Source organism: Extensimonas vulgaris (assembly GCF_003337425.1).
Taxonomy (GTDB): domain Bacteria; phylum Pseudomonadota; class Gammaproteobacteria; order Burkholderiales; family Burkholderiaceae_C; genus Extensimonas; species Extensimonas vulgaris.
On sequence record NZ_QPJU01000005.1, the window covers coordinates 119,378 to 226,281 of the forward strand.

The 106,904-nt window shown below is 63.2% G+C and carries 101 protein-coding genes, 1 tRNA gene and 1 pseudogene (1 of these 103 cut by a window edge); 69 read left to right on the forward strand and 34 right to left on the reverse strand.

Translation table 11 applies throughout. The features are described 5' to 3' along the window. From ntrB to DFR45_RS08835, 3 genes are all read right to left on the reverse strand, one after another. Positions 1–97 carry the start of a nitrate ABC transporter permease gene (gene ntrB, locus DFR45_RS08825; RefSeq protein ID WP_114483340.1) on the reverse strand. Its footprint begins 821 nt before the window's first position, so only the first 97 of its 918 coding nucleotides appear in the window; it begins with the start codon at positions 95–97; the stop codon falls past the left edge of the window. A 72-nt stretch (positions 98–169) separates the two neighbouring features. Further along, complete coding sequence (locus tag DFR45_RS08830; protein WP_114483341.1) at positions 170–1,414, reverse strand: CmpA/NrtA family ABC transporter substrate-binding protein; 1,245 nt, start codon at positions 1,412–1,414, stop codon at positions 170–172. Positions 1,415–1,797: 383 nt separating this feature from the next. After that, positions 1,798–2,424 (reverse strand): ANTAR domain-containing response regulator, encoded by a 627-nt coding sequence (locus DFR45_RS08835; protein ID WP_114483342.1) that lies wholly within the window; start codon positions 2,422–2,424, stop codon positions 1,798–1,800. Positions 2,425–2,682: 258 nt separating this feature from the next. Between DFR45_RS08835 and DFR45_RS08840 the strand changes: the two genes are divergently transcribed. The 12 genes and pseudogenes from DFR45_RS08840 to DFR45_RS08895 all read left to right on the forward strand — a co-directional run bounded on the left by DFR45_RS08840 (position 2,683) and on the right by DFR45_RS08895 (position 14,392). Further along, a complete protein-coding gene (locus DFR45_RS08840) occupies positions 2,683–3,018 on the forward strand; it encodes a PepSY domain-containing protein (RefSeq protein ID WP_114483436.1) in 336 nt (111 codons plus the stop codon). Between the two features lie 64 nt (positions 3,019–3,082). Next, positions 3,083–3,679, forward strand: a complete 597-nt coding sequence (locus DFR45_RS08845; protein ID WP_114483437.1) for an undecaprenyl-diphosphatase — start codon at positions 3,083–3,085, stop codon at positions 3,677–3,679. Between the two features lie 65 nt (positions 3,680–3,744). Next, positions 3,745–4,542 carry a COG4705 family protein gene (locus DFR45_RS08850; RefSeq protein WP_114483343.1) on the forward strand — a complete coding sequence of 266 codons (798 nt, stop codon included), beginning with the start codon at positions 3,745–3,747 and terminating at the stop codon, positions 4,540–4,542. Positions 4,543–4,571: 29 nt separating this feature from the next. Next, a complete protein-coding gene (locus tag DFR45_RS08855; RefSeq protein ID WP_114483344.1) occupies positions 4,572–5,021 on the forward strand; it encodes a hypothetical protein in 450 nt (149 codons plus the stop codon). Positions 5,022–5,030: 9 nt separating this feature from the next. Next, on the forward strand, positions 5,031–5,801 hold the full coding sequence (locus tag DFR45_RS08860; protein WP_114483345.1) for a COG4705 family protein: 771 nt from the start codon (positions 5,031–5,033) through the stop codon (positions 5,799–5,801). An 11-nt stretch (positions 5,802–5,812) separates the two neighbouring features. Continuing rightward, complete coding sequence (locus DFR45_RS08865; protein WP_114483346.1) at positions 5,813–6,478, forward strand: response regulator transcription factor; 666 nt, start codon at positions 5,813–5,815, stop codon at positions 6,476–6,478. Then, positions 6,454–7,815, forward strand: a pseudogene (locus DFR45_RS08870) (ATP-binding protein); the annotation flags it as partial. The gene DFR45_RS08865 and the pseudogene DFR45_RS08870, both read left to right, overlap by 25 nt. A 240-nt stretch (positions 7,816–8,055) precedes the next feature. Beyond that, the gene (tsaD, locus tag DFR45_RS08875) at positions 8,056–9,120 is read left to right on the forward strand and encodes a tRNA (adenosine(37)-N6)-threonylcarbamoyltransferase complex transferase subunit TsaD (protein ID WP_241659409.1); all 1,065 of its coding nucleotides are present in this window, start codon (positions 8,056–8,058) and stop codon (positions 9,118–9,120) included. A 168-nt stretch (positions 9,121–9,288) separates the two neighbouring features. Then, positions 9,289–10,848, forward strand: a complete 1,560-nt coding sequence (locus DFR45_RS08880; RefSeq protein WP_114483347.1) for an efflux transporter outer membrane subunit — start codon at positions 9,289–9,291, stop codon at positions 10,846–10,848. A 70-nt stretch (positions 10,849–10,918) separates the two neighbouring features. Next, entirely contained in the window at positions 10,919–12,325 is a 1,407-nt protein-coding gene (locus DFR45_RS08885; protein WP_114483348.1) for an efflux RND transporter periplasmic adaptor subunit, read from the forward strand. Further along, the gene (locus tag DFR45_RS08890) at positions 12,322–13,182 is read left to right on the forward strand and encodes an ABC transporter ATP-binding protein (protein WP_114483349.1); all 861 of its coding nucleotides are present in this window, start codon (positions 12,322–12,324) and stop codon (positions 13,180–13,182) included. Before DFR45_RS08885 ends, DFR45_RS08890 begins: the two co-directional genes overlap by 4 nt. Before the next feature lies 1 nt (position 13,183). Then, on the forward strand, positions 13,184–14,392 hold the full coding sequence (locus tag DFR45_RS08895; RefSeq protein WP_114483350.1) for an ABC transporter permease: 1,209 nt from the start codon (positions 13,184–13,186) through the stop codon (positions 14,390–14,392). Between the two features lie 18 nt (positions 14,393–14,410). On the opposite strand, the gene DFR45_RS08900 is transcribed toward DFR45_RS08895, so the two are convergent. After that, the gene (locus DFR45_RS08900; RefSeq protein WP_114483351.1) at positions 14,411–14,812 is read right to left on the reverse strand and encodes an EF-hand domain-containing protein; all 402 of its coding nucleotides are present in this window, start codon (positions 14,810–14,812) and stop codon (positions 14,411–14,413) included. 364 nt (positions 14,813–15,176) lie between these two features. Between DFR45_RS08900 and DFR45_RS08905 the strand changes: the two genes are divergently transcribed. The 3 genes from DFR45_RS08905 (at position 15,177) to DFR45_RS08915 (ending at position 17,102) form a co-directional block, all read left to right on the forward strand. Continuing rightward, complete coding sequence (locus DFR45_RS08905) at positions 15,177–15,515, forward strand: type II toxin-antitoxin system RelE/ParE family toxin (RefSeq protein WP_114483352.1); 339 nt, start codon at positions 15,177–15,179, stop codon at positions 15,513–15,515. Continuing rightward, positions 15,512–15,793, forward strand: a complete 282-nt coding sequence (locus tag DFR45_RS08910; RefSeq protein ID WP_114483353.1) for a helix-turn-helix domain-containing protein — start codon at positions 15,512–15,514, stop codon at positions 15,791–15,793. Before DFR45_RS08905 ends, DFR45_RS08910 begins: the two co-directional genes overlap by 4 nt. A 343-nt stretch (positions 15,794–16,136) precedes the next feature. Then, the gene (locus DFR45_RS08915) at positions 16,137–17,102 is read left to right on the forward strand and encodes a DMT family transporter (protein WP_114483354.1); all 966 of its coding nucleotides are present in this window, start codon (positions 16,137–16,139) and stop codon (positions 17,100–17,102) included. A 271-nt stretch (positions 17,103–17,373) separates the two neighbouring features. On the opposite strand, the gene DFR45_RS08920 is transcribed toward DFR45_RS08915, so the two are convergent. From DFR45_RS08920 to gspG, 10 genes are all read right to left on the reverse strand, one after another. Next, positions 17,374–18,762, reverse strand: a complete 1,389-nt coding sequence (locus DFR45_RS08920) for a GspE/PulE family protein (RefSeq protein ID WP_114483355.1) — start codon at positions 18,760–18,762, stop codon at positions 17,374–17,376. A gap of 6 nt (positions 18,763–18,768) precedes the next feature. Continuing rightward, positions 18,769–21,117, reverse strand: coding sequence for a type II secretion system secretin GspD (gene gspD, locus DFR45_RS08925; RefSeq protein WP_114483439.1), 2,349 nt, complete (start codon positions 21,115–21,117; stop codon positions 18,769–18,771). Between the two features lie 346 nt (positions 21,118–21,463). Next, positions 21,464–22,318, reverse strand: a complete 855-nt coding sequence (gene gspN, locus DFR45_RS08930) for a type II secretion system protein N (RefSeq protein ID WP_114483356.1) — start codon at positions 22,316–22,318, stop codon at positions 21,464–21,466. Positions 22,319–22,327: 9 nt separating this feature from the next. Beyond that, complete coding sequence (gene gspM / locus DFR45_RS08935) at positions 22,328–22,852, reverse strand: type II secretion system protein GspM (protein WP_241659402.1); 525 nt, start codon at positions 22,850–22,852, stop codon at positions 22,328–22,330. 8 nt (positions 22,853–22,860) lie between these two features. Continuing rightward, a complete protein-coding gene (gene gspL / locus DFR45_RS14700) occupies positions 22,861–24,342 on the reverse strand; it encodes a type II secretion system protein GspL (protein ID WP_241659401.1) in 1,482 nt (493 codons plus the stop codon). A gap of 24 nt (positions 24,343–24,366) precedes the next feature. Continuing rightward, positions 24,367–25,368: a type II secretion system minor pseudopilin GspK gene (gene gspK / locus DFR45_RS08950; protein ID WP_158636991.1), complete on the reverse strand. Its 1,002-nt coding sequence runs from the start codon at positions 25,366–25,368 to the stop codon at positions 24,367–24,369. Between the two features lie 65 nt (positions 25,369–25,433). Continuing rightward, positions 25,434–26,150, reverse strand: coding sequence for a PulJ/GspJ family protein (locus tag DFR45_RS08955; protein WP_114483442.1), 717 nt, complete (start codon positions 26,148–26,150; stop codon positions 25,434–25,436). Positions 26,151–26,257: 107 nt separating this feature from the next. Next, the gene (gene gspI / locus DFR45_RS08960; RefSeq protein WP_114483358.1) at positions 26,258–26,701 is read right to left on the reverse strand and encodes a type II secretion system minor pseudopilin GspI; all 444 of its coding nucleotides are present in this window, start codon (positions 26,699–26,701) and stop codon (positions 26,258–26,260) included. Further along, positions 26,698–27,141 carry a prepilin-type N-terminal cleavage/methylation domain-containing protein gene (locus DFR45_RS08965; protein ID WP_241659400.1) on the reverse strand — a complete coding sequence of 148 codons (444 nt, stop codon included), beginning with the start codon at positions 27,139–27,141 and terminating at the stop codon, positions 26,698–26,700. The genes gspI and DFR45_RS08965 overlap by 4 nt, the downstream gene beginning before the upstream one ends. 44 nt (positions 27,142–27,185) lie before the next feature. After that, positions 27,186–27,644: a type II secretion system major pseudopilin GspG gene (gspG, locus tag DFR45_RS08970; RefSeq protein WP_277752679.1), complete on the reverse strand. Its 459-nt coding sequence runs from the start codon at positions 27,642–27,644 to the stop codon at positions 27,186–27,188. A gap of 102 nt (positions 27,645–27,746) precedes the next feature. On the opposite strand from gspG, the gene DFR45_RS08975 reads away from it, so the two are divergent. Continuing rightward, entirely contained in the window at positions 27,747–28,229 is a 483-nt protein-coding gene (locus tag DFR45_RS08975; protein ID WP_114483360.1) for a type II secretion system protein N, read from the forward strand. A 36-nt stretch (positions 28,230–28,265) separates the two neighbouring features. On the opposite strand, the gene DFR45_RS08980 is transcribed toward DFR45_RS08975, so the two are convergent. Both DFR45_RS08980 and DFR45_RS14520 read right to left on the reverse strand, forming a co-directional pair. Next, positions 28,266–28,877, reverse strand: coding sequence for a histidine phosphatase family protein (locus DFR45_RS08980; protein ID WP_244910963.1), 612 nt, complete (start codon positions 28,875–28,877; stop codon positions 28,266–28,268). Then, on the reverse strand, positions 28,870–29,091 hold the full coding sequence (locus DFR45_RS14520; protein ID WP_114483362.1) for a DUF2188 domain-containing protein: 222 nt from the start codon (positions 29,089–29,091) through the stop codon (positions 28,870–28,872). The genes DFR45_RS08980 and DFR45_RS14520 overlap by 8 nt, the downstream gene beginning before the upstream one ends. 386 nt (positions 29,092–29,477) lie before the next feature. Between DFR45_RS14520 and DFR45_RS08990 the strand changes: the two genes are divergently transcribed. The 10 genes from DFR45_RS08990 to DFR45_RS09035 all read left to right on the forward strand — a co-directional run bounded on the left by DFR45_RS08990 (position 29,478) and on the right by DFR45_RS09035 (position 41,805). After that, positions 29,478–31,307, forward strand: a complete 1,830-nt coding sequence (locus tag DFR45_RS08990) for an FAD-dependent oxidoreductase (RefSeq protein WP_114483363.1) — start codon at positions 29,478–29,480, stop codon at positions 31,305–31,307. Beyond that, positions 31,304–33,205, forward strand: coding sequence for a 2-oxoacid:acceptor oxidoreductase subunit alpha (locus tag DFR45_RS08995; protein WP_114483364.1), 1,902 nt, complete (start codon positions 31,304–31,306; stop codon positions 33,203–33,205). The genes DFR45_RS08990 and DFR45_RS08995 overlap by 4 nt, the downstream gene beginning before the upstream one ends. Further along, on the forward strand, positions 33,202–34,257 hold the full coding sequence (locus DFR45_RS09000) for a 2-oxoacid:ferredoxin oxidoreductase subunit beta (protein WP_114483365.1): 1,056 nt from the start codon (positions 33,202–33,204) through the stop codon (positions 34,255–34,257). The genes DFR45_RS08995 and DFR45_RS09000 overlap by 4 nt, the downstream gene beginning before the upstream one ends. Before the next feature lie 64 nt (positions 34,258–34,321). Next, positions 34,322–34,855: a type II RES/Xre toxin-antitoxin system antitoxin gene (gene parS, locus DFR45_RS09005; protein ID WP_114483366.1), complete on the forward strand. Its 534-nt coding sequence runs from the start codon at positions 34,322–34,324 to the stop codon at positions 34,853–34,855. Between the two features lie 31 nt (positions 34,856–34,886). Then, entirely contained in the window at positions 34,887–35,396 is a 510-nt protein-coding gene (locus DFR45_RS09010; RefSeq protein ID WP_241659398.1) for an RES family NAD+ phosphorylase, read from the forward strand. A 426-nt stretch (positions 35,397–35,822) separates the two neighbouring features. Then, positions 35,823–38,222: a bifunctional diguanylate cyclase/phosphodiesterase gene (locus tag DFR45_RS09015; RefSeq protein ID WP_241659397.1), complete on the forward strand. Its 2,400-nt coding sequence runs from the start codon at positions 35,823–35,825 to the stop codon at positions 38,220–38,222. 102 nt (positions 38,223–38,324) lie between these two features. Further along, positions 38,325–39,767 (forward strand): exodeoxyribonuclease I, encoded by a 1,443-nt coding sequence (sbcB, locus tag DFR45_RS09020; RefSeq protein ID WP_114483368.1) that lies wholly within the window; start codon positions 38,325–38,327, stop codon positions 39,765–39,767. Between the two features lie 52 nt (positions 39,768–39,819). Continuing rightward, positions 39,820–40,122, forward strand: coding sequence for a type II toxin-antitoxin system MqsR family toxin (locus DFR45_RS09025; RefSeq protein WP_114483369.1), 303 nt, complete (start codon positions 39,820–39,822; stop codon positions 40,120–40,122). 2 nt (positions 40,123–40,124) lie between these two features. Further along, positions 40,125–40,526: a type II toxin-antitoxin system MqsA family antitoxin gene (locus tag DFR45_RS09030; protein ID WP_114483370.1), complete on the forward strand. Its 402-nt coding sequence runs from the start codon at positions 40,125–40,127 to the stop codon at positions 40,524–40,526. A gap of 10 nt (positions 40,527–40,536) precedes the next feature. Then, on the forward strand, positions 40,537–41,805 hold the full coding sequence (locus tag DFR45_RS09035) for a cystathionine gamma-synthase family protein (RefSeq protein ID WP_114483371.1): 1,269 nt from the start codon (positions 40,537–40,539) through the stop codon (positions 41,803–41,805). A 336-nt stretch (positions 41,806–42,141) separates the two neighbouring features. Here DFR45_RS09035 and DFR45_RS09040 read toward each other — a convergent pair whose 3' ends face one another. The 7 genes from DFR45_RS09040 to pilV are packed head-to-tail and all read right to left on the reverse strand — an operon-like array spanning position 42,142 to position 50,768. Further along, on the reverse strand, positions 42,142–42,780 hold the full coding sequence (locus DFR45_RS09040) for a riboflavin synthase (RefSeq protein ID WP_114483372.1): 639 nt from the start codon (positions 42,778–42,780) through the stop codon (positions 42,142–42,144). Positions 42,781–42,795: 15 nt separating this feature from the next. Next, positions 42,796–43,371, reverse strand: a complete 576-nt coding sequence (locus tag DFR45_RS09045) for a GspH/FimT family pseudopilin (protein WP_241659396.1) — start codon at positions 43,369–43,371, stop codon at positions 42,796–42,798. Next, on the reverse strand, positions 43,368–43,880 hold the full coding sequence (locus DFR45_RS09050; RefSeq protein WP_114483374.1) for a type IV pilin protein: 513 nt from the start codon (positions 43,878–43,880) through the stop codon (positions 43,368–43,370). Before DFR45_RS09050 ends, DFR45_RS09045 begins: the two co-directional genes overlap by 4 nt. Beyond that, entirely contained in the window at positions 43,877–48,301 is a 4,425-nt protein-coding gene (locus DFR45_RS09055) for a pilus assembly protein (RefSeq protein ID WP_114483375.1), read from the reverse strand. Before DFR45_RS09055 ends, DFR45_RS09050 begins: the two co-directional genes overlap by 4 nt. A 7-nt stretch (positions 48,302–48,308) precedes the next feature. After that, positions 48,309–48,986 (reverse strand): pilus assembly PilX family protein, encoded by a 678-nt coding sequence (locus DFR45_RS09060; RefSeq protein ID WP_241659395.1) that lies wholly within the window; start codon positions 48,984–48,986, stop codon positions 48,309–48,311. After that, entirely contained in the window at positions 48,967–50,001 is a 1,035-nt protein-coding gene (locus DFR45_RS09065; protein WP_114483377.1) for a PilW family protein, read from the reverse strand. Before DFR45_RS09065 ends, DFR45_RS09060 begins: the two co-directional genes overlap by 20 nt. Before the next feature lie 35 nt (positions 50,002–50,036). Continuing rightward, the gene (gene pilV, locus DFR45_RS09070) at positions 50,037–50,768 is read right to left on the reverse strand and encodes a type IV pilus modification protein PilV (protein ID WP_114483378.1); all 732 of its coding nucleotides are present in this window, start codon (positions 50,766–50,768) and stop codon (positions 50,037–50,039) included. A 117-nt stretch (positions 50,769–50,885) separates the two neighbouring features. Between pilV and ribD the strand changes: the two genes are divergently transcribed. Further along, positions 50,886–52,001, forward strand: a complete 1,116-nt coding sequence (gene ribD, locus DFR45_RS09075; protein WP_114483379.1) for a bifunctional diaminohydroxyphosphoribosylaminopyrimidine deaminase/5-amino-6-(5-phosphoribosylamino)uracil reductase RibD — start codon at positions 50,886–50,888, stop codon at positions 51,999–52,001. Between the two features lie 17 nt (positions 52,002–52,018). Here the strand turns inward: ribD and DFR45_RS09080 are convergent, their stop codons facing one another. Further along, entirely contained in the window at positions 52,019–52,345 is a 327-nt protein-coding gene (locus tag DFR45_RS09080; protein WP_241659394.1) for a hypothetical protein, read from the reverse strand. Positions 52,346–52,421: 76 nt separating this feature from the next. Here DFR45_RS09080 and DFR45_RS09085 point away from each other — a divergent pair, with 76 nt between their 5' ends. From DFR45_RS09085 to DFR45_RS09205, 25 genes are all read left to right on the forward strand, one after another. Next, on the forward strand, positions 52,422–53,621 hold the full coding sequence (locus tag DFR45_RS09085; protein ID WP_114483380.1) for a pyridoxal phosphate-dependent aminotransferase: 1,200 nt from the start codon (positions 52,422–52,424) through the stop codon (positions 53,619–53,621). Then, the gene (locus DFR45_RS09090) at positions 53,618–53,917 is read left to right on the forward strand and encodes a BrnT family toxin (protein ID WP_114483381.1); all 300 of its coding nucleotides are present in this window, start codon (positions 53,618–53,620) and stop codon (positions 53,915–53,917) included. Before DFR45_RS09085 ends, DFR45_RS09090 begins: the two co-directional genes overlap by 4 nt. Then, the gene (locus tag DFR45_RS09095; RefSeq protein WP_114483382.1) at positions 53,901–54,167 is read left to right on the forward strand and encodes a BrnA antitoxin family protein; all 267 of its coding nucleotides are present in this window, start codon (positions 53,901–53,903) and stop codon (positions 54,165–54,167) included. Before DFR45_RS09090 ends, DFR45_RS09095 begins: the two co-directional genes overlap by 17 nt. Before the next feature lie 178 nt (positions 54,168–54,345). Next, positions 54,346–54,612, forward strand: coding sequence for a 30S ribosomal protein S15 (gene rpsO, locus DFR45_RS09100; protein WP_114483383.1), 267 nt, complete (start codon positions 54,346–54,348; stop codon positions 54,610–54,612). A gap of 209 nt (positions 54,613–54,821) precedes the next feature. Then, positions 54,822–57,059, forward strand: a complete 2,238-nt coding sequence (gene pnp / locus DFR45_RS09105) for a polyribonucleotide nucleotidyltransferase (RefSeq protein ID WP_114483384.1) — start codon at positions 54,822–54,824, stop codon at positions 57,057–57,059. Positions 57,060–57,149: 90 nt separating this feature from the next. Further along, entirely contained in the window at positions 57,150–58,136 is a 987-nt protein-coding gene (locus DFR45_RS09110; protein ID WP_114483385.1) for an NAD(P)H-quinone oxidoreductase, read from the forward strand. A gap of 2 nt (positions 58,137–58,138) precedes the next feature. Further along, complete coding sequence (gene tpiA, locus DFR45_RS09115) at positions 58,139–58,888, forward strand: triose-phosphate isomerase (protein WP_114483386.1); 750 nt, start codon at positions 58,139–58,141, stop codon at positions 58,886–58,888. Positions 58,889–58,928: 40 nt separating this feature from the next. Next, positions 58,929–59,297, forward strand: coding sequence for a preprotein translocase subunit SecG (secG, locus tag DFR45_RS09120; RefSeq protein ID WP_114483387.1), 369 nt, complete (start codon positions 58,929–58,931; stop codon positions 59,295–59,297). Between the two features lie 102 nt (positions 59,298–59,399). Continuing rightward, positions 59,400–59,484, forward strand: a tRNA-Leu gene (locus DFR45_RS09125). A gap of 75 nt (positions 59,485–59,559) precedes the next feature. Further along, entirely contained in the window at positions 59,560–59,919 is a 360-nt protein-coding gene (locus DFR45_RS09130) for an NADH-quinone oxidoreductase subunit A (protein ID WP_114483388.1), read from the forward strand. 30 nt (positions 59,920–59,949) lie between these two features. Beyond that, positions 59,950–60,429 carry a NuoB/complex I 20 kDa subunit family protein gene (locus tag DFR45_RS09135; RefSeq protein WP_114483389.1) on the forward strand — a complete coding sequence of 160 codons (480 nt, stop codon included), beginning with the start codon at positions 59,950–59,952 and terminating at the stop codon, positions 60,427–60,429. 10 nt (positions 60,430–60,439) lie between these two features. Next, on the forward strand, positions 60,440–61,057 hold the full coding sequence (locus DFR45_RS09140) for an NADH-quinone oxidoreductase subunit C (protein ID WP_114483390.1): 618 nt from the start codon (positions 60,440–60,442) through the stop codon (positions 61,055–61,057). Between the two features lie 6 nt (positions 61,058–61,063). After that, positions 61,064–62,317: an NADH-quinone oxidoreductase subunit D gene (locus DFR45_RS09145; RefSeq protein WP_114483391.1), complete on the forward strand. Its 1,254-nt coding sequence runs from the start codon at positions 61,064–61,066 to the stop codon at positions 62,315–62,317. Beyond that, positions 62,314–62,805, forward strand: a complete 492-nt coding sequence (gene nuoE / locus DFR45_RS09150) for an NADH-quinone oxidoreductase subunit NuoE (protein ID WP_114483392.1) — start codon at positions 62,314–62,316, stop codon at positions 62,803–62,805. Before DFR45_RS09145 ends, nuoE begins: the two co-directional genes overlap by 4 nt. After that, complete coding sequence (gene nuoF / locus DFR45_RS09155; RefSeq protein ID WP_114483393.1) at positions 62,802–64,172, forward strand: NADH-quinone oxidoreductase subunit NuoF; 1,371 nt, start codon at positions 62,802–62,804, stop codon at positions 64,170–64,172. Before nuoE ends, nuoF begins: the two co-directional genes overlap by 4 nt. 14 nt (positions 64,173–64,186) lie before the next feature. Continuing rightward, the gene (gene nuoG, locus DFR45_RS09160) at positions 64,187–66,322 is read left to right on the forward strand and encodes an NADH-quinone oxidoreductase subunit NuoG (RefSeq protein ID WP_114483394.1); all 2,136 of its coding nucleotides are present in this window, start codon (positions 64,187–64,189) and stop codon (positions 66,320–66,322) included. Then, positions 66,319–67,401, forward strand: coding sequence for an NADH-quinone oxidoreductase subunit NuoH (gene nuoH, locus DFR45_RS09165; RefSeq protein ID WP_114483395.1), 1,083 nt, complete (start codon positions 66,319–66,321; stop codon positions 67,399–67,401). The genes nuoG and nuoH overlap by 4 nt, the downstream gene beginning before the upstream one ends. A 12-nt stretch (positions 67,402–67,413) precedes the next feature. Further along, positions 67,414–67,923 carry an NADH-quinone oxidoreductase subunit NuoI gene (nuoI, locus tag DFR45_RS09170; RefSeq protein ID WP_114483396.1) on the forward strand — a complete coding sequence of 170 codons (510 nt, stop codon included), beginning with the start codon at positions 67,414–67,416 and terminating at the stop codon, positions 67,921–67,923. Between the two features lie 50 nt (positions 67,924–67,973). Then, positions 67,974–68,636: an NADH-quinone oxidoreductase subunit J gene (locus DFR45_RS09175; RefSeq protein ID WP_114483397.1), complete on the forward strand. Its 663-nt coding sequence runs from the start codon at positions 67,974–67,976 to the stop codon at positions 68,634–68,636. After that, positions 68,633–68,941, forward strand: a complete 309-nt coding sequence (gene nuoK, locus DFR45_RS09180; protein ID WP_114483398.1) for an NADH-quinone oxidoreductase subunit NuoK — start codon at positions 68,633–68,635, stop codon at positions 68,939–68,941. Before DFR45_RS09175 ends, nuoK begins: the two co-directional genes overlap by 4 nt. Before the next feature lie 28 nt (positions 68,942–68,969). Beyond that, positions 68,970–70,994, forward strand: coding sequence for an NADH-quinone oxidoreductase subunit L (gene nuoL / locus DFR45_RS09185; RefSeq protein WP_174564688.1), 2,025 nt, complete (start codon positions 68,970–68,972; stop codon positions 70,992–70,994). A gap of 13 nt (positions 70,995–71,007) precedes the next feature. Continuing rightward, positions 71,008–72,483, forward strand: a complete 1,476-nt coding sequence (locus DFR45_RS09190; protein ID WP_114483399.1) for an NADH-quinone oxidoreductase subunit M — start codon at positions 71,008–71,010, stop codon at positions 72,481–72,483. Between the two features lie 24 nt (positions 72,484–72,507). Then, positions 72,508–74,001 carry an NADH-quinone oxidoreductase subunit NuoN gene (gene nuoN, locus DFR45_RS09195; protein WP_114483400.1) on the forward strand — a complete coding sequence of 498 codons (1,494 nt, stop codon included), beginning with the start codon at positions 72,508–72,510 and terminating at the stop codon, positions 73,999–74,001. A 21-nt stretch (positions 74,002–74,022) separates the two neighbouring features. Beyond that, the gene (locus DFR45_RS09200) at positions 74,023–74,334 is read left to right on the forward strand and encodes a DUF2818 family protein (protein ID WP_114483401.1); all 312 of its coding nucleotides are present in this window, start codon (positions 74,023–74,025) and stop codon (positions 74,332–74,334) included. Beyond that, positions 74,321–74,791, forward strand: a complete 471-nt coding sequence (locus DFR45_RS09205; protein WP_114483402.1) for a DUF1178 family protein — start codon at positions 74,321–74,323, stop codon at positions 74,789–74,791. Before DFR45_RS09200 ends, DFR45_RS09205 begins: the two co-directional genes overlap by 14 nt. Here DFR45_RS09205 and DFR45_RS09210 read toward each other — a convergent pair. Genes DFR45_RS09210 through DFR45_RS09220 form a run of 3 tightly spaced genes read right to left on the reverse strand, consistent with a single transcriptional unit; the run spans position 74,772 to position 76,974 of the window. Then, positions 74,772–75,797, reverse strand: coding sequence for an HD-GYP domain-containing protein (locus DFR45_RS09210; RefSeq protein WP_114483403.1), 1,026 nt, complete (start codon positions 75,795–75,797; stop codon positions 74,772–74,774). The two genes, DFR45_RS09205 and DFR45_RS09210, sit on opposite strands and share 20 nt — an antisense overlap. 21 nt (positions 75,798–75,818) lie before the next feature. After that, on the reverse strand, positions 75,819–76,463 hold the full coding sequence (locus tag DFR45_RS09215; RefSeq protein WP_244910964.1) for a retropepsin-like aspartic protease family protein: 645 nt from the start codon (positions 76,461–76,463) through the stop codon (positions 75,819–75,821). Positions 76,464–76,488: 25 nt separating this feature from the next. Further along, complete coding sequence (locus DFR45_RS09220) at positions 76,489–76,974, reverse strand: YajQ family cyclic di-GMP-binding protein (RefSeq protein ID WP_114483405.1); 486 nt, start codon at positions 76,972–76,974, stop codon at positions 76,489–76,491. A gap of 97 nt (positions 76,975–77,071) precedes the next feature. Here DFR45_RS09220 and murB point away from each other — a divergent pair, with 97 nt between their 5' ends. After that, positions 77,072–78,145: a UDP-N-acetylmuramate dehydrogenase gene (gene murB, locus DFR45_RS09225; protein WP_114483406.1), complete on the forward strand. Its 1,074-nt coding sequence runs from the start codon at positions 77,072–77,074 to the stop codon at positions 78,143–78,145. A gap of 122 nt (positions 78,146–78,267) precedes the next feature. Here the strand turns inward: murB and argG are convergent, their stop codons facing one another. The 4 genes from argG to DFR45_RS09245 all read right to left on the reverse strand — a co-directional run bounded on the left by argG (position 78,268) and on the right by DFR45_RS09245 (position 81,356). After that, a complete protein-coding gene (gene argG, locus DFR45_RS09230) occupies positions 78,268–79,599 on the reverse strand; it encodes an argininosuccinate synthase (protein ID WP_114483407.1) in 1,332 nt (443 codons plus the stop codon). Positions 79,600–79,620: 21 nt separating this feature from the next. Next, a complete protein-coding gene (gene ppnP / locus DFR45_RS09235) occupies positions 79,621–79,938 on the reverse strand; it encodes a pyrimidine/purine nucleoside phosphorylase (RefSeq protein WP_114483408.1) in 318 nt (105 codons plus the stop codon). A 122-nt stretch (positions 79,939–80,060) separates the two neighbouring features. Continuing rightward, positions 80,061–80,750 (reverse strand): glycine zipper 2TM domain-containing protein, encoded by a 690-nt coding sequence (locus DFR45_RS09240; protein WP_114483409.1) that lies wholly within the window; start codon positions 80,748–80,750, stop codon positions 80,061–80,063. Positions 80,751–80,996: 246 nt separating this feature from the next. Continuing rightward, positions 80,997–81,356, reverse strand: a complete 360-nt coding sequence (locus DFR45_RS09245; RefSeq protein ID WP_114483410.1) for an SWIB/MDM2 domain-containing protein — start codon at positions 81,354–81,356, stop codon at positions 80,997–80,999. A gap of 189 nt (positions 81,357–81,545) precedes the next feature. On the opposite strand from DFR45_RS09245, the gene rraA reads away from it, so the two are divergent. The 9 genes from rraA to DFR45_RS09290 all read left to right on the forward strand — a co-directional run bounded on the left by rraA (position 81,546) and on the right by DFR45_RS09290 (position 91,477). Further along, positions 81,546–82,079: a ribonuclease E activity regulator RraA gene (rraA, locus tag DFR45_RS09250; RefSeq protein WP_421782382.1), complete on the forward strand. Its 534-nt coding sequence runs from the start codon at positions 81,546–81,548 to the stop codon at positions 82,077–82,079. Between the two features lie 285 nt (positions 82,080–82,364). After that, positions 82,365–83,693 (forward strand): isocitrate lyase, encoded by a 1,329-nt coding sequence (aceA, locus tag DFR45_RS09255; RefSeq protein ID WP_114483448.1) that lies wholly within the window; start codon positions 82,365–82,367, stop codon positions 83,691–83,693. A 253-nt stretch (positions 83,694–83,946) separates the two neighbouring features. Further along, entirely contained in the window at positions 83,947–85,896 is a 1,950-nt protein-coding gene (gene thrS / locus DFR45_RS09260) for a threonine--tRNA ligase (protein WP_114483411.1), read from the forward strand. An 81-nt stretch (positions 85,897–85,977) separates the two neighbouring features. Beyond that, complete coding sequence (gene infC, locus DFR45_RS09265) at positions 85,978–86,580, forward strand: translation initiation factor IF-3 (protein WP_114483449.1); 603 nt, start codon at positions 85,978–85,980, stop codon at positions 86,578–86,580. Positions 86,581–86,719: 139 nt separating this feature from the next. After that, the gene (rpmI, locus tag DFR45_RS09270; protein WP_114483412.1) at positions 86,720–86,923 is read left to right on the forward strand and encodes a 50S ribosomal protein L35; all 204 of its coding nucleotides are present in this window, start codon (positions 86,720–86,722) and stop codon (positions 86,921–86,923) included. A gap of 27 nt (positions 86,924–86,950) precedes the next feature. Continuing rightward, entirely contained in the window at positions 86,951–87,310 is a 360-nt protein-coding gene (gene rplT / locus DFR45_RS09275) for a 50S ribosomal protein L20 (RefSeq protein WP_114483413.1), read from the forward strand. Positions 87,311–87,424: 114 nt separating this feature from the next. Next, positions 87,425–88,501: a phenylalanine--tRNA ligase subunit alpha gene (gene pheS / locus DFR45_RS09280; protein WP_114483414.1), complete on the forward strand. Its 1,077-nt coding sequence runs from the start codon at positions 87,425–87,427 to the stop codon at positions 88,499–88,501. Between the two features lie 45 nt (positions 88,502–88,546). Beyond that, positions 88,547–91,039 (forward strand): phenylalanine--tRNA ligase subunit beta, encoded by a 2,493-nt coding sequence (gene pheT, locus DFR45_RS09285; RefSeq protein ID WP_114483415.1) that lies wholly within the window; start codon positions 88,547–88,549, stop codon positions 91,037–91,039. 117 nt (positions 91,040–91,156) lie between these two features. Next, positions 91,157–91,477, forward strand: coding sequence for an integration host factor subunit alpha (locus tag DFR45_RS09290; protein ID WP_114483416.1), 321 nt, complete (start codon positions 91,157–91,159; stop codon positions 91,475–91,477). On the opposite strand, the gene DFR45_RS14525 is transcribed toward DFR45_RS09290, so the two are convergent. Further along, entirely contained in the window at positions 91,432–91,575 is a 144-nt protein-coding gene (locus tag DFR45_RS14525; RefSeq protein WP_170132852.1) for a hypothetical protein, read from the reverse strand. The two genes, DFR45_RS09290 and DFR45_RS14525, sit on opposite strands and share 46 nt — an antisense overlap. Positions 91,576–91,840: 265 nt before the next feature. Between DFR45_RS14525 and ftsH the strand changes: the two genes are divergently transcribed. The 6 genes from ftsH (at position 91,841) to DFR45_RS09320 (ending at position 101,851) form a co-directional block, all read left to right on the forward strand. Further along, complete coding sequence (ftsH, locus tag DFR45_RS09295; RefSeq protein WP_114483450.1) at positions 91,841–93,754, forward strand: ATP-dependent zinc metalloprotease FtsH; 1,914 nt, start codon at positions 91,841–91,843, stop codon at positions 93,752–93,754. 123 nt (positions 93,755–93,877) lie between these two features. Then, complete coding sequence (gene folP / locus DFR45_RS09300) at positions 93,878–94,747, forward strand: dihydropteroate synthase (protein ID WP_114483417.1); 870 nt, start codon at positions 93,878–93,880, stop codon at positions 94,745–94,747. Further along, complete coding sequence (gene glmM, locus DFR45_RS09305) at positions 94,744–96,078, forward strand: phosphoglucosamine mutase (protein ID WP_114483418.1); 1,335 nt, start codon at positions 94,744–94,746, stop codon at positions 96,076–96,078. The genes folP and glmM overlap by 4 nt, the downstream gene beginning before the upstream one ends. Before the next feature lie 39 nt (positions 96,079–96,117). Then, a complete protein-coding gene (locus tag DFR45_RS09310; RefSeq protein ID WP_114483419.1) occupies positions 96,118–98,013 on the forward strand; it encodes a propionate--CoA ligase in 1,896 nt (631 codons plus the stop codon). 206 nt (positions 98,014–98,219) lie between these two features. After that, positions 98,220–100,178, forward strand: coding sequence for a phosphate transport regulator (locus DFR45_RS09315; protein ID WP_114483420.1), 1,959 nt, complete (start codon positions 98,220–98,222; stop codon positions 100,176–100,178). Then, positions 100,175–101,851, forward strand: coding sequence for a PEP/pyruvate-binding domain-containing protein (locus DFR45_RS09320; RefSeq protein ID WP_241659393.1), 1,677 nt, complete (start codon positions 100,175–100,177; stop codon positions 101,849–101,851). The genes DFR45_RS09315 and DFR45_RS09320 overlap by 4 nt, the downstream gene beginning before the upstream one ends. Positions 101,852–102,043: 192 nt before the next feature. Here the strand turns inward: DFR45_RS09320 and DFR45_RS09325 are convergent, their stop codons facing one another. Continuing rightward, on the reverse strand, positions 102,044–103,045 hold the full coding sequence (locus DFR45_RS09325) for a P1 family peptidase (protein ID WP_114483451.1): 1,002 nt from the start codon (positions 103,043–103,045) through the stop codon (positions 102,044–102,046). An 85-nt stretch (positions 103,046–103,130) separates the two neighbouring features. On the opposite strand from DFR45_RS09325, the gene DFR45_RS09330 reads away from it, so the two are divergent. Then, complete coding sequence (locus DFR45_RS09330) at positions 103,131–105,650, forward strand: ABC transporter permease (protein ID WP_114483422.1); 2,520 nt, start codon at positions 103,131–103,133, stop codon at positions 105,648–105,650. Between the two features lie 78 nt (positions 105,651–105,728). On the opposite strand, the gene DFR45_RS09335 is transcribed toward DFR45_RS09330, so the two are convergent. Beyond that, entirely contained in the window at positions 105,729–106,523 is a 795-nt protein-coding gene (locus DFR45_RS09335) for a class II glutamine amidotransferase (RefSeq protein ID WP_114483423.1), read from the reverse strand. Positions 106,524–106,904: the final 381 nt, after the last annotated feature.

The following is a 106,904-nucleotide window of genomic DNA, read 5'->3' on the forward strand; positions in this document are numbered from 1 at the left end:
TGGACAGTGCCGGCGCCGGGGCTGGCTGGGCGGGCTGGGGTGCAAGCCCGGCGGTTGGAGGGGCTTGCGGCGGGGAATGAAAGACGGCGCTGACCATGGCAGGCTCCTGGGGGGAAAAGAAGGAGGGGTGATGGGATGTGGGGCGGGTGCAGCCGCTCAGAACCTGTTCTCAAGCCTTGAGCTGGAAGCCGTCGGCGTACCTGGCCGGGTCTTTGCCGTCCCAGACCACGCCGTCGATCAGCTTGTGGCTGCGCATGGCGCTCTTGGGCAGCGGCACCTTGGCGGCGGTGGCGGCCTGCTGATAAACGTCGATACGGTTGACCTTTTTGGCCACGGCCAGATAGTCCGGGTGGGCCGTGAGCAGGCCCCAGCGCTTGTGCTGGGTGAGGAACCACATGCCGTCGCTGAGGTAGGGAAAGTTCACCGCGCCGCCGTCGTAGAACTTCATGTGCAGCGGGTCGTCCCAGGTCTTGCCCAGGCCGTTCTGGTAACGCCCGAGGATGCGCTGGTTGATCGCATCGACGCTGGTGTTCACGTAGGCCTTGGCGGCGATGGTCTCGGCCATCTTGTTTTTGTTGGCCAGGCTTTCGTCGATCCAGCGGCTGGCCTCCAGGATGGCGGCGGTGACGGCGCGCGCCGTGTTCGGGTTCTTCTGCACGAACTCGGCCGTGGTGCCCAGCACCTTTTCAGGGTGGCTGGGCCAGATGGCCTGCGATGTGGTGGCGGTGATGCCTATGCCGTCCATGATGGCGCGGTGGTTCCAGGGCTCGCCCACGCAAAAGCCGTCCATGTTGCCCACGCGCATGTTGGCCACCATCTGCGGCGGCGGCACGGTGATCACCTTGGCGTCCTTCAGCGGGTGGATGCCGTTGGCCGCGAGCCAGTAGTAAAGCCACATGGCGTGCGTGCCCGTGGGGAAGGTATGGGCAAAGGTGTATTCACGTTTTTCGCCGCGCATCAGCCTGGCCAGACTGGGGCCGTCGGTGGCGCCTTGCTCGGCCAATTTTTTGCTCAGCGTGATGGCCTGGCCGTTCTGGTTGAGCGTCATGAGCACGGCCATGTCTTTTTTGGGGCCGCCTATGCCCAGTTGCACGCCATAGACCAGGCCGTACAGCACATGGGCGAAGTCCAGTTCGCCGCTCACGAGCTTGTCGCGCACGCTGGCCCAGCTGGCTTCCTTGCTGGGGATGATCTTCACGCCGTACTTCTGGTCCAAACCCAGCACGCTGGCCATGACTACGCTGGCGCAGTCGGTGAGCGGAATGAAGCCGATCTTCACCTCCTTTTTCTCGGGGGCATCGGAGCCCTGGGCATGCACGAGCGCGCGCAGCGCAGGGCCGGCGCCCAGCGTGCCCACGGCCGCGGCCTGCAACACGGTGCGGCGCTGAAGACTGGTTTTCAACAGATCGGTCATGGGGGCGGTTCCTTCGGGTGGATGTTGAAAAAGGCAAAAACAAAAAGGCGTCCTCATGCCGTTCACGCCTGCCAGTGGCAGCGCGCAAACGCATGGGGACGCCTTTGTCCGGTAAGAGGCTTTCACCGCCCGCCGTTGGGCGGTGCTGCCTGCAAGACCTGCGTTGGTCTGGAAGATTTAATGCAAGCGGCATGCCAGCTTTGCGTGGCGCTCTTTTTGCTCCTGCAAAAGTAGCTATTTGCGCTTGTCTTCCGGACGTTGTGCTTGATTTGGATCCGCAGAATATGGGGCGGGCGCGGGGCACCGTACCGGGGCACGGGTTTTGTGCGCTGCACCATCGTGGGGTATGTCCCGGCTGCCTGAGGGCTTGAGGTGCGTGCAGGCTATCCCAGCAAGTCCGCTGCGTCGAGTATGCGCTGCGCCACCTCTGCGAGTTTGAGCCCCTTGTCCATGGCCAGCTTGCGCAGCTTGTCGTAGGCCTGCTGTTCATTCAAACCCTGGCGCTGCATGAGCAGGCCCTTGGCGCGGTCTATGGTTTTGCGCTCCGAAAGCGCGTTGCGCGCCTGGGCCAGCTCCGCGCGCAGCGCCTGTTCATGGGCAAAGCGTGCCATGGCCACTTCCAGAATCGGGCGGATGCGCTGCGGCGCCAGCCCGGCCACGATGTAGGCCGTCACACCCGCGGCCACGGCATCCGGCACGTGCGAGGTGTCCTCATCGTTGGTGAACATCACGATGGGGCGCCGCGCGGCGCGCGTGGCCAGCACCACGTGCTCGAGGGCGTCGCGCGCCTCGCTTTCGGCATCGACGATGATCAAGTCGGGCTGCAGCTGGGCCAGGCGCTCGCTCAGGAACACGTCGGCGGGCAGCGTGGCGACGAGGTTGTAGCCGTTTTCCAGCAGCCCTATGCGCAGCGCGCGCGAACGCTCGGCCTGGAGCAGGGCGTGTTCGTCGTCAGGGTCACTCACGGCCAGATCGGGGGCCACGACCACGATGCGCAGGGTTTCGGTCATCGCCGCAAAAAAGCAAGAAGCACGCCGGGGATGCGCATAGAACCGCGATTTTTCATGAGGACACGGGACGATGACGGGGCGGTTGGCGAAGCAGTGATCCCAATGACCGTTGGCTGTCCACCAACGCTCGCATAGGTGCGAAGCACCGCCTCATGGACAAGTTGGGCAGAAACAAATTTTTATTGCGCTCAGCAGCAGCTAAGTCTGGTTGCGTACCTTCTTTGCTGTGCAAATTTCTGCACTTTTTTGGAGAACATCATGTATCGCTACACCAAACTTTCCCTGCTGGCCATCGTCTTCGCTGCAACCGGCGCAGTCGCCTACGCCGCCAAAGGCGACATGGAGAATGATGCCTTGATGGTCACCAAGGCCAGGATTCCGCTCGTCCAGGCCGTGACCGTAGCCGAACAACACGCGAACGGCAAAGCGTCGCGCGCCGAGTACGAGAACTCGAAGCAGGGCTGGGTCTATGACGTAGAGGTCGTCAGCGGAGCCAAGGTCTTCGATGTTCGGGTCGATGCCGACAAGGGCACGGTCATCGGGTCTGCCGAAGACAAGGCGGATCACGATGACGATGACGACCACGACGAATAAAACAGACGACCTGCAAGGATGGCTGGATCGCCCCCACTATGCGGCGATCCGGCCCGCAGACCTCATGGAATCACTCAACCAAACATTGTTTCTCTGGCTCAACGCGTCGGAGCATCCCAGCGCTCTGGCGCTGATGCCGGCCATCTTCCTTGCCGAATGGTTTATCTGGACGATCCCGCTCCTGATCGGCATCGGCTGGCTATGCGGCAACGAGGACACCCGCAAGGCGATGCTTGTCGCAACCGCCTCGGGATTGCTGGGCTTGTTCATCAATCAATTCATCGGTTTGGTTTGGTCGCATCCCCGGCCTTTCATGATCGGCCTGGGCCATATCCTTATCCCCCATGTTGCCGATTCGTCATTCCCAAGCGATCACCTGACGCTGTGGTGGGCGGTTGCCTTCAGCCTCCTGCTGCAAGGCGTCCAACGCAATGCAGGCATCACGCTGACCTTGTCGGGTGTTCTGATCGCCTGGGCGCGCATTTACCTGGGTGTTCACTTTCCACTCGACATGCTCGGGGCCGCCACGGTCGCTGCAATCAGCGCCTGGCTGTCGCTCCACGAAGCGCGCTGGTATCTGGGGTCGAGCTACCGGCTTGCCTGCGGCATCCATCGCCGAATCTTTGGCAGGCTGATCGCGCTGGGATGGATGCGCGAGTGAGCCTATGGGCGGGCTAAGTCTGCGTGTTCAAACTGACGACAACCCAATCTCAACAGGAAGACACCATGCACAAATTGCCCACGAGCAGCTCTACAGGCTGGCTCAACAAAGTCCCGGAAGTCGCGCTGTCGTTCTGGATCATCAAGATCATGTCCACCACGGTGGGTGAGACCGGGGCCGATTATTTGGCGGTCAACGCGGGCTTGGGCCAAGGCATGACCCGCGCGATGATGGCTGCTTTGCTGGCGGCAGCGTTGTTTGCCCAGTTGCGCACCCGCCGCTACACGCCTTGGATTTACTGGCTGACGGTAGTACTGGTCAGCGTGGTCGGCACCCAGATCACCGACCTGCTGACCGATGGCCTCGGCGTCAGCCTGTACGTCAGCACCTTGGCGTTCGCCGTGGCGCTTGCCGCGATCTTCTTCGTCTGGTATCGGGTCGAGCGCACCCTGTCCATCCACGACATCGTGACGCGCAGCCGCGAGCTGTTCTATTGGGCCGCCATTCTCTGCACGTTTGCGCTGGGCACTGCTGCTGGCGATTTGGCGACCGAGGCATTGGGCCTGGGATTTACCTGGGGAGCGGTGGCCTTCGGAGCGCTGATCGGCATCACCTACGCCGCCTGGCGCATGGGCGGCAATGCCGTGTTGACCTTCTGGATTGCCTACATCCTGACCCGTCCCTTCGGGGCCGCGCTCGGCGATTTGCTGACGCAGGCCAAGACGTATGGCGGCCTTGGCATGGGTGCTATGTGGACGAGCGCCCTGTTCCTCTCGGTGATCGTCTTGCTGGTGGCTGTCGCACAGATCGGCATGAACGCAAGCCGCTCTACCACGCAAGCCGCTTTACCCAGCTCTGAATAGCCCGCTTCCCACTACACAAGGAGAAAAACATGACCAATCAGCAATCAATCGTACGCTCTGTCGTCGCCGTTTCAGCGGCCGTACTCCTGGCTCTGGCAGTCGGTTGTTCCAAGCCAGCCGATCAGAACAGCGCGAGCGCAGCATCGACCACACCGGGCCAGAGTATCTCGGCCTCGCAAGGCACATCCGCCTCTAAGCTCGGCGACCTGTCGGCCTTCCGCAGCATTGCTGCCGACGTAGCCGCCCTCGTGGATAAGGGAGACTTGCCCGCTGCCAAAGCTCGCATCAAGGATTTGGAAGTCGCATGGGACTCCGCTGAGGCGGGTTTGAAACCACGGGCAGCCGATGACTGGCATGTGCTCGACAAGTCCATAGACAAGTCGCTTGCGGCGCTGCGTGCCGACACGCCGAGTCAGGCCGACTGCAAGGCAGCGATGGCCGCCTTGCTGAAAACCTTCGACGCCCTCCAAGGCAAGTGAGCGTGCCCCATGAAACCAGCCACTGAGCACGCGCTGGCCAAGGTGCCTGAAGTCACGCTGGGCTTCTGGATCATCAAGATTGCCGCCACGACGCTTGGCGAAACCGGCGGCGATGCCGTCTCGATGTCCATGAACCTGGGTTACTTGCTCAGCACGGGCATATTCGGAGCGATCTTTCTGGCCACCGTGGTAGCGCAGGTCAAGGCCAAGCGTTTCCATCCCTTCCTGTACTGGAGCACCATCGTCGCTACCACCACGGTCGGCACGACATTGGCCGATTTTGCGGATCGTTCGCTCGGGATCGGGTACGCTGGCGGTTCGAGCTTGCTGCTGGCCCTGCTGCTCGGCTCACTCTTCGTCTGGCATCGCACCCTCGGCTCCGTGTCGGCGAGCACGGTCAGCTCACCCAAGGCGGAAGCGTTTTACTGGCTGACAATCATGTTCTCCCAAACGCTGGGCACCGCACTGGGTGACTGGACTGCCGATACGGCGGGCCTGGGCTACGCCAATGCGTCGCTAGTGTTCAGTGGGCTGCTTGCCTTGGTCGTGGCAGCTTATTTCTGGACAGGGGTATCCCGCACGCTGCTGTTCTGGACGGCGTTCGTGCTGACCCGGCCGCTGGGTGCCGTGGTAGGCGATTTTCTGGACAAGCCGGTGACCGGAGGGGGCTTGGCCTTGAGCCGTTACTCGGCATCGGCAGCGCTGCTGGCCTTCATGCTTGTGGCTATCCTGGTCACTCAGGTGATAGATCACGTCCATCGAGCTTTCACCCCCGATTGAGGACAGAGGCGATGCGGATTCTGTTGGTCGAAGACGATTCCATGATCGGTGACGCGATCCAGAGCGCATTGAAGGATGCGTCCTACGCAGCCGATTGGGTGAAGGACGGGCAGACGGCGCTCACGACGCTGGGCTGCCAGCGCTATGACCTGGTGCTGCTCGATCTGGGTCTGCCCGGCAAAGATGGGCTGGAGGTGCTGGCCAACCTCCGCGCCAAGGACAACCCGATCCCCTTGCTCATCATCACGGCGCGTGATGGCCTGGATGATCGCCTGCGCGGCCTGGATGGAGGGGCCGACGACTACGTGTCCAAACCCTTTCAGATGGCGGAGTTGCTGGCCCGGATGCGCGCCGTCCTGCGGCGCAAGGGCGGCGCCGCAGCGCCGGTGCTCAGCAATGGCGTGGTGTCGCTCGATCCAGCCACCAAAGAGGCCAGCGTCAATGGCGGCCCTCCGCTGCAACTATCCAACCGCGAGTTCGCGCTGCTGCAAGCCTTGCTGGTACGCCCGGGGGCCATCCTCTCGCGCAGCGAGCTGGAGGATCGCATCTATGGCTGGGGGGAAGAGGTTGAAAGCAATGCTGTCGAATATCTGATCCATGCCCTGCGGCGCAAGCTGGGCAGCGAGGTCATCAAGAACGTCAGGGGGGTCGGATGGATGGTTTCAAAAAGGGTCTGAAGAGGCGCTTGAACGAATCGGTTCAGCTCAAGCTGTCCTTCACCCTGTCGCTGGCCATCTTCGTGGTGGCCGTCGTGGCAGGTGTCTTTTCGTTCATGTCGGCGTTCGACGAGGCCCATGAGTTACAGGACGATGTTTTGCGCCAGGTGGCGCAGCTTATGGATAGTCAGCATCTGTCGCCAGCCGCGCCGACCGCCGATACCCGGCCCAAGGATGCCGATGAAGAATCGCGCGTAATCGTCCAGCGCTTGGGGGAAGCCAGTTCGTCTGCGGCAGGCGTGGATGCAGGTGGCACACTTTCCCTGCCGACGACACTGGCCGATGGGTTGCACACGCTGGAGGTCAGCGGTCAGGCCTTTCGCGTACTGGTCAAGACAACGGCTGCCGGCGAACGCATTGCCGTGGCGCAGGAAGCAGGCTTTCGCAATGAGATCGCCCGTGATGGGGCGTTGCGCACGGTGATGCCATTCTTGGTTCTTATGCCAATGCTGTTGCTGATCGTCGCTGACCTGGTGCGCAAGATGTTCCGGCCCATTGCGGCGCTCTCCAAGGAAATTGACCTGCGCGCCGAGCAGGAACTGCACCCCATCGAAGACCGCCGCCTGCCAATCGAGGTGCGCCCGTTCGCCGTGGCCATCAACCGTCTGCTCGCCCGGGTTGGTCAGTCGATGGAATCTCAGCGCCGCTTTGTGGCGGATGCCGCGCACGAGCTGCGCTCGCCGCTGACCGCCCTTTCGCTGCAAGCGGAACGGCTGGCAGAAACGGAAATGCCCGGCCAGGCACGCGAACGGCTGACAGTGTTGCGCCAAGGGATAGCGCGCAGCCGCAGCCTGCTGGATCAGCTCCTGACCTTGGCCAGGGCGCAGTCGGCTAGCGACTTGCCGAAGTCGTCGGTATCCATTCAGAGCATCTATCGCCGCGTGCTGGAAGACAGCATGCCGCTGGCCGAGGCCAAGCAGATTGACATCGGTGTCGAAGGCACGCAGGACGCAGAAGTCTGGGCGAGCGAGTTGGACATGATCACCGTGGTCAAGAATTTGGTCGATAACGCCATCCGCTACACGCCAGAAGGGGGGCGTGTGGACCTTTCCGTGGTTGTATCGAACGGGAAGGCAGAGCTGCGTATTCAGGACAATGGGCCCGGTATTCCGCTGGCCGAAAGGAACCGGGTTTTTGATCCCTTCTATCGCACGCTGGGCAGCGAGCAGATGGGCTCTGGACTTGGACTTTCCATCGTCCAAACGATTGCCAGTCGCATGGGTGCGGAAATTCAACTCGACTTCACGGACGATGCAAATCAACGCGGCGCAAAAGTCACCGTCTTCATTCCACTCAAAGTCCGACAGGCTCCTAGGCACCCCCAGGCCGAGCCCTACACTCACGCCCCTATGAGCGCCCCCCTGAGCCTGCCCTCCGCCCTGCCCGCCGACGCCCTAGGAGCCTGCCGGGCTTTGGGCGTCGATAGCGAGAATGCGCCCCAGCGAGGCCAATTTTGGCCGGATTCGCCGCCCCATAGCGGCACTATGGGGCAAGAAGACGGTAAAAAATGGGCCGCTGCGGCACATTCGCAGCCGACGATCCCAAAGTCCGACAGGCACCTAGTGCTTGGCATAGAGACCTCCTGCGACGAAACCGGCGTGGCGCTGGTGCGCTGCGAGCCGAGCGGCGGCGTGCCGGCCTTGCTCGCGCACGCGCTGCACAGCCAGATCGCCATGCACCAGGCTTACGGCGGCGTGGTACCTGAGCTGGCGAGCCGCGACCATATCCGCCGCGTGCTGCCGCTGGCCGAGGAGGTGCTCGCGCAGGCGGGTGCGCGGCTGGCGGACGTGGACGTGGTGGCCTATACGCGCGGGCCGGGGCTGGCCGGGGCGCTGCTGGTGGGCGCGGGCGTGGCTTGCGCGCTGGCGGCGGCGCTGGGGCGGCCGGTGCTGGGCGTGCACCACCTCGAGGGGCATTTGCTCTCGCCGTTTCTGAGCGCCGACCCGCCGGAGTTTCCGTTCGTCGCGCTGCTCGTGTCGGGCGGGCACACGCAGCTCATGCGCGTCGATGGCGTAGGGCGCTACGCGCTGCTGGGCGAAACCATAGACGACGCGGCCGGCGAGGCCTTCGACAAGTCGGCCAAGCTGTTGGGCCTGGGCTACCCGGGTGGGCCGGCGCTCTCGCTGCTGGCGCAGCAGGGTGACGCCAAGGCGTTTGCGCTGCCGCGCCCGCTGCTGCACAGCGGCAACCTCGATTTTTCGTTTGCCGGGCTCAAGACCGCGGTGCTCACGCAGGCGAAGAAGCTCGGTGATGCGTTGGAGGCGCGCAAAGCCGACCTGGCCGCGAGCACCGAGGCCGCGATCGTCGATGTGCTCGTGCACAAGACGCTGGCCGCATTGCATGCGACGGGCCTCACGCGCGTGGTGGTGGCCGGCGGCGTGGGCGCGAACCGGCACCTGCGTGCGCAGCTCGATGCTGCCTGCGCGACGCGCCGCGTGCGTGTGCACTACCCCGAGCTGCACCTGTGCACCGACAACGGCGCCATGATCGCGCTGGCCGCGGCCATGCGCCTGCAGGCGGGCCGGCAGCAGGCCCACTGCGACTATGCCTTCGACGTCAAGCCGCGCTGGCCACTCGATGCGCTGGAGGCGGAAAATCCATAAAAATCGGTCTTTTTTTGATAGCTTATTGTGCTTGATAATAAAGCGCAAGTGCTGAATTTTATGCACATGATTTTGCTATCAAATAAAGAGTATTCTGGCGGGCGTCTTTACCGCGGGTTCACCACAAGGGCCCCGAGGCGATAAATTTGCCCGCCACAATCGCCCCCCATGCACAGCACATCGACCCGCACATCGACTTTGCCCGCGCGCAGCAGGGCAGGCGCGTGCGCCCGGGCCCTCTGGCGGGCGGCGTTTGGCGCGGGCCTGCTGGGCCTGCTGGTGGGCTGCGCGCACTGGGTGCCGCCCGAGCAGCCCGTGCCCGTGGTGGCGCTGCCCGCAGCGTGGTCGGCGCCCGCGGTTGCCAGCATAGATGCGGGCGTAGATCCGAGCGTTGGCGGGCCAGCGCCGGGCGCCCCCGCACCTGCCTCACCCAACTCAGCCGATGCCGCCCGCCCCGCGCTGCTGCCCGGCAACGCGGCCGCGCTCGCGCAGTGGTGGCAGCGCTTTGGCGATGCCCAGCTCAGCACGCTGGTGCAGCAGGCTTTGCAGGCCAACCCCAGCGTGCGCAGCGCGCTCGCGGCCTTGCAGCAGGCGCGGGCGCAGGTCGATGTGCAGGCCGCGGCGTTGCGGCCCAGTTTGAACGCCTCGGGCTCGGCGCAGCGCAGCCGCGCCGCGGGCCACACCGGCAACCAGTTCCAGGCCGGCTTCGACGCGAGCTGGGAGCCCGACCTGTTCGGCCGTCTGGGCAGCGCGCTGCAGGCGAGCGAGGCCGACGCACGCGCCGCCGAGGCCAACCTGGGCGCCGTGCAGGTGGCGCTCGCGGCCGAGGTGGCGGTCAACTACATCGACCTGCGCGGGCTGCAGCAGCGCCTGGGGATTGCGCGCAGCAACCTGTTGACGCAGCGCCAGACGCTGCAGCTCACCGCGTGGCGCATGCAGGCGGGCCTGACGAGCTCGCAGGAAGTGGAGCAGGCGCGCACCGTGGCCGAGCAGACGGCGGCGCTGATCCCGGCGCTGCAGGCGAGCCTGGACCAGTCGCGCCACAGCCTCGCGGTGCTCACCGGGCAGGCGCCCGCGGCGCTCGACGCGCTGCTGGCCGCGCCGGCCGCCGTGCCTGCGCCGAGTGCCGATCTGGCGCTCGAAATCCCCGCCGTGGTGCTGCGCCAGCGCCCCGACGTGCATGCTGCCGAGCAGCGCATCGCCGCAGCGCTCGCGCGCGTGCTGCAGGCCGACGCGGCGCGCTATCCGCGCTTCAACATCGCCGGCTCGCTGGGGCTGAGCGCGCTCACGCTCGGTGCGCTGGACACGGGCGAGGCCGTGACGCGCGGCCTGCTCGCGAGCGTCACGGCGCCGATCTTCGACGGCGGCGCCGCACGCGCGCAGGTGCGCGTGCAGGAGGCCGTGCTCGCGCAAGCGCGCAGCGACTACGAAGCCGCCGTGCTCACCGCGCTGCAGGACGTGGAAGACGCGCTCACGGCGCTGCGCAACGAGCGCCTGCGCCTGGCGCACCTGCAGACCGCTGCCGAGGCCGCGGGCAACGCCGCGCTGCTGGCCGAGCACAACTACCGCAGCGGCCGCATCGATTTCCAGACCCTGCTCGACACCCAACGCACGCTGCTTACGGCGCAAGACAGCGTCGCGAGCAGCGTGGCCAGCGTCGCGGCCGACCATGTGCGCCTGTACAAGGCGCTGGGCGGCGGCTGGACGAACGGCCCCGCGCCGCAGTGAGCCTTTGGCGTATCCGCACCCCGCGCGCTCCATCCACCGATCCACTGGTTTTTGCTCGTTTGGCACCACCATGACCTCTTCCGATCCCTCGGCTTCTCCTGCACCTGTCGCAGCGCCCACGGCGCAGACCCGGCCCAGTGCGGCCGAGCTGAAAAACCTGCTCGGCGACGGCCTGGTGCACCGCTGGTGGCAGCGCCCCGGCGTGTGGCTGGGTCTGTTCGCGCTCGTGCTCGTGGCGGGCGGCGCGTATTACTGGCGCGTGCAGCAAAGCGCCAGCGCCGCGCCGAGCTACGTCACCGAAGCGCTGCGCCGTGGCAACATCACGCTCAGCGTGATGGCCAACGGCATCCTGCAGCCCACGCGCTCCGTGGCCATAGGCAGCGAACTCTCGGGCACGGTGCGCGACGTGTTCGTCGATGTGAACGACCGTGTGAAAAAAGGCCAGGTGCTGATCGTGCTCGACACCGCCAAGCTCGAAGCGCAGGTGCAGCGCTCGCGCGCCACGCTCGCCGCGGCGCAGGCCAGGCTCGCGCAGGCCGCGGCCACGACCAAGGAAGCCCAGGCGAACTACGCGCGCCTGCAAGAGGTGGCGCGCCTGTCGGGCGGCAAGGTGCCCTCGGCGGCCGAGCTCGACACGGGCCTGGCAACGCTCTTGCGCGCGCAAGCCGACGAAGCCAGCGCGCGCGCGAGTGTGCAGGACGCGCGCGCGGCGCTCTCCACCGACGAGACCAACCTGTCCAAGGCCTCGATCCGCTCGCCCATCGATGGCGTGGTGCTGTCGCGCTCGGTCGAGCCTGGCAACGCCGTGGCCGCGTCGCTGCAGGCGGTGACCTTGCTCATGCTGGCCGAAGACCTGACGCACCTGCGCGTCTATGCCGACGTCGACGAGGCTGACGTGGGCGTGGTGCAGGTCGGGCAAAAATCCAGCTTCACGGTCAGCGCCTACCCCACACGGCGCTTTCCGGCCGAGGTTACGCGTGTGTCCTTCGGCTCGACCAAGACCGACAACGTGGTCACCTACACCACCTGGCTTGACGTGGACAACCACGACCTGGCCCTGCGCCCCGGCATGACAGCCACCGCGACCATCGTCGCCACCGAGCGCAAGGGCGTGCTGCTGGTGCCCAATACGGCGCTGCGCTTCACGCCCACGCAGGTGGGCGCTGCGGGCGCGGCGGGCGCGGCGTCCACGCCGGGCGCGGCAAAGTCTGGCGGCTCGGGCGGCGGCATCATGGCGCAGCTCATGCCGCACATGCCGCGCAACGCGCGCAAGGCCGGCACGGTGGCCAAAGGCCCCGCCGCGGCCGGGCCTGGCAGCAACGAGCGCCAGCTGTGGCTGCTCAAAGACGGCCAGCCGCAGCCCGTGCGCGTGCAGGTGGGCATCAGCGACGGCCGCGTGACTGAAGTCAGTGGCGACGGCCTGCAGCCCGGCATGGCCGTGATCGTCGATCAGCGCCGCGCCGGGGCCAAGCCATGAGCGCAGTGCAAGACGCCGCGCCGCCGCAGCCATCGGCGTCGCCACCACCTTCGCCGCCACCATCGCAGCCCTTGATCAGCCTGCGCGGGGTGACCAAGGTCTATGGCGAAGGGGCGCTCGCGTTCCAGGCGCTCAAGGGCATCAGCCTCGACGTGCAGCAGGGCGACTTCGTGGCCATCATGGGGCCGAGCGGCTCGGGCAAATCCACGGCCATGAACATCCTCGGCTGCCTGGACCACCCAAGCACCGGCGCGTACCTGTTTCGCGGCGTGCACGTCGAAGGGCTCACGCGCGACGAGCGTGCGCTGCTGCGGCGGCGCTACTTCGGCTTCGTGTTCCAGGGCTTTCACCTGCTGCCGCGCACCACCGCCCTCGAAAACGTCGAGCTGCCGCTGCTGTACCGCGGCGAACCCGCGGCCAAGCGCCATGCCGCGGCCGCGCAGGCGCTCGCGGACGTGGGCCTCAAGGGTTGGGAGCACCACACTTCGGCCGAGCTCTCGGGCGGGCAGCAGCAGCGCGTGGCCATCGCGCGCGCCATCGTCACGGCGCCGGCGGTGCTGCTCGCCGACGAGCCCACGGGCAACCTCGACACGCACCGCAGCCACGAAATCATGGAGCTGCTGTGGCGCCTGAACGTCGAGCACGGCATCACCGTGCTCATGGTCACGCACGAGCACGACATGGCCGACTACGCGCGGCGCATCGTGCACTTCGTCGATGGTCAGGTGGAGCGCGACGCCCCCAACCCCGCACCTTTGATGCTGCGCCCGGGCCACAAAAGCGTCACGGCGGCAGAGGCGCTGCCCACCCAGGCCAACCAGCCCGCCCCGGCTGCGGCAAGCGAGGAGGGCACCTGAGATGCTGCTGAGCACCATCCTGCTCGCGCTGCGCTCGATCCGGCGCAACCTGCTGCGCTCCTTTCTCACCGTGCTGGGCATCGTGATCGGCGTGAGCGCGGTGATCACCATGGTCACGCTGGGCAACGGCGCCACGCAGGCCATCCAGAACCAGATCGCGAGCCTGGGCACCAATTTGCTGCAGATTCGCCCCGGCCAGCGCATGGGCCCCGGCGGCAGCGGCGGCGCGCCGGCTTTCAAGGACACCGACGCCGACGCCATCGCGCAGCAGATCGGCGGCATCCTCGCCGTGGCGCCCGAGGCGCGCACCAGTACCACCGTGGTTGCGAACGGGCGCAACTGGACCACCATCGTCACGGGCAGCACCAACGCCTGGCTGCAAGTGGGCAACTGGACGGTGCGCGCGGGCCGCGACTTCAGCGACGCCGAACTGCGCGCCGGCTCGGCCGTGTGCCTGATCGGTGAGACCGTGCGGCGCGAGCTCTTTGGCGAATCGGGCGACCCGCTGGGCCAGTACCTGCGCGTGAAGGCGTTCTCGTGCGAGGTCATCGGCGTGCTGGCCTCCAAGGGGCAGGGCGCGTTCGGCAACGACCAGGACGACGTGGTGCTGATGCCGCTCAAGACCTACCAGCGCCGCGTCACGGGCAACACGCGCGTGAACACGCTGCTCGTGTCCATGCAGGACGGCAGCGACCCCGAGCGCGTCAAGGCCAGCCTGACCCAGCTGCTGCGCGAGCGGCGCAAACTTGCCGACACCGACGAGGACAACTTCAACGTGCTCGACACCAAACAGCTCGCCGACACGCTCTCGGGCACCACGCGCGTGCTCACCACCTTGCTCGGCGCCGTGGCCGCGGTGAGCCTGCTCGTGGGCGGCATAGGCATCATGAATATCATGCTCGTGAGCGTGACCGAGCGCACGCGCGAAATCGGCCTGCGTCTGGCCATTGGCGCGCTCGAGAGCGAGGTGCTGATGCAGTTCCTGATCGAGGCCGTGGTGCTGGCCGCGCTCGGTGGCCTCGTGGGCATCGTGCTCGCGGCGCTGGCCTCGCTCGGGCTGGCCTTTCTGATGGGCGTGCCCTACACGGTGAACGTGGGCGTGAATCTGCTTTCGTTCGCGTTTTCGGCGGCCATAGGCGTGGTGTTCGGCTACTTCCCGGCCCGCCGCGCCGCGCGCCTCGATCCGATCGAGGCGCTGCGGCACGAGTGAAAACGAAGCAGAAAAGGCTTACGGCTGCGCGCCGCGCGCGAACTCTGCGCGCGAGAGCATGCCGTTGTGGTCGGTGTCCAGCGCCTGGAAGCGCTGGCCGATCGCGGGCAGCGTGGCGGCCTCCTGCGGGCTCAGCTGGCCATCACGGTTGGCGTCGGCGCGCTCGAAGGCTTCTTCCACGGCATCGGCCTGGTTGCTGGCCTGGCCTTCCTTGGGCGCACCGGTCTGGTTACCCTCCGGTTTGGCGCCCTGTGCATTCGAGCGCGGCGCCGATTTTTCTGACGACCCTGCCGGCCCCCACTGCGGCGCGGGTGCGTTGCCCTGCGCCTGCGCCGCGCCCAGGCCGCCCAGGGTCAGGGCTGCAAAAAGCATCACGCTGCGTGTCTCGAACGGGAAAAGGCATCGTTGCTGTGCTTTCATGAAAGCTCCTTTCAAACAAGTGGTTGAACGAGGCTTCATTGCACCGCAGCAAAGCGGGCAGGGCCAGCAATCTTTCCTGCTGTTGCCTGCGTCCACATTTTTCTGCCTTGTGTAACGCCGGCGCAAAGGCGTTGTGTCGCTTATTTTTTCATAGCAGCTTGCGCAGGATAAATAAGCGCAAAGTGCCAAAAACGTTCATAGTCCGTGTTGCGACCCATGCCCAAGGTACGCCGGCCGCGCGCGGGTCTTTGACTTGCTGGGGGCGTCGCAGAAAACGGCGAACGGAGCACGCCAAGCCGCGAGCCTGTATCGCCGGCCTGCAAGCCAGCTTGCCCATGAATACAAAAAATTGTATATTTCGTGCATGGCCGACACCAAGCCCATCGAGTTTCGGGGGAAATCCCTTGATGACCTCCGCGCCTTTCCTCTCTCGGCCAGGCGTGAAGCAGGTCATCAGCTCGATTTGGTGCAGAACGGCCAGGAGCCGCACGACTGGAAGCCCATGAACACCGTGGGCCAAGGTGTGAAGGAGATTCGGATTCGGGATGCCACCGGTGCATTTCGGATCATCTACGTTGCCAAGTTTGCCGATGCGGTCTATGTGCTTCACTGCTTCCAGAAGAAAACGGCGAAGACCAGCAAGACCGATCTAGACTTGGCCGCCAAGCGTTACCGCGACTTGTTGAAGGAGCTAGACCCATGAGCAAGCAACGATTTGCCAGCGTCTGGGATGCCATCGAAGACACCCCGGAAGAGGCGGAAAACATGAAGCTGCGTTCCACCCTGATGATGGCGCTGAAGAACCACCTTACACGCACCGAAATGAGCCAAGCGCAAGCGGCCAAGCTCTTCGGCGTGACGCAACCGCGTATTTCCGACCTGATGCGCGGCAAGATCAACCTCTTCAGTCTCGATGCGCTGGTGAACATGGCGACGGCCGCCGGACTGCACATCGAAATGCGGGTGCTCGAAGATGCTTGAGCTTCGAGAAACTCGCTGCTGTGCGCTTCTCCCCACGAGATTTGTCGCGGCGATGGTGTGCGGCCGCGCTTTTCTCAGCCTGCACGGCGTTCAACCCAGATTGTCCATTAGGCGGTGCTGCGCACCTACGCGGGCGTTGGCGGACGGCTGCCGGTCATTTTGGCCGCGGCTTCGGCGTCCATGGCACTGGCCATGGACTTCTCACCCGCGACCAAACTGCCACGCCAGCCGCCTCGCCACCATCCCGCGTCCTAACGAACCATCTGGGTTCAAAAAACATAGCTGCCCAGCTAAGCCATAAGCGCCTGGCGGCTTTTTGCGTCAATCTCACCGGCAAGCAAGCATGCCCCGCGTTCGAATCACTGCCCCGCCCACCACGCCGCCTGCGGTTTCGCGCTTGCGCTTTGCGCTCGTGGGCACGCTGTTCAGCCTCGTGTGGAGTTCGGCTTTCATCGCGGGCAAGGTCGGCATGGCGGCGAGCGGGCCCTTGACCTTGCTGAGCCTGCGCTTTTTGCTCGCGGGGCTGCTGGTGTGGCCGATCGCCCGTCTGCGGGCTGGCACGTCCGGTGGTGTGCAGGGTGCCGGCGCCCCGGGACGGCCCGAGCGCGCGCCCAAGGCGCAGCAGCTGCGCGATGCGCTCGTGGCGCTGCTTGCGGGCTTGCTCAACAACGCCGTCTATCTGGGGCTCGCGTTCGTGGGCATGCGCACGGTGCCTGCAGGGCTCACCACCATCGTCGTGAGCACCAGCCCTTTGATGACCTCGGCGCTCGCGGCGCTGGCGCTGCGCGAGCGGCTCGGCTGGCGCGCCGCCGCGGGGCTCGCCGCGGGTTTTGCGGGCGTGGTCTGGATCATGCGTGCGCGGGCGCTTTCGGGGTCTGCCGACCTGCACGGCGTGGCGCTGATCCTGCTGGGCACGGTGGCCTTGTCGGTTTCGACCTTGCTGTACCGAAAGATCGCGGGCCGGCTCGATCCGTGGCGCATCGCGTTGATCCAACTACCGGCGAGCGGCCTCGTGCTGCTGCCGCTCGCCTGGTGGCGCGAGGGGCTGGTCGTGCTGCCGAGCGCGGCATTTTTCGGCAGCCTGCTGTACCTCGCGGTGGTGGTTTCGATCGGCACCACCTTGATGCTGCTGTGGCTGGTGCGCCACGGCGGCGCCAGCCGCGCGAGCAGCTTCCACTTGCTGAATCCGCTTTTCGGCACCTTGCTCGCGGTGCTGCTGCTCGGCGAGCATGTTCCCGCATCCGATCTGCTCGGCGCGCTGCCCATCATGGCCGGACTGGGCCTGGTACTGCGGCCACGGCGAACTTGAACCGTCGCGGCGATGGCGGTGGATTCAGCCTGCGCGGTTCGAGCCATCATTTCAAAACCATAGCTGCTCACGCAAGTTAGACGCGCGCTAGCAGCCTGTCGGACTTTGGGCGTCGAAAGCGAGAAGGTGCCCCAGCGAGGCCAGTTTTTGCCGGATTCGCCGCCCCATAGCGGGGCTATGGGGCAAGAAGACGGTAACAAATGGGCCGCTGCGGCACATTCGCAGCCGACGATTCCAAAGTCCGACAGGCTGCTAGAGCCGAATTTCGCACTCAATCCCGCGTCACGCGCAGCACTTCCTCGCGGCTCGTGATGCCTGCGGCGATCAGGCGTTCGCCGTCGTCGCGCATCAGCGTCATGCCGGCGGCGAGGGCGCTGGCGCGGATGGCGGCTTCGGGCGCCTGCGCGTGGATTTGCGCGCGGATGGCCTCGTCGGCCACGAGCAGCTCGAACACGCCCGTGCGCCCCGCGTAGCCGGTGTGGCCGCAGGCGTCGCAGCCCTGGCCGTGGCAGGCGCTGCAGTATTTGCGCACCAGGCGCTGCGCGAGCACGCCCAGCAGCGAGCTGCTGAGCAGGAACGGCTCCACGCCCATGTCGTTCAGGCGCGTGACGGCGCTTGCGGCGTCGTTGGTGTGCAGCGTGGCGAGCACGAGGTGGCCTGTGAGGCTGGCCTGGATCGCGATCTGCGCGGTCTCGAAGTCGCGGATCTCGCCGATCATGATCACGTCCGGGTCCTGGCGCAGGATGGCGCGCAGGGCCTTGGCGAAGGTCAGGTCGATCTTGGGGTTGACCTGCGTCTGGCCCACGCCGGGCAGCTCATACTCGATCGGGTCTTCCACCGTCATGATGTTGCTGTGCGTGGCGTCCAGGCGCGCGAGCGCGGCGTACAGCGTGGTCGTCTTGCCCGAGCCCGTGGGGCCGGTGACGAGGATGATGCCGTGCGGCTGCGCGATCAGCGCCTCGAAGCGGCGCAGCACTTCGCCCTGCATGCCCACGGCTTCGAGGCTCAGGCGGCTTTCGCTCTTGTCGAGCAGGCGCAGCACGGCGCGCTCGCCGTGCGCGCTGGGCAGCGTGGAGACGCGCACGTCGATGGCGCGCGTGCCCAGGCGCAGGCTGATGCGGCCGTCTTGCGGCAGGCGCTTTTCGGCGATGTCGAGGTCGGCCATGATCTTCAGGCGCGAGATCAGCGCCGCGTGCAGCGCGCGGTGCGGCTGCACCACTTCGCGCAGGTTGCCGTCGATGCGAAAACGCACGCTGCTGTGGCGCTCGTAGGGCTCGATGTGGATGTCGCTCGCGCCGTCGCGCGCGGCCTGCGTGAGCAGCGCGTTGAGCATGCGGATGATGGGCGCGTCGTCGGCGGCTTCGAGCAGGTCTTCGACGGCGGGGAGCTCCTGCATCAGGCGCGAGAGGTCGGCGTCGGATTCGAGCTCGCTGACCACGGTGGCGGCGCTCGATTCGCCCTGCGCGTAGGCCGCGCTGATGCGCTGCGCCAGGCCCGCGGCGTCGAGCGGCTGCACGCGGCGCACGGCATGTTTGCGCAGCACTTCGCCGAGCGCGCCGGCGTCGGGCGTGGGGCCGTGCCAGAGCACGGGCTGCTGGCCGTCGTCTTCGAGCAGCAGTTGCGCGCTGCGTGCGAATGCGTAGGGCAGGGGGTAGCGCATGGGGCTTTACTGGCTGCTGCCGGCGGGGGCGGTGTTCTGCGGGGCGGCTGGTGTGGCGGGTGGAACGGCGGCAGGCGTGGCGGTAGGCGTGGCGGGCGTGGCACCCGTGGCCGGCGCCGCCTTGGTGGGCTGCATGGGCAGCGCGGGCAGCACGGGCGCGCCCGAGACGGCGTTGAGCAGCGCGCGCTGCTCGGGCTGCGCGGCCTGCTGCACGGCGCGGATGGCATCGTAGCGGTCGGTCATGAGCGCGTCGCTCGTCGCGGCGTCGCGCACCACGATGGGACGCAGGAACACCATCAGATTGGTCTTGGTGCGCGTGCGGTTGGTGTTGCGAAACAGGTTGCCCAGGCCCGGAATGTCGCCCAGGAGCGGCACCTTGTCGTCGGCCTGCGCGTAGCTGTCTTCGAGCAGGCCGCCGATGACGATGATGCCGCCGTCATCGACCAGCACGTTGGATTCGATCGAGCGCTTGCTCGTGGTGGGGCCGTTCGGGTCTTTGAGCGTGGCGCTGTCGATCTTCGAGACCTCCTGGTAGATCGACATTCTCACGGTGCCGTTTTCGTTGATCGTGGGGCGCACGCGCAGCATCAGGCCCACGTCCCGGCGCTCCACCGTGGTGAATGGGTTCACGGTGCTGCTGCCCGTGCTGTTGGCGTAGGAGCCGGTCACGAAGGGCACGTTGCTGCCCACGACGATGGCGGCCTCTTCGTTGTCCAGCGTCATCAGGTTGGGCGTGGAGAGCACGTTGGCGTCGCCGCTGTTTTCCAAAAAGTTGGCGAGCATGCCGAGGTAATACTTCCCGGCCACGCGCGGCGCGATGGCCAGGTTCATGCCATTGGCCAGCGAGGTGATGCCTGCGACCGAATTGCTCGCGATCGCGCTCGTGACGTTCAGGATGTTGGCGCCGCTGTTGTTTGAGTTGGTGCCTATGGCGCCTACGGTGCCGTCGCCCTTGTTGCCAAGGATGGCCTGCCACTGCACGCCGAATTCGGCCAGCTTGCTTGCCGAGACTTCGACGATCAGGCTCTCGACCAGCACCTGCGCGCGCCGCCCGTCGAGTTGGTCGATCACGTTGCGCAGCTGGCGGTACAGCGGCTCGGGCGCGGTGATGATGAGCGAGTTGGTCGTCGGGTCGGCCTGGATCATGCCGCCCGTGGAGGGCTGATTGGCACTGCCGCTGGCGCCCAAAGTGGCGCCGCTGCCCAGGCCCGCGCCCATGGCGCCGCTGCCCTGGCTGCCGCCCAGGCCCGTGGCGGCTGCTGTGCGCAGCATGGGGGTGCCGCCGGTGGCGGCTGCCGCAGCACCGCCGCCGGCGCTGGCATTGCCGCCCGTGTCCATCGCGGCGACGGCGGCGCGCAGCGTGGCGGCGAGCTTCACGGCGTCGGCGTTCTTCAGATACACCACGTGGATGTTGCCGCTCGCGGCGCTGCTGCCGGGCAGCGGCGGCTGGTCGAGCTTTTGCACCAGCGCACGCACGAGCGCCACGCGCGCGGGGTTGGCCGCGCGCAGGATCAGCGCGTTGCTGCGCGGCTCGGCGAGCAAGGTGGTTTTGAACGCGCCGTCGCCCTGGCCCGGCGCCTGCCCTGGCGCCGCCGCGGCGGCGGCGGTGCTGCTGCCTTCGATCAGGCGCGACACCAGCGGCGCGAGGTCGGTGGCGATGGCGTTTCTGAGCGGGATCACCTCGACGTCGCTCGCGTTCGCCACGTCCATCGCCGCGATGATGCGCGCAATGCGCTGCAGGTTGTCGGCGTAGTCGGTGATGACCAGCGCGTTCGTGCCGGGGCTCACGTTGATGGTGTTGTTCGGGCTGATCAGGGGGCGCAGCACAGGCACCAGATTGTTCGCGTTTTCGTAGTTGAGCTTGAAGATCTGCGTGACGATCTGCCCGCCGCTGGGCACGCCTGCCGTCGCACCGCCGCGCGAGCTGCCGCCCGAGACGGCCACGCTGCCGCCCTGCAGCTTGGCCTCGGCCTCGGGCACGACCTTGTAGAGCCCGGCCGACTCGACCACCGTGAAGCCCTGCAGGCGCAGCGCCGCGAGGAATTGCTGAAACGCCGCTGCCGGCGGCACGGGGTGCTCGGTCACGAGGTTGAGCTGGCCCTTGACGCGCGGATCGACGACCACGTTGCGCCCCGTGATCGTGGCCATGGTGCGTGCCACGGCCTCGATCTCGGCGTTCACGAAGTTGAGCGTCACGGGCTCGCCGGGGCGCACGCTGCCTGCGCCGGCAGCATTCACCGCGGCCTTGGACGCGCCCGCGTTTTGGGCATGAATTGGGCCGCTTGCGCTTATCAGTAAAGCGCTGGCAGCTATCGAAGTCAAAGCAAAATGCCAGGGTCTGGTGCAGTGTTTGATGCTTGATGCGACCAATAAAACCGATGAATTTTTGGTCTGGGCAAGGCGCAAACCGCAGCGATACCGGGCGGTATCGCGAGGATTTGCAACGCGGCCCAGGCCGAAAAGACGCGGTTTTATGTCGCAGATAGCGTCGAACACTGCACTAGCAGCCTGTCGGACTTTGGGCGTCGATAGCGAGAAGGCGCCCCGGCGAGGCCAGTTTTTGCCGGATTCGCCGCCCCATAGCGGGACTATGGGGCAAGAAGGCGGTAAAAAATGGGCCGCTGCGGCGCATTCGCAGCCGACGATTCCAAAGTCCGACAGGCTGCTAGGCAACAGGGGAGCAAACGAAGAGCGCATACGGTCAACCCAAGGAGAGGAGGGCGCGCGCACCGTCGCGCCGCCCGAGGATGTTCAGCAGATTGTCGAGCGCCGCGGCGCGCTCGGGCGTGGCGCTGGCCTCGCCCGAAAAGCGCAGCCGCTGGCCTACCCATTGGCCCGCGCCCTGCAGACGCAGCGCGCCGTCGAGCGTGCTGAGCTGCAGCGTGGGCACTTCGCCCCCTTGCAGCACCAGCCGGTAGCTGCCCAGCGGCCGCAGCGTGGCCAGGCGCGAGGAAAAGTCGAGCAGGTCGAGCTGCGCCTGCCCCTGCAGCAGCAGCCGGCCCGCGGCCCACGTGGCTTGCAGCCCTTGCGTGCGCAGCACCAGCCGGCCTTGCGGCTGCAGGCTGTTCCACGGCGCGCCCAGCCCTGCGAGCACGGCCGCGGGCCAGTCGCTTTGCTGGTCTTGCACGCGGGCAGCGGCGCCGCCCCAGCGGGGGCGCAGCTGCACTTGCAGCGGTGCGGCAGTGCAGCAGTCGGCCTGCAATTGCAGCTGCAAGCCGTGCAGGCCGGGGCGCAGCCGCCAGTGCACGCGGCCCGGCAGCGCGGCGCGGTCGCGGCTCGCGGGGCCGCCGCTGAGCGCGAACTGCGCCGATCCCGTCCACACCGTGCCGCGCGCCTGCAGCAGCAGCACGCGCCCCGCACTCGCGCGCGCCACGCCCTGCGCGAGCCACTGCGCGGGCGCAAACACCGCGAGCGCAGCGAGCAGCCCCACACCGGCGCCCGCCGCAGCCCAGCCCCAGGGAACGCGCGGCGCGGCAGCCAGGCGCGCGGACGCGGGTTGGGTGCGCGCGGGTGGGCGGGGTGGGCGGGGTGGAAGGGGCACAGTGGAGCGAGCCATGGTCGAGCTTCAGTTTGCCGGTGGCTGCGGCAAGGCCAGCACCAGCGTGCCGTCCCAACGCGGCTCGGCGCCAGCCCCCGCAGATGCAGCAGCGCTGCGTGTGAGGCGCGCTTCGACAGGCGTGGCGTGCGCGTTGCTGCGCGCCTGCAGCAGCCATTGCGCGAGCGCCTGCGCCGGAGCAGCTTGCAACGTGACGGTGGCGCGCTCGCCCAGCAGGTTGAGCTGCGCGCTGCCGCCCAGGGTTTGCGCGAGGCTGCGGCGCAGCGCGGCTGGCGCGTCGCCGGGGTCGTTGTGCGCTTGCGCCTGCAGTTGCTGCGCCTCGGCCTGCAGCGCGCGCAGGTGCTGCAGCTGCGCGTCGAGCTGCGCGTGGCGCGCGGGGGCGCGGTGCAACGTATCGAGTGCCGGCGCCAGCGCGAGCCACCACAGCAGCGCGAGCGCGAGCACGATGGCGGCCACGCGCACGAGTGCACGTTCGCGCGCGCCGAGTGTTTGCCAACGGTCTTGCAGCGCCTGTCGCAAAGGGGAAGTGGGCATTGGACTCGTCATGGGGTTTTCGCCGCGCGCACGATCAGGGCGCCGTCTTCGAGGCGGCTGTCGTAGCCTGCGGCGGCAAGGCGCGTGCGCAGGGCGGATGTATCTTCGGCGCCGGGAGCGAGGCCGCGCAGGCGCAGCTCGCCAAGGCTGTATTCGATGGCCGTGGGCAGCTGGCCCGCTGGCAGGGCTGCAGCCGCTGCAGCGAGCATGGGTTCGAGGTCGCGTGCCGACACGGCGCCCGCGCGCTGGCGCAGCACGTCGAGCTCGCGCTCCATCTGCGCGGGCGCATCGACCACCACCTTGACCTGCGGAAAGCTCGTGGTGAGCGTGGCGCGCACGGCGGCTTCTTTGGCCGCGAGCGCGTGGCGCTCCTGCCAGGCCCAGGCGTTGAGCCCCATGAGGTGCGCCGCCACGAGCACGCCCGCGCCCCAGCGCGCGGCGCGCCATTGCGGCGCGTGCCAAAAGGCATTCACCGCGCCGCCGAGCTTGCGCGCCAGGCGCGTGCGCGCCGTGCTTGCGAGGTCGAACTGCGCCAGATCCCAACGGCCGCGCGCCGCGGCGAGTGCACGCGCGCTCGCGGTGTGCAGCGTGACCGGCGAGCCCAGCAGCTTTTCGGCGAGCGCAGCCACCGCAGGCTCGGCAAGCACGGGTGCGGCGGCGTTCGAATCACCGCCCGGCGCGGCGACGAGCACGGGTGCGGCCCATTGGTGCCAGCTTTCGGGTGACAGCGGGAGCGCGAGCACGGCCTGCCCGGTGCCGTGGCCGCAAATGACGAGCCAGGGGTCTTCAGGCGCGCCTAGCAGCCTGTCGGACTTTGGAATCGTCGGCTGCGAATGCGCCGCAGCGGCCCATTTTTTACCGTCTTCTTGCCCCATAGTCCCGCTATGGGGCGGCGAATTCGGCAAAAACTGGCCTCGCTGGGGCACATTCTCGCTTTCGACGCCCAAAGTCCGACAGGCTGCTAGCACATGCACTTCGGCCGTACCGCTGGCCGTGGCGCCGGGGGCGAATTCGGGCACCACGCGCGCCACGGGGCGGCCTGCGGCTTCGAGCGCCTGCAGGTGCGCGCGCAGCCAGGTGCGCTCGCACACGGCGACCCACAGCGGCGCGCCCGCGCGCGCTGCTGCCGCGGCGTCGGGCGCCACGGCAAAGTGCAGTTGCGCAGGCTCGTCGAGCAGCCGGTCTTCGAGCAGGCCTTCGAGCACCTTGCGCAGGCGCGCCGCAGCCGTGCCCATGCCCGTGGGCAGCGCGCCGGAAAGACCGGCAGGCGCCACACCCGCAGGCAGCTGCACGCGCTGCCACGACAGCGCCTGCACCGGCACCACGACCACCACCTCGCCGCCGGCGCGCGCCGGCGCGGGCAGCAGCGCCGCCGCGGCCGCGCCATGCTGCAGCGCCGTGTGGCCGTCGGCCGTGAGGGTGTAGGCATACGCGAGGCCGGGCCCAGGCAGGGTCGGCGGGGCGGGCAGGGAAACGATCAGCGTGCTCATGGGGCGGTAGGAGGGCGGGCCATTTTAGGGGCTCACTGTGTCGGGAGCGCCGGCGCTGCCTGCGACCAGCGGGAAGGCGCCGCGCTCGCTCCAGAGCGTGCGCACGTTGACGCCCTGGCGGTACAGCAGCGAGCGCTGGCCCACGACGATCTCGCCCAGGCGCAACTGCCCGCGCGCCTCGAAAAAGGCCGAGGCCACGCTGTGCAGACTGTCGCTGACCACGGCCTTGGGGCCGAGCCGGTCGCGCACTTCATTGAGGTTGCTGAAATGGCGCCCCGCGCGCGCCTGCACCAGCCTTTGCGCGTCGGCGCGGTCGGCGCCCTCGATGGCGGCTTGCAGCACTTCTGCGGGTGCGGTGTTGAGGTTCACGGGCGTTTGCAGCGGCAGCAGCACCACGTAGGGCGCGAGCGCAGCCACCGTGGCGGGCGACAAGCCCAGCCAGCCCAGCTGCGCCACGCTGGGCGGCAGCAGCGGCGCGTCGCTCTCGGCGCTGGCCGGCGCTTGCGTCTGCAGCAAGGCCTGCACCAGCAGGTCGAGCTCGGATGCAGGCAGGCCCAGGTTGGCGAACAGGCGCTCGAACTGGTGCAGCGCCGCATCCTGCACTTTGCCGCCGAGCACGAGGTTGGTGAGGTTCAGGCGCCCTTGCAGGTCGATGATCTGGCCCGACAGAAAGGCATCGCTGAGGTCGGTGCTCGCGTCCTCGGGTGGGGCGGCGTTGCCTTCGCCTGCCAGAAACGAAGACAGGCGCGCCTCCTGCAGCGGCATGGCCCAGGGCTCGCCCAGGTGGTCGGCGCCGCCTGCGAGCGCATCCTGGCGCAGGATCAGGCGCGACCAGTCGAGCGCGCCGAGCATGATCCACGCGGCCTGCACGCGCGCGCGCTCGGCGGTTTCGACCTCCACGGCGCGCCACTGCTGCCACAGCGCCGTCGCCGCGAGCGTGGCCACCAGCGTCACCGTGAGCATGGCTGCGAGCAGCGCCGCGCCGCGCTGCCTGGCCCGCGGCGGCGCGGGGCGCTTGGCGCGCATGGGCGGTTGGGGCAGCATGGGCCGCGGCGCTTGGCTTTTGCGCGCGCTCATGCTTTTGCGCGCGCTCATGACTTGCCGCCTCCGAGCAGCGGGCTGGCCCAGTCGCGCGTGATCTGGCCCGCGAGCGCCTGCCCCGGGCTAGGCGTGAGCAGCAGGCGCACGCCGTCGGGCATGGTCGAAGTAGCCGTGGTGCCGGGCGTGCCCAGCAGTGGTAATCCGGCAGCGCCTGGGCTTGCGCTGGTGGGCTGCGCGGCGCCGCTGCTCGAGAGCGGGTTCGACCAGGCATTGCCGCGGAAGTAAAAAATCTGCCAGCCGTCTATGGGCAGCAGCGCCACTTCGCGCTGCTGGTCGGCGCTGCCGGGGTTGCGCGCCCATTGCGCGGCCTGCTGCCAGGCCTGCTGCCACGCGGCGCGCGTGCGCAGCGGGGGCGACTGCCAGCGCAGCCACTGCGCGCCGCTGGGCGTGGCGCGGCGCGTCCAGGCGACCACGAGCGCGCCCTCGTCGCCGGGCGCGCTGCTGCGCCGCGTGATGCGCAGCACCTGGCCGTCCCAGTCTATGGGCACGGCGGTGGGCAGCGCGAGCATGGCGTCGAGGTCTGCGCCCCACTGGCCCAGCGCCGTCTGCAACACCAGCAGCGCGTCGGCGCGGGTGCGCGTTTGCTCCTGCGTGCGCAGCATGCCGTCGATGCCGCGCCAGCTCATGAGCGCCATCAGCGCCATGATCACCAGCGCCACGAGCAGCTCGATCAGGGTGAAGCCGCGTGGGGTGCGTAGGGAGCGCATATGAACCGACAGCACGCCGCGCGCCTGGGCTTTGCGCAATGCAGGGCGCGGGAATGGGGGAAATGCGATGCAGCGCAAGGCGTTCATGGCGGCGCGGTGGGGCTCGTTCAATAGCGCCCGACGATGGTCGCAAGGCGCAGGATGGGGCGCGCGCCCTCGTCGAACACCTGCGCCTCCACGCGCCGAAAGCTCGGGTTCGGCGTCGGGCGCACGTGCACGGCCACGGCGAGCTCGCGCCCGGCCTGCGCGCAGGCCTGGGTGCTGTCGCCCACGTCGGGCATCTGGCGCGCCAAGCGCACCTTGACGAGCTCGTTCTCGGCGCACAGCTGCGCAAGCAGTACGTCGGCCTCGCGCTGCGCATGGCGCGTGAGCGCGTTCGTCGCCTGCACGCCCGCGAGCAACGCTGTGGCCACGATGGCGAGCGCCACGAGCACTTCGACCAGCGTGAAGCCGGCGCTGCGCTGCGGGCTGAGATGAATGCTTGGCTGGGAGTGGCGCAAACCATTGCCGCTGCGGCGCGGGCGGCGTGACGATGACACCTGCGGGCTCATGGCAGCGGCTCGACGTGGAACGGGTGCAGCCCGTCCGTGGCCACGCGCAGCGCGGGGCCGGCGAGGTCGGCGCGCGCGAGCACGACTTGCTGCGGCGCGATCAGCGGCTCGGGGCCCAGCAGCAGGCTGTCCGCGCCCAGCACCGTGGTGCGCGCGTCCAGCCATTGCTGCGGCAGGCTGCTGCCCTGCGGCAGGCCCTCGAAGCGAAAGCCGCCCTGCGCGAGCACGCGCCAGCGCACGGGCACGCCGCTCGCGCGCGACTGCGCTCGCCCGGCTTCGAGCAGCGCCGCGAGCCGTTCGGCTTCGCGCTCGAGCTGCGCCTGGCCGCTGTCGCGCAAAGACAGGCTCACGCCCGCCGTCGCGAGCGCCATGATCGCGATCACGACGAGCAGCTCGAGCAGCGTGAAGCCGCCTTGGGTTTTGAATGAAAAATGCCGCAAAGGCACAATGGATAAGCGCTAAATGCTACGTTAACGATAGCCTTTTACTGCCAGCTTCCGATGTCGGCATCCTTGCCTTCACCGCCGCTCTGGCCGTCCGCGCCGAAGGACATGACGTCGATCTCGCCCTTGATGCCCGGGTTCAGGTACTGGTAGGGCCGGCCCCAGGGGTCGTTGGGCAGCTTGTCGATGTAGGGGCGCCAGTTGCCCGGCACCGGGCCCGTGGTGGGCTTGCTGACCAGCGCCTGCAAGCCTTGCTCGGCCGTGGGGTAGCGCTGGTTGTCGAGGCGGTAGAGCTTGAGCGCCTGCACGAGGTTGGCGATGTCGGTGCGCGCCGCGGTGGCACGCGCGTCATCGGTGCGGCTGAGCACGTTGGGCACGATCAGCGCGGCCAGCACGCCGATGATGACCAGCACCACCATGAGCTCGATCAGCGTGAAGCCGCGCTGCAGACGCTGGCGGCACGTGGCTTGGGGGCGGGAATGAGGGGTAGGAAAAGGCACGGCAAGAACTCTGCGAAGCGATGACAAAAGAGGCGAAAGCCAGGGGAAGGGAGCACCGGGGAATGAAGCCAAAGGCCCGGGCGCGTGCATGATAATCCGCGCATGTTGCGCTTACCATCCTTTGCGGCGCGCGGCGCCTCGGTGCCCTCTGGCGGGGCGGCTTGGGGCGTGCGCCTGGCCACGCTCGTGCTGTGGGCGCTCGCGGCAGCAAGCGTGGCCTATTGGGGCCTGCGCCTTGCGGGCCGGCCCCAGGATTCAGCGCTGCCCGCCGTGGCCACGGCCCCTGCTGCGCCCGACGTGCAGGCAATCGCGCGCCTGTTCGGCGCCGGTGCCGCGCCTGTGGCTGCTGCGGCGCCGCAAGCCTCGCTCGCAAGCCGCTTCAAGCTCGTGGGCGTACTTGCGGGGCAGCAAAGCGGCGGTGGCGCGGCGCTGCTCGCGGTCGATGGCAAACCGCCCAAACCGTACCGCGTGGGCGCGCAGGTCGAGCCGGGCCTGGTGCTGCTCGCGCTCGGCCCGCGCGAGGCACGCCTGGGCCCGCCCGGCGGCCCGCCCACGCTCACGCTCGAATTGCCGCGCAAGCCTTGAGGCGCGCTCTGCGCGTTTTGCGTGCCGTTTCTGGGCTCATAGCAGGTCGATCCGCTGCCATTCGCCCCACTGCGGCGCCTGCCGCGGCCACTCATGGGCCTGGGGCAGGCGCACGGCGTTTTGTGCGTTTCCAAGCGCTTGCAGCCAGGCCACGCAGCGCGCCACGCCTGCGTGCATGATCCACAGCTGCGGCTGCCCCGTCGTGCGTGCCCGTTCGCGCGCCTGCTGCAGCGCGTGTGCGACGCGCGCGAGCATCTCGGCCAAGGATTCGCCGCCGCCGGGGCGGTGCGCGGCAAAGTCCTGCACCCAGCGCTCCAGCGCCGCCTGGCCGATGTCGCTCCATGCGCGGCCTTCCCACTGGCCGAAGTCGAACTCGCGCAGGCGCGCCTCGGGCTCATAGGTCAAATCGGGCCGCAACGCTTGCAGATACTGCGCGAGCAGCTCACATCGCAGGAGCGGTGAATAGGCCACGTGCAGGCGCTGCGGCAGCGCCTGCGCGAGGCGCTGCGCACACGCGCGCGTCGCTGCGGGCTCGGCCGCCACGTCCAGGCGCCCGTAGCAAAGCCCCGGCGCGATGAGCGGCTGCGCGTGCCGCACGAGCCACAACTGCGCACCGTTCGTCGCGCTTGGTCGGGCGTTTTCAGGCACCGCGGGGGCCATCCCCTGCCTCATCGTCGTGCACCGGCAAACCATGGTGCGCAGCCCATTCCTTGGCTTTGGCGATCGCGATGCGGATCGCGCGGCCTTCCTCCATCCCTTCGGCGAGCAGGGCGTTGGCAATCTTTAGGATCCTGTCGGACTTTGGAATCGTCGGCTGCGAATGCGCCGCAGCGGCCCATTTTTTACCGGCTTCTTGCCCCATAGCACCACTATGGGGTTGCGAATCCGGCAAAAACTGGCTTCGCTGGGGCGCATTCTCGTTATCGACGCCCAAAGTCCGACAGGCTCCTATGGCCTTGCGGCGTGCAGGCGTGCTCAGGTGCCGCATGGCAACGGGGTAGTGCTCGGTGTTCCAGGGCATGATCCCCGATTGTCCATGCGGCGCTATGCACCGGTCTGCACAGTGCCAGGTTATTTTCATCGCCCAGCAGCGCATCGAAAACGCCGCAGCGCGCATCGATCCCGGGTTTTCCCTCGGTCGGCACCATCATGGTGCGTTGATGAACGGCGTACACTGTGCGGCGCCGCCTGCCAAGACCAATGACAAGAGCGCTGGCGGCCATTGCAGCGCCATCAAGGAGACAAAGCTTGCAGCCGACCAACACGCAAGACCCGGCCTATTTCCATCAGGTCGTCGATTGTCAGTGGGCGTGTCCCGCGCACACGCCCGTTCCCGAATACATCCGCCTGATCGCGCAGCGCCGCTACGACGATGCGTACATGGTCAACTGGGTGTCCAACGTCTTTCCCGGCATTCTCGGGCGCACTTGCGACCGCCCGTGCGAGCCCGCGTGCCGGCGTGGCCGCGTCGAAGACCACAACCTGCCCAAGCCCGAGCCCGTGGCCATCTGCCGCTTGAAGCGCGTGGCCGCGGACTTCAAGTCCGACGTGCGCGCGCGCATGCCGCGCCCGCTGCCGCCCAACGGCAAGCGCGTGGCCTGTGTGGGCGCGGGGCCAGCCTCGCTCACGGTGGCGCGCGATCTTGCGCCGCTGGGCTACGAGGTCACGGTGTTCGATGCCGAGGCGCGCGCGGGCGGCTTCATGCACCAGCAGATTCCGCGCTTTCGCCTGCCCGAGCACGTGATCGACGAGGAGACGGGCTACGTCTTCGCCCTCGGCGCCCAATTCCGCCCCGGCACGCGCATCGATTCCATGCGCGCGCTGCTTGGCCAGGGCTACGACGCCATCTTCGTCGGCAGCGGCGCGCCGCGCGGGCGCGACCTCGACCTGCCGGGGCGCAAGGAGGCGGCCGCGCACATCCACATCGGCATCGACTGGCTGGCCTCGGTGTCCTTTGGGCACGTGACATCGGTCGCCAGGCGCGTGATCGTGCTCGGCGGCGGCAACACGGCCATGGACTGCTGCCGCTCGGCGCGGCGCCTGGGCGGCGAGGACGTGAAGGTCATCGTGCGCTCGGGCTACGACGAGATGAAAGCCTCCCCGTGGGAGAAAGAGGACGCGCAGCACGAGGGCATCCCCATCATCAACATGCACGTGCCCAAGGCGTTCGTGCACGAGGGCGGCAAGCTCACCGGCATGCGCTTTGAAGTCGTGCGCGCCGAGTACGACGCGCAGGGCCGGCGCCAGCTCGTGCCCACGGGCGAGCCCGAGGCGTTCTTTGCCTGCGACGAGGTGCTGATCGCAGTCGGCCAGGAAAACGCCTTTCCGTGGATAGAGCGCGACGTTGGCATCGCGTTCGACCGCTGGGGCCTGCCCGAGCTGGGCAAGGGCACCTTCCAGTCGAGTTTGCCGCAGGTGTTCTTCGGCGGCGACGCGGCCTACGGCCCCAAAAACATCATCACCGCGGTGGCGCACGGGCACGAGGCCGCCGTGTCGATCGATCTGTTCCTGCGCGGGCAGGACGTGGCGCAACGCCCGCCGCCGCATGTCAACCTGGTGTCGCAAAAAATGGGCATCCACGAGTGGAGCTACGACAACGACCCGAGCACCGACCCGCGCTACAAGGTGCCTTGGGCGCAGGCCGAAAAAGCGCTCGCGAGCATCGCCGTCGAGGTGGAATTGGGCTTTGACCCGGCCACTGCCGCGAAGGAGGCGCACCGCTGCCTGAACTGCGACGTGCAGACCGTGTTCACGCCCAATCTGTGCATCGAATGCGACAGCTGCGTGGACATCTGCCCCACTGATTGCATCACCTTCACCACCAACGGCGAGGAGGCCGAGCTGCGCCAGCGCCTGAACGCGCCCTCGCTGCACCCCGAGGAGCCGCTGTTCGTCTCGCCCCCGCTCAAGACCGGCCGCGTGCTCGTCAAGGACGAGGACGTGTGCCTGCACTGCGGCCTGTGCGCCGAGCGCTGCCCGACCGGTGCGTGGGACATGCAGAAGTTCCTGCTGCTCACCGCCAAGGCCGGCGATGCTTTCAAAGACATAGCTATGAGCGCAGAAAGGACGGGCGTATGAAGCCGATTGAAGCCATCAACGACTTTGTCATCAAGTTTGCCAACGTGAACGGCTCGGGCTCGGCCAGCGCGAACGAGCTGTTTGCCAAGGCCATCCTGCGCATGGGCGTGCCCGTGAGCCCGCGCAACATCTTCCCGAGCAACATCCAGGGCCTGCCGACCTGGTACGAGGTGCGCGTGAGCGAGCAGGGCTACCTGGGCCGGCGCGGCGGCACCGACATGATGGTGGCGCTGAACCCGCAGACCTGGGCCGCCGACCTGGCCGAGATCGAGCCCGGCGGCTACCTGTTTTACGACAGCACGCGCCCGCGTGCGCCCGAAGAGCTGCGCGCAGACATCACCGTCATCGGCATGCCGCTGACCGAGATCTGCAACGCCGTGTTTGCCGACCCGCGCCAGCGCCAGCTGTTCAAGAACATCGTCTATCTGGGCGCGCTCTCGGTGCTGCTGGACATGGACGCCGCGGCCATCGAGACGCTGCTCGGAGAGCAATACAAGGGCAAGGAAAAGCTGCTCGCCTCGAACGTGCAGGCGCTGCACTTGGGGCGCGACTTTGCGCGCGAGCACCTCGCGCATCCGTTGCCCATCCGCGTGCAGCGCGCCGACCGCGTGGGCCAGCGCATCTTCATCGACGGCAACACGGCCGCGGGGCTGGGCGCGGTCTATGGCGGTGCCACGGTGTGCGCGTGGTACCCGATCACGCCCTCGACCTCGGTGGCCGAAGCCTTCATGCAGTATTGCGCCAAGTTCCGCATCGACGCCGAAGGGCGCCACAACTACGCCATCGTGCAGGCCGAGGACGAGCTCGCCTCGATCGGCATGGTCGTCGGTGCCGGCTGGAACGGTGCGCGCGCGTTCACGGCTACCTCGGGGCCGGGCATTTCGCTCATGACCGAATTCCTCGGCCTGGCCTACTTTGCCGAGATTCCCGCGACGCTCATCAACGTGCAGCGCGGCGGCCCCTCCACCGGCATGCCCACGCGCACGCAGCAGGCCGACCTGCTGGCCTGCGCCTACGCCTCGCACGGCGACACCAAGCACGTGCTGCTGCTGCCCGAAGACCCGCGCGAGTGCTTCGAATTCGCGGCCACCGCGCTCGACCTGGCCGACCGCCTGCAAACCCCGGTGTTCGTGATGAGCGACCTCGACATCGGCATGAACCAGCGCCTGTGCGCGCCGCTCGCTTGGGACGACCGCCGCGACTACGACCGCGGCAAGGTCATGAGCGCGCAAGACCTGGAGCAGCGCGAATTCGCCCGCTACAAGGACGTCGATGGTGACGGCATCCCCTGGCGCACGCTACCCGGCACGCACCCCAAGCTCGGCAGCTACTTCACGCGCGGCACCACGCGCGACCCTTACGCACGCTATTCCGAACGCGGGCCCGACTACCTCTACAACATGGAGCGTCTGCAGCGCAAGTTCGCCACCGCGGCGACGCTGGTGCCGCAGCCCGTGCTGCAACCCGCAGCCGCGCCCACGCGGCTGGGGGCGATTTATTTCGGTTCCACGAGCTGCGCCATGGCCGAGGCGCTCGACGCGCTCGCGGCTGCAGGCATCCACGTCGATGCGCTGCGCCTGCGCGCGTTCCCGTTCCCCACGAGCGTGCGCGACTTCATCGCCGCGCACGACCAGGTCTTCGTGGTCGAGCAAAACCGCGACGCGCAGATGCGCTCGCTGCTCGTCAACGAGCTCGAGATCGACCCGGCGCGCCTGCGCTCGGTGCTGCACTACGACGGCACGCCGATCACCGCGCGCTTCATCACGCAAGCCATCACCAAGCTCGCTGCAAATCTCGCCGCAAATGCGCCGCGCGGAGTTGCCGCTGCGCCGCAAGCCATTGCATCCGTGACCGCCAAACCTGCCGGCCAAGCCGCCGTGCCGGAGAGCACGCCATGACCTACATCGCCAAACCCCCGCTGCACCATCCCGCGCTCGCGCGCAACAAGGTCGGCTACACGCGGCGCGACTACGAGGGCAAAGTCTCCACGCTGTGCGCGGGCTGCGGCCACGACTCGATCTCGGCGGCCATCATCGAAGCCTGCTGGGAGATGAACATCGAGCCGCACCGCGTGGCCAAGCTCTCGGGCATAGGCTGCTCGTCCAAGACGCCCGACTACTTCCTGGGCGCGAGCCACGGCTTCAACACCGTGCACGGGCGCATGCCCAGCGTGCTCACGGGTGCCAACCTGGCCAACCGCGACCTGCTGTATCTGGGCGTGTCGGGCGACGGCGACTCGGCCTCGATCGGCCTGGGGCAGTTCGCGCATGCCATGCGGCGCAACGTCAACATGGTCTATATCGTTGAAAACAACGGCGTCTATGGCCTCACCAAAGGCCAGTTCTCGGCCACGGCGGACAAGGGCAGCAAGAGCAAAAAAGGCGTGGTGAACGCCGACAGCCCGGTGGATTTGGTGGGGCTGGCGATGCAGCTGGGTGCGAGCTTCGTCGCGCGCAGCTTCTCGGGCGACAAGGCGCAAATGGTGCCGCTCATCAAGGCCGCGATGGAGCACGGCGGCGCGGCCTTCATCGACATCATCAGCCCCTGCGTGACCTTCAACAACCACGCCGGCTCCACGCGCAGCTACGACTGGGTGCGCGAGCACAACGAGGTCGTGAACCGCATCGACTTCATCACACCGCGCGACCCGATCACGGCAAGCATCGCGCCGGGCGAGGTCGTCGATGTGCCGCAGCACGACGGCAGCATCCTGCGCCTGCGCAAGCTGCACACCGACTACGACCCGACTGACCGCGTCGCCGCCATGAGCTACCTGCACGAGCGCGCCGCCGAGGGCGAGCTCGTGACCGGCCTGCTCTACGTCGAAGCCGGCGCGGACGACCTGCACGCCGCCCAGCACACGAGCCTCCGCCCGCTCAACAGCCTGGGCAAGGCCGATCTGTGTCCCGGCGCCGCAGCGCTGGAAAAGCTGAACCAGCGGTTTCGTTGAAATTTGCCTTTTCGTCTTTATTGAGATAGCATAAAGTCTCGATAAAGACTTCAAGGAGCTCGCCATGGCAGCGAATTTCGTTGATGCCCAGGTGCCGGCTGCACCGGCAGCGGTGGCGCAAGACCGCACGGCGAGCTACTTGCTGCCGCCGCGTGCGCTGGGGGCGCAGACCTATCGGCTGTCGCCGGTGGAGCGTGCGCAGCGCGTCAAGCAGGGCGTGCCGGCGCGCGAGCTGGTCGCCGTGAGCCAGGCCATGGGCCTGCCGCGCGAGCAGCTCATGCGCGTGCTGGGGCTTGCGCGCTCCACGGTGGAGCGCAAGATCGCCCAGCGCGGCACGCTCTCGCAGCCCGAGGGCGAAAGGCTCATCGGCCTGGAGCGCCTGATCGGCCAGGTCGATGCCATGGTACGTGAAAGTGCTGGCGGAGATTCGGGCGAAGGTGCGGCAGATTTCGACGCGGCGCGCTGGTTCGCGCGCTGGATGGCCGAGCCGGTCGCGGCGCTGGGCGGCATGGCGCCGCAGGACTTGCTCGACACGGCCGATGGCCGCGAGGCGGTGAGCACTTTGCTCTTGCAGATCCAATCGGGCGCTTACGCTTGATAGGCGTGCGCTTGCAGCTACGTAAATCATAGTGACAGAAGCAAACACGGCAGCCGTCGATAGCGCAGTGAGCGTCTGGCGCATCGCCACCGACACGCCGCACTACACGGCCGACGACCTGAGCGGGCAGGGCGCCGAGCGCAGCGGTGGGCGCTGGAACGAGCGCGGCACACCCATGGTGTATGCGAGCAGCTCGTGCGCGCTCGCGTGCTTGGAGACGGTGGTGCACCTCGCGGGCGGGCTGCCCCTGCCGCTCAACCGCTATCTGGTGCGCATAGACATCCCGCCCGCGCTCTGGGCCGCGCGCACGGTGTTCGACGCCGCGCAAATGGTGGGCTGGGACGCCATACCCGCAGGGCGCGTGAGCCTGGCCTGGGGCAGCGCCTGGGCGCACGCGGGCACGAGCGTGCTCGCACAGGTGCCGTCGGCCATCGTGCCTGAAGAAAGCAACCTGCTCATCAACCCGCTGCACCCGCAGGCCGGCGCGCTGCGTGCGCGCAAGCTGCGGCGCTGGCAGTACGATCCGCGCGTGCGGCGCTGAGCCTTGCGGGTGCACGCGATGCTAGGAGCCTGTCGGACTTAGGAATCGTCGGCTGCGAATGCGCCGCAGCGGCCCATTTTTTACCGTCTTCTTGCCCCATAGTCCCGCTATGAGGCGGCGAATCCGGCAAAAACTGGCCTCGCTGGGGCGCATTCTCGCTTTCGACGCCCAAAGCTCGACAGGCTCCTAGCCAATGATCCATGAGGGGCGAGACTTGCACGCAAATTTGTCAGTAAGATGCGTCGCCCACATGATGCGGCTTGCCGCCACCCGAGAACCATGTCCATTTCTTGCAAACTCCACCGCCAACATCGTCAGGGCATGCGCCGGGCGCTTGGGGTGCTGGCGGCAATGGCACTGCTGTGGTTGGCGGCACTGTGGCAATTTTCCTCACCGACCTTGAAGCATTTGCCATGGCATCTGGTAATGCATGAGGTGCTCGAAGGCATGGCCATCGTGATCGCTGCGCTGGTGTTCGCGGTGGGCTGGAATGCCTGCCGCATGAACATTCAGCGCAATGTGCTGCTGCTCGCGTGCGGGTTTCTGGGCGTGGCGCTGCTGGATGCGGGGCATACGCTTTCATATCAGGGCATGCCGGACTTCGTCACGCCCAATTCGGTGGCCAAAGGGATCTGGTTCTGGCTGCCGGCGCGCTTCTTGGCGGCTTTTTTGTTGCTGGCGGCCGTGCTCATTCCCTGGCGCGCGCTGCAGCCTGGGGCCATGCCCAAAGCGCAGCGCTGGGGTTCGCTGGCCCTGGTGCTTGCAGGCGTGGCCTTGGTGTACGTGCTGGTGATATTTTTCCCCGACACCTTGCCCCTGGTGTACGTGCCGCCGGCGGGGCTCACGCACTTCAAGATCGCGGCCGAATACGGCGTCGTGGCGCTGCACCTGCTCACGCTGGGCGTGCTGCTGTGGCGCATGCGCGGGCCCACGGCCTTCGACGCGCCCGCGCTCTTCGCGGCCGTGGGCATCATGGCCCTGGGCGAGGTGTTTTTCACGCGCTACGTGAGCGCCTCCGACCAGTTCAATCTGCTGGGCCATGTTTACAAGGTGCTGGGCTATTTGTATCTGTACCGTGCGATTTTTCAGGGCACCATAGAGGCGCCATACCGGGCGCTCGCGCAGTCGGAGCAAAAATTGCAGACCGTGCTCGACGCCATCCCAGACCTGCTGTTCGAGCTCACCCGCGACGGACGCTATCTGCGCGCCCCGCGGCAGCGTGAGGAATTGCTGGCTGTGCCCGTCAGCGAAATACTGGGGCGCAAGGTGGACGACGTGCTACCGCCGCCGGCCGCAGCGGCAGTGCATGCCGCCTTGGACGAGGCGCACGCCCGTGGCCGCAGCGAGGGACACCAGTTCACGCTTCAGCTGGCCGACGGCGAACACTGGTTCGAGCTTTCGGTGGCGCGGGTGCAGACGGATGACTGGGAGGAGCCGCGCTTCGTGCTGCTCTCGCGCGACATCACGGCGCGCGTGCAGGCGCTGGAAGAGCGCCGGCGCAATGAAGAGCGCATCCGGCATCTGGCGAATTTCGACGTGCTCACGGGCCTGCCCAATCGCAAGATGTTTGCGTCGCGCCTCATTCAGGCGCTGGCCCTGTCGCAACGCAGCCATGCGCACCTGGCCCTGCTGCACGTGGACCTCGATCGTTTCAAGACCGTGAACGATTCGCTCGGCACTGATGCGGGCGACGCCCTGCTGATCGACATCGCGCGGCGCCTGCAGGCGCAGATGCGGCCCGAAGACACCGTGGCGCGCTACGGCGGAGATGAGTTTTTTGTGGCGCTGCCGCTGACGAATGCGCAGGAGGCCGCGCAACGGGCCGAAGCGCTGCTGGCCGAGTTGCGCAAGTCCAGCCAGATTGCAGGGCAGGCGCTCGTGGTCACCTCGTCGATCGGCATTGCCATGTACCCCGAAGACGGGCAGGACATGCAAACGCTGATGCAGCGTGCCGAGGCTGCCATGGACAAGGCCAAGGCGCTGGGGCGCGACCACTACTGCTTTTTCTCGCCCGAAATGCAGACCGCCTCGGCGCACGTGCTGCGCATCGAAAATGCCTTGCGCACGGCGATTGCGCAAGGGCAGCTTTCGCTGCACTTTCAGCCGCAGTGGCGCCTGCAGGACGGGCGCCTCGTGGGGGCCGAGGCGCTGCTGCGCTGGACGCACCCCGAGCTGGGCCGGGTGAGCCCGGCCGAGTTCATCCCCGTGGCCGAGGCCAGCGGGCAGATCATTGCGATCGGGCAATGGGTGCTCGACACGGCGCTCGCGCAATTGCGCCGCTGGCGCGACGCGGGCCACGCGGAGCTGACGCTGGCAGTCAACCTCTCGCTCATGCAGTTCCGCCAGCCCGACTTGCTCGCCGTGGTGCAGCAGGCCCTGGCGCGCATCGGCGTGCCCGCGCAGGCGCTGGAGCTCGAACTTACCGAAAGCATCGCCATGCAGGAGCCCGAAAAAGCCATTGCCACGGTGCAGCAGCTGGCGGCCGCGGGGGTGCAGCTGTCCCTGGACGACTTTGGCACCGGCTATTCCTCGTTCAGCTACCTGCAGCGCCTGCAGGTGCACTGCCTCAAGATCGATCATTCCTTCGTGAGCCACATCGAAGCGCCGCGCGGTCTTGCCGTGGTGCGCGCCATCATCGACGTGGCTGCGGGCCTGGGCCTGCAAACCATTGCCGAAGGCGTGGAGACGCCCGCGCAACTCGCGGCTTTGCGCACGCTGGGCTGCGACATGGCGCAGGGCTATCTGCTCGCGCGCCCGCTACCGCAGGCCGAGTTCGAAGCCTTGCTGGCGCGCCAGGCGAGCGGCCAGGCTCTGATCGACTTGTGATATTGAAAGAATAGCTGCTTATGCACGTGGATACTGCGTAAAGTGGCAAAAATGTCTGATTTTTGTGCGCCCGCTGGCGCAGCTTTGCACGAGCTCTCTCGCATGTCTCCCCACAGCTTCCTCTGGCACGACTACGAAACCTTTGGCACCGACCCGCGGCGCGACCGGCCCGCGCAGTTCGCGGCGCTGCGCACCGACGCCGAGCTCAACGAAATCGGCGCGCCGCTGATGTGGTATTGCCAGCCCACGAACGACTACCTGCCCGATCCGCAGGCCTGCCTGATCACCAGCATCACGCCGCAGCAGTGCCAGGAGCGCGGTCTGCGCGAGTACCAGTTTGCCGCGCGCATCGAGGGCGAGCTCGCGCAGCCCGGCACCATAGGCGTGGGCTACAACAGCATCCGCTTCGACGACGAAGTCACGCGTTTTTTGTTCTGGCGCAACCTCATCGACCCCTATGCGCGCGAGTGGCAGAACCAGTGCGGGCGCTGGGACTTGCTCGATGTGGTGCGCATGGCCTACGCGCTGCGCCCCGAGGGCATAGTGTGGCCGCGCAATGCGGACGGACAGCCGAGCTTTCGGCTTGAACACCTCACGCAGGCCAACGGCCTCGCGCACGAGGCCGCGCACGATGCGCTCTCGGACGTGCGCGCGACGATCGCGCTCGCGCGCCTCGTGCGTGCGCGCCAGCCGCGCCTGTTCGACTTCTGCCTGGGCCTGCACAAAAAAGAGCGCGTGCTGGCCGAACTGGGCCTGCCGCTCGGCCCGGCCACGGCGCGGCCCTTTTTGCACGTCTCGGGCATGTTCCCGGCCGAGCGCGGCTGCCTGGCCGTCATGTGGCCGCTGGCGAGCCACCCCGCGAACAAGAACGAGCTGATCGCCTGGGACTTGGCGCACGACCCGCGCGAATTGGCCGACCTGAACGCCGAGGCGATCCGCACGCGCCTCTTTACCCGCGCCGATGCACTGCCAGAAGGCGTCGCGCGCCTGCCGATCAAGACCGTGCACCTGAACAAATCGCCCATGGTGGTCGGCAAGCTCAAAACCCTGCGGCCCGAGCTCGCCGAGCGCTGGGGCATAGACCTGGCGCAAGCGCTGGCGCACGCGCAGCATGCACGCGCGCTGCCCGACATGAGCGCGATCTGGCCCGAAGTGTTCGCGCGCCCTGCAGAGCCCGCGCCCGACGTGGAGCAGGACTTGTACGGCGGCTTCGTGGGCACGGCCGACCGGCGCCGCCTGGAGCAGCTGCGCCACATGAACGGCGCGCAACTGGCCGCCGCGCACCCACGCTTCGACGACCCGCGCCTGCCCGAGCTCGTGTGGCGCTACCGCGCGCGCAACTTCCCCGAAACGCTCACGCCCGCCGAGGTGCAGCGCTGGGACGCGCACCGCGCTGCGCGCCTGCTCCACGGCGCAGGCGGCGCGCGCACCGTGGAGCAGTTCTTCAGCGCGATCGACACCCTCTCGGAAACCGCCGACGCACGCGGCGAGGAGATCCTTGGCGCTTTGTACGATTGGGCCGAGCAGATCGTGCCGGAGCAGTGAAACTCCGTCGTTAACCTAGTTGGTAAATTAATCAAAAAGGTTAAAATCGAACATGGAGAAAGGTACCCCGCACTGCAAATTGTCCATCGTCAAAGTCCTGGTCGAGGCTGGCAAGGTCAAGGCGACGGCCAGTGCCTACCAGGGAGCACGTGAGCTTGGCATCAACGATCTGGCTGGGATGTGCGCCATTGTGTTGGCACTTACGCCTGCGGACTTCTATAAGAGCATGACAACCCATGCCGATCACACGGTATGGCAAGACGTGTACCACGCCACTACGGCAAACGGCGATGGGGTGTACCTGAAGCTGACGGTCATCGACGATGTGTTGATCGTGTCTTTCAAGGAGCTATGACCATGAAATGTCCATGCTGCGGCGCGGCGGAACTGATTTACGACACGCGCGACATGCCCTACACCTACAAGGGCGAAACCACCACGATTCCGGCGGTGACAGGCGATTTCTGCCCCGCTTGCGGTGAGGTCGTGTTGGATCGCGAGCACGGCGATCGCTACAGCGAATTGCTGGGTCTGTTTCAACGCCAGGTGAATGCCGCCTACATTGATCCCGACTACATCGCCAAGGTGCGCCGCAAGCTCGACCTCGACCAGCGGCAGGCTGCGGAACTTTTCGGCGGTGGCGTGAATGCCTTTTCGCGCTACGAAAATGGTAGAACAAAGCCGCCACTGTCGCTTGTTAAACTGCTCAAATTGCTCGATCGACATCCTGAGTTGCTCAGCGAAGTCAGAGCCTCCTGACAAAGCTTTCATGAGTCATCCCATTCCGGCCCCCACCCCAGCTCCCACGCCCCATTTCACCACCCGCATCGTGCACGCCGACCGCTGGGGCGGCGCCGAGCATGGGGCGATCCACCAGCCGCTGCACACCTCGGTGCAGTATGGCTTCGAGCGCGTGGAAGATCTGATCGCCGTGTTCCAGGGCACGGTGGCAGGCGGCTTCAACTATGCGCGCCAAGGCACGCCGACCACGGCGGCGCTCGAATCCATGCTCACGCAAATGGAGCAAGGGCAGGGCTGCGTGAGCTTTGCCACGGGCATGGCGGCGATTTGCGCGGTGTTTCTCACGCTGCTCAAGGCGGGCGACCACCTCGTGGCGAGCCAGTTCGTGTTTGGCAACACCAACAGCGTGCTCGGCACGCTCGCCGATCTGGGCGTGGAAGTGAGCGTGGTCGATGTGCGCGACGCCGCCCAGGTGGCCGCCGCGCTGCGCCCCAATACGCGCATGGTGTTCGTCGAAACCATCGCCAACCCCGGCACGCAAATCCCCGACCTCGAAGGCATAGGCGCGTTGTGCGCTGAGCGCGGGCTGCTCTACGTGGTGGACAACACAGTGGCCTCGCCCTACCTGTTTCGGCCCGCGAGCGTGGGTGCCGGGCTGGTCATCCATTCGCTATCTAAAAGCATAGCAGGGCAGGGCGACGCGCTGGGTGGTGCGGTCATAGACACGGGGTTGTTCGACTGGAGCCGCTACCCCAACATCTTTGCCGCGTATCGCAAAGGTAACCCCAAGGGTTGGGGCCTGCAGCAGGTGCGCAAAAAGGGCTTGCGCGACATGGGCGCGGCACTGTCGGCCTACGCTGCGCACCAGATCGCGCTCGGCGCCGAGACGCTCGCGCTGCGCATGGAGCGCAGCAGCGCGACAGCGCTCGCGCTCGCGCAGTGGCTACAGCAGCACCCGGCCATCGCGCGCGTGCACTACCCGGGGCTGCCCTCGCATCCGCAGCATGCGCGCGCGCAGCGGCATTTCAAGGCCGGCGCGTGGCTGCTCTCGTTCGAGTTGCGCGACGCCGCGCAGTGCCTGCCGCTGTGCAACCGCCTGCGCCTGCCCATCAAGGCGACAGGCCTGGGCGACACACGCACGCTCATCATCCCCGTGGCGCACACCATCTTCTGGGAGGCCGGCGCGCAAGTGCGTGCGGCCATGGGCATTGCGGACGGCATGATCCGCGTCTCCGTCGGCCTTGAAGAGCTCGAAGACCTGCGCGCCGATTTCGCGCAGGCGCTGCAGGGCGGTTGAGAACCTGTTTGCGATCTTTTTCCTCGCGGTGGCGGACTTGCGGCGCGTCGCCGCAGTTCTGCAGCAAGCTTACTTTACTATTTAACCCAGATTGTCCATTCGGCGGCGCTTCGCGCCTACGTGGGCACTGGCGGACGGCTGCCGGTCATTTTGGCCGCAGCTTCGTCGTTCGTGGCACCACCATGAACTCCTCACCAGCGACCAAACTGCCGCGCCAGCCGCCTCGCCATCGTCCCGCGTCCTAATGAACAATCTGGGTTAAACGATATCACCACGCGCGCATTCGAAAACGTGCCAAGCGCCTACTCGATGCGCAAACGCTGGCGACCAAGGTGCCTACGAGGCACGCGGCGCTTGCGTTGTCAGGCTCAGCATCCGCTCGCAGTAGCGCGCGATCAAATCCACCTCGAGGTTCACGCGCGCACCGGCCTGCAGATATTGCAAGGCCGTGTTTTGCACCGTGTGCGGGATCAGGTTGATACTGACTTCGCAGCCCGCAGGCAGGTCGGCGATGCGGTTCACCGTCAGGCTCACGCCGTTGACCGCAATCGAGCCCTTGTAGGCCAGAAAGCGCGCGAGCTCCTGCGGCGCCAGGATGCGCAGCTCCCAGCTTTCGCCCACGGGCGCAAAGTGGCGCACCTGCCCGATGCCATCGACATGGCCCGAAACCAAGTGGCCGCCGAGCCGGTCGTTGGCGCGCAGGGCTTTTTCGAGGTTCACGGGGCCCGGGGCGTCGAGCCCCGTGGTCTTGGTGAGTGATTCGGCCGAGACATCGACGCTGAACTGCTGCTGCGGCGCGTCCAGCGCGGTCACGGTCATGCAGGCGCCATTGAGCGCGATGCTGTCGCCCAGACCCACGTCGTCGAGGTAGTGCGCCGGGGTTGCGATGGTCAGGCGCTTGCCATGGGTGGGCGAGTCGCCCAGCGCTTGCACGGAGGTGATGCGGCCTAGGCCGGTGATGATGCCTGTGAACATGGGGGATTGTGGCAGTTACTGAGTTGCCGTAGCAGTGCAGGTAGTGTCTAGGGACGGATTGCACACTCTCGCGCGGCCTGTTCTTGCAACGACAATGTATCTTTGTTCATTTGCGCTCGATACGTCAGTGCGCGATATTTTGAGTGTCAAATTGGGAACGCCGGGAGCCGCGCCGTAACTTTTAGCAAATCCGGAACTGCCGAACATAATATATGAATTCGAAAGATTGGCATTCCCCGTGCCAGTAACGCTAAAATAACTCGGAAGCGCGCCCTGTTTTTGAATGGTGACGTCAGTAGTCTCGTCGTATGAATTGTTTCTGTTGCTGTCAACAAAAACAACCCATCCTTGAGACCAATCGTTTCCACCGTTAGCGGGAATTACAAAAGCGTTTTGTCCATACTTCATTGCTTCACTTCGTGCCGCATTAATTGCTGCAAGTAATTTGTTTGCCAGAGAGGTTAATTCTGAATTTCTAATGAAATTTTGAAAACTTGGAGCTGCAACGACAAGCATTATAGCTACTATAGAAATGGTTACCATCAGTTCTATCAAGGTGAATCCGACAGCGGCGGCGCGGGATGGTTTCATGGCCAGCATAATTTGGGATTAGAGGATGATGCAGTGCCGGTGCATGTTTTGCTGCCGGTGCTGGTCATTTCGAGATTGCCAACCGTGGGATCCGGTTTTGTGGGGGTTGCAATTACTTTTACGCAGTCTGCAATGGACAAAGTTCCTGAGCTGGCTGGACAAGTCGTCGCAGATAATAAGTAATTTGCATCTGAAACATTATTTCCAGAAAATGTTTTGAAAGGAACGCTCGAAGCCGTGACGCCGCCACACGCCGAGGAGGGAGAAGGTGCCGTTGCCGTAGCAACCCCAGAGCTGTTGGTGGTGAAGGCCAAATAACAGTTGTTTTGCGTCATATAACGCTCTTCCTGTTGTAGCAACTCGGCGAGCGCTGCCCTCCCTTCGGCGCGTCGACCTTTGAGTACCGAATCTCTGTACGATGGGTATGCAATGGCAGCCAGTATCGCAACCACAGCCACGACAATCATCAGTTCGATCAGTGTAAAACCGCGGTGAGTAATATTGCTCATGGTGCGTTTTTCAGGTCTTGATAGTTATAGATTTGTCGCCAGCTCAGGCGCCCTATGGTTTCCGTGGTTGTTGCCGCAGGGGCTGATGTACTCACGCCAGATTGCCCGGAGCTGATGCCGCGGTGAATCGTCGTTCTCGTTCGTCGCCCCGTGCTGTCGCTTATGGAAACTGTGGTTTCAGCGGTGTTGACGAGAAAAAAAGCTGGATTTAGCATGCCAACCGTCGATGGAACAAAAGTCCCGGCACCGTTAGAAATGTTTACAACATATTGATTGCCACTGCCAGCGGTATTGGTGCATGAGCCTGCAGCGCCACCGGCTGCTCCAGGAATGATAGTATTAAATACTGCTTGTAATGAACCAAGGTCGTCCATCGCACTGATCAGTTTTTCTCCTGTGTTCGGCATGTCAAAATACCAGCCGGATCGTTGTGTAGTATCAGTATCTGAAATTGCGCGGCCCCATTTGAAGGCTGCTACGGTAATCGTCTTGGTGCTTGTATTTACGGTTCCAGGTTGTAGGCGGCCACGGCCACTGATGGCGCTGGGTCCGACTGGCGAAGAATCGGCGGAAGTTGCTCCGTTATCGTATATGGCATAAACGCTATTGGTCAGGGGGGAGGTATTATCAGAGGACTCTAAATATTTCCCCGTGCCAAATAACACATAAAATGATTCTACACCACCAACAAGCGGACCCGTGATTAATAAAGGGGGTGCTGAGATGGGTTGAATATTTCCGCTGCCGTCTTTGGCGATGTATAAAGGGTAGGGCGCTGGGCTGGCAAGGGTGCCTTTATTAAAGGCGGAAAGTTTGCCAAAAGTCCAGTCGGATGGGGTCAGGTTGCCAAAATTGAGCTTCCATAAATTACCATGAAGGTCGCCCATGTATATATTCGTTACCTCTCCAGATGTGCCATACAGGGGAGAAAAGTTAACTAACCCTGTCGCATTGGTGGCGCTCAATGATGTATTCAAGGGCAGAGAAATTTTGAAATAATTAGTACCCAGCGTCCAGGCAGTGCCAGCGGCCTTGTCCAATGCCAACAAATATAGCGCAGGGCTGCCAGTGCTGCTGAAGCGTCCATCAGCATCGGGTACATAATTGTTTACACCACTGCCAAACACGGCAAACCACCGGTACGACGGCGTTGTGCTGTTTCCACTTGTCTTGAATTTGAGAATCTGCGGCTGGCCTACGACTTGACCTAGATCTGTATCGTCGGCGCGTGTGAATTCCCACATCACATTGGAAGCGCTGAATGAAGAGGGCTCCGTGACGTCTAGGGCAAATACCCCCGGGCCACCGCCACCCGTGCCAGCGATGAGAACGGTTTTCCAATCGGTTGCCGCACCTGTAGATGCTGTTTGGGCCTCTGCTACCGCAATGCGGCCGTCGACGTAATTCTGGTGGTTGTTGGCGTAGGTAGGGTTGGTCAGAGCCGATAATTTCGGTCCCATCCAACTAGGAATGTATGCAAATAATTCAGAACCGGTATTGGCATTAAAAGCATGCAGCATGCCGTCGTTGGCGCCCACGAAGACAGCGGGAGTGCGTGTTGCGTGGGTGGACTTGAATACGGTGTATGCGGTGCCAGAATATGCCGATGATGGGGCCCCGGAATAAACCACATTGGAATTTACAATATCCCCCAGCAAGGAACTGCGCACGCGAAATGGATTGCCTTCCTTGCTCCGGTCGCCACGTAAATAATTCAGACGGTCTTGCCCCAATGAGTCTGCCGTGGCACTAGGGTCCGTTTTGTTCAAGCTATTTTTTAAACCGGTTTCAATGGCATCCCAAGTGAAGGTAGTGGCTGTGGGGCTTGCAGTGGCACCGGAGTTGCCAACGAAGATATTGCGGTTAGCTGCGGGCGAGGTCATGTTATCCAGTTGGCTCGCAGCACTCCAAGTGCTGCCGCTGATGGAAAGCGTGCCGCTGGCTGCGGTGATGGGCTCTGCCACGACGTCACCGCTCCAGTTGCTGGTATCAAATTTGGCCGAATACATCGTCGTACTGTTGGATGGACTGACCTGAGCCGAGCTTACCGAGCCGCCCGCAATGGTGCGTGATGCCGTGGCGGCACGACTGAAAATTTCATCAAAGGCGCTCAATACACTTCGCGCGTTTTGCTGTAAATAATATGTAGATGCTTCGCCGGGGGCGGATTGTTTTTGCCACACATCATTATCGTTGGTGCCATCGTTTCTTTTGAATGGATTTCCCCATGTATTGTATGGTCTGGATTGCGGATTGGAAGGATCTGATTCAAAGCCGCCATATTTTGCGGCCATAAAGAATTGATTTTGATAGCGTCGATGATTGGCGTCGTTTTCTGCTCCATATTCATTGACGTCGAATAGGAAGGTCTTGATACGCAAGCCTGGTCGTTGTTTGTCGACGCCACTCGTCCAGCCCGTGCCACGGATGTCGTGGGTGTGGCCCCAGTAAGCTGAGCCCATGATTTGGCTGGTGTCGGTACCTGCCGGGACGCTGGTGTTCGGTGGGTTGGGATTTGCGACGTTACGGGTAGTCCCCTGACCATCGACGTAGGTGGTGCTGGTGATATTTTTCTCAAATGCCTGAACGATGCCGCGCCAATAGTTTATATCCGGGATATTGTTTGCAGCATCGGCTGTGGGAAGGCGGTTGCCATCATGGGTGTGGATGTCGCCAATCACGATGATGTTGCTTTTGACGCAGGAATAATCGGCAGTGTTGCTTCTACCATCGCCGTAAGGATCGTTCCAGGTAGTGAATACGGGGAAGCCATCTTTCATGGCATCCGTCATGCCGGAAATGGCAGCTGGACTAGGTTGAAGCCCTTGCAAATAACGCAGAACCTCGTAATGAAGCTCTCCTACGGGATCATATTTCTTGTAGACGCCCGGGGTGGGCCCGGTGCGACCAAATTTGTTCAAATAATTGATGACTCCGCTAATATTTGGAGTAACGCTAGTGTCGCTATCAGGATTGGGGTAAAAAACACCGGTGTTCGGGTTCCATTCGGCTTTCGTGTTGCCCCCTGTGGGTGTATTGTCCTGACCTGTAGCGTTATAAGTTTTTTGGCCTACGTATTTCATTGGCACGCGCAAGACCCCACCATAGCGCCCATTGTTGTAACTCGCCGTTTGGTCCATCAAATAACCAAAGGCCGCAAGGCGCATTTGATCGCTGTATTTTTGGATCACGCCGGTGGGTTTGTAATTGCCATGAGGGTATTGTCGGCACAGGCCGTAGTCGCGGACGTCCTGGAGGGTGCCTGAAGTGGTGTTGCAGACTTGCACGCGGGCATAGAAAAAACCGTCAGAATTTAGTGCGCCGCCAGCCGTTGGAGGTTGCCATGAACCAGTATAGTCCTTGAGATAGCAAGACTTTTTGATGCCAGGAATTGGGTCTCCAAATACGCTGTTGCTGCACGATACGCCATTATAGGCGGGGGCGACTTTCCAGTAATTGTCCCCTCCTGTTTTGGCGCCATACCATACTTCTTTTACCCCGGTAAAAGAGCAATATCCGTTTTCGTCGGCGCAGGCCGAGCCACCGGGCCCTTTATCGCTGCTATTTGTGATGGGGCCTATGGCGCTCGTCGGTGCTGCAGCACCCAGTGTGTATGCACCTGTATTGCCGCACCCTCCCGTTTTGGATGTGCCAAAATAAATTTTGTTTAAGGTGTTGGCAACCCAAATATCGTTACTGCCCGCCTGGGTTTGCATGGATTGTGGCACCGCACCCCAGTAAGGATGCGATCCGTCGCCATTTTTTTGGAGTTGTTTCGCAGGAAAGTTGGTGCTGTTCCACATGCAAATCGGATCACCATTGGGTAAAACCGCACGCTGCAAAATGGTGAGTGAATCGGTGTCGATATAGCGGTCCCCGCCCGAAAGCGCGAGGCGCAGCATGTCGATGGCGGAGCTGGATGCCCAATTGAGAAAATTGCCGCTAAAGGCGTCGGCACACATGCGATTGGTGGCTGGACCGCTACGGTCAAAACGCTTGTAGTCTGATGTGCTCAGGCCTGTTGCTGGCGTTTCTGTGGGGGCGTCATTATAGGTGTAGCAGCTTTCAGCATCGTAGTAGCCAAGGTATTCGTTGGCGTTACTGTAGGTTGAGTCAGTGGTTGCATTGGCGGTCGGCGCGGGATATTGTGCGCCAACAGTGGGGAATTCCACCGACAGAGCCAGTGCCAATGCTGGTTTGTCTATGGGGATTGCTGCATACAAAGGCTCCGTGGCCAGGGCAATGGCGGGTATGGCCGGTGGGCTGGCCTGCCCGATAGCCATCCAGGAGGCAGCAATCACAAGAGGCAAAAGGCTCCAGGCCAGCCATGTGGCTGGAGTGTGGGGCAGGCAATGCTGCAATGCAGTTTTCAGTTTGTGAATGATCGCACCGGCTTGGGTGAATGTTTGCTGATGGGCCATGCTGTCCTCAATTGCGGTAAATCATTTGGAGGGCGACCTGAATATCGGTTCGTGGGCCGAATCCCATGGAGGTGACGCGGTACACGTATTTCATTCCAGTAGGGCCTTGGGTTCTTGCGACGGCTGGGTCTGGTATGGGTTCAATGACGTAACGCGGTGCTTGTGCGGGTTGTATGCCTTTGTTGCCCGCGGGGAAAGTTCGGTCGGTGTAAGTTCCAAAGGCCGTGGTTCTGGCGTTGCTGCTGGTGTCCGTGAAGTCCACGGTAAGCCATGCTGGTTTGCCAGAAGCATTCAAATTACAAAGCCCAATGCTGTCACCGGAATTCCCGCAAGAATCAATGAATTTTGAAAGATCGGTGCTTCCACTATTGAAAACGCTGCTGCGTAAATGGGTGGACGTGGCGGGTTGACCTTCGATATCAAACTCTGCGTCGATGAGTGCCGCTTCAGCGGCTTGCCATGCGATTTGGGTGTCGCGATCATTGCGTGTGCCGCGTTCGGCCATCATGGAGATTTGAATGCCGGCCACTCCTAAAATGGAGACGATCAGCAATATGATCATGACGACGATCAGCGACACCCCGCGCGACGATGCGGAGGGGTTTTTCCGGTCAAAGCGTCGGTTTTTTCGTTTTTCAGGAGTGGCGGCCGGCATAAGGGGCGATTCAATTATTTTCTTGGGCATTGCGCAGATGCACTATGAAAGTGACTACTTGGCGCATTCTTCCGTCTGCAGCGGGGGTAAAGATGGTTCCCGGATCGCTGGTGGCATTGGCAAAGGCGGAACCTATGGTGCCGCCACTCGAGTCTTTGGTTTCCCCCAATGGATAATAGGTGTGCGTGCTGTTATCCACGGCGGTATTGGGTGCCGCGCGGACGACCATGCCTATGCGTATGCTGCGGACTTTCTTCCAGTTGGCATACGTGGCGGCCTGGTTGCCGGCAACGGTGAGTTGGTCTGCTCTGAGGTAGCGCTCCGGGATAGTGTCCGATGCTGTGGCGGGAATTGGCACGGTGGTGTTGCCCGGGCCGATGCCGTCCACGCCGTAGAGCACTTGAAAATTTTCCACGCCGCGCACGAGGGGCTGTGTGTCGTAGGGTGCACTGCCCGTGTCCGAGCGCGAGCACATCAGTGATGGCTCTCCATCCGCATCCACACCGACGTGAAGGATGCTCACAGATTGGTCATCGATGTTGGCGGGTGCGGCGGTGGGGGCATTGCCGGAGCAGTCGATCATGGAGCCGTCGGATTTTGTGGCGTCGGTATCTGAGGCGTTGGGCTGAAAGCGTAATACGAGGATGTCACTGCCGTAGCCGACACTGCCCGAACTTCTGCTGGTGCCTGCTGTCCAGGCATCACTTGGGGTTCGAGACGCGTTGTTGAGTCCATAAACATTGGGTGGGATGTTGGTCGGTATACCCTGCGTGTTGCTAACAGCTGCCGGGTTTGCGATGTACGCGAGGGTTTTGAAGCCAGTTTGGACGCCAACGCGCTGGATGATGTCTTGTGCAAAGCGGGTGTTGTCACGCAATTGGGAGGCGGCATCGACGGCAGTGAAACCTTGGCGTGCAACGAGGAGCGCTGCGGTTGCAGCTAGCACGATCAAGAGGCTGAGCACTAGTGCCACCATCAATTCAACCAAGGTGAAGCCTTTTTGATATTCACGCGAGGCAGCGCGGCGGCGGGAAAGGGCTGGCATTTCGACGAAATGGGGATGCGGAACGCGCAAGGGAGTCATAAGCTGTTTCCGCTCGTGACGGGCAATATGATGTATGGTCTGCTGCCTGTGTCGGCGGCGCTCAATAATGCGTTGCTTCCGGTCTGGCTGCGATCGGTGTTGGTGCGGGTCCAGCCAATTTTGATGACGGCGATGTCGTTGTTGCCACCGGCAGAGCTGGTGCAACCCCATTGCGGCAATCCATTGCTGTCGTAAGGGGCACTGTCATAACACACGACAACCCGTGCACCGGGCAGGGCAGCATCGACGCGGGTCAGCCAGTCTGTCATCTCGGCGCTGGCTATGTCTGTGGTGCTGGTACAGCCTGTGGCTGCGTTGGCTACACGCAGGCAATAGTTTGGGGTGGCGAGCGCCAGAGGGCTGGAAAAGGAGCCCAGATAAGGGTTGCTGGAAGCCGTAGTCAGAACGGCGATGGCTTTGTTGCCGCGCATCATCTCGGCTAGTTCACGCGCAAACACTGCAGCCTGCGCCTGGATGCGGGCGTCTCGGTTTGCCTGCAGCGCAAAGGCTTGAATACCGACCATGCCGAGCATGCCAAAAGAGAGTATGGCAATGGCAACGAGCACTTCTATCAGCGTAAAGCCGCGAGCCGATGGCCTGCCATGCCTTGCGCAAGAGCAGGGTGTTGCAGTCCGCGGCGGCCGCGCATGGGATGTCAAGCCGAGGTTAGATTGGCCCCAAGGTGCGCCCCACTGGTTGGACTTCTTCGGAAGAAGCAGTTTTTTCATGAAACTGATGGTATGCCCAAGAAGTAACTTGTTGTCGCTTTGGTGATGCCGTTGATTCTTTGAATTCAACCGCTCGGCGGGATTGGACGGGGGCTAGCCGTTACAGTCGCAGCAATCATGAACACGTCTTTCATTCCGGCGCCGATGCTCGAGGCGCTCGCTCTGGCGCAGCAGGGCTTGCTGCGCACGTCTCCGAACCCGCGTGTGGGATGTGTGCTGGTGGATGTTGCAGGGTGCGTGATTGGGCGCGGCTCCACGCAGCGGGCCGGCGGGCCGCACGCGGAGATCATGGCGCTGCGCGATGCCCTGGCGCAGGGGCATTCGACGCGAGGGGCGACGGCTTACGTCACGCTGGAGCCGTGCGCGCACCAGGGGCGCACGGGGCCGTGTTGCGATGCCTTGGCCGAGGCTGGCATTGCCAAAGTGGTGGCGTCAATCACGGATCCCAATCCGCGTGTGGCAGGGCAGGGCTTTGCGCGATTGCGTGCTGCGGGCGTGCAGGTGGAGGTCGGCCCTGGTGCAGAAGCTGCGCGCGAGCTCAACCTGGGGTTTTTCAGCCGCATGGTGCGCAAGACGCCTTGGGTGCGCATGAAGGTGGCGGCATCGCTCGATGGCGTCACGGCGCTGCCCAATGGGGCGAGTCAGTGGATCACTTCGCCCGAGGCGCGCCGCGACGGCCATGCCTGGCGCGCGCGCGCTTGCGCCGTGCTCACGGGCATAGGGACGGTGCTGGCCGACGATCCGCGGCTCGATGTGCGCGAGGTGCCCACGGAGCGGCAGCCTGCGCTGGTGCTGGTGGACAGCGCCTTGCAGGTGCCGCTGGATGCATCGATTTTCATAGCTGATCGTGGTGTCTACATCTACACTGCGAGCCAAAATGATGCAAAAAAACAGGCGCTGGAGGAGCGTGGGGTGCAGGTCATCACGTTGCCCGATGCGCACGGCAAGGTGGACTTGGCGGCCATGCTGACGGACCTTGCGCTGCGTGCCGAGGTGAATGAGCTGCACGTCGAGGCGGGCTACAAGCTCAACGGGTCCTTGCTGCGTGCCGGGTTGGTCGATGAGTTGCTGGTGTATCTGGCGCCCAAGCTCCTAGGCGCAGGCGCCGGGATGGCACAACTGGGTGAACTGACCGCCCTGGCGCAGGCGCAGGAGCTCGAATTTAAGGCGCAGGATCGAGTCGGGCCAGACCTTCGCGTTTTGGCGCGCATTCGCGGGCGAGACCGTTTTTAGCGGCCTGCTGGCCCGGCTCACTTGTGCGTGTACCCCAGACACGCCCCCGCATTCGGCATGCCGCGGCATTCGCGGTACAGACGGCGGTCGCGCTCGGCGGTGGTTTCTTCACTGGGGCTGCGTAGGTGGGTGGTGTGAACTTTGTGCTTTTTCTTGCCTGCCGTGCGGGTGTTGTTCACGCTGGTCGTCGCGTCGCCCGAGTTGGATTTTTTGCTCGCGGCGAGAGCCGCCTGGGGCACGGCGCTGAGGCTCAAAGCAAAACACAAGGCAAAAATGGCATTTCTCAAGGAGCAGCGTGCGTGAAGTGCTATATCTTTTGCAGTTTTATGCGTGGTAGAGGACATGGACATTCCAAAAAGTGAGTGTGAAGTGTGAATGGCAACCGATAGGATAGAGGGTTGTTCCACTGCACATACTGCCATGCGCCAAGCTGTTTTGAACCTCGAAGAATCCCGTATCCGTGAAGTGGCCAACGCCGGCCTGGGGCGCAGCGACGTGCTGGCGTTCTGGTTTGGCGAGAGCGACGAGGGCACGCCCGAGGTGGTGCGCCAGGCGGCCGTAGCCTCGATCGAGCGGGGCGAGACGTTTTATTCGCACAACCTGGGCCTGCCCGAGCTGCGCGCAGCGATCGCTGCGTATATGAGCGAGCTGCATCGCCCTGTGCCGCCCGAGCGCGTCGTCGTGACCTCGGGCGGCGTGAATGCGCTGATGCTCGCCGTGCAAGCGCTCGTCGATGCGGGCGACGAGGTGGTCGCCGTGACGCCCGTGTGGCCCAACCTGACGGCGCAGCCGCAGATCATGGGCGCGCGCTTGCACTGCGTGCCGCTGCGCCCGCAGCCGGGGGGCGCGTGGGCGCTCGATCTGGACGCCTTGCTGGCCGCGATCACGCCGCGCACGCGCTTGCTGATCCTGAACGCGCCCAACAACCCCACGGGCTGGACTTTGCGCCCCGAGGAGCAGCGCGCCATCCTCGCGCATTGCCGCCGCACGGGCACCTGGATTCTGGCCGACGAGGTGTACGAGCGCCTGTATTACGCGCCCTCGCCCAAAGCCTGCGCGCCGAGCTTTCTCGACCTGGCCGAGCCCGACGACCGGCTGGTGGTGGTGCACAGCTTTTCCAAGAGCTTTTTGATGACGGGCTGGCGCCTGGGCTGGCTGGTGCTGCCGCCTGCAGCGGTGCACCATGTGGGCAAACTGGTGGAGTTCAACACCTCGTGCACGAGCGTGTTCACGCAGCGCGCAGGCATCGCGGCGCTGCAGCACGCCGACGCCATCACGCCGCGCGTGGTGGCGCACCTGCGCAAGTGCCGCGATACGCTGCTGCCTTTGCTGCAGGCGCTGCCGGGCGTGGAAGTGGCCACGCCGCTGGGCGGCATGTACGCGTTTTTTCGCCTGCACGGGCACGACGATTCCCTCGCCACGGCCAAGCGCCTGGTGACCGAGGCCGGGCTGGGCCTGGCCCCGGGCAACGCCTTCGGCCCCGAGGCCCAAGGCTGGCTGCGCTGGTGCTTTGCCTCGCACGATCCAGCGCGTCTGGTGCAGGGGGTGGCGCGGTTGAAGGGGTGGCTGCAAGTGCAAGTGGTACGTCAGAGAGAATATGTTGGTAATATACAAAAATGATCGATCTGAGCAGGATCACAGGATTCGACTGGGATGATGGCAATGCCCGGAAGAACGAAAAACATGGCGTATCCATGGCCGAAGCAGAACAGGTCTTTTTCAACGCGCCTTTGCTGTTCGTGGAGGATGTGGCGCACAGTCTGAACGAGCCGCGTTTTCACGCCCTGGGGAAAACGGACAGAGGGCGGCCGCTGCACCTCACGTTCACATTGCGGCAGGCCGGGGCGCTGATTCGTGTGATTTCTGCGCGAGACATGCACCGAAAAGAGAGGCTCATCTATGCCCAAGTCCGCTAAACCTGTTCCCAAGTTTGCCTCGGAAGACGAGGAGCGCGCTTACTGGGAGTCGCATGACTCGACGGAGCATGTGGATTGGTCGAAGGCGCGCAAGGTCACTTTGCCGAACCTGAAGCCCACGACCAAAACCATTTCGCTGCGGCTGCCGCAACACCTGCTGGATTCGCTCAAGGCTGCTGCCAATGCACGGGACGTGCCTTACCAGTCTTTGATCAAGGTGTGGCTGCAAGAGAAGTTGCAGGAGCATTGAGCGAGGGCCGGCAATGGGCGGGCGGTCGTGGGCCGGCGCATCGAACCGCTATAATTCACAGGTTTTGCACGGTGCAAAACGCACGCCGCGTGGCTCGTTCCGGCCGCTGGCGCAAGTTCAAACCCGGGTTGCAAGGGTTTATGCCCAACGTCTGCGCCCGACTTTTTCAGGAAAACCCATGATCGCATCTTCCATCAAGGCCGAAGTCATTCAGGCCAACGCCCGTTCTGCCAACGACACCGGCAGCCCTGAGGTTCAAGTCGCGCTGCTCACCGCGCGCATCAACGAGCTTACCCCGCACTTCAAGACCCACGCCAAGGATCACCATGGCCGTCGCGGTCTGCTGCGCATGGTGAGCCGCCGCCGCAAGCTGCTCGACTACCTCAAGGCCAAGGACGCCGACCGTTATACCGCGCTGATCGCCAAGTTGGGGCTGCGCAAGTAATTCGTATCGCATGCATCGAACGCCTGGGTTAGTCATGCGCTAGCTCAGGCGTTTTTTGCTTCGGAGCCAGACTGCAGAGCGAAGCTGTGTCATTCCAATGGCCTTGCCCCGGCGCCGGGCGGGCAGGGTCACTGGAATGGCATCGTGTTCTGAATGAGGCTCTGGCGCTTGATGGATGTGCGCTTTTAGCTATTTAATTTGGAGCACTTATGAGTCTGTTCAACAAAGTCACCAAGTCCTTTCAGTGGGGCGAACATAAAGTCACGCTGGAGACGGGCGAGATCGCTCGCCAGGCCACCGGCGCCGTGCTGGTCAACATGGACGATACCGTGGTGCTGGCCACGGTGGCCGCGTCCAAGTCGCCCAAGCCGGGGCAGGATTTTTTCCCGCTCACCGTGGATTACATCGAAAAAGCCTACGCCGCGGGCAAGATTCCGGGCAGCTTTTTCAAGCGCGAGGCCAAGCCCAGCGAGTACGAAACGCTCACGAGCCGCTTGATCGACCGCCCGATCCGTCCGCTGTTCCCCGAGGGCTTTTTCAACGAGGTGCACGTGGTCGTGCACACCTTGTCGCTGAACCCCGAGGTCGATGCCGACATCCCCGCCATGCTCGCCACCAGCGCGGCGCTGGCCGTCTCGGGCATCCCGTTCAACGGCCCGATCGGTGCCGCGCGCGTGGGCTATGTCAATGGCGCCTATGTGCTCAACCCCGGCCAGACGGCGCGCAAGCAAAGCCAGCTCGACCTGGTCGTGGCCGGCACCGAGGCGGCCGTGCTCATGGTCGAGTCCGAGGCGCAGCAGTTGCCAGAGGAGGTCATGCTCGGCGCCGTGGTGTTCGGCCACGAGCAGAGCAACATCGCGATCAACGCCATCCACGAATTGGTGCGCGAGGCCGGCAAGCCGCTGTGGGACTGGCAGCCGCCGCAGCGTGACGAAGCCTTGATCGCCAAGGTGACCGAATTCGGTGAAGAGCGCCTGCGCGCCGCCTACCAGATCCGCAACAAGCAGGCGCGCACCCAGGCCTGCCGCGAGGCCTACGCCGTGGTCATGGCTGATTTGCGCGAAGCCGGGCTGGAGTTCGACCCGGTGAAGGTCGAGGGCCTGCTGTTCGAGATCGAGGCGCGCATCGTGCGCAGCCAGATCCTCGCGGGCGAGCCGCGCATCGACGGGCGCGACACGCGCACCGTGCGCCCGATCGAAATCCGCACCTCGGTGCTGCCGCGCACGCACGGCTCGGCGCTGTTCACGCGCGGCGAGACGCAGGCGCTGGCCGTGGCCACGCTGGGCACCGAGCGCGACGCGCAGCGCATCGACGCGCTGCTGGGCGAGTACGAAGACCGCTTCATGCTGCACTACAACATGCCGCCGTTTGCCACGGGCGAAGTCGGGCGCATGGGCAGCACCAAGCGCCGTGAGATCGGCCACGGCCGCCTGGCCAAGCGCGCGCTCACGGCCGTGCTGCCCGAGAAGGACGAATTCCCCTACACCATCCGCGTGGTGTCCGAAATCACCGAGTCGAACGGTTCCTCGTCCATGGCATCGGTCTGCGGTGGCTGCCTTGCGCTGATGGACGCGGGCGTGCCACTGAAGGCGCATGTCGCCGGCATCGCCATGGGCCTGATCAAGGAGGACAACCGCTTTGCCGTGCTCACCGACATCCTCGGCGACGAGGACCACCTCGGCGACATGGACTTCAAGGTCGCGGGCACCACGAGCGGCATCACGGCGCTGCAGATGGACATCAAGATCCAGGGCATCACCAAAGAGATCATGCAAGTGGCGCTGGCGCAGGCCAAGGAAGCGCGCATGCACATCCTGGGCAAGATGCAGGAGGCCATGGCCGGCGCCAATGCCGATGTCAGCAGCTTTGCGCCCAAGCTCTTCACCATGAAGATCAACCCCGAGAAGATCCGCGACGTGATCGGCAAGGGTGGCGCCGTGATCCGCGCGCTGACCGAAGAAACCGGCACGCAGATCGACATCGCCGAAGACGGCACCATCACCATCGCCGCGACCGACGGCGCCAAGGCCGAAGAGGCCAAGCGCCGCATCGAGCAGCTCACGGCCGAGGTCGAGGTGGGGCAGGTGTATGAAGGGCCGGTGGTCAAGATTCTCGACTTCGGCGCGCTGGTCAACGTGCTGCCAGGCAAGGACGGGCTGCTGCACATCAGTCAGATCGCCAACGAGCGCGTCGAGCGCGTGAGCGACTACCTCAGCGAAGGCCAGGTGGTGAAAGTCAAGGTGCTCGAGACCGACGACAAAGGGCGCGTCAAGCTGTCGATGAAGGCGCTCTCCGATCGGCCCGCTGCAGGCAATGGCGAGCGCTCCGAGCGCGGTGAACGTTCCGAGCGGGGCGAACGCGGCGAACGCCGTGAGGGCGGTCGTGGTGCCGGCCGTGCGCCTGCGCCGCAAGCTGCGAGCGATGGCGAGGCATCCGAAGAAGTTTGAGCTTTTCGCTCATCCTATGAGAGCTGCTGGCGCTTGATGAATGGGCGCTAGCGGCATATTTCCATCATACAAAATTGCTATGGTTTTTGTATGCGTGTCGTAGAAATTTCTGCGTTTGGCAAGCCTGAAGTGCTGCGTCTGGCCGAACGTCCGCAGCCCAAGCCGGGGCCGGGCGAGGCGCTGATCCGCGTGCGTGCGAGCGGTGTCAACCGGCCCGACGTGCTGCAGCGCAAAGGGCATTACCCGCCGCCGCCCGGCGCTTCGGATCTGCCGGGCCTCGAAGTCGCAGGCGTGATCGAAGCGGGTGACCCCGCCGCGCTGGCCGAAGCGGGTTTCAAAGTAGGCGACCGTGTGTGCGCCCTGGTCGCGGGTGGGGGCTACGCCGAATACTGCATCGCGCCCGTGGCGCAGTGCCTGCCCGTGCCCGAGGGCCTGAGCGACGCGCAGGCGGCCTCTTTGCCCGAAACGTTTTTTACCGTCTGGAGCAACGTGTTCGACCGCGGCCGCCTGCAAGCCGGCGAAACCCTGCTCGTGCAAGGCGGCACGAGCGGCATAGGCGTCACGGCGATCCAGCTCGCGCGCGCTTTCGGCGCCACGGTGATCGCCACCGCAGGCAGCGCGCAAAAATGCCAGGCTTGCCTCGAGCTCGGTGCGAGCCACGCGATCGATTACAAGCAGCAGGACTTCACTGCCGAGTGCCTGCGCCTCACGCAAGGCAAGGGCGTGGACGTGATCCTCGACATCGTCGCGGGCGATTACGTCACGCGCGAAGTCGAATGCCTGGCCGAGGATGGGCGCCTGCTCATCATCGCCGTGCAAGGCGGCAGCAAAAGCAGTTTCGATGCATCCTTGGTGCTGCGCCGCCGGCTCGTCATCACGGGTTCCACGCTGCGCCCGCGCCCGGTGGCGTTCAAGGGCGCGATTGCGCGCGCACTGCGCGAGCACGTCTGGCCGCTCATCGCTGCAGGCAAGATCCGTCCCGTCGTGTACCGCACATTCCCTGCAGAGCAGGCTGCGCAAGCGCATGCGCTGATGGAATCCAATCAACATATCGGCAAGATCGTCCTGACGTGGTGACCATGAAAAAAAAGCTCATTGCAGGCAACTGGAAGATGAACGGTAGCCTGGCCAGCAACGAAGTGCTGCTGCACGCCGTGCTCGATGGCATGGCGCAGCGGCCGCCTGCGTGCGACGTGGCCGTGGCTGCGCCCGCACCGTATCTGGCACAGGTGCAGGCGCTCACCGCCGGCTCGCCGCTGGCCGTGGCGGCGCAGGACGTTTCGGCGCACGAGGCCGGGGCCTATACCGGCGAGGTGTCGGCGGCGATGCTCAAGGAATTTTCCGTGCGCTACGTGCTCGTCGGACATTCCGAGCGGCGCCAATACCACCATGAAACCGATGCGCTCGTTGCCATCAAGGCACAAAGAGCACTGGCCGCGGGCATCACGCCCATCGTCTGCCTGGGCGAAACCATGCAGGAGCGCGAGGCAGGCCTGACCGAAGCCGTGGTCAAACGCCAGCTCGCCGCAGTGATCCATCTGAACGGCCACTGCATCAGCGAAATCGTCGTGGCCTACGAACCCGTCTGGGCCATAGGCACGGGGCTCACGGCCACGCCCGAACAGGCGCAGGAAGTGCACGCCGTGCTGCGCAGCCAGCTTGCCGCCGCGACCGAACACGCCGGCCGCATCCGCCTGCTCTACGGCGGCAGCATGAATGCCGCCAACGCTGCGGCACTGCTGGCCCAGCCCGACATCGACGGCGGCCTGATCGGCGGCGCCTCGCTGAAAGCCCCCGATTTCTTGCAAATCATCGCTTCAGCCAAGTAAAAATCAGCCTAAAAAGCTATTGAAAAAGGAGTAAAGCACAATGAACGTGCTCGTCAACGTGATACTGGTCGTGCAGATGCTCGCGGCCGTGGGCATGATCGGCCTGGTGCTGGTTCAGCATGGCAAAGGTGCGGACATGGGGGCCGCCTTCGGCAGCGGCGGTGCGGGCAGCCTGTTTGGCGCCAGCGGCAGTGCAAACTTCCTCTCGCGCTCGACGGCGGTGCTTGCGACCATCTTCTTCGCCGCCACGTTGGCGCTGGCGTACTTTGGTAATGCACGTCCCGCGAGCTCCAACAGCGTGCTCGAATCCGCCGCTGTGGCGCCCGTTGCGCCTGCCGCCCCAGCTTCTGCCGCAGCCTCCGCGCCGGCGGCTGCAGCTTCGGGGGCGGCGCAGATTCCAACCAAATAATCTGCAGCAAAATCTGCCCGGAGCCAGCGAATGAGGGTTTTTCCGGGTTAGAATTTACGTCTGTCTGGAGCGCAATCCTCAAGCCACCCAGCCAGCAAAACCGCCGTCGTGGTGAAATTGGTAGACACGCTATCTTGAGGGGGTAGTGGCGAAAGCTGTGCGAGTTCGAGTCTCGCCGACGGCACCATACAAAAACCCGCCTGCTGCTCGCGTCTGTCGAGCTTTCAGCAGGTGCGGCTACAACGGTGAGCAAATCCACAAGATGAACCTCGATCAATACCTCCCCGTTTTGTTGTTCATCTTGGTCGGCATCGCCATTGGTGTCGTCCCCTTGGTTCTGGGTTATGTGCTCGGGCCCAATCGCCCCGATCCGGCCAAAAACTCTGCGTACGAGTGCGGTTTCGAAGCCTTCGAAGACGCGCGCATGAAGTTCGATGTACGCTACTACCTCGTCGCCATCCTTTTCATTCTGTTCGATCTCGAGGTCGCCTTTCTCTTCCCCTGGGCGGTGGTGATGCGCGAAGTCGGTCTGACCGGCTTCATTGCTGCGGTGATCTTTCTGGCCATCTTGGTCGTAGGTTTCGTCTACGAGTGGAAAAAAGGCGCCCTCGATTGGGAATGAGCGCGGCAGGCTTCAACGAGGACGGATCAGATGATTGAAGGCGTAATGAAAGAAGGCTTCGTCACCACGAGCTACGATGCCGTGGTGAACTGGGCCAAGACGGGTTCACTGTGGCCCATGACGTTCGGTTTGGCCTGCTGCGCCGTCGAAATGATGCACGCAGCGGCTGCGCGCTACGACATCGGGCGCTTTGGTGCCGAGGTGTTTCGCGCCAGTCCGCGCCAGTCTGACTTGATGATCGTTGCGGGCACGCTGTGCAACAAGATGGCGCCCGCCCTGCGCAAGGTCTATGACCAGATGGCCGAGCCGCGCTGGGTGCTCTCCATGGGCTCCTGCGCCAATGGCGGCGGCTACTACCACTACAGCTATTCGGTCGTGCGTGGCTGTGACCGCATCGTGCCGGTCGATGTGTACGTGCCCGGTTGCCCGCCCACGGCCGAGGCGCTGCTCTACGGCATCATCCAGTTGCAGCAGAAAATCCGCCGCACCAACACCATCGCACGGGTTTGAAGGGTTGAAGATGACAGAAGTAGCCATTCGGCCCGAGCAGCTCCAGGAAACCATCGCCAGCGTGTTGGGCGACGCCGCACGCAGCATCTCCATTCGCCTCGGAGAAGTCACGGTGCATGTGTCGGCTGCCGACTATCTCGGTGTGATGCAGCGCCTGCGCGACGCCGAAAGCTGCCGTTTCGAGCAGCTCATCGACTTGTGCGGCATGGACTATGCAGATTTCGCAGGGCAGGAAAGCCCGCGTTTTGGGGTCGTGGTGCACTTGTTATCGGTGAGCCTGAACCAGCGCGTGCGCGTCAAGGTACGCTGCCCGGACGATGATCTTCCGGTGTTGCCCTCGGTCTCGCAACTGTGGGCTTCGGCCAACTGGTTCGAGCGTGAGGCATTTGACCTGTTCGGCATCGTCTTCGAGGGGCACGACGACCTGCGCCGCATCCTCACCGACTACGGTTTTGCGGGCCACCCGTTCCGCAAAGATTTTCCGCTCTCGGGGCATGTGGAAATGCGCTACGACGAAGAGCGGCGCAGGGTGGTTTATGAGCCCGTCTCGATCGAGCCGCGCGAAAACACGCCGCGCATCGTCCGTGAAGACAAATACGCCGGCTTCGGCGCGGCGCGTCGTTTGTGATCCACCATGGCTGAAATCAAAAACTATTCCCTGAACTTCGGCCCCCAGCACCCGGCGGCGCACGGCGTGCTGCGTTTGGTGCTCGAACTCGACGGTGAGGTCGTGCAACGCGCCGACCCGCACATCGGCCTGTTGCACCGCGCAACCGAAAAGCTCGCCGAGCACAAGACGTTCATCCAGTCGCTGCCTTACATGGACCGGCTCGATTACGTCTCCATGATGTGCAACGAGCACGCCTACTGTCTGGCGATCGAAAAGCTGTTGGGCATAGAGGTGCCGCTGCGCGCGCAATATATCCGCGTGATGTTTGCTGAAATCACGCGCCTGTTGAACCACCTGATGTGGTTGGGTTCGCACGGTAACGACTGCGGCAGCTCCACGATCCTGATCTACACCTTTCGCGAGCGCGAAGACCTGTTCGATATGTACGAGGCCGTTTCCGGCGCGCGCATGCACGCGGCGTACTTTCGCCCTGGCGGTGTCTATCGCGACCTGCCCGACAGCATGCCGCAATTCAAGGTCAGCAAGATCAAAGGGCCGAAAGAGCTCGCCGAACTCAACCGCAACCGCCAAGGCTCCTTGCTCGACTTCATCGATGATTTCACGCAGCGTTTTCCGCAGTGCGTCGATGAATACGAAACCCTGCTGACCGACAACCGCATCTGGAAGCAGCGCACCGTAGGCATCGGCGTCGTCACGCCCGAGCGTGCGCTGAATCTGGGCATGACCGGCCCCATGTTGCGAGGCTCCGGCATCGCCTGGGACTTGCGTAAAAAGCAGCCTTACGAGGTCTATGACCGCATGGATTTCGATATTCCCGTGGGCAAGACGGGCGATTGCTACGACCGCTATCTCGTGCGCGTGCACGAGATGCGTGAGTCCAACCGCATCATCAAGCAGTGCGTCGATTGGCTGCGCGCCAATCCCGGCCCGGTAATCACCGACAACCACAAGGTGGCCCCGCCTTCGCGCGAAGCCATGAAGTCCAACATGGAAGAGCTGATCCACCACTTCAAGCTCTTCACCGAAGGCTTCCACGTGCCCGAAGGCGAGGCCTACGCGGCCGTCGAGCATCCCAAAGGCGAATTCGGCATCTATCTCGTGAGCGACGGTGCCAACAAGCCGTACCGGCTGAAGATTCGTGCACCAGGCTTCGTGCACTTGTCTGCACTCGATGAAATCGCGCGTGGCCACATGCTCGCCGACGCCGTGGCCATCATAGGCACCCTGGATATCGTGTTCGGAGAGATTGACCGATGATTTCTGAAGCGACCAAAGCCCGCTTTGCCCGCGAAGTGGCCAAATACCCCGCCGAGCAAAAGCAGTCTGCTGTGATCGCCTGCCTGTCCATCGTGCAGCAGGAGCAGGGCTGGGTGAGCCCTGAAGCCGAGCAGGACGTGGCCGATTACCTCGGCATGCCCACTATCGCCGTGCACGAAGTCACCACTTTCTACAACATGTTCAACCAGGCGCCGGTGGGCAGATTCAAGCTCAACGTCTGCACCAATTTGCCCTGCCAGTTGCGTGATGGTCATAAGGCGTTGCACTATTTGGAGCAAAAGCTTGGCATCCAGATGGGCGAGACCACGGCCGACGGCATGTTCACGCTGCAACAGTGTGAATGCCTGGGCGCGTGTGCTGATGCACCGGTGATGCTGGTCAACGACCGCACAATGTGCAGCTTCATGGACAACGAAAAGCTCGACCAACTGATCGATGGCCTGCGCCAGGCCGAGGAGCGCCCATGACTACGGCAGCACAAATTTTGGCGCAGTTCCAGGCCACAGGCGTGCAGACCTGTTTCCATGGGCGCCACATCAACCCGCAGATTTACGCTGGACTGGACGGCAGCAACTGGAGCCTCAAAGATTACGAAGCGCGCGGCGGCTACCAGGCTCTACGCAAAATTCTCGGCAAGGATGGTGGCGAAGGGCTTACCCAAGACCAGGTGATTGCCACGGTGAAGGAGTCGGGCCTGCGCGGCCGCGGTGGCGCGGGTTTTCCCACGGGCTTGAAGTGGAGCTTCATGCCGCGCCAGTTCCCGGGGCAAAAATACTTGGTCTGCAATTCCGACGAAGGCGAGCCAGGCACCTGCAAAGACCGCGACATCCTGCGCTACAACCCGCATACCGTCATCGAGGGCATGATCATCGCGGCCTACGCCATGGGCATCAGCGTGGGTTACAACTACATCCACGGCGAGATTTTCCAGGTATACGAGCGCTTCGAGGCCGCACTTGAAGAAGCGCGTGCTGCGGGCTACCTCGGTGAACGCATTTTGGGCAGCGATTTCAGCTTCCAACTGCACGCCGCGCATGGTTTTGGGGCCTACATCTGCGGCGAGGAAACAGCTCTGCTCGAGTCCCTCGAAGGCAAAAAAGGCCAGCCGCGCTTCAAGCCACCTTTCCCCGCCAGTTTTGGCCTGTACGGCAAGCCCACGACGATCAACAACACGGAAACCTTTGCAGCGGTCCCCTGGATCATCCGCAATGGTGGCGCAGCCTATCTGGCGTGTGGCAAGCCCAACAATGGCGGCACCAAGATTTTTTCCGTCAGTGGCGACGTCGAAAATCCCGGCAATTACGAGATTCCACTGGGTACGCCATTTGCCAAACTGCTCGAATTGGCGGGCGGAGTACGCAAGGGGCGCAAGCTCAAGGCCGTAATTCCCGGGGGGTCTTCGGCGCCGGTGCTGCCCGCATCCATCATGATGGAGTGCACCATGGATTACGACTCCATCTCCAAGGCCGGCTCCATGCTGGGCTCGGGCGCCGTGATCGTGATGGACGATACGCGCTGCATGGTCGAAAGTCTCCTGCGCCTGTCCTACTTTTATGCCCACGAATCCTGCGGCCAATGCACCCCGTGCCGTGAAGGCACGGGGTGGCTGTGGCGCCTGGTGGACCGCATCCACAAAGGGCAGGGCCGCGAGGGTGATTTGGAGTTGCTCGACTCGGTCGGAGAAAACATCATGGGCCGCACGATTTGCGCGCTCGGCGATGCTGCAGCCATGCCGGTGCGCGCCATGCTCAAACATTTCCGTCCCGAGTTTGAGGCGAAGATCCGCAGCAAGGCTGGGCAGGGTGCTGTTCCCGTCAACTCTGCATCTGCCTGATCGCGAGAACGAATATGGTTGAAATTGAACTGGACGGTCAGAAAGTGGAAGTCGCCGAAGGCAGCATGGTGATGCATGCGGCAGAAAAGGCGGGCACGTACATACCCCATTTTTGCTACCACAAAAAGCTCTCGATCGCGGCCAATTGCCGCATGTGCCTCGTCGATGTGGAAAAGGCGCCCAAGCCCATGCCGGCCTGCGCGACGCCGGTCACGCAAGGGATGGTCGTGCGCACCACGAGCGAGAAAGCCATCAAGGCGCAAAAGGCCGTAATGGAGTTCTTGCTCATCAACCATCCCCTCGATTGCCCGATTTGCGACCAGGGCGGTGAATGCCAGTTGCAAGACCTGGCCGTGGGCTACGGAGGTTCGGCCTCGCGCTACCAGGAGGAAAAGCGCGTGGTGTTTCACAAGGATGTAGGGCCGCTGATTTCCATGGAGGAGATGAGCCGCTGCATCCATTGCACGCGCTGCGTGCGCTTCGGTCAGGAAATTGCCGGCGTCATGGAACTGGGCATGATCCACCGCGGCGAGCATTCCGAAATCACCACGGTATCCGGCAGCACAGTCGATTCGGAACTGTCGGGCAACATGATAGACATTTGCCCCGTCGGTGCCTTGACGAGCAAACCGTTTCGTTACAGTGCACGCACCTGGGAGCTTTCGCGTCGTAAGTCCATCAGCCCCCACGATTCCACGGGCGCAAACCTGATCGTGCAGGTCAAAAACCACAAGGTCATGCGCGTCGTGCCCTTCGAGAACGAAGAAGTCAATGAATGCTGGATCGCTGACCGTGACCGGTTTTCCTACGAAGCGCTCAATAGCGCGGAGCGCTTGACCCAGCCGATGCTCAAGCAGGGAGGTGTCTGGAAGGAGGTCAACTGGCAGACGGCGCTCGAATATGTGGCGAATGGCCTGCAAGACATCAAGAAAAGACACGGCGCCGCAAGCATAGGCGCGCTGGTCAGCCCTCATAGCACGCTCGAAGAGCTCCATCTCGCCGTAGAGCTCGTGCGTGGCCTGGGCAGTGACAACATAGACCATCGTTTGCGCCACGCCGAGTTTCCGCCTTTTTCGGGTGTGCGCTGGCTCGGTACCTCGATCGCATCGCTCTCGAAGCTCCAGCGTGTGTTGGTGGTTGGTTCCAATTTGCGCAAAGACCATCCTCTTTTCGCCCAGCGTATCCGTCAGGCAACGCGCCAGGGGTGCGTGGTCACTGCGATCAATGCCCTGCAACACGATTGGGCCATGCCGGTGGCCCATACGCTGCTGCAGCCGGCTTCCGGTTGGGTGGCGGCATTGGCCGAAGTGGCCGCGGCAATCGCCGAGGCAAAAGGATTGCCGCTGCCTGCGGGCGTCAACGCTTCTTTTGATGCTACAGCGCAAGCGATAGCGCAATCGCTGCTCAGTGGCGAACGCAAGGCTGTGTTGCTGGGCAACGCGGCAGCACACCATGCACAAGCCTCGCGTTTGTTGGCGCTCGCATACTGGATTGGCACGCAGACAGGTGCATCGATCGGTTATTTGACGGAAGCGGCCAACACCGTCGGAGCTCAATTCGTGCATGCCCAGCCAATGCAGGGCGGGCAAAATGCTGCGCAAATGCTCGCCGGTGGGCTCAAGGCCGTGCTTTTGCTGAATACCGAACCCGTGTTCGATTCCGCAGCTGGTGCCAAAGCCGTCTCTGCCTTGAGTGCCGCAGACATGGTCGTGACCATGAGTCCGTTCAAGGCGAACATGGAGTTCAGTGACGTGCTTCTGCCCATCGCACCGTTTACAGAAACTTCCGGAAGTTTTGTAAATGCCGAAGGACGCTTGCAGAGTTTTCACGCTGTAGTGCGGCCTTTGGGTGAGACACGACCCGCCTGGAAAGTGTTGCGTGTGCTCGCCAATATGCTCGAAATACCGGGATTCGAGTTCGAGTCCTCGCAGGAAGTGTTGATGCTCGCAACCAAGACCCCGGTTGGGCAAGAGCCTGCCATCGCTGCCTCCGCATTGAACAATCAGCCGGGCGAGGCGGGCGAAGCCGTCAGCGCCGCGGGCGAACCGGTGGTGGCGTCCATATACCAACTCGACGGCTTGGTACGACGCGCTCCATCTTTGCAGCGCACCGCTGATGCGCGCAGCGCAAGGGAAGGGGGCGTGGCATGATCGATGCGCTCTACAACGCTGGCTTGGGTTTGAGTGGTCAGGCTTGGTGGACGCACGCCGGCTGGCCTGTCGTCTGGACCCTGCTCAAGATCGTCGCCGTGCTGATTCCGCTGCTGCTCGCAGTCGCTTACCTTACTTTGTGGGAACGCAAGCTGTTAGGTTTCATGCAGGTGCGTTATGGCCCCAACCGCGTCGGTCCCATGGGCTTGCTGCAGCCGATCGCCGATGCGCTGAAGTTGCTCACCAAAGAGATCATTCAGCCGGCGGCCGCTGACAAAGGGTTGTTTGTTCTTGGCCCCGTCATGGCCATCATGCCAGCGCTCGCGGCCTGGGTCGTGATTCCATTTGGCCCGCACGTGGCTCTGGCCGACGTGAATGCCGGCTTGTTGCTGATGATGGCCATCACTTCCATAGAGGTGTACGGTGTGATCATCGCCGGCTGGTCATCAAACTCGAAATACGCCTTTCTGGGTGCACTGCGCGCTTCAGCACAAATGGTGAGCTATGAAATCGCCATGGGTTTTTGTTTTCTCGTGGTCATCATGGTTTCCGGCAGCATGAACCTCACGGACATCGTCATGGTGCAGTCGCGCGGCATGGCCGCGGACATGGGGCTGGCATTTTTGTCATGGAACTGGCTGCCGCTTTTGCCCATGTTCATGGTGTATCTGATTTCCGGCGTTGCAGAAACCAACCGCCATCCGTTCGACGTGGTCGAAGGCGAAGCGGAGATCGTCGCTGGGCATATGGTCGAGTATTCGGGCATGGGCTTTGCCATCTTTTTCCTTGCAGAATACGCGAGCATGTGGCTGGTGTCGATTCTTGCTGTACTCATGTTCCTCGGCGGCTGGCTCTCTCCCATCAATACCGAGTTTTTCAGTGCCATCCCAGGGTGGATTTGGCTGGGCTTCAAGACTTTCGTCATAGTTTCTATGTTTATCTGGATTCGCGCCACCTTCCCGCGTTTTCGGTATGACCAGATCATGCGTCTAGGATGGAAGATATTCATTCCAGTGACACTGGTGTGGCTGCTCGTCGTTGGCGTGTGGTTGCTCTCGCCTTGGAATATTTGGAAATAAGCGGGGACACAAATGGCCGCTGTTGCTGCTGCACCTTTTTCACTCAAGGACTTTTTTAAGAGTTTTTTGCTCGTCGAATTGTTTAAGGGTATGACTTTGACGGGGCGTTATGCGTTTCGTCGTAAAGTTACTGTGCAATATCCCGAGGAAAAGACGCCGTTGTCACCCCGGTTTCGCGGCCTGCACGCTCTGCGCCGCTACGAAAACGGCGAAGAGCGTTGCATTGCTTGCAAGCTTTGTGAGGCTGTATGCCCAGCGATGGCGATCACCATCGAGTCGCAGCAACGTGAAGATGGTACCCGTCGCACCACGCGCTACGATATCGATTTGACAAAGTGCATTTTTTGCGGTTTTTGTGAGGAAAGCTGCCCGGTCGATTCGATTGTCGAAACCCATATTTTCGAATATCACGGTGAAAAGCGCGGTGATTTGTATTTCACGAAAGAAATGTTGCTGGCCATAGGCGACAAATACGAAGCGGAAATCGCTGCCGCCAAGGCTGCAGACGCGAAATATCGCTGAAGCCCGGCGACCAACAAAACTAGACCAGACTTTCTATAAAGAACCGATTCATGGACGCCAAGACTGGTTTCTTCTATTTTTTTTCGATCGTGCTGCTGTTCGCGGCCTTTCGGGTGGTGACCGCGCGCAATCCCGTGCACGCGGTGCTGTATTTGATACTGGCCTTCGCCCAGGCGGCTGGGCTTTGGATGTTGCTGAAAGCGGAGTTTCTTGCCATCGCGCTCGTGCTTGTATATTTGGGTGCGGTGATGGTTCTGTTTCTATTCGTGGTGATGATGCTGGATATGCATGTTGATACCGCCCGCAAAGGTTTCTGGAATCACTTCCCCTTGGCAGTCACGATTGGCGCACTGATCGCGCTCGAGATGGCTGCGGTGCTCATGGGAGGTTTCCGTGGTGTCGAGGAGCCAAAGACCACGTCTGTTGTTATGAATTCTGCAGAGAGCACGGTACAGGCATCTAATGTGAAGGCTTTGGGGAAGCTGCTTTATACAGAGTATCTTTACCCGATTGAAATTGCTGCCATCATTCTTCTGGTTGCGATGATTGCTGCGATAGCTTTGACGCTGCGTCGTCGCAAAGACAGCAAGATGATAGATCCCTCCAAACAAGTGCATGTGCGTGCTGCTGATCGATTGACGGTATTGAAAATAACCTCAACTCCAAGAACTGGGCCGGTCAATGATGTACCAATTGAGGAGAAAAAAATATGACTTTGACTCTGGGTCATTATCTTTCATTGGGAGCAATGCTTTTTGCGCTCTCGGCAATTGGGATATTCTTGAATCGGAAAAATCTCATTGTCTTGCTCATGGCTATAGAGCTCATGTTGTTGGCAGTGAATACTAATTTTGTGGCATTTTCACACTACCTCGGCGACATGCACGGTCAGGTGTTCGTTTTTTTCGTTCTGACTGTTGCAGCTGCGGAATCGGCTATCGGTCTAGCCATCTTGGTGCTTTTGTTCCGCAACAAAGCTAATATTGACGCGGAAGAGCTCAATACCCTCAAGGGTTGAGTTATAGACATACGCAAGGTTCTCTAGCATGAGTCAAACCCTTTCCCCTGCCATACTTTTGGCCGTGCCCTTGGCGCCGCTCATAGGCGCCGTGCTAGTGGGTATTTTTGGTACCTCTCTGGGCGGAAACAAAATTGGTCGCCGTCTGAGTCATAGCTTGGCGATTTTAGGTGTGCTCGTGGCCTTCATATTGTCGATTATGACCCTCAAGAGCACAGCGCTTGAGGGGGCGCGCTTCAATGGAACCATCTATACTTGGATGGTGACGGGCGGCTTGCAGATGGAGGTCGGGTTTTGGGTCGACAACCTGACAGCGATGATGATGGTTGTCGTGACCTTCGTTTCGCTCATGGTGCATATCTACACCATAGGCTACATGGCAGAGGACGAGGGGTACGACCGATTTTTTGCCTATATTTCGCTGTTTACTTTTTCTATGCTCATGCTGGTCATGAGCAACAATCTGCTGCAGTTGTTCTTCGGCTGGGAAGCTGTGGGATTGGTTTCCTATTTGCTCATTGGATTCTGGTACAGCAAGCCTTCCGCCATTTTTGCCAACATGAAGGCTTTTTTGGTGAACCGGGTTGGCGACTTTGGGTTCATCTTGGGAATCGGTTTGATTGCTGCCTACGCAGGCACTTTGAATTACGGCGAGATTTTCACTAAGGCGCATGCGCTGGCTGAGTTGGAATTCCCAGGAACGGACTGGATGCTGATTACCGTGATCTGCATCTGTCTGTTCATCGGCGCAATGGGTAAGAGTGCGCAGTTTCCTCTGCATGTGTGGCTGCCGGATTCCATGGAAGGTCCTACACCCATCTCTGCGCTGATTCATGCGGCCACCATGGTCACGGCGGGGATTTTCATGGTCGCGCGCATGTCGCCATTGTTCGAGCTTTCGGATACCGCGCTCAATTTCATCCTCGTCATTGGTGGCATTACAGCTTTGTTCATGGGTTTGCTGGGCATCATCCAGAACGACATCAAGCGCGTGGTTGCATATTCCACCCTGTCACAATTGGGGTACATGACGGTTGCGCTCGGTGCATCGGCTTATTCGGTAGCGGTATTTCACTTAATGACCCATGCGTTTTTCAAGGCGCTGCTGTTCCTGGGCGCGGGCTCGGTCATCTTGGGCTTGCATCACAATCAGGACATTCGCTGGATGGGCGGCGTGCGTAAATACATGCCGATCACGTGGATCACCTTCCTGTTGGCATCACTGGCGCTGATTGGTACGCCTTTCTTTTCCGGGTTTTACTCCAAAGACAGCATCATCGAGGCCGTGCACGCCAGCCAGTTGCCAGCCGCGGGATTCGCGCATTTCGCAGTGCTGGCAGGGGTTTTCATCACGGCGTTTTATTCATTTCGCCTCTATTTTCTGGTCTTTCACGGCAAAGAGCGGTATGACCAGAATCCCGAGGCGCACGCGGAGGATGCACACGCGCACGGGCATGATACGCACCACCATGCGCCGCACGAGTCTCCGTGGGTGGTGACGGTACCCTTGGTGTTGCTTGCGATTCCATCGGTGGTGTCGGGTTTCTTGTTCATCGGGCCCATACTGTTTGGTGATTTCTTCAAAGATGCCATCTTCGTTGATCTTGCCAAGCATCCTGCAATGGCAGAGCTTGCGCAGGCGTTTCATGGGCCGGTTGCCATGGCATTGCATGGTTTGCAGGCGGTGCCTTTTTGGCTTGCCTTAGCCGGTGTCGCCCTTGCTTACTACATGTATTTGGTGAATCCGGCGGTGCCTGCCGCGATCAAGCGGAGCCTGCATCCGCTTTATGTTGTGATGGACAACAAGTATTACCTGGATTGGATCAACGAGAATATCATCGCTCGCGCAGCCAGAATTCTGGGCACGGTTCTGTGGAAGGGCGGTGATCGTGCCATCATCGATGGTGCCGTTGTGAATGGCTCCTGGAAAATTCTTGGCTGGGTGGCGGGTGTCGTGCGCTGGGTGCAGTCGGGATACATTTACCACTACGCGCTCTTCATGGTTTTGGGCGTCTTCGTGTTCATGACATATTTTGTCTGGCTCAACAAGTAGGAGAAAAAGAAAAATGGGATTGTTGAGTCTTGCTATTTGGATACCCATTGGCTTTGGTGCGTTATTGCTGACCTTGGGGCGTGAAGGCCAGGTGGTTGCGGTACGCTGGCTTGCCCTGCTGGGCGCATTTCTAGGGCTTTTGGTTACTTTGCCCTTATATGAAGGGTTTAAACTTGGAACGGCGGCGATGCAGTTTGTTGAGAAGACGATCTGGATCGAAAGTTTCAACGTTTACTACCATCTCGGGATCGACGGAATTTCGTTCTGGTTCGTGCCGCTCACGGCGTTTATTACGTTGATCGTGGTTATTGCCTCGTGGGAGTCGGTCACGGAGCGCGTGAACCAATACATGGGCGCCTTTCTGATTCTTTCGGGTCTGATGATCGGTGTTTTTTCCGCGCTCGACGGTATGCTGTTTTATGTCTTCTTCGAGGCGACGCTGATTCCCATGTACCTCATTATTGGTATCTGGGGTGGGCCAAACAAAATCTACGCCGCCTTCAAATTCTTTCTCTACACCCTGCTTGGTTCCTTGCTGATGCTGGTGGCGCTGATCTACCTCTACAACCAATCTGGCGGTAGTTTCGATATCGCTACTTGGCATAAGGTGCCCCTGGGTGCCACGGCGCAGACTTTGCTGTTTTTCGCATTTTTCGCTGCTTTTGCAGTCAAAGTACCCATGTGGCCGGTACATACCTGGCTGCCGGATGTGCACGTGGAAGCACCCACCGGCGGTTCTGCAGTGCTTGCCGCGATCATGCTAAAACTGGGTGCATATGGTTTTTTACGCTTCTCCCTGCCGATCACCCCGGACGCCGCGCATGAGTGGGCCTGGTTGATGATTGCACTGTCGCTGATTGCGGTCGTTTATGTAGGGCTCGTTGCCTTGGTGCAAACCGATATGAAAAAGCTTGTCGCATATTCTTCGGTAGCGCACATGGGTTTTGTGACGCTGGGCTTTTTCTTGTTCAACGAACTCGGGGTTTCGGGTGGGTTAGTACAAATGATCGCCCATGGTTTTGTTTCCGCTGCGATGTTTTTGGCCATAGGTGTTCTTTACGATCGTGTTCATTCTCGCGAAATTGCTGCTTACGGTGGTGTCATCAATACCATGCCCCGGTTTGCCGCATTTGCTTTGCTTTTCTTTATGGCCAATTGTGGTTTGCCCGGAACAGCGGGTTTCGTCGGCGAATGGATGGTGATTCTTGCTGCAGTTCAATCGAATTTCTGGATTGGCCTCACTGCGGCTACAGCGCTCATACTGGGTGCGGCGTACACCTTGTGGATGTTCAAACGAGTGTATCTGGGGCCGATCGCCAATGAAAACGTGCGTAGCCTCAGCGACATCGGTAGCCGAGAGTTTTTGATCCTGACATTGCTCGCTTTGGCGGTATTGGCTATGGGTATTTATCCTCGTCCCTTTACCGACGTGATGAACTCTTCTGTTGCAGAACTGCTGCGCCATGTGGCCCTGTCCAAGCTGAACTGACAAGACTGAACCGAAAGATTCGAGATGATTGATAACATCAGCTGGCTTGCCGTTTATCCAGAGATTGTGCTGCTGGTGATGGCGTGTGTGATCACATTGGTTGACTTGGGGATGCGCAACCACCGCCGCACTGGGACCTACGTGCTGACCCTATTGACACTGGCGGTCGTGGCTGGGTTGCAGGCCATGTACGCGCGCAACGGAAGCACGTTTTACGGCTTTGGCAACATGGTGGTCAGTGACGCCATGGGAAATTGGCTCAAGTGCTTCGCCACGATCGCGGTCATGGTGACGTTGGTTTATGGGCGTTCCTATGCGGCCGATCGAAACATGCTGCGCGGTGGCGAACTATTCACCTTGTCGATGTTTGCCTTGCTAGGCATGTTCATCATGATTTCGGGCAATCACCTGCTGGTGATCTACCTCGGTCTGGAGTTGCTTACCTTGTCGAGTTACGCGCTCGTTGCGCTGCGACGTGACGATGTCAGGGCGACGGAGGCCGCCATGAAGTATTTCGTGCTCGGCGCCATGGCCAGTGGTTTCCTGCTGTATGGCCTGTCCATGCTTTACGGGGCGACAGGCTCTTTGGACATTGGCCAAGTGTTCAAGGCAGTGATTTCGGGCCAGGTGCGCCATCAGGTGCTGGTTTTTGGGCTGGTCTTCTTGGTCAGTGGCTTGGCTTTCAAACTGGGCGTAGTGCCGTTTCACCTGTGGATTCCTGATGTGTACCATGGCGCTCCCACGGCCATCACACTGATGATTGGTGCGGCTCCCAAACTTGCCGCATTTGCGATCACCATTCGTCTTTTGGTGGATGGGCTTTTGCCGATGGCGATCGATTGGCAACAGATGCTGGCCATCATGGCGATTGCTTCTTTGCTGTTGGGAAATTTGGCCGCGATTGCGCAAACCAATTTGAAGCGTATGTTGGCCTATTCCACGATTGCGCAGATGGGTTTCGTGCTACTCGGTTTGCTGTCGGGCGTGGTGAATGGCCAAGTGGATGCCATTGCGGTACAAACTGCCTATAGCTCCGCCATGTTTTATGTGGTGACTTATGTCTTGACCACTTTGGCCAGCTTTGGCGTGATATTGCTGCTGGCGCGTGAGGGCTTCGAGAGTGAGGAGATCTCTGATTTTGCAGGTCTGAATCAGCGTAGCCCCTTGTACGCAGCAGTGATGGCAATCTGTCTGTTCTCTTTGGCGGGCATTCCGCCTCTGGTGGGTTTTTATGCAAAACTTGCCGTTTTACAGGCCTTGATCGCGTCGGGGCAGGCGTCTTATATTGCTTTGGCTGTATTTGCGGTCATCATGTCGCTGATCGGCGCTTTTTATTATTTGCGGGTGATCAAAGTGATGTATTTCGATGCCCCATTGACAGCCACGAGCGTGTCTGCAGGCGCTGATGTGCGCGTGGTGCTCACACTCAATGGTGCGCTGGTGCTTTTGCTTGGTTTGCTGCCTGGCGGGTTGATGGCTTTGTGCTCGGACGCTGTTTTGCGTGCACTGGTCACCTGATTTTTGCACCTCCATTCCCCAATGAGCCAGACTTCATCGATATGGCTTGTGATATTGGCCGCCGCTTTGGCGGCCAATCTCCCTTTTTTGAGCCAGCGTTATTTCTTTTTCGGCCCGCGGGCGCGAGGTAAAAAAACGCTATGGCTGCGGCTTCTGGAGTTGCTTGTCTTGTATTTTTGCGTAGGCGCACTGGCTTTGCTACTGGAGCGGCGCCTGGGCCAGATAAGCCCGCAGACCTGGGAGTTTTATGCCGTGACGGGGGCATTGTTTTTGACGCTAGCTTTCCCAGGTTTCGTTTACCGTTATTTGTTGCATCGCCATGAAGGTGCTTGACTTGAAGTGTCGGCAAGCCCATTGCTTTGAGGGCTGGTTTGCGTCCGAAACTGACTTTCAGGCGCAAATGCAGCGGGGCCTGGTGCAATGCCCTTTATGTGGCGATACGCAAGTGGACAAGCAACTGAGTGTTCCGCGCTTGAACCTTGGTGCCAAAGCGCCTCGTGCGGCAGGTGGGCCAGACGAAGGTTCGTTACCGGTGGCGACACCCTCTGGCGAGGGCGCGCCTGCCACTTTGCAGGGCGCCTGGCTGGCGCTCACGCGCAAAATCATCGCGCATACCGAGGACGTCGGGGATCGGTTTGCCGAAGAGGCGCGGCGTATGCATAGCGGTGAGGCCCAGGAACGGGCGATCCGCGGCCAAGCCTCCGCAGCGGAGGCCGCGCAATTGCGCGCGGAAGGGATTCCCGTGATTCCATGGATGGTGCCGCAGGCGCTCAAGGAAACGCTGCAATAGAAGAGGGTGGTTTGACGAGATGCAAGCTGCGCTGCGCGGCGTAAAGACCCAGGCGAACCATCGTTCTGTGATCCTGCTTTAAAAGCACCGCGGAGCGCGGTAGCGAGGATACGATGCGCAGTTTGCTATTTGCCGTGTCGTGAATCGACGGCTTGGGGTAATTCTTCCCGCTGCGATTCAGCAAACTGGCGACGATGGGATGGTTGGTGGCTGTGCCACGACGCAACACGAGTGCGGTGTCGCCATTGTCCAGGCGCACGAAAACGCCTGGCGGACACAGGCCGAGCGCACGCACCAGCGCGCGGTTGACTTCATCTGTGGTATCGGCGTTGCGGCTGAAAATGGCGCGCACCGACTCCGTGATGCTGCGGCCGGCGCGGCTTCGGCGGGGGCTGATCATTGCAGCGTAGCGGTCTATGGTGCTCAGGATGCGCACGAGTCGCTCTGGCGGCGCTTGTGCTGACAGGGCCTTGCTCGAAGGGGGGAATTGGGTATGGTGTAGCTGCACCACGCGCAGCCAGAGTTCATCTTCGACGTGCAAGCCTTCGAGCAGATCACGCCCCTTTTGTGCATGCTCGCGGATGGCGTTTTGCTGCTCTGCGCTGGGTTTTTCGCGCTGTTGTGCCAACTCGTTTTGGAGCGCAGTCATGCCGATGTTCATCGTCAGCGCCGCTTGCACCAGGCTGTCGCGCTCTGGTTTGCTAAGCTGCAGCTCTTGCGTCAGCACGTGGCACAGCGTGGCACAGACCAAGGCATGCGAGGCGCTGTAGCCCACAGCCGAGGTGCTGGCGAGCTGAAACATCAGGTAGAGTCCCGCGTCGGTGTCATGCGCCATCAGATCCTGCAGCCAACGGTCGAGTTGCTGCACTTTGCCGGGGAAGTGCTGCACTTGCAAGGGGGCGGACAACAAGACTGCGAGGGCAGATTCCAGGTCGGCCCAGAGACCGAGCAAGTCCTCGTACTCTCCTTCGTGGCTGCGGTAGCCCCAGGCGGATGGCGGTGACATGCTTGCGTCGCAGGTAAGGCTTTAGCGCTTTTCCAGCACCATCCGGTCGTTCATCCGGGTCATTTGGAACTCTGTAAGAAAGCTGTTTCCCAGCAGCACGAAGGGCATGGGTTGGGGTGTCACGATGGCCTCGACGCCGAAAACCTCGACGTCGCCAATGCGTACCGAGTCCAGCTTGATGCGCCATCCCTGCGCAATGCCGTTTGCGGTGCTCAAGCGCACGGGCTGGCCTTTTTGGTAGTTCAAGCCCAGACGATCGGCGTCGGGGCGGCCGATTCCGACCATGGAAGCCCCGGTGTCCACCAAGAAGTCCATGCTACGTCCATTGATGGTGCCGCTGCCGACGAAATGGCCGCGTCCGTCGGCAAGCAGGGTGACGCGCCGGCCGCTACCGCCCAGGCTGCCCACGCTCAGTGGGGCTTCTCCGAGCCGCAGGTTGCGCCGCTGGCCATTGACTTCCACCACGGCGTCTTCGCGGCCCACGGAGAGTACCTTGACGCCCTGGTGGACGTCACCCTCTGCCATGCTGCGCGGCGGGCTGCCATTGATGACAAGGAGCGCCTTGCTCCCCAGAATGCCCGACAGGGCCACCGCTTGCTCGGCGTGCAAGGGAACTCCGAGCAGGGTGGCACTGGAGAGCAGAGCCACCGCGGTGAGAAAACGCAGGGCGTGGCGCCGAAAGGACGGCATCTCAGTCGCGGAAGTTGTTGAAAGACAGGGGGACTTCTGTAACCTCTCTGCGCAGCAGCGCCATTGCGGCCTGCAGATCGTCGCGTTTGGCGCCCGTGACACGCACCGCTTCCCCCTGGATGCTGGCCTGCACTTTGAGCTTGCTGTCCTTGACCAGGCGTTGGATTTTTTTGGCCAGATCGTTTTCGATGCCGCTGCGCACCTTGGCCACCTGCTTGACCTTGTCGCCGCCGACTTTCTGTACTTCGCCCATGTCGAGAAAGCGCACATCCACATTGCGCTTGGCGAGTTTGGTGCGCAGGACGTCGGCGATCTGCGTGAGCTGGAATTCAGCGTCGCCCAGCAATGTGATCTCTTTGTCTTTGAGTTCGATACTGGCGGATGTACCTTTGAAGTCGAAGCGGGTGGCGATTTCCTTGGCGGTGTTTTCGACGGCGTTTTTGACCTCGACGAGGTCGGGCTCGCACACGGTGTCAAAGGATGGCATGGTGGTTTTTAGTGGGTGGATCAGGGAACTGCTGCCGCACGGGCTGCAATGTCAAGTGCGCCGCACTCTATTGGGTCAAGAATGCGAAAATCGCCCTATGTTAGTCGAGAAAAACTGTTCTTTGCAGCCCTTCAACAGCTTCGGCATTGCAGCGCGTGCACAGACGCTGGTGCATGTGCGCTGCGTCGATGACATTTTGCAGTTGCTGGCGCATGAGGAACTGGGGCGCGGGCCTTTTTTCGTGCTCGGTGGCGGCAGCAACATCGTGCTCACGGGGGATGTGAAGGCGGTGGTGCTCAAAATGGAAATCAAAGGTCTGCGTCTGCTCGAAGACACGCCGCAAGCCTGGATCGTGGAGGCCGGTGCGGGCGAGCTTTGGCACGATTGTGTGCGCTGGACGCTGGCCCACGGCCTGCCCGGCCTGGAAAACCTGGCGCTGATTCCGGGTACCGTGGGCGCCGCGCCGGTGCAAAACATCGGCGCCTATGGGGTGGAGCTGCAGGATCGTTTTGAGTCGCTCGACGCCGTGGACCTGGCAACCGGGCAGTGCTTTACCCTGGATGCGGCGCAGTGCGGTTTTGCCTATCGCGACTCGGTGTTCAAACATGCCCCCTCCCAGCCGACGGCGAATGGTGGACTGCCGCGCGGCATGGGGTTGGCCGGGCGTGCCGTGATCACGCGCGTGCGCCTGCGCCTGCCCAAGCCCTGGAAGGCGGAGCTGGGCTACCTCGACCTGCAGCGTCGCAGCGCCGAGACAGGGATTGCGCAGCCCACGGCGCAGCAGGTGTTCGAATGGGTCTGCGCCATCCGTCGCGCCAAACTGCCTGATCCGCGGGTGGTGGGCAATGCAGGAAGTTTCTTCAAGAACCCGACCGTCACCCCCGAGCAATGCCTCGACATCATTGCGCGCGATCCCCGGGTCGTGCACTACCCCATGACCGACGGCAGCTTCAAGCTGGCGGCAGGTTGGTTGATCGATGCGTGCGGCTGGCGTGGCAAGTCGGTTGGCAAGGCCGGGGTGTATGAAAAGCAGGCGCTGGTGCTGGTCAACCGCGGGCATGGTCAGGACAGTGTGACCGGCGGCGAGGTCATGACACTGGCGCGGGCGATCCAGACCAGCGTCTATGAGCGCTTTGGCATTCGCCTGGAGCCCGAGCCTGTGGTGGTATAACGGCAGTTAGCTCATTTTATGATAGCTTCTTGCGCTTGTGTTTAAAGCGCTAGATGCCAAAAACACCATCAAAAAACCGCCTGAAGGCGGTTTTTTGATGGAGGAACATGTTTTCCCGCCGATCAGGATTCGTTACCCAGCAGCGGCAAGGGAGAATCCTTGCTCGTCGCGAGCAGCCCTGCCTGAGCGTAGATGCCTAGCTTGGCGCGCGTGTCCACGATATCGAGGTTGCGCATCGTTAGTTGCCCGATGCGGTCGCGCGGCGAGAACATGGACTCGCCCTTTTCCATGGTCAGGCGCTCGGGGTGGTAGGTGAGGTTGGGGCTTTCGGTGTTGAGCAGCGAGTAGTCGTTGCCACGGCGAAGCTCCAGCGTCACCGTGCCAGTGATGGCGCGCGCCACCCAGCGTTGGGCCGCCTCCCGAAGCATGATGGCCTGCGGGTCGAACCAGCGGCCCTGGTAGAGCAGGCGGCCGAGCTTCATGCCATTCATGCGGTATTGCTCGATCGTGTCTTCGTTGTGGATGCCGGTCACGAGGCGTTCGTAGGCGATGTGCAGCAGCGCCATGCCAGGCGCTTCGTAGATGCCGCGGCTCTTGGCTTCGATGATGCGGTTTTCGATCTGGTCGCTCATCCCGAGGCCGTGGCGGCCGCCGATGCGGTTGGCTTCGAGGATCAGCGCCACTGGGTCGTCGAACTCGACGCCGTTCAGCGCCACGGGCTGGCCTTCTTCGAAGCGCACGCTGACTTCTTCGGCCAACACCTTGCAATCGTCGCGCCAGAAAGGCACGCCCATGATCGGGTTGACGATGCGGATGCCACTGTTCAGGTATTCAAGGTCTTTGGCTTCGTGCGTGGCGCCCAGCATGTTGCTGTCGGTGCTGTAGGCCTTTTCGGAGCTCATTTTGTAATCGAAGCCATTGGCGATGAGAAATTCGCTCATCTCCTTGCGGCCGCCGAGTTCGTCGATGAACTTCTGGTCAAGCCAGGGCTTGTAGATTTTGAGGGCCGGGTTGGTCAGTAGGCCGTAACGATAAAAGCGCTCGATGTCGTTGCCCTTGTAGGTGCTGCCATCGCCCCAGATATGGACGTCGTCCTCTTTCATCGCGGCCACGAGCATGGTGCCGGTGACGGCGCGGCCCAGCGGCGTGGTGTTGAAATAGGTCAGTCCCGCGGTGGAAATGTGAAAGGCACCCGCCTGCAGCGCGGCGATGCCTTCGTGTGCGAGCTGTTTGCGGCAGTCGATCAGACGAGCCTTTTGTGCACCGTATTCGAGCGCTTTGCGCGGGATGGCTTCGTAGTCGGGCTCGTCAGGTTGGCCCAGGTTCGCAGTGTAGGCATAGGGCAGAGCGCCTTTGCGCTGCATCCAGAGCAGCGCAGCGCTGGTGTCTAGGCCGCCTGAGAAGGCGATGCCGACTTTCTGCCCGACAGGCAGGTCTTGGAGGATCGTGGCCATAAGATTGGATGGGTGCGGGATTCAGCCGAAATGACAGATATAGTGATACACCTCGTCGACGCGAATGTCGAACGAGGAATTGCCGGGGATGCTGAATGCCTCACCAGGGCCCGAGCGCAGCCAGGCGTCGCTGCCGGCAAGCTTGTATTCGCAGCCCCCTGCGACGCATTCCATGGTTTCGGGCGCACCGGTCTGGAAGGTGAGCGTGGCGGGCAGGATGACGCCCACCGATTTGCGCGTGCCGTCAGGCATGGTAATGCCGTGGCTGATACATTTACCGTCAAAATAGACGCTGGCTTGGGTGGCGACGCTGACGCCGTCAATTTTCTCGGTGGTCATTAAGCAAGTGCAAAGAGAAAAAGCTTGGTATTGTAGGGTAGGGTTTTCAGGAGGCAGTACCGGCCACGTCGGCGCGCTCAAGCTTCTACGTATCCTATGGCTTGCCTATGTTTCTTGCGCTTTCAGTGTCTGCGCCAGTGGCTTGCGGAATGGATGTTTGCATAACCCAGTTGCAGGCTCACCGCCGGCATGAGTGCATACACGGGGACCCAAGGCTGATAGTAATATGACAACGGTGCTGGGGTATAAGTCCCGGGCGGGGTGGATGCCGGAGGATAGGTAGGCGCTTGTTGCTGCGGAGTGGTGTAGCTGGCAGGAGGGGGGCTGGCAGGTGTAGTCACCACGGGCTGCACCACAACAGGAATGGTCGGCCCAGGGTCGGTTGGCGTGCGAGTGGTATAGCGACGCCCAGCATATTCGTATACAACATCGTACCCAATGGTGCGATTTTCGTAGCGGGTTTCCGTGGTGCATCGTTGCACGTTTTGTTGGGCAGGGTGGGCATTGCTTTCCACCTGATTGCCTAGTAAAGCGCCGCCAATGATGCCTACAGCAGTGGCGGCGGCTCGTCCTCCGCCATTGCCAATGGTGTTGCCCGCGGCGCCGCCTGCGAGCGCACCAAGCACGGCCCCTGCACCAGTAGGCTGGTTGTTACTGTATATGGTTTCATTGGAGCAAACCTGCTGCGGGATCGCCACTTGTTGAATGACTGGGGTGGCAGAAATTACGCGGGCTTGTTCCTGCGGAACTTGCTGAGCCGAGGCAAGCATTGCCAGCATGGTCACGCTACAGAAAATGATTGTCTTGCGCATGGAAAACTCCTTCACGGTACCTCAATAACGTACCGACTGCTCGAAAGGTTGAGTCTTCGAGTGCTTATGCAAGCTACTTTACCCGCCAGGGGCGGGGGTGCTTCTTTCGTAAGCAATTTTATCTATGGTGACCGACTTGGAGTAGAGCATGCTCGCCTGAGTGAGCCCATGGCGGCCGCACGAAAAAGACCGGTGAACCGGTCTTTTTTTTGTGAGGTCCGTGTCGCGTCGTAGCGCTTCGTGCGCTCAAGAGGTGTGCTTGCCGACCAATCCAGCGAGTTCGAACATGGTGACTTGCTTCTTGCCGAACAAGGGTTGCAACTTGGCGTCGGCGTTGATGTTGCGCTTGTTCTTTGCATCTTGCAGTTGGTGCGCTTTGATATAAACCCATAGCTGCTTGATGATCTCTGTGCGGGGCAGAGGTTCCGAGCCTACGATGGCGGCTAGCGCGGGGCTGGGAGTCAATGGCTTCATGAAAGCAGCGTTGGGTGGGCGCTTTGGGGTGGGCGCAGCAGCTTGGGCCTTGGTTTTGGTAGCAGGCGCTTGGGTTGCGCTTGAGGTCTTGGCGGCGGTTTTTTTTGCCGCAGCTTTTTTTGCTGTTGCCATCTCGGAGTTTCCTTGTTGGATGTAAATTGCGCCAGCGAAACCTGCTCTGTTGCTGGCACAGTGGATGCTATAGGGAAATGAGGCGCTTTCCTATGCGGCGCTACCCTTGCAGGCTGAAATTTGTGTGAAAAAAGGGACAGTTGACCCTCCTCGTCCATCTCGACGCAGCACGAAAACCATGAATTTCAAATGATGAAAGATACCTTCCAGATGACAACGCCCGCTTGCCCTACCTTCAGCACTTGTGATTTTTGTGATGCCCACAAGGGTGATGACAGTGGAGCTTTTCGCGTGCTGCCCCCTGTGTTTCAGATTTATGGCGCTGCGCCGGTCTTTTGTGGGCCGGTGAGCACGGTGCAATGCTTCGAGGACAACAGTCTGGTCAAAGCCGCGGTCGAATCCCCGGGATTGGGGCGCGTGCTCGTGGTCGATGGAGGTGGCTCCTTGCGCCGCGCCTTGGTCGGCGGTAACTTGGCGGCTGCGGCTGCGCGCAATGGTTGGGCTGGGGTCGTGATCGATGGTTGTGTGCGCGATGTAGCGGAGCTCCATGCGGCTGCGATCGGGATACGTGCCCTTGGATTGATGCCGTTGCCGACGGAAAAACGCGGCACGGGCCTGCGCGATGTGGCAATACGCATCCAGGGTGTATGGGTGCGCCCCGGTGATTGGTTGTACGCCGATGCAGACGGCATCGTCGTGAGCATGCGTCCCTTGCATGAATGAGCCTCGGGGAGGATGGAACTGCTTTTCCTTGCAAAAAATTTCATATTGAGAAAATTATGTCATTCAATGTGGAATTTCGCATGCTGCAGTGCCGCAAAATTTCTCGATATGAGAAATCATTTTTTATATGGAGAAATTATTTGCTAACCCATTGTTTTTCAATCGGAAATTTATGTCTTGTATAAGACATAAGATTTGCGCCAACTCTTATAGAAGACTTAAAGTGGCTCCTGTGGGTAGGCGTTTCGCTGCCCTCTCTGTTTTGCAACTCTCGGAGTGAATTTCATGTCGCAATCTCGCACGTCACCGACCCGTCAACAGCAAATCGAGGCCCTCGAAAAAGACTGGGCGAGCAATCCACGCTGGAAAGGCATCAAGCGTGGCTACACGGCCGCCGACGTGGTGCGTCTGCGCGGTAGTCTGCAGCCCGAATACACGCTGGCGCAGCGTGGCGCCGAAAAGCTGTGGGAAAAGATCAACGGCGGTGCCAAAAAGGGTTATGTGAACGCCTTTGGTGCAATCTCTGCCGGCCAGGCGATGCAACAGGCCAAGGCGGGGCTGGAAGCCGTGTACCTCTCGGGCTGGCAAGTCGCCGCCGATGGCAACACCAGCGAAACCATGTACCCTGACCAGTCGCTGTATGCCTACGACTCGGTGCCGACCATGGTGCGCCGCATCAACAACACCTTCAAGCGTGCCGACGAAATCCAATGGAGCCGCGGCATCGAGCCTGGTTCGCCGGAGTTCATCGATTATTTCCTGCCTATCGTCGCCGATGCTGAAGCTGGTTTTGGTGGTGTGCTCAATGCCTTCGAACTGATGAAGAACATGATCGCTGCGGGCGCTGCGGGGGTGCACTTCGAAGACCAACTCGCTGCCGTCAAAAAATGTGGTCATATGGGTGGCAAAGTGCTCGTTCCCACTCAAGAAGCGATTGAAAAGCTGATTGCAGCCCGCTTCGCCGCCGACATCATGGGCGTGCCCACCATCGTGCTCGCGCGCACCGACGCCGAAGCCGCGAACTTGATCACGAGCGACCACGATGCCAACGACAAGCCGTTTCTTACGGGCGAGCGAACGCAAGAAGGGTTCTTCCGTGTCAAAAATGGCCTGGAGCAAGCCATCAGCCGCGGCGTGGCCTACGCGCCTTATGCCGACTTGGTGTGGTGCGAAACGGGCACGCCGGACCTCGGCTTTGCGCGTGAATTCGCCCAGGCCGTTCAGGCCAAGGCTCCGGGCAAGCTGCTTGCCTACAACTGTTCCCCGAGCTTCAACTGGAAGAAAAACCTCGACGACAAGACCATCGCCGAGTTCCAGGACAAACTCGCGGAAATGGGCTACAAGTATCAGTTCATCACCCTGGCCGGCATCCACATCAACTGGTACAACACCTTCATGTTTGCTTACCACTATGCGCGTGGGCAGGGCATGAAGCACTACGTCGAAATGGTCCAGGAGCCCGAGTTCAAGGCGCGCGAATTGGGTTACACCTTCGTGTCGCACCAGCAAGAGGTGGGTGCGGGTTACTTCGATGATGTGACCACCGTGATCCAGGGGGGCAGCTCCAACGTCAAGGCCCTGAGTGGGTCGACCGAAGAAGAGCAGTTCCATTGAGTGTTGCAGCACCTCGGACGAGAGATTGGCAGTAAACCCGCCATGCCAGGAGCGGGTTTGCAGCGAGCTAAAATTCCATTGCTTTGCCGCTGTGGGGTAGCTTGAAAAGGCCAAAGTAGCTTCGCGCCTCTTACGTGGTTTATGAGTAAAAACCGGCGTTTTCGCCCGCGCATCTTGCCGAGGGTGCTATAAAAATTTTTCGAACAGCGCGAAGTCCGCGCTGTTCTTGTTTTCTGATCGAGGAATCTTGCAAATGACGGAAGCGATCCAAGCCTCTTGCCGGCCCGTGCGCCTGACCTTGCCCGATGGTTCCACGCGGGAGTTTCCTGGGCCCGTGACGGTGGCCGAAGTGGCGCAGTCTATTGGCGCGGGTTTGGCCAAGGCAGCGCTGGGAGGCAAGGTTGATGGCAAGCTCGTGGACACGAGTTACACCATAGACCACGACGCCACGGTTTCCATCATCACCGCAAAGGACCCCGAAGGGCTGGAGATGATCCGTCACTCCACGGCACACTTGCTCGCCTATGCAGTCAAGGAACTATTTCCCGATGCGCAAGTGACCATAGGCCCGGTGGTCGACAACGGCTTTTACTATGACTTCAGCTACAAGCGCCCTTTTACGCCCGAAGACTTGGCTGCGATCGAGAAAAAAATGGCCGAACTCGCCGCCAAGGATGAGCCCGTGGTACGTCGTGTGCTGCCGCGCGACGAAGCCGTGGCGTATTTCAAGCGCATGGGCGAAAACTACAAGGCTGAGATCATCGCGAGTATCCCAAGCAATGAAGAAGTGAGTCTGTACCGGGAGGGTAAGTTTGAAGACTTGTGCCGCGGGCCACACGTGCCGAGTACGGGCAAGCTCAAGCATTTCAAGCTCATGAAGGTGGCGGGCGCATACTGGCGCGGCGACCACCGCAACGAGATGCTGCAGCGCATCTACGGTACCGCCTGGGCCACGAAAGAGGAGCTGCAGCAGTACCTCGCCATGCTCGAGGAGGCCGAAAAGCGCGACCATCGCAGGCTGGGGCGCGAACTCGACCTGTTCCACATCGATGACCATGCGCCCGGCGTGGTGTTCTGGCATCCCAAAGGTTGGGCGATATGGCAGGAAGTCGAGCAATACATGCGCCGCGTTTACCGCGACAACGGCTATCTGGAGGTCAAGGGGCCGCAGCTACTAGACAAAACGCTGTGGGAAAAGACCGGCCACTGGGACAAGTACCGCGACAACATGTTCATCACCGAGAGCGAAAAGCGTGAATACGCGCTCAAGCCGATGAACTGCCCAGGGCACCTTCTGATTTTCAAGCAAGGAATCAAGAGTTACCGCGACTTGCCGCTACGCTACGGCGAGTTTGGCCAGTGCCATCGCAATGAGCCGTCGGGCGGGCTGCACGGCATCATGCGCGTACGGGGCTTTACGCAGGACGATGGCCACATTTTTTGCACCGAAGACCAGATCCTGCCCGAATGCATCGCCTACACCAGCTTGCTGCAGAAGGTGTACCGCGATTTTGGCTTCGAGCACATCATTTACAAGGTGGCCACGCGGCCCGAAGCGCGCATCGGTTCGGACGCAAGTTGGGACAAGGCAGAACATGCGCTCATGGAGAGTTTGCGCGCTTCCGGCTGCGAATTCGAGCTCGCGCCGGGTGACGGCGCCTTTTATGGGCCGAAGATCGAATATACGCTCAAGGATGCCATAGGCCGCCAATGGCAGTGTGGCACCATGCAGGTCGATTTTTCGATGCCCGAGCGGCTCGATGCCGAGTACGTGGGCGAAGATGGGGCGCGCCATCGTCCCGTGATGTTGCACCGCGCCATCGTGGGAAGCCTCGAGCGGTTCATCGGCATTTTGATCGAACAGCACGCGGGTGCTTTGCCGGTTTGGCTCGCGCCCGTGCAGGTCGCGGTGCTCAACATCACCGACGCGCAGGCCGATTACTGTCGCGAAATTGCCGCGAAACTACAAAAAGCATTGCCGAATCAAGACCTTAGGGTTGCGACTGATCTGCGCAACGAAAAGATTACCTATAAAATACGCGAGCATTCCTTGCAGAAGCTGCCCTACATCCTCGTCGCCGGCGAGAAGGAGAAGGCGGCTGGAGCGGTTGCCGTGCGTGCGCGGGGCAACAGAGATCTGGGTATGATGTCTCTCGATGCCTTTGTCGAGCGTATTGCCCAAGATCTCGCAGCAAAAGTCTGATCGCTGTGAAGTCGGGCGCCATGCTTGGCATCAGCGTGCAGCAAAGAGTTTTCATCATTTTTGATTTCAAGGAAAAGTACCATCGCTACCGAATTTCGTGACCGTCGTCAGCGTGAAGAGCGCAAGCACCGACTGAACCGGGAAATTACTGCGCCTGAAGTGCGCCTGAGCGGCCCCAATAACGAGCCTCTGGGGGTTGTGAGCCTTTCCGAGGCTTTGCGTATGGCGGGTGAGCTGGATGTCGATCTGGTTGAGATTGCACCCATGGCAAGTCCGCCTGTGTGTCGTCTGGTCGATTACGGCAAGTTCAAGTATCAAGAGCAAAAACGCGCTGCCGAGGCCAAGGCCAAGCAGACGGTGATAGAGATCAAGGAGGTCAAGTTTCGTCCTGGGACGGACGAGGCTGACTACCAGATCAAAATGCGCAACATCCGCCGTTTTTTGGCCGAAGGCGACAAGTGCAAAATCACGCTGCGTTTTCGTGGGCGCGAAATTACCCATCAGGAACTCGGTTTGGCGCTTCTCAATCGCATTCGGGACGACCTTGGCGACGCCATCGTCGTCGAGCAGTTCCCGAAGCTCGAAGGGCGGCAGATGATCATGATGATCGCACCTGGCAAGAAAAAAACTGCAGCCAAAACGACAGAGGCCGGCACTTCGGCTTCCACTGCGGCTGCAGCCTGAAATCGGCGTGCGCGCTTTCAAAGAGTGCGCTGCGATGCGGCAAAGCAATGATGCTTTGCCGCCAAAAGTGGCTCGGGGCTTCCAAGTTTGCAGGTCGGTTTGCAAACGCCTCGCGAGCACAAACCAAGAGGAGCATGCAATGCCCAAAATGAAGACCAAGAGCAGCGCGAAAAAGCGTTTTCGCGTTCGTCCCGGTGGTACCGTCAAGCGCGGTCAAGCCTTCAAGCGTCACATCCTGACCAAGAAGACCACCAAAAACAAGCGTCACCTGCGTGGGGCTGTCAATGTGCATGAGACCAACCTTGGTCACGTCGCGCAGATGATGCCTTTTGCCGGTCTGTAATCGCTAGACGAACAAGGAGTAACGCATATGCCTCGCGTTAAACGTGGCGTCACTGCCCGTGCCCGTCACAAAAAAGTTCTCGCCCTGGCCAAGGGCTTCCGCGGTCGCCGCGGCAACGTTTTCCGCATCGCCAAGCAGGCGGTGATGAAAGCGGGTCAGTACGCCTACCGCGACCGCCGCGCGAAAAAGCGCGTATTCCGCCAGCTCTGGATCGCGCGTATCAACGCCGCGGCCCGTGAACTGGGTCTGACCTACAGCCAATTCGCCAATGGGCTGAAGAAAGCCTCGATCGAGATCGATCGCAAAATGTTGGCCGACCTCGCCGTGCACGACAAGGCGGCGTTCGGCAGCATCGTCGACCAGGTCAAGGCCAAGCTGGCCGCCTGAGTTGGCTGCGTGTGCGAGTGCTGCGAGCAGTTATTTTTTGATAGCTGCTTGCGCAGTCAAGGCAAGGGTTAGCGCTTGAAAGGCACTAGCCCTTGTTGTTTTTGAGAAGTCGATATGAACGATTTGGATTCTCTGGTCGAAAGCGCGGCGCGCCTGTTCGCGCAAAGCAACACGCCGGCGGAACTGGAAAATGCCAAGGCGCAGTTCCTCGGCAAGTCCGGGCGCTTGACCGAGCTCATGAAGGGGCTCGCGCAGCTTTCCGTCGAGGAGAAAAAAACGCGCGGTGCGGCCATCAACGCGGCCAAGCAGGCCATAGAAGCAGCGCTGCAGGCGCGCCGCCAGGCGCTGGCCGAGGCGCAGTTGCAGGCGCAATTGCAGGCCGAGGCGCTCGATGTGAGCTTGCCGGGCCGCCAGCGTGGCGCCGGGGGCTTGCACCCGGTGTCGCGCACGCTGGAGCGTATCCAGGCCATTTTTGGCTCCATGGGTTTTGACGTGGCCGACGGGCCTGAGATCGAGACCGACTGGTTCAACTTCACCGCATTGAACACGCCACAAGACCATCCGGCGCGTTCCATGCACGATACTTTTTACGTTGAAGGTGGCACTGAAAACGCGCCCCACCTGCTGCGCACACACACCAGCCCGATGCAAATCCGCTACGCCGTGCAGCATGTCAAGAAGCACCGCGCCGCGCAAGGTCTGGGCGAAGATGGCGGAGAACCGTTTGCCGGCCCCATGCCCGAAATCCGCGTGATCGCGCCAGGGCGCACCTACCGCGTCGACAGCGACGCCACGCATTCGCCCATGTTCCACCAGTGTGAAGGCTTGTGGATTGGCGAGAACGTGAGCTTCAAAGACCTGAAGGTCGTCTTCACCGACTTTTGTCGGGCTTTTTTCGAAAACGACGACCTGGTGCTGCGCTTTCGGCCGAGTTTTTTCCCGTTCACCGAGCCCAGCGCCGAAATCGACATCCAGTTTCCGACCGGGCCGCTCGCGGGGCGCTGGCTCGAGGTCGCGGGATCAGGCCAGGTGCACCCTACGGTGGTGCGCAACATGGGGCTGGATCCCGAAAAATTCATTGGTTTTGCCTTTGGCATGGGGCCCGATCGTCTCACCATGCTGCGCTACGGCGTGAACGACCTGCGCCTGTTCTTCGATGGCGACATCCGCTTTTTGTCGCAGTTCCAATGAGCCGCGGTGCGCCCCCGCGGGCGGCCACCTTTTGATCGTTTGACCATGCAATTTCCTGAATCCTGGTTGCGCAGCTTCTGCAACCCACCCCTTTCCACGACCGAGCTCGCCGAAACATTGACCATGGCGGGCCTAGAGGTCGAGGAACTGCGCCCTGGGGCACCGCCTTTTTCAGGTGTAGTGGTGGGAGAAATCAAAGAGGCGGTGCAACACCCGGACGCCGATCGGCTGCGCGTGTGCCAAGTCGACGTAGGGCAGGGCGCTTTGCTGAACATCGTGTGCGGTGCGCCCAATGCGCGGCCGGGCATCAAAGTGCCGTGCGCGCTCGTCGGGGCCGAACTGCCGCCTGGGCCCGATGGCAAGCCATTTCGCATCAAGACGAGCAAGCTGCGCGGGGTCGAGAGCCAGGGCATGCTGTGTTCGGCGCGTGAGCTGCAGCTCTCTGATGACCACGGCGGTTTGCTCGAACTCGCGCCCGATGCGCCCGTGGGGCAGGATGTGCGGGTGTGGTTGAACCTTGACGATACCCTTTTCACGCTCAAGCTCACGCCGAACCTTGCGCATTGCCTGAGCGTGTACGGCGTGGCGCGCGAGCTTTCTGCCTTGACGGGCGCGCCGCTGCAACCGCTTGCTTTCCCCAGCGTGCCCGTGGGTTGCACCGATAAATTGCCCGTGCAGGTGCTGGCGCCGGATTTGTGCGGGCGTTTTTCGGGCCGCATCGTGCGTAACGTGAACACGCGCGCGCAAACGCCGCAGTGGATGGTCGACAGGCTCGCACGCTGCGGGCAGCGCAGTGTGTCGCCGCTGGTCGACATTTCGAATTACGTGATGTTCGAGCTCGGACGGCCTTCGCACATTTTCGACCTCGACAAGATCCACGGCGACCTCGAGGTGCGCTGGGGTCGGCCGGGCGAGCAGCTCAAGCTGCTCAATGGCAATACGGTGAGCGTCGATGAAAAGGTCGGCGTGATCGCCGATGCGCAAGGCGTGGAATCGCTCGCAGGCATCATGGGCGGCGACGCCACGGCGGTGTCGGACGCCACGCGCAACATCTACATCGAAGCCGCCTTCTGGTGGCCCAAGGCCGTCGCGGGGCGCTCACGGCGCTACAACTTTGCAACCGATGCGGGGCACCGCTTCGAGCGCGGCGTCGATCCAGAGCACACCGTCGAGCACATCGAGCGCATCACGCAACTTGTGCTGGACATCTGCGGCACGCCTGAAACTGTCTGCGGGCCGATCGACGACCAGCGCGTGCGTATGCCTGTGCGGCAACCCGTGAGACTGCGCGTGGCGCGCGCATGCAAAGTCCTGGGCATGCCTCTGACGCAGGCGCAATGCAGCGAGGCGCTCGCGCGGCTGGGGTTGGAGGTGACACCGAAAAACACCCCGGATGCCACCCCGGACGCGGCGGATGGGGGCATCCTCGAGGTCGTGCCGCCGTCCTACCGCTTCGATCTGGCGATCGAGGAGGACTTGATCGAAGAAGTCGCGCGCATGGTTGGCTACCAGCGACTGCCTACGACGCCGCCGCTCGCGCCGGTCACGCCGCGCGTCGCGCCCGAAACGCAGCGCAGCCCGTTTGCGGTGCGCCGTGCCCTGGCTGCGCTGGGCTATCAGGAGACGATCAACTTCAGCTTCGTCGAAGAGTGCTGGGAGCAGGAGCTTGCCGGCAACACACAGCCCATCCGCCTGCTCAACCCGATTGCAAGCCAAATGAGCGTAATGCGCTCGTCTTTGCTTGGCTCTTTGCTACAGGTTTTGCGTTTCAACCTGGACCGCAAGGCGCAGCGGGTGCGCGTGTTCGAGTTGGGTCGCGTCTTTTTGCGCGACGCCAGCGTACCCGACAGCGACCGCACGGTCGCGGGCGTACACCAGCCCATGCGCGTCGCAGGGTTGGCCTACGGCCTCGTCGATAGGCTGCAGTGGGGGCAAAAGGCGCGTGAAGTCGATTTTTTTGACGTCAAAGGTGACGTACAAGCCTTGCTCGCGCCGTTCGAGGCCGATTTCGAGCCCGCCGAGCATCCGGCCATGCACCCTGGGCGCTGCGCGCGCGTGCTGCTGGGTGGACAAGCCATTGGCTTCATCGGTGAGTTGCACCCACGTTGGTGCCAGGGATGGGAGCTGCCGCAGGCGCCGCAGCTGTTCGAGCTCGAACTCGAGGCTGTGCTGCAGCGCCCCTTGCCGCAAGCGCGGCCCGTAGCACGCCAGCAGCCGGTGGAGCGTGATTTGGCTGTGGTGGTGGCCGAGGGCGTGACTTTTGCCCAAGTGCAAGCAGCAATCACGGCAGCCATTGCGCCGAATCTGCTGCAGGCGGTGGTGTTGTTCGACGTTTATAAGCCCCAGGCGCAGTCCGCGCGTGATGGCACTGCGGCGGCAGCGGGAGTATCTGGTGTGAGGCCTGGTGAAAAAAGCCTCGCAGTGCGTATCACGCTCGCGCGTGAGGGTGCGACCCTGACCGAAGCCGAGATCGACGCCGCCATGCAAGCCGCCGTGGCTGAACTCGCTCGGCGTCTTAAGGCGCGCTTGCGTGCCTGAGCGACGAGCAGGAATATCGGAATGGACTTACACAAGCAAGGATGCAGCAAAGTGTTTTCCCTTGGGGCTGGCGCCTTGCCTGACCTCGATTTGCGTAAGTCGTGTCGGAGTAGCCCAATGATCGAATTGACCGTAGAAAACCTCGAAACCCCAGCCTTGACCAAGGCGCAGCTGGCGGAATTGCTGTTCGACCAGATTGGTTTGAACAAGCGCGAATCCAAAGAAATGGTCGAGGCTTTTTTCGAGCTGCTCGTGCAAAGCCTCGTCAAAGGTGAGGACGTGCGCCTGACGGGTTTTGGCACCTTTCAGGTGCGTACCAAGGCTTCACGGCCGGGGCGCAATCCACGCACAGGCGAGTTGATTCCGATCAAGGCGCGCCGTGTGGTCACGTTTCATGCGAGCAGCAAGCTCAAAGAGCAGGTGCAGGCGGCGGGGTGAGAGCGTTCTGCGCCCTGTCCTAGGAGCCTGTCGGACTTTGGAATCGTCGGCTGCGAACGCGCCGCAACGGCCCATTTTTTACCGGCTTCTTGCCCCATAGCACCACTATGGGGCTGCGAATCCGGCAAAAACTGGCCTCGCTGGGGCGCATTCTCGCTATCGACGCCCAAAGTCCGACAGGCTCCTAGGAACCTGACGCACATTGGACCATGGCGAGCCAATGAATGGCCTCAAGCCCTATGGTGATGATGGGAAATGCCAATCGGTCTTTGCGCTTGAAATGCCTAAAATGCCCTGCACATGGGGGCTGGCTCGGTGTTGCGAGCCAATGGTTTTGATCCCTAGGGGAAACTGGAGTTGCGCTTGAAGAATCAATGGTTTTCAAAAATCGCCGTGTGGCTGGTCATCGCCATGGTGCTGTTCACGGTGTTCAAACAGTTCGACGGTCGCGTGAGCCCGAGTGCGTCGTATGTTGGATATTCCGATTTCTTGGCGGAAGTCCGCAACAACCACATCAAGAGCGCGACCATCCAGGAAGGGCAAAGCGGTACCGAGATCATCGCTCTCACCAACGATGACCGGCGTATCCGCACGACGGCCACGTACCTCGATCGTGGTCTGATCGGTGACCTCATCAACAACAACGTCAAGTTCGACGTGAAGCCGCGCGAAGAGGGTTCGCTGCTCATGACGCTGCTCGTGAGCTGGGGGCCCATGCTGCTGCTGATCGGTGTGTGGGTGTATTTCATGCGCCAGATGCAGGGCGGCGGCAAGGGCGGGGCCTTCAGCTTCGGCAAGAGCAAGGCGCGCATGCTCGATGAAAACACCAACACCGTCACCTTCACCGACGTGGCCGGCTGCGACGAGGCCAAGGAAGAGGTCAAGGAGGTCGTGGACTTCCTCAAAGACCCGCAAAAATTCCAGAAGCTCGGCGGACGCATTCCGCGGGGTCTGCTGCTCGTCGGGCCGCCGGGCACCGGCAAGACTTTGCTTGCCAAGGCGATCGCGGGCGAAGCCAAGGTGCCGTTTTTCAGCATTTCGGGCTCTGACTTCGTCGAGATGTTCGTAGGCGTGGGGGCGGCGCGAGTGCGCGACATGTTCGAGAACGCCAAGAAGAACGCGCCTTGCATCATCTTCATCGACGAAATCGACGCCGTGGGCCGCCAGCGCGGTGCGGGCCTGGGCGGCGGTAACGATGAGCGCGAGCAGACGCTCAACCAGATGCTGGTCGAGATGGACGGCTTTGAGACCAACCTCGGCGTGATCGTGATCGCGGCGACCAACCGCCCCGACATTTTGGATGCAGCCCTGTTGCGCCCCGGGCGCTTCGACCGGCAGGTGTACGTTACCTTGCCCGACATCCGCGGCCGCGAGCAGATTCTGAATGTGCACATGCGCAAGATTCCGGTCGGGCAGGATGTGAGTGCGAGCATCATCGCGCGCGGCACGCCGGGCATGAGCGGCGCTGATCTGGCGAACCTGTGCAACGAGGCTGCATTGATGGCCGCACGCCGCAATGCGCGTGTGGTCGAGATGCAGGACTTCGAGCGCGCCAAGGACAAAATCCTCATGGGCCCCGAGCGCAAGAGCATGGTCATGCCCGAGGAGGAGCGCCGCAACACCGCCTACCATGAGGCCGGTCATGCGCTCATAGGCCGGTTGCTGCCCAAGTGCGATCCGGTGCACAAGGTCACCATCATTCCGCGTGGCCGCGCGCTCGGCGTGACCATGAGCCTGCCCGAAAAAGACCGCTACAGCTACGACCGTGAATACATGCTCAACCAGATCAGCATGCTGTTCGGCGGCCGCATCGCCGAAGAGGTGTTCATGCACCAGATGACCACGGGCGCCTCCAACGACTTCGAGCGTGCCACGCAAATCGCGCGCGACATGGTCATGCGCTACGGCATGAGTGACGCGCTGGGGCCCATGGTCTATGCTGAAAACGAGGGTGAGGTGTTCCTGGGCCGCTCGGTCACCAAGACCACCAACATGAGCGAAGAAACCATGGAAAAGGTCGATCGCGAGGTGCGCCGCATCATCGACGAGCAATACGCTTTGGCGCGGCGCTTGATCGAGGAGCACAGCGACAAGATGCACGCCATGGCCAAGGCGCTGCTCGAATGGGAAACCATAGACAGCGAACAACTCGACGACATCATGGCCGGCAGAGAGCCGCGCCCGCCCAAGGATTGGACGCCACGCACGCCCTCGTCGGGCGGAGGCTCGGGCGGCACGCCCGCGGTGACGGCCGATCCGGCGCCTACGGCGGCATGATCCAATAGCTTCCAGGCAGTTCTCGGCCTGGAACCTGTTGACGAAACGGGGCATGAGGCCCCGTTTTTTTCACGCATCTTGACCTTTCATCCACATTCCTTCCTCTTCTCGGAAACACCGCAGATGTTCTGGCACACGGCGCGTTTTCGTATCGACCTGTCGCGTCCCCAGGTCATGGGCATCGTGAACGTCACGCCGGACTCTTTCTCCGACGGTGGCCAGCACGCGACGACCGCGGCGGCGCTTGCGCACTGCGAGCAGTTGCTGAAAGAGGGCGCGGACATTCTCGACATCGGTGGTGAGTCCTCGCGCCCCGGCAGCGCGCCGCTGCCGCTGGAGGACGAGCTCGCGCGCGTGCTGCCCGTGGTGCGTGCCGCAGTGCGCCTGGGTGTGCCGGTATCCGTCGATACCTACAAGCCGCAGGTCATGCAGGCCGCACTCGATCTGGGTGCGGACATCGTCAATGACATCTGGGCGCTGCGCCAGCCCGGCGCGGCGCAAGTGGTGGCTGCGCACCCTGCCTGCGGCGTGTGCCTGATGCACATGCACCGCGATCCACAAACCATGCAGCTCGCGCCCATGCAAGGCGACGCATTGCCGCAGGTGCTTCGCTTTTTGCAGCTACAAGCGCAGGCGCTGCAAGCGCTAGGCGTCGAAAAAGCACGTATTGCGCTGGACCCCGGCGTGGGTTTCGGCAAAACGGTGGAGCAGAATTTCGCGCTGCTCGCGCGCCAGCGCGAATTGCTTGCGATGGGCCACCCCTTGCTCGTGGGCTGGTCGCGCAAATCGGCGCTCGGCGCCGTGACGGGGCTGCCCGTGGAGGAACGCCTGGCGCCCAGTGTGGCCGCGGCGCTGTTGGCCGTGGAGCGCGGTGCGCACATCGTGCGCGTACATGACGTGCGCGCCACGGTGGCCGCACTCGCAGTCTGGCGTGCGGCCTGCCAGGCGGAGCGAGATTCCCAAGAGACGACAACGAAAGAGGCACAAGCATGACGCGCAAATTTTTCGGCACCGACGGTATCCGCGGCACGGTGGGGCGGCCGCCGATCACGCCGGACTTCGTGCTGCGCCTGGGCCACGCCGTAGGCCGGGTGCTGCGCCAGACGGAAGAGCGCCCGACGGTGCTGATCGGCAAGGACACGCGCATCTCGGGCTACATGCTCGAGAGCGCGCTCGAATCGGGCTTCAACTCCGCTGGCGTCGATGTGGTGCTGCTCGGCCCGCTGCCCACGCCGGGTGTGGCCTACCTCACGCGTGCGCAACGCGCGAGCCTGGGCGTGGTCATCAGCGCGAGCCACAACCCGTACCCTGACAACGGCATCAAGTTTTTCAGCGCACAGGGCAGCAAGCTGCCAGACGCCTGGGAGCAGGCCGTCGAAGCCGCGCTCGACGAGCCACCCCAGTGGGCCGATTCGGCTAGCCTGGGCAAGGCGCGCCGGCTCGGCGATGCGGCGGGGCGCTACATCGAGTTTTGCAAGAGCACTTTTGCGCAGGACTTGACGCTCAAGGGGCTCAAGATCGTCGTCGATGCGGCCCACGGCGCGGCCTACCAGGTGGCGCCCAAGGTGTTTCACGAACTTGGTGCGGACGTGCTGGCCATAGGCTGCGCGCCCGACGGCACCAACATCAACGATGGCGTCGGCGCGACCCATCCCGATGCGCTCGTGCGTGCCGTGCGCGCGAACCAGGCGGATTACGGCATCGCGCTCGACGGCGACGCCGACCGCCTGCAGATGGTCGATGCGCAAGGGCGCCTTTACAACGGCGACGAGCTGCTGTACTTGCTCGTGGCCGACCGCATGGGGCGTGATGAATACGTGCCGGGCGTGGTCGGCACCTTGATGACCAACATGGGCGTGGAATTGGCCCTGAAGGCGCGCGGCGTCAAGCTGGTGCGCGCCGCCGTGGGCGACCGTTACGTGCTCGAAGAGCTTGAGCGCCATCACTGGGTGCTAGGCGGCGAGAGCTCGGGCCATTTGCTGATCCTGGACCGCCACACCACGGGAGATGGCCTCGTCAGTGCGTTGCAGGTCTTGCAGGCCTGCGTGCGCAGTGAGCGCAGCCTGGCGCAGCTGCTCGCGGACGTGCAGCTCTTTCCGCAAGTGCTGCTCAACGTGCGCCTGGCGCCGGGGCAGGATTGGCGCCAAAACCGCCTGCTTGCCGAGGCTGCCCGGTCGGTGGAGCAGGAGCTGGGCGACAACGGCCGCATGCTGATCCGCGCGAGCGGCACCGAGCCATTGCTGCGCGTGATGGTCGAGGCGCGCGATGCGCGGCAGGCCAACGCCTGCGCGCAAAGGCTCGCGGATGCGGCGCGGGCCGATTGATAATTTGCAGTTTGCCACGGGATGCAAGGAGATGACCCCATGACCAGCTATGCCGAGTTTTACCGCCGCTCGATCGAGGAGCCCGACGCCTTCTGGCGCGAGCAGGCGCAACTGATCGACTGGCAGACGCCGCCGCAGCAGATCTGCGACTACAGCCAGCCGCCGTTTGCGCGCTGGTTCGTGGGCGGCACGACGAACTTGTGTCACAACGCCGTGGACCGGCACCTCGCGAACCGCGCGCAGAACACCGCGCTGATCGCCATTTCGACCGAAACCGACAGCGAGCGCAGCTACAGCTACGCCGAGCTGCACGCCGAGGTGCAGCGCATGGCGGCGGCGCTGCAAGCGCTGGGCGTGCAAAAAGGCGACCGTGTGCTGATCTACATGCCCATGATCGCCGAGGCCGCGTTTGCCATGCTTGCCTGCGTGCGTATCGGTGCGTTGCACTCGGTCGTATTCGGCGGCTTTGCGGCAGGGTCGCTGGCCGCGCGCATCGAGGATGCCGAGCCCATGGTCGTGGTCAGCGCCGACGCGGGCTCGCGCGGCGGTAAGGTCGTGCCCTACAAGCCGCTGCTCGACGAGGCCATCGCGCAGTCGCGCCACAAACCGTCCGCGGTGTTGCTCGTCGATCGCGGCCTCGCGCCCATGCAGCGGCAGCCGGGGCGCGACCACGACTGGGCAGCCTTGCGTGCGCAGCACCTGCATACCAGCGTGCCCTGCGTCTGGGTCGAGGCCACGCACCCGAGCTACACGCTCTACACCAGCGGCACCACGGGCAAGCCCAAGGGCGTGCAGCGCGACACCGGTGGCTACGCCGTGGCGCTGGCCGCGAGCATGAAGCACATCTTCGATGGACAGCCTGGGCAGACCTTTTTCACGACGAGCGACATCGGCTGGGTCGTGGGCCACAGCTACATCATCTATGCCCCCTTGCTCGCCGGCATGGCCACCGTGATGTATGAGGGCCTGCCTACGCGGCCCCATCCAGGCGTGTGGTGGAGCATCGTCGAAAAATACCGTGTCACGCACATGTTTTCGGCGCCCACGGCGGTGCGCGTGCTCAAAAAGCAGGACCCGTCGTGGCTGCAAAAGTACCGCGTCGACAGCCTCAAGGCCCTGTGGCTCGCGGGTGAGCCGCTCGACGAGTCCACGGCGCAGTGGATCAGCGATGCCTTGCACGTGCCCATCATCGACAACTACTGGCAGACCGAAAGCGGCTGGCCCATCCTCACGCTCGCGCAGGGCGTGGAGCCGCAGACGCCGCGCTTTGGCAGCCCCGGCAAGGCCATGTACGGCTACCGCGTCAAGCTCGTCGACGACGCCACGGGCGAGGAGCTCACGGCGCCCAACCACAAAGGCGTGCTCGCCATCGAGGGGCCGCTGCCACCCGGCTGCATGCAGACCGTGTGGCGCGACGACGCGCGCTTCGTCAACACCTATTGGAAGAGCATCCCGGGCCGCTTGATCTACAGCACCTTTGACTGGGGCATACGCGATGCCGATGGCTACTACTTCATCCTCGGCCGCACCGACGACGTGATCAACGTCGCGGGTCACCGCCTGGGTACGCGCGAGATCGAGGAGTGCATCGCCTCGCACCCTAACATCGCCGAAGTGGCCGTGGTCGGCGTCGCCGACAGCCTCAAGGGCCAGGCTGCGATGGCCTTTGCCGTGGCCCGCGATGCCACCGGGCTGGACAGCCCCGAGGCGCGCCTCAAGCTCGAAGGCGAGGTGATGAAGCTCGTCGATCATCAGCTCGGCGCCGTGGCCCGCCCGGCGCGCGTGCATTTCGTGAACGTGCTGCCCAAGACGCGCAGCGGCAAACTCCTGCGCCGCGCCCTGCAAGCCGTCGCCGAAGGCCGCGACCCTGGTGACCTCACCACCATGGAAGACCCCGCCGCGCTGCAGCAGGTGCGCGAGTTGCTGGGGCGGTGAATGGCGGAATCGGCGTCGGATTTCAATTTCATGCCATTTTGCCCATTTGCGCTTATGGAATCAGCGTAAGCAGCTATAAAAAATAGAGTTTTCTGGGGTGTGGAATCTGACCCGAATTCCTTGACCCCAATTCCCGGGCTTGTCATGACCATGCCATATCGGGATGCGATCGTCAGGGCTTCCGATCCACTTCGCCAGGAAAGCCCATGCGCAAGGAACAAGCCGTGGCCTCGCTCGGCGGGCAGCAGTCGTTGCTGCTGCCGGCCTGGGTCAAGGCGGCCTTGGCCGCCAATGACCGGCTCAAGCTCTACCTCACTTTGTTGCAGTCGGCTGCCCAGCACGCGGCCGCGCCCGACACCGCCGTGCCCGACTGGGGGCGCGAGCTTGCGCATGCGGGCTTGCAGGATGCTGCTTGGCTGCCGGAGCTCGTGAAAAGCGCGTATTTCGACGACGGGCGTTTGGTCATGCGCCACCAGGACAAGCTGCTGGCCGCGCTGGCGGCAGACCTTGCCACCATGGCGCGCCCGGTGTGCGACAGCGGTCGCGCCTGTCCGCCCGAGCTCACGGCGCGGCGCGACTCTTGGCTGCAGCGCCTGCGCGAGCTCGACACCGACGAAGGGCTGGAGCGCGCTGCGCTCGCGCAGCTCACCCACGGCGACCGCAAGGCCGGCGACAGCCTGCACCTGCTCGTGATGGACTTGCACCAGCAGCTCAATGCGATGGCGAGCGAGATCGCCACCGAAGACCTCGACGGCGCGCACGTGTGGCAGATCGACAAGCAAGACCGCCCGCTGGTCAGCGCGTTCATGCGCGGTCTGCACCGCACGGCGCCGCTCAAGTTCTCGCACCCGGGCCTGGACACGGCGGTCACGCGCGACGGGGCGCGGCTGCTGATCCAAAACGACATCGGCACGAACGACGTGCACGTGCTCGTGATCACGGTGGAAGGGATGGAGCTGCGCCTGACGTATTCCGATCTGCACACGGCGCGCTTCAACTTCTTTCGCGGCATGCTCGAAGCGCTGGGCTTTACCTGGACGGTGTCCGAGCCGCGCACCGTCGAAGGTCTGAACGCCGGAAAGCCTTACGTATTGGGCGATGCGCGCTTCCAGGCCGATAGCATGCAGGCGCTCGAGAACGCGCTCGAGGGCGTGGCCTCGCGCATCGTGTTCGTGATCGACTGGAACCGGGCGCGCAAGCGCCTGCAGAATTTCGTGAGCAAGGCGCAGGCGCAGCAGCTGCTCGCCAAGGCCGCACAGGAGGAATGGGGGCATGTAGGCTGGCTCGAGGCAGGCGGCGAGCGGCTCGTCTTTGCGGCCATGCAGGCCGTCGATGGCGATGCCTTCCGCATCGGCGATCGGCTCGACGAAGTCCTGGGCGAGGCAGCGGCGGCCGATTATCTGCTGGAGCTGTTGCGCATCGCGAGCACCATGCTGCGCCAGCAGCAGCCTGTGGCCTTGATCGCCGATGAGGCGCGCATGCTGCTTGCGCGCGTGCTGCGCCAGCGCAGCTTCGAGTTCGACCTGTTGGCCGAACACGCAGCCTACACCCATGCCATTGCGCTCGGGCTGTGCGCGGCCATCGAGAGCGGCGCGGGTGCCGACGCCGCAGCGCGCACCGACCTGGTCGCACGCGCCAAGGTTTGGGAGCGCCAGGCCGACCACTTGCTCATGGACGCGCGCCAGCGTGCCGAGCGCCACGGGCGCTGGCAGCCCGTGGTCGAATTGCTCGAGAAGTCCGACGACGTCGCCGACGCGCTCGAGGAAGCCATGTTCGTGCATTCGATGCTGTTCGTGGCGCCGCTCGGTGGCCTGCCTGCGGCCGTCAACGAGGTGCTCACGCACTTGGCCGACACCACGCTCGCGGCGATTCAGGACCAGGTCAAGGCGGTCGAAATCGCCCGCCACGTCAGCGACCGGGGTGACCCGGTCGACAGCGAGCAGTTCCTGCAAACCCTCTGGCGCATGTTGCGCGCCGAGCGCATGTGCGACCAGCTCGCGCGCGAGGCGCGGGTGGCCATCGTGGGTGCGCTGCATGCTGCGCCGGTCAGCCTGCAGCTTGCCACCGAACTCGCCGGCACCATGGAAAAGGCCACGGACGGCCTGCTCGCTGCCGGTTATGCGCTGCGCCAGATGGTGCTCAGCAAGACGGAGGTGGCGTCGTGAAGTCTTCTGCAATGCACTGGCCCAAGCATTTTTACCTGATCACCCAGGCCGGGCAGGCGGGCCCGAGCGGCCATGGTCACCGCCACGCACACCACGAGCAGCACGGCACCAAGGCCGGGCGCGAGAGCATGGGCTCCAAGGCTTATAACCTGCTACGCATGGCGGCGATCGGCCTGCGCGTGCCGCCTGCGCTCGTGATCGGCACGCAGTACACGCAAGCCCCGGACGATTGCCTGCTGCCCGCGTTCTCGGTGGGCATCCCCGCGCTCGAAGAGGCCACGGGCCTGGCGCTCGGCGATCCGCGCCGGCCGCTCGTCGTCTCGGTGCGCTCGGGTGCGCCCGTGTCTATGCCCGGCATGATGGAGACGCTGCTCAACGTGGGCCTGTGCGATGCCACGCTGCCGGGGCTCTTACGCCAGACGGGCAACCCGCGCATGGTTTGGGACGCCTACCGGCGCCTGGTGGCCAGCTATGCCGAGGTGGTGGCGGGCGTCGATCCGGCGCTGTTCGAGCAGGAAATCGCGCGCGTGGCGCAGGGGCGCGACGAGCGCCTGCTCGACTTCAACGAGCTGCGCGGCTTGACACGCAGCTTTCAGTCCATCTACCAGCAGCAGGTCGGCGAGCCCTTCCCGCAGTCGGCCACGGCGCAGTTGGGCGCGGCGATCCGCGCGGTGTTCACATCCTGGCACGCCGAAAAAGCCGTGAGCTACCGCAAGCTCAACCACATCGACGACCAGATGGGCACGGCCGTGACGGTGCAGCAAATGGTGTTCGGCAACTCCGGCGGCCATTCGGGCGCGGGCGTGGGCTTCACGCGCGACCCCATGAGCGGCCAGCCTGCGCCCTGGGTGGATTTTCTGGTCAACGCGCAGGGCGAAGACGTGGTCTCAGGCCGGCGCAACGCGCACGGCCACGAGGCGCTGGCCGAGATCGCGCCCGACGCCTGGCGCCAGCTGCAGGAGGGCGCAAAGGCGTTAGAGCACGAATTCAAGGACATGCAGGACTTCGAATTCACCGTGCAGGACGGCGTGCTGCACTGGCTGCAGACGCGCGCGGGCAAACGCACCCCGCTGGCCAGCGTGCGCATCGCGCTCGACCTGCTCGAAGAAGGCGTGATCGACGAAGACACCGCGCTCGAGCGCACCCAAAACGTCGCCGTCGAAAGCCTGGGCACGCTGCAGTTGGTGGCGCAGGGCGAGGGCGGGCAAGCCGCGCAGCCGCTGGCCCGCGCAACCCCGGCCTGCCCCGGCGTGGTCAGCGGCGAAATCGCGCTCGACGGCGAGCGCGCCGCGGCGCGTGCCGCTGCGGGCGTGCCCGTGGTACTGGTGCGGCAAGATGCCGAAACCGCCGACATCGACGCGCTGGGCCACGCGCTCGGCCTGCTGACGCAGCGCGGCGCGCGCACATCGCACGCCGCGGTGGTTGCGCGCCAGCTCGGCAAGGTCTGCCTCGTGGGCTGCGGCGATCTGCACATAGACCTGGCAGGCCGCAGCATTCAGCTTGGCACAAAGACTTTGCCTGAGGGCGATGTCATCTCGCTCGATGGCAATAGCGGGCAAGTCTTTGCGGGCGCCGTCGCGGCCGTGCTGGTGCCGGACAAGCCACTGCAGCAACGCCTGCTGCAGTTGCGCGAAAAGAAAGCCGGCGGCCCGTCGCAGGCAAAGGCACGTTGACGACAGCGCGCAGCAACGCCACTGTGCCTGCACTGCCGACCAAAAAATTCATACTCATTTTGGCCGTTTGCGCTGATGGAGAAAACGGTTAATGCTATCAAAATTGATTTTTCACGATTGGCAGGAATTCGGGCAAATTCCAACTTCCTGCCGATTTCCCGAGGTCAATGGGCAGACAACGCACCGCACAGATCACGCGCATAGATCTCGCGCACAGGGTAGGTGCAGGTCTGCAATGGTCAGCGCCTGCGCCGCGAGCACTGCGCGCACCGTGGCGCGGGCCGTGGCTTCGGCGGCAAGGGTGCACAGGGTCAGCATGTCCAGGCTTTTGCCGGCCAGGCCCGTGCCCAGCGCGAACAAGGTGTCGCCGTCGAACGGCGTGTGCACGGGGTAGATGCAGCGCGCGAGGCCGTCGTGCGCGGTCAGGGCCAGGCGCCGGGCCTGCGCCTTGGTGAGTGGGGCATCGGTGGCAACGACGCCTATGGTGGTGTTGCTGCCGCCCAGCGGCGGCTGGTGCAGCGCGCCTTGCAGCAAAGTGCGGAGCGTGTCCTGCAAATGCCGGCCGTCGGGCGTGCGCGCGCCGGCCAGAATTTGCGCGCTGCCTGGGTCGAGCACGTCGCCGAGTGCGTTGCACGCGATCAGCGCGCCCACCGTCACGCCATCGACCGTGATCGAGGCCGTGCCCACGCCGCCCTTCATCGCGCGCGCAAGGCCGAACAGCTTGCCCACGGTGGCGCCTGCGCCCGCGCCCACGTTGCCCTCGGGCGGGTCTAGTGCGCAGGCTGCGGCGCAGGCGGCGTAACCAGCGGCGGCGTCGGGGCGGATGCGCATGTCGCCCACGGGCAGGTCGAACAGCACGGCCGCAGGCACCAGCGGCACACGGCCCACGCCGACGTCGTAGCCTATGCCTTGCTCCTCGAGCCAGCGCATCACGCCGCTCGCGGCGTCCAGCCCCCAGGCGCTGCCGCCCGTGAGCAGCACCGCGTGCACCTGCTCGACCAGGTTGCCGGGTTCGAGCAAATCGGTCTCGCGCGTGCCCGGCGCCGCACCACGCACGTCCACGCCGCCCACGGCCCCGCCCCGCGCAAGCACCACGGTGCAGCCCGTGGGGCGGCGCGGGTCGGTGAAGTGGCCGACTTCGATGCCGGCCACGCGGGTGATGCTGCCTGCTTCGGAGGAAGAAAGTTGGTTCATGCGCAGCATTATCCAGCGCGCTATGGCAAGCCAGAATGCCCGCAGGCTCCCGTCCCCAAGCCCTTTTGCGCTATGGTTGCGGGCCATGGACTGGTCTTTTCTGCGCCTGGGCTGGCGCACTTTGTGGCGCGATGCGCGTGCGGGTTCGTTGCGGTTGCTGGTGGTGGCCGTGACGCTGGCCGTGGCGGCGCTTTGTGCCGTGGGCTTTTTTTCGGATCGACTGCAGCGCGGGCTGCAGCGCGATGCCTTGCAGCTGCTCGGCGGCGACGCCGTGGTGGTCAGTGACAACCCTACGCCCACCGCGTTCATCGAGCGCGCGCGGGCGCTGGGTTTGCGCTCGGTCACCAGCATCAGCTTTGCCACCATGGCGCGCACCGAGGATGCGCAAGGCGGGGCCACCAAGCTGGTCGCGCTCAAGAGCGTGGAGCCGGGCTATCCGCTGCGTGGCAGCCTGCGCGTGCAGGCGCAGCCGGGCGGGCCAGAGCAGAGCACGCGCGAGACGCCGGCGCGCGGCACGGTGTGGGTCGATGCGGCGCTGCTCGAGGCGCTCGGCTTGCGGATCGGGGACGCGCTGCTGCTCGGCGATGCGCGCTTTCGCATCACGCACACCATCGCCTTCGAGCCCGACCGCGGGGCGGGTTTCATCAACTTCGCGCCGCGCGCCATGATCGCTGCGGCCGATCTTGCGGCGACAGGCCTGGTGCAACCGGCGAGCCGCCTCACGTACCGCTTTGCCGTGGCCGGGTCGCCCGCCGCGGTGCGCAGCTTCGTGCGTTGGGCCGAAGCCGAGCTCAAGCAGCCCGGCGTGCGCGGCGTGCGCCTGGAGACGCTGGAGACGGGCCGCCCCGAGATGCGCCAGACGCTGGAGCGCGCGGACAAGTTCCTCAATCTCGTGGCGCTGCTCGCGGCCCTGCTTTCGGCCGTGGCGGTGGCGCTTGCGGCGCGCAGCTTTGCCGCCGCGCATCTGGACACGGCTGCGTTGCTGCGCGTGCTCGGCCAGAGCCAGCGCAGCATCGCGGGCGCCTATGGTATGGAGTTTGCGCTGCTGGGCCTGTTTGCGAGCGGCCTGGGCGTGGCGCTCGGTTATGCGGTGCACCTGGGCTTCGTGCAGTTGCTCGCGGGGCTGGTGGAAGCGGGCCTGCCTGCGCCGAGTGGGCGGCCCGTGGCGTTTGGGCTGGGTGTGGGACTTACGCTGCTGCTGGCCTTCGGGCTGCCGCCGGTGCTGCAACTGGCGCAGGTGCCGCCGCTGCGCGTGTTGCGGCGCGACGTGGGGGGCTTGCGGCCGGCGTCGCTCGGCGTGTTGGGCGTGGGCACGCTGGGCTTTGCCGCGCTGCTGCTCGCCGTGGGGCGCGACTTGAAGCTTGGCTTGATCGCCGTGGGCGGTTTTGCCGCTGCGGTGCTGCTGTTTGCCGCGCTGGCGTGGGGCGCGGTGCGGCTCTTGCGCGCCTGGGTGCGCAGGGCCACGGCGCCGCGCTGGTGGATTTTGGCCGTGCGCCAGCTCGCGGCGCGGCCTGCGTATACGGTGGTGCAAATCAGCAGCCTGGCCGTGGGCCTGCTGGCCCTGGTGCTGCTGGTGTTGCTGCGCACCGATCTCATCAGCAGCTGGCGCCAGGCCACGCCGCCCGATGCGCCCAACCGCTTCGTGATCAACATCCTGCCCGAGCAGGCGCAGGCGTTTCGCGCGCGGCTGCACGCGGCGGGCGTGCGCCAGTACGACTGGTACCCCATGGTGCGCGGCCGGCTCGTGGCCATCAACGGCCAGCCCGTGGGCTCGGACAGTTTCACCGAAGACCGCGCCAAGCAGCTCGTGGAGCGCGAGTTCAACCTCTCCTACACCAGCACCATGCCCGAGCACAACGCCCTGGTTGCGGGTCGCTGGGTGGCGCACGAGCCGGACGCGCTCAGCATCGAGGAAGGCTTGGCCAAAACGCTGGGTCTGCGCCTGGGCGACCGGCTGCGCTTCGACATCGCCGGCGTGCAAAGCGAGGCGCGCATCACGAGCGTGCGCAAGGTGGATTGGAGCTCGATGCGCGCGAATTTTTTTGTGCTCTACCCGCTCGATCGGCTCGACGGCGTGGCCGTGACCTACCTGGCCGCGTTTCGTGCGCCGGCGCTGCCGGGCTTCGACAACGCGCTCGTGCGCGAGTTTCCGAACCTTACCGTCGTGGACCTGAGCCAGACGCTCTCGCAGGTGCAGCGCGTGCTCGACCAGGTGATCGCTGCGGTGGAATTTTTGTTCGTCTTCACGCTCGCGGCCGGGCTCATGGTGCTGTTTGCCGCGGTCTCGGCCACGCGCGAGGAGCGCGCGCGTGAATTTGCCATCTTGCGCGCTTTGGGCGCAAGCGCACGCCTGCTGCGCGCCGTGCAGCGCGCCGAGCTGCTCACGGTGGGGCTGCTCGCGGGCCTGCTGGCAAGCGTGGCGGCGCTCGCCGTGGGCTGGGCGCTGGCGCACTACGTGTTCGACTTTGCCTGGACGGCACCGCTGTGGGTGCCGCTGGCGGGGGCGCTCGCCGGTGCGCTGCTGGCGCTCGCGGCGGGCTGGTGGGGCTTGCGGGAGGTGTTGCGCCGCCCGGTCATGGAGACGCTGCGCCGTGCGGCCGAATGAAGGCGGCAGAAACCCAAATCGCTATTGTAAAAATAGCTACTAGCGCTTGTATAATAAGGCTTAGGCTCCATTTTTGCCCTAAACTTGCGGCTTGGCAGCACCCGCCCCACCGCTATGGCTCGTGCCATCGACAAAGACGCGCAGCTCACCCGGCGCCATGCGCGTCCAGACCTCGTCGCGCGTGAGCGGCGCCGTGACAACGAGGGCGACCCGGTCGCTCGGGCGTGTATGGGCGGAAAAATCGATGCTCAAGTCCTCGTCGCTGAGCCTGGCCTGCGTGAAAGGGTGGCGGCGTTCGAGATAATGCAGCTGCGTAGAGGCGTGCGCCCATAGCGCCTGCCCGTTCGAGAGCAGAAAGTTGAACGTGCCGTGGGGCGCCACGCGCGCGGCCAGTTCGCGCAGGGTGAGCGTGAGCTCGGCCACGCTGGGCACGCCCGCGTGCGACTTGGCGAGCTCCTGCATGATCCAGCAGAACACGTGCTCGCTGTCGGTGTCGCCCACCGGATGGAAATGCGTGTGCAGGCGCGGGCGAAAGTCTTTCAGGTCGCCGTTGTGCGCGAACACCCAGTAGCGCCCCCAAAGCTCGCGCACGAAAGGGTGACAATTCTCGAGCGCCACGCGGCCCTGCGTAGCCTTGCGGATGTGGGCGATGACGTTGCAGCTATGAATGGGGTAGCGTCGCAGCAAGTCGGCGAGCGGCGAATCGACCGCGCGCTGCGGGTCCACGAAGTGGCGCAAGCCCTTGTTTTCGAAAAAAGCAATGCCCCAGCCGTCCGCATGCTGGTCGGTGCGTCCGCCGCGTTGCGTGAAGCCGGTGAAGCTGAAGTTCAGGTCGGTGGGCGTGTTGGCATTCATGCCGAGCAACTGGCACATGGGCGGCAGGGTGGGTGTGGGCCAAAAAAGCGAAACGATGGACGCAGCTATGATAAACATGCGCTCGTGCAGGCGGCTCGAGGAGCCTGTCGGACTTTGGAATCGTCGGCTGCGAATGCGCCGCAGCGGCCCATTTTTTACCGGCTTCTTGCCCCATAGCGCCACTATGGGGCGGCGAATCCGGCAAAAACTGGCCTCGCTGGGGCACCTTCTCGCTTTCGACGCCCAAAGTCCGACAGGCTCCTAGGCTTTATTTTGATAGCTGCTCATGCTTGCTGCATGAGGGCTAGTGTAGTGTTTCATTCTGTTTAGAACTTAATCGCGAGTTTGCCCGGATGACCTTCTGCAGGATGTCCTTGGCGCTCTTGGTCCAAATGAAAG

Bases quoted from the DNA above. Each gene is read 5' to 3' on its own strand.
- DFR45_RS08830 (WP_114483341.1), bottom strand. From the start codon at position 1,414: ATGACCGATCTGTTGAAAACCAGTCTTCAGCGCCGCACCGTGTTGCAG.
- DFR45_RS08835 (WP_114483342.1), bottom strand. From the start codon at position 2,424: ATGACCGAAACCCTGCGCATCGTGGTCGTGGCCCCCGATCTGGCCGTG.
- DFR45_RS08840 (WP_114483436.1), top strand. From the start codon at position 2,683: ATGTATCGCTACACCAAACTTTCCCTGCTGGCCATCGTCTTCGCTGCA.
- DFR45_RS08845 (WP_114483437.1), top strand. From the start codon at position 3,083: ATGGAATCACTCAACCAAACATTGTTTCTCTGGCTCAACGCGTCGGAG.
- DFR45_RS08850 (WP_114483343.1), top strand. From the start codon at position 3,745: ATGCACAAATTGCCCACGAGCAGCTCTACAGGCTGGCTCAACAAAGTC.
- DFR45_RS08855 (WP_114483344.1), top strand. From the start codon at position 4,572: ATGACCAATCAGCAATCAATCGTACGCTCTGTCGTCGCCGTTTCAGCG.
- DFR45_RS08860 (WP_114483345.1), top strand. From the start codon at position 5,031: ATGAAACCAGCCACTGAGCACGCGCTGGCCAAGGTGCCTGAAGTCACG.
- DFR45_RS08865 (WP_114483346.1), top strand. From the start codon at position 5,813: ATGCGGATTCTGTTGGTCGAAGACGATTCCATGATCGGTGACGCGATC.
- DFR45_RS08880 (WP_114483347.1), top strand. From the start codon at position 9,289: ATGCACAGCACATCGACCCGCACATCGACTTTGCCCGCGCGCAGCAGG.
- DFR45_RS08885 (WP_114483348.1), top strand. From the start codon at position 10,919: ATGACCTCTTCCGATCCCTCGGCTTCTCCTGCACCTGTCGCAGCGCCC.
- DFR45_RS08890 (WP_114483349.1), top strand. From the start codon at position 12,322: ATGAGCGCAGTGCAAGACGCCGCGCCGCCGCAGCCATCGGCGTCGCCA.
- DFR45_RS08895 (WP_114483350.1), top strand. From the start codon at position 13,184: ATGCTGCTGAGCACCATCCTGCTCGCGCTGCGCTCGATCCGGCGCAAC.
- DFR45_RS08900 (WP_114483351.1), bottom strand. From the start codon at position 14,812: ATGAAAGCACAGCAACGATGCCTTTTCCCGTTCGAGACACGCAGCGTG.
- DFR45_RS08905 (WP_114483352.1), top strand. From the start codon at position 15,177: ATGGCCGACACCAAGCCCATCGAGTTTCGGGGGAAATCCCTTGATGAC.
- DFR45_RS08910 (WP_114483353.1), top strand. From the start codon at position 15,512: ATGAGCAAGCAACGATTTGCCAGCGTCTGGGATGCCATCGAAGACACC.
- DFR45_RS08915 (WP_114483354.1), top strand. From the start codon at position 16,137: ATGCCCCGCGTTCGAATCACTGCCCCGCCCACCACGCCGCCTGCGGTT.
- DFR45_RS08920 (WP_114483355.1), bottom strand. From the start codon at position 18,762: ATGCGCTACCCCCTGCCCTACGCATTCGCACGCAGCGCGCAACTGCTG.
- gspN (WP_114483356.1), bottom strand. From the start codon at position 22,318: ATGGCTCGCTCCACTGTGCCCCTTCCACCCCGCCCACCCCGCCCACCC.
- gspM (WP_241659402.1), bottom strand. From the start codon at position 22,852: ATGCCCACTTCCCCTTTGCGACAGGCGCTGCAAGACCGTTGGCAAACA.
- gspL (WP_241659401.1), bottom strand. From the start codon at position 24,342: ATGAGCACGCTGATCGTTTCCCTGCCCGCCCCGCCGACCCTGCCTGGG.
- gspK (WP_158636991.1), bottom strand. From the start codon at position 25,368: ATGCGCGCCAAGCGCCCCGCGCCGCCGCGGGCCAGGCAGCGCGGCGCG.
- DFR45_RS08955 (WP_114483442.1), bottom strand. From the start codon at position 26,150: ATGCGCTCCCTACGCACCCCACGCGGCTTCACCCTGATCGAGCTGCTC.
- gspI (WP_114483358.1), bottom strand. From the start codon at position 26,701: ATGAGCCCGCAGGTGTCATCGTCACGCCGCCCGCGCCGCAGCGGCAAT.
- DFR45_RS08975 (WP_114483360.1), top strand. From the start codon at position 27,747: ATGTTGCGCTTACCATCCTTTGCGGCGCGCGGCGCCTCGGTGCCCTCT.
- DFR45_RS14520 (WP_114483362.1), bottom strand. From the start codon at position 29,091: ATGGGGCAAGAAGCCGGTAAAAAATGGGCCGCTGCGGCGCATTCGCAG.
- DFR45_RS08995 (WP_114483364.1), top strand. From the start codon at position 31,304: ATGAAGCCGATTGAAGCCATCAACGACTTTGTCATCAAGTTTGCCAAC.
- DFR45_RS09000 (WP_114483365.1), top strand. From the start codon at position 33,202: ATGACCTACATCGCCAAACCCCCGCTGCACCATCCCGCGCTCGCGCGC.
- parS (WP_114483366.1), top strand. From the start codon at position 34,322: ATGGCAGCGAATTTCGTTGATGCCCAGGTGCCGGCTGCACCGGCAGCG.
- DFR45_RS09015 (WP_241659397.1), top strand. From the start codon at position 35,823: ATGCATGAGGTGCTCGAAGGCATGGCCATCGTGATCGCTGCGCTGGTG.
- sbcB (WP_114483368.1), top strand. From the start codon at position 38,325: ATGTCTCCCCACAGCTTCCTCTGGCACGACTACGAAACCTTTGGCACC.
- DFR45_RS09025 (WP_114483369.1), top strand. From the start codon at position 39,820: ATGGAGAAAGGTACCCCGCACTGCAAATTGTCCATCGTCAAAGTCCTG.
- DFR45_RS09030 (WP_114483370.1), top strand. From the start codon at position 40,125: ATGAAATGTCCATGCTGCGGCGCGGCGGAACTGATTTACGACACGCGC.
- DFR45_RS09035 (WP_114483371.1), top strand. From the start codon at position 40,537: ATGAGTCATCCCATTCCGGCCCCCACCCCAGCTCCCACGCCCCATTTC.
- DFR45_RS09040 (WP_114483372.1), bottom strand. From the start codon at position 42,780: ATGTTCACAGGCATCATCACCGGCCTAGGCCGCATCACCTCCGTGCAA.
- DFR45_RS09045 (WP_241659396.1), bottom strand. From the start codon at position 43,371: ATGAAACCATCCCGCGCCGCCGCTGTCGGATTCACCTTGATAGAACTG.
- DFR45_RS09050 (WP_114483374.1), bottom strand. From the start codon at position 43,880: ATGAGCAATATTACTCACCGCGGTTTTACACTGATCGAACTGATGATT.
- DFR45_RS09055 (WP_114483375.1), bottom strand. From the start codon at position 48,301: ATGGCCCATCAGCAAACATTCACCCAAGCCGGTGCGATCATTCACAAA.
- DFR45_RS09060 (WP_241659395.1), bottom strand. From the start codon at position 48,986: ATGCCCAAGAAAATAATTGAATCGCCCCTTATGCCGGCCGCCACTCCT.
- DFR45_RS09065 (WP_114483377.1), bottom strand. From the start codon at position 50,001: ATGCCAGCCCTTTCCCGCCGCCGCGCTGCCTCGCGTGAATATCAAAAA.
- pilV (WP_114483378.1), bottom strand. From the start codon at position 50,768: ATGAAAAAACTGCTTCTTCCGAAGAAGTCCAACCAGTGGGGCGCACCT.
- ribD (WP_114483379.1), top strand. From the start codon at position 50,886: ATGAACACGTCTTTCATTCCGGCGCCGATGCTCGAGGCGCTCGCTCTG.
- DFR45_RS09080 (WP_241659394.1), bottom strand. From the start codon at position 52,345: ATGTCCTCTACCACGCATAAAACTGCAAAAGATATAGCACTTCACGCA.
- DFR45_RS09085 (WP_114483380.1), top strand. From the start codon at position 52,422: ATGCGCCAAGCTGTTTTGAACCTCGAAGAATCCCGTATCCGTGAAGTG.
- DFR45_RS09090 (WP_114483381.1), top strand. From the start codon at position 53,618: ATGATCGATCTGAGCAGGATCACAGGATTCGACTGGGATGATGGCAAT.
- DFR45_RS09095 (WP_114483382.1), top strand. From the start codon at position 53,901: ATGCCCAAGTCCGCTAAACCTGTTCCCAAGTTTGCCTCGGAAGACGAG.
- rpsO (WP_114483383.1), top strand. From the start codon at position 54,346: ATGATCGCATCTTCCATCAAGGCCGAAGTCATTCAGGCCAACGCCCGT.
- pnp (WP_114483384.1), top strand. From the start codon at position 54,822: ATGAGTCTGTTCAACAAAGTCACCAAGTCCTTTCAGTGGGGCGAACAT.
- DFR45_RS09110 (WP_114483385.1), top strand. From the start codon at position 57,150: ATGCGTGTCGTAGAAATTTCTGCGTTTGGCAAGCCTGAAGTGCTGCGT.
- tpiA (WP_114483386.1), top strand. From the start codon at position 58,139: ATGAAAAAAAAGCTCATTGCAGGCAACTGGAAGATGAACGGTAGCCTG.
- secG (WP_114483387.1), top strand. From the start codon at position 58,929: ATGAACGTGCTCGTCAACGTGATACTGGTCGTGCAGATGCTCGCGGCC.
- DFR45_RS09130 (WP_114483388.1), top strand. From the start codon at position 59,560: ATGAACCTCGATCAATACCTCCCCGTTTTGTTGTTCATCTTGGTCGGC.
- DFR45_RS09135 (WP_114483389.1), top strand. From the start codon at position 59,950: ATGATTGAAGGCGTAATGAAAGAAGGCTTCGTCACCACGAGCTACGAT.
- DFR45_RS09140 (WP_114483390.1), top strand. From the start codon at position 60,440: ATGACAGAAGTAGCCATTCGGCCCGAGCAGCTCCAGGAAACCATCGCC.
- DFR45_RS09145 (WP_114483391.1), top strand. From the start codon at position 61,064: ATGGCTGAAATCAAAAACTATTCCCTGAACTTCGGCCCCCAGCACCCG.
- nuoE (WP_114483392.1), top strand. From the start codon at position 62,314: ATGATTTCTGAAGCGACCAAAGCCCGCTTTGCCCGCGAAGTGGCCAAA.
- nuoF (WP_114483393.1), top strand. From the start codon at position 62,802: ATGACTACGGCAGCACAAATTTTGGCGCAGTTCCAGGCCACAGGCGTG.
- nuoG (WP_114483394.1), top strand. From the start codon at position 64,187: ATGGTTGAAATTGAACTGGACGGTCAGAAAGTGGAAGTCGCCGAAGGC.
- nuoH (WP_114483395.1), top strand. From the start codon at position 66,319: ATGATCGATGCGCTCTACAACGCTGGCTTGGGTTTGAGTGGTCAGGCT.
- nuoI (WP_114483396.1), top strand. From the start codon at position 67,414: ATGGCCGCTGTTGCTGCTGCACCTTTTTCACTCAAGGACTTTTTTAAG.
- DFR45_RS09175 (WP_114483397.1), top strand. From the start codon at position 67,974: ATGGACGCCAAGACTGGTTTCTTCTATTTTTTTTCGATCGTGCTGCTG.
- nuoK (WP_114483398.1), top strand. From the start codon at position 68,633: ATGACTTTGACTCTGGGTCATTATCTTTCATTGGGAGCAATGCTTTTT.
- nuoL (WP_174564688.1), top strand. From the start codon at position 68,970: ATGAGTCAAACCCTTTCCCCTGCCATACTTTTGGCCGTGCCCTTGGCG.
- DFR45_RS09190 (WP_114483399.1), top strand. From the start codon at position 71,008: ATGGGATTGTTGAGTCTTGCTATTTGGATACCCATTGGCTTTGGTGCG.
- nuoN (WP_114483400.1), top strand. From the start codon at position 72,508: ATGATTGATAACATCAGCTGGCTTGCCGTTTATCCAGAGATTGTGCTG.
- DFR45_RS09200 (WP_114483401.1), top strand. From the start codon at position 74,023: ATGAGCCAGACTTCATCGATATGGCTTGTGATATTGGCCGCCGCTTTG.
- DFR45_RS09205 (WP_114483402.1), top strand. From the start codon at position 74,321: ATGAAGGTGCTTGACTTGAAGTGTCGGCAAGCCCATTGCTTTGAGGGC.
- DFR45_RS09210 (WP_114483403.1), bottom strand. From the start codon at position 75,797: ATGTCACCGCCATCCGCCTGGGGCTACCGCAGCCACGAAGGAGAGTAC.
- DFR45_RS09220 (WP_114483405.1), bottom strand. From the start codon at position 76,974: ATGCCATCCTTTGACACCGTGTGCGAGCCCGACCTCGTCGAGGTCAAA.
- murB (WP_114483406.1), top strand. From the start codon at position 77,072: ATGTTAGTCGAGAAAAACTGTTCTTTGCAGCCCTTCAACAGCTTCGGC.
- argG (WP_114483407.1), bottom strand. From the start codon at position 79,599: ATGGCCACGATCCTCCAAGACCTGCCTGTCGGGCAGAAAGTCGGCATC.
- ppnP (WP_114483408.1), bottom strand. From the start codon at position 79,938: ATGACCACCGAGAAAATTGACGGCGTCAGCGTCGCCACCCAAGCCAGC.
- DFR45_RS09240 (WP_114483409.1), bottom strand. From the start codon at position 80,750: ATGCGCAAGACAATCATTTTCTGTAGCGTGACCATGCTGGCAATGCTT.
- DFR45_RS09245 (WP_114483410.1), bottom strand. From the start codon at position 81,356: ATGGCAACAGCAAAAAAAGCTGCGGCAAAAAAAACCGCCGCCAAGACC.
- rraA (WP_421782382.1), top strand. From the start codon at position 81,546: ATGATGAAAGATACCTTCCAGATGACAACGCCCGCTTGCCCTACCTTC.
- aceA (WP_114483448.1), top strand. From the start codon at position 82,365: ATGTCGCAATCTCGCACGTCACCGACCCGTCAACAGCAAATCGAGGCC.
- thrS (WP_114483411.1), top strand. From the start codon at position 83,947: ATGACGGAAGCGATCCAAGCCTCTTGCCGGCCCGTGCGCCTGACCTTG.
- rpmI (WP_114483412.1), top strand. From the start codon at position 86,720: ATGCCCAAAATGAAGACCAAGAGCAGCGCGAAAAAGCGTTTTCGCGTT.
- rplT (WP_114483413.1), top strand. From the start codon at position 86,951: ATGCCTCGCGTTAAACGTGGCGTCACTGCCCGTGCCCGTCACAAAAAA.
- pheS (WP_114483414.1), top strand. From the start codon at position 87,425: ATGAACGATTTGGATTCTCTGGTCGAAAGCGCGGCGCGCCTGTTCGCG.
- pheT (WP_114483415.1), top strand. From the start codon at position 88,547: ATGCAATTTCCTGAATCCTGGTTGCGCAGCTTCTGCAACCCACCCCTT.
- DFR45_RS09290 (WP_114483416.1), top strand. From the start codon at position 91,157: ATGATCGAATTGACCGTAGAAAACCTCGAAACCCCAGCCTTGACCAAG.
- DFR45_RS14525 (WP_170132852.1), bottom strand. From the start codon at position 91,575: ATGGGGCAAGAAGCCGGTAAAAAATGGGCCGTTGCGGCGCGTTCGCAG.
- folP (WP_114483417.1), top strand. From the start codon at position 93,878: ATGTTCTGGCACACGGCGCGTTTTCGTATCGACCTGTCGCGTCCCCAG.
- glmM (WP_114483418.1), top strand. From the start codon at position 94,744: ATGACGCGCAAATTTTTCGGCACCGACGGTATCCGCGGCACGGTGGGG.
- DFR45_RS09310 (WP_114483419.1), top strand. From the start codon at position 96,118: ATGACCAGCTATGCCGAGTTTTACCGCCGCTCGATCGAGGAGCCCGAC.
- DFR45_RS09315 (WP_114483420.1), top strand. From the start codon at position 98,220: ATGCGCAAGGAACAAGCCGTGGCCTCGCTCGGCGGGCAGCAGTCGTTG.
- DFR45_RS09325 (WP_114483451.1), bottom strand. From the start codon at position 103,045: ATGAACCAACTTTCTTCCTCCGAAGCAGGCAGCATCACCCGCGTGGCC.
- DFR45_RS09330 (WP_114483422.1), top strand. From the start codon at position 103,131: ATGGACTGGTCTTTTCTGCGCCTGGGCTGGCGCACTTTGTGGCGCGAT.
- DFR45_RS09335 (WP_114483423.1), bottom strand. From the start codon at position 106,523: ATGTGCCAGTTGCTCGGCATGAATGCCAACACGCCCACCGACCTGAAC.